Genomic DNA, 111742 nt, shown 5'->3' with positions numbered 1-111742 from the left:
GAAAGCCCCCGGCCGGCAGATGCGCCTCCAGGGCCTGCGCCGTGGCGCGCAGGTGGCGGTCGCCCAGGCTGTGCCCTCCCAGGTCGTTGATGCCCTTGAGGTCGTTGAGGTCGATCATCACGACTGTCAGGGCCGTCTCCGGCGGGAGGGCGGCGTAGCGCCGCGCTACACCCCGGCGGTTGTGCAGGCCCGTCAGCACGTCGGTCTCCTGGGCCTGACGCTCCTGCCGTTCACGGCGCAGGTTCTCCGTGTTGTTGTTCGTCACGAGCAGGATCAGGCTGATGGACGCAACGAGCAACAGCCCGAGTTCGACCACCGCCCCCGACCCGGCGACCCCGTACAGGCAGCGGACCCCGCGCAGGAACAACAGGTCAGCCAGCATGCCGGCCGTGACCGCCTGAAGGACCGTCACCCGGATGCGGAACCCGTAGGCGAAGGCGATCATCCACAGGGTGCAGACGATCAGCAATAGGGTCAACACCAGGTGGCCCAGCCCCAGGACTGTCGGTTGGAAGCTGGCCTCCGGCTCCTGCCGGATCATGCCGAGGATCAGCCAGAAGGTGACGATATACCCGCCCAGCGCCAGCAGCAGGCCCGGCCAGTTGAGGGGCCAGCGGCCGCCGTAGGGAGGGGGAACGTTCACAGACCCGTTCAGCCTACCCGGCGCTTCCTCACGCCGATGTGACAGCCGCTGCCAGATGAATAGACCTTCGGGCACCGGGGCGCGCGGCAGGCGCGGCCCCGGCTTCTGTACTCAGCGGCGCGCCAGCACGTACTCGACCAGGGTGCCCACGCCCCAGCCGGTCGCGGCCTCGCCCTGGATAGCGTTGCCCGCGATGTCGATGTGCGCCCAGGGCCGGGTCACGAACTGCTGGAGAAACAGCGCCGCCTTGATGCTGCCCCCGGCCGGCACGAGGTCGCTGTTCTTCAGGTCGGCGAGGGTGGCCTTCTGAAAGGCCTTGAGGTACGGCTGGTGCAGCGGCAGCTCCCAGACGAACTCGCCGGCCGCCTCGGCCCCGGCCTGAATGCGGGCCGTGAGCGCCGCGTCGCTGGAGAACAGCGCGGCGATATCGCTACCGAGCGCCGTCACCTTCGCGCCGGTCAGGGTGGCGAGATCCACGACCTCGGTGGCGCCCTCGTCGCAGGCGACCGTCAGCGTGTCGCCGAGCACCAAGCGTCCCTCGGCGTCAGTGTTCGTGACCTCGACACTCAGCCCGTTGGCCGCGCGGAAGATGTCGCCGGGGCGCATGGCGTCGGGGCCGACCATGTTCTCGGCCGCGGCGACATAGGCCCGCACCTCCACCCCCTCGGGAATGTGCGCGCGTAGCTCACCCAGGGCGCGCATGGCCCCCAGCACCGCGCCCGCGCCGCCCATGTCGTTTTTCATGCCGTACATGCCCGCCGCCGGCTTGAGGCTGTAGCCACCGGTGTCGAAGGTAATCCCCTTGCCGACGAGCGCGATGACGTGCTCGGCCTTGCCCTGTTCGCTGGAGCCGCGTGCCGGCAGTGTCACCCGGATCAGGCGGGGCCCGGTGGCGCTGCCCGCCGCCACGGCCACGAGCAGGCCCATGCCGCGCGCCGCAATGTCGTCGCCGTCCCACACGTCCACGTCCAGACCGAGCCGCTCCAGGCTGCGGGCCTCGCGCGCCAGCGTGACCGGGTTCAGGACGTTGGCCGGGGCGCTCACCAGTTCGCGGGCGAACTCCACCCCGGCGGCCAGGGCGCGCACCCGCGCGGCGTCCTCAGCGGCCAGCCCCTCGACGGCTAGGTGCACCTCGGGCGCGGACATGTCCTTCGGCTCGCCCTTGTACCGGCGGTCCTGCCACGCCGCAGCCAGGGCCGCCGCGGCCAGGGGGGCAGCGTGCTCAGTCGCAGGCACCCGCACGCCCGACGCCCGCAGTTCGCCCGCCAGTTTGCTCAGGGCCGCGCCCAGGTCGCGGGCCTCGGCCGCCGCCGTGGGGAACAGTGCCAGCGCCTCGTCACCGTTTTCGCCTCGGCGGGTCAGCCGCACCTCACCGGGCTTCAGGCCACGGGTCAGGCGCTCCGGGAGGGCCGAGTCCTGGGTCACGAACGACAGCGTGAGGTCTGCCGCGTCCAGCCGGTCTGTGAGTTGCATGGCGGGAGTAGAGCACGCGGCGGCCCCCACGCCCACGCCGGGTGTCCGGTAAAACCGGATTTGGGCCATGCCCTATACTCCGGCTTACTGTGAGTGGCTCCATACAGATCACCGAGGGCGCCCTGGCGTCCCTCATCGGGCTCACCGCCCACGAGATTCCGGGCGTGGTGGGCATGGCCCCGGCCAACCTCAAGGAGGGCCTGTACCGCGTCCTGGGCCGGGCCAATGCCAGCGAGGGCGTGGTGATCGGCCGGGAGGGGGGCCGGTTCACGGCCGACCTCTACGTCGTGGCGGCCTACGGCGTGAGCATTCCGACGGTGGCGCGCAACATCGCCGACCGGGTCGAGCACGTCGTGAAGAACCAGGCCGGCATCGAGCTCGCCGCCACCCGCGTCCACGCCGTGGGGGTTCAGCGTGCCTGAGCAGCCTTCTGCGGCGGCGCTCTCGCCCGCCGATCTCGCCCGGATGTTCCGTACTGCCACCGACTGGCTGGGCGTATACCGCGAGCAGGTCAACGCCCTGAACGTGTACCCGGTGCCCGACGGCGACACCGGCACGAACATGCACCTCACCATGCAATCGGTGCGGCGCGAGCTCGACACCTGCGACGAGCGCAGCATGCCCGCCGTCGCCCGCGCGGTGAGTTACGGCGCCCTGCTGGGCGCGCGCGGCAACAGCGGCGTGATCCTCTCGCAGCTGCTCAAGGGCTTTGCCGAGACGGTCGCGGGCGCGCAGAACATCGATGCCGCGCTGCTGACCCGCGCCTTCGCCGCCGCGCAGAAAAGCGGCTACGGAGCTGTCATGACGCCGGTCGAGGGCACCATCCTGACCGTCGCGCGCGGCGTGGCCGAGGGCGCGGCCCTGACGGCCGAGTCGCCGGCGGCCGTGCTGGAACAGGCCCTGTTCCGGGGCCAGGCCCTACTCGACCAGACGCCCGAGATGCTCCCGGCCCTGAAGCAGGCGGGCGTGATCGACTCGGGCGGCCAAGGCTACCTGTACCTCGTGCAGGGAATGCTCGCGGCGCTGCGCGGCGACGAACTGCCCGAAGCCCCCGAGGTCACGAGCTACGCCCAGCAGGGCATCCAGAACGAGGAGTTCGGCTTCTGCACCGAGTTCCTGATGAGCGAGGCGACCAAGCCCATCGAGGAGATCCGCGAGCTCGTCAGCCCTTTCGGCGACTCGCTGCTCGTGGTGGGGGCCGAGGGCTACGTCAAGGGCCACATCCACACCAACGCGCCCGACGAACTGCTGGCGACGGTGGGCCGCTACGGCCGGATGCTCAAGACCAAGGTCGAGGACATGTCCGAGCAGCACACCGAGATTCTGGGCATGGCCGGAGCCGCTGCCCGCGCCGAGGACGAAGTGCCACCCTCGGGGCTGGTGGCGGTCGCCAACGGCTACGGCCTGGTCAAGCTGTTCCGGTCGCTGGGCGCGCGCATCGTCTCGGGTGGGCAGACCGCCAACCCCAGCGTGCAGGACATCGTGGACGCGGTGCGCTCGGTGAGTGCCGAGAAAGTCGTCATCCTGCCCAACAACAAGAACGTGCTCATGGCCGCCCAGAAGGCCACCGAGCTGATGGAGGGGAGAGCGGTCGTCATCGAGACCCGCACGCTGGGCCAGGGCATCGGCGCCGCGCTGGCCTTCTCGCCGCAGGTGCCCGCCGAGGAACTCCGTGAGGCGATGACCGAGGCGGCGGGGGCCGTGACCACCTTCGAGGTCACGCGCGCGAGCCGCACGACCAACATCACGACCAAGCAGGGGCGCACGCTGGACATCAAGGAAGGCGACGTGATCGGCCTGCAGGACGACGAACTCGTGGACGCGGGCGGCGCCCCCGAGGACAGCGTCCTGACGATGCTGGGCCGCGCCTACCGGGGCCAGGAGATCGTGACCGTGTTCGGCGGCCCGCAAAAGACCCTGGACGACCTGGCCGCCCTCGCTGCGCGCATCCGCCAGGAATTCCCGATGGTGGAGGTCGAGGCGCACCCCGGCGGCCCCGATCTGTACGACTACCTGGTGACGCTGGAGTGAGCGGGAGAGGCGGCGCGGGCAGACGCGCAGGCCTCTGGCTCCTGGCCACGCTGCTCGCAGGGCTCACCGGGTGCAGCGGCCGGGACGCGCAGGCCCGCGCCGAGTTCGGGGACGCAGCCGCGGGGGTTCTGGCGACCGCCCAGGCCACGCCTGCCGGCTGCGACGAACTGCTCAGCGCGGCCCAACTCGCCGCACTGAACACGGCACGCACGCACCTCGCCTGCGGACGCCTGACCCGTTCGCCGGCCGAGACGCGGGAACGACTGGACCGCGCCTACGCCGCGCGGCAGGTCACGGCCTGGGGCGACGACGAGGTGGCCTCAGGCGCCTTCGCGTTCGGTGAGGCCCAGGGGCCGCCCCTGCTCATCACGCTGTCGCTGCTGCCCGAGCCGGGCGCGCTCGTGCTTCAGGCTCCCTAAACCCGTTCCGGTCCAGCATGGGCCGACGTGGGGCGGGCCTTACACGGGACTCGTACCGGCGGGCAGCTGGGGGGCACAATAGGGGCAGGTCCGCCGCACCGGGTGGGGGGCCGCTGATCCGATGGACGTCGAGGAGCACATTCATGCTGACACTCCGGCCCCTCCTGATCTTCCTAGCGCTGGGCCTCGCCCCGGCGAGCGCGCAGACCTACACCCTGGTGGTCGGCGTGCAGACCAGTCCGCTGCCCGCCGTGACCATGCAGGGCCAGACGTACGTGCCGCTCTCGGCCCTCAAGGCGCTGGGGGTGCCCTACACCCTCAGTGGCCGCACGCTGACACTGGAGGCCCCCAGCCCGGCGACCGCTCCCGGCGGAGCCAACGCTCGGCCCGCCCTGGAAGGCTGCGTGGGCCAGACGCTGTTCAACGGCATCTGGCGGCTGACGGTGCAGCGTGTCGACCCCATCCCGGCAGGCGAGGGTCTCGGGCCGGGTTGGGGCGTGACGGTTGAGCTGCGTAACGGCACCGCCACCACGACCGCCCTCCTCGACACCGGACTGGGCGCGGTGGATCTGGTCCTGCCTGACGGCAACACCCTGGTCTTCGCGGAGCGCAGCGCCGAAGAGCCTTTCCTGTACAAGAAGGTCTTGCAGGCGGGGGGCGTGACCTACCAGCTCAAGTTCCGCAGCCAGGGCCCCCAGACCCCGGCGAGCAGTGTCCCGGCTCCCGCCAAACTGATCATGCAGTTCGACCCGGCCCGCCTGACCGCCGGCTACCTGAAAGCGGCGAAGGTCGCCTACACCACCCCGACCACTACCCTGCGCGTGGACCTCACCTGCCGCAAGTAGGCGGGAAGCGGCGCCTTCCGTGCGCACGAGGACCCCGGCATGCAGCCCTGATACGCGGCTCTGATCTTCGACCCCGGCCCAGGGCGCACACCAAAGGCGAACTCCCCACCATGAGGCGGGGAGTCGTCTTGTGGTGCGAATGCCCAGACTTGAACTGGGGACCTCACGCTTATCAGGCGTGCGCTCTAACCAGCTGAGCTACACTCGCGCCTTACCGCCGGGCTCTGCCGGTTGGGCGGGAGTTAATGTACCAGTGAAATTCCGGGGTGTCAACCGTCAGACGGGGGCGGCGACGCTGCGCCACGTCTCTAGGGCGTAACGGTCGGTCATGCCCGCGAGGTGGTCACACACGGCGCGCTCCAGGCCACACTCCTCGGCGCGGGCGCGGGGCCGGGGCGGCAGCATGGACGGCCGCGCGACGAAGGCCCGGAACAGCCCCTCGGTGACGCGGGTGGCCTGCTCGACCTGTCGCTCGACCTGCCAGTGGCGGTACAGGTTGTCGCGCAAAAAAGCCTTCATCTCGCGTAGTTGCGCGTAGACGGGGGCGCTGTAGGTCACGACACGGGCGGGCAGGACACGCACCTCGCCGGGCGAGCGCACGCCGCTGGTCGCAATGGCCTCGTCGCTCGCGCGTGTCAGGTCCATTAGGAGCCAGCCGAGCAGTTCGCGGTGTAGCCGCCGGCGATCCCGCTCGCCCTGGCCGCTCAGGCCGCTGCGCTCCAGCAGCCCGTCCCAGAGGCTCAGGCCGGCAAGCTGCCCCGGCACGATCAGCCCGCTGCGCAGCCCGTCGTCAAGGTCGTGGGCGGTGTAGGCCAGGGCGTCGGCGGCGTCCACGACCTGCGCCTCCAGGCTCGGCATCCCGATGCCCGCGCGCTCGTGCTTGTTCAGGCCGTCGAGGGTATCCAGGGTCAGATTCAGGCCCGGAAAGTCGGCGTAGCGGTCTTCCAGCCGGGTCACGATGCGGCAGGCCTGCGCGTTGTGGTCAAAGCCCCCGTGCCCGGCCATCAGCCCGTTCAGGACGCGCTCGCCCGCGTGCCCGAAAGGGGGGTGCCCGAGGTCGTGGGCCAGGGCCACGGTCTCGGCCAGGGTCTCGTTCAGGCCCAGACTCAGGGCCACCGAGCGCGCTACCTGCTGCACTTCCAGCGTGTGGGTCAGGCGGGTGCGGTAGTGGTCGCCCTGCCCGGCCGCATTCAGGAACACCTGCGTCTTGGCCTCCAGGCGCCGGAAGGCCGTGGTGTGCAGCACCCGGTCGCGGTCCTTCTGGAAGGCGGTGCGGGTCTCACTTTCGGCCTCGGGGTAGGTGCGGCCCCGCGACTCGCGGCTCAGGGTGGCCCAGGGCGCGAGGGCGGCCGCCTCACGGGCTTCGAGGTCGGCGCGCGTCAGCATGGAGGCCACTATGTCAGACCGCCCGCAGGGGCGAGGGCGGCCGCGGTCACGGTCTGCCCTTCCCGGCGGCCACTCTGCTCTACAGTCACCGCATGGCGAGTGCGGACACGGAAACCATCTACAAGGGCAAGATCCTGACGGTCGAGCGGCTGGGGGGCAAGTGGGAGGTCGTGCGGCACCAGCCGGCGGTGGCGGTGCTCGTCCTGAACGGCCAGGGCGAGATGCTGCTCGTGCGCCAGGCGCGCCCGGCCATCGGCGCGCACACGGTCGAGGCCCCCGCCGGATTGATCGACGAGGGCGAGACCCCCGAGCAGGCCGCGCGGCGCGAGTTGCAGGAAGAGGCGGGCTTCGACGGCGAACTGACGCTGCTCACGCGCTTTTTCACCTCACCGGGCTTCTGCGACGAGGAACTGCACGTGTTCCGCGCCCGCGACCTGCGCGCGAGCAAGCTGCCACAGGACGCCGACGAGGACCTGGAAGTGCTGTGGATGACGCCCCAGGCCCTGCTGGACGGTCTGCGGGACGGCGCCCTGGTCAGTAGCGGCCCCAGTGTGGCGGCGGCGCTGTACGGCGTGCTGGCCCTGAACACGCCGGGGCAGAGCCAGACAGGGCAGGACCAGTGAAGACCTTCGTCTCGCCGGAGCAGCGGCCCGACACCGAAACGGTGGTCGCCATCGGCAGTTTCGACGGCGTGCACCTGGGGCATCAGGCGCTGCTGGCGCAACTGCGCGCCCGCGCACGCGAGTTCCGGGTGCCCAGCGTGGTCTATACCTTCGACCCGCCGACGCGCGTGCTGACCCAGGGCGTGGAATTCCTCTCGACGCTGCCCGAGAAACTCGAACTTCTGGCGCGCTACGGCGTGGACGAGACGGTGGCCGTGCCCTTCACCACCGAGTTCGCCTCGCGGCCCAAGGAGGCCTTTCTGGACGACCTGCGGGTGCTGCGCCCGCGCGTGGTTGTGGTGGGCGAGGACTTCCACTTTGGGCGCGGCCGGGCGGGCGGCCTGGAGGACTTGCGGGAGGTCGCGCCGCGCGTCATCGCCCTGCCGATGCACCAGCTCGGCGGCGACGACATCAAGAGCACCCGGATTCGCGAGCTGCTGCGCGCCGGGGACGTGGAGGGCACCGCGCGCCTGCTCGGGCGGCACTACGGCGCGCAGGGCGTGGTCGTGCAAGGCGACCGCCTGGGCCGCACCATCGGCTACCCGACGGCCAACATCCGCGTGCCGCTGGGCAAGGCGCTGCCACTGGGCGTGTTCGCAGTGATGGCCCTGGGCGACCCGAACCAGGGCGAGGGAGACCGCCGCTGGCCCGGCATGGCCAATGTGGGCTGGCGGCCCACCGTCGAGGGCCGCGAACTGCGTTTCGAGGTCCATCTGTTCGATTTCGCGGGCGACCTGTACGGCCAGGAACTCCAGATCAAGTTCTTCAACCGCCTGCGCGGCGAGCAGAAGTTCGGCGGCCTGGAGGAACTCAAGGCGCAGCTCGCCCGTGATGCCGAACAGGCGCGCGGGCTGCTGGCCGGCCTGGGCTGAGGCGGGTGCCGCCTGGGGGAGGCCCGCTCAGCTGCGCGTGAAGTTCGTGACCCGCCACTCGCCGAAGCCGTCGGCGATGTTCGCCAGACCGCTGCCGCCGTAGAAGGTCAGCGGCACGCCGGTCGCGCGGTCGTAGGTGACGCGAACCTCCGCACAGGGCTGGGTACGCCAGGAGGCCAGGGCCTCGGCCACCTGCGCGAAACGGGCCTCGACGGTTCCGGCCGCCTGCCCACCGGGGTCGCCGACCTCGCCGGGCAAGACGGCCACGACCGGGGCCGCGCCGGGGCGCACCGTGACCCGCACGGCCGGGTAGCGCACTGGGGCCGCCACCTGCGAGAAGTCGTAGCTGTAGGCCCGGATGTTCTGGGCGGCCCAGCGGGCGCGGGCCGCGGCCAGGTCGGCGTCCAGCCGCGCGAAACTGGGCCGCACGTAGTCGGCGCGGCAGGCGTTGGGCGCCCGGCCCCCGCCGCCCCCGGCCTGCGCGGTCCCCAGGAACGCGCCGCCCGCAAGGGCCAAAGAGGTGAGCAGGACAGCGGGCAGTGAGGGGCGGGGCATGACCCAGCATAGCCGCGCCCGGGTGACGCCGGCCTGACGAGACAGCGCGGAGGGTGCCGAAAGGACCGGTCGTCCCGGCAGGGCAGGCGTACCCTGACAGGTATGACCCTCTCCCCTTCTACGCCCGCCCAGCCCGAAACGCTGGACCTGGGCTACTCGTTTTGCCCGAACGACACTTTCATCTTTCACGCGCTGCACGCGGGACTGGTGCCCTCACCGCTGCCGGTGCGCGAGGTACTCGAAGACGTGCAGACCCTCAACGACTGGGCTACTGCCGGCCGGCTGCCCATCACCAAAATCAGCTACCGGGCGTATTTCGGCGTAATGGACGACTACGTGGCCCTGCGGGCAGGCGGAGCGCTGGGGCGCGGCGTGGGGCCACTCATCGTGACGCGCGGCGAGGTCGGCGACCTGAACGGCAAGATAGTCGCCTCGCCCGGCGCGCTGACCACTGCCGAGCTGCTGCTGCGGCTGGTGTACCCGGACGCGCAGGTGCGCCGCATGCGCTACGACGAGGTCATGCCCGCGACCGCGCGCGGCGAGGTGGACGCCGGGCTGATCATCCACGAGTCGCGCTTCACGTATCCGCAGCACGGCCTGAGCAAGCACCTCGACCTCGGCGCGTGGTGGGAACAGGACACCGGGCTGCCGCTGCCGCTAGGAGCCATCCTGGTGCGGCGCGACCTGCCCGGTGGGCTGCAGCGTGACCTGAACGCCGCCGTGCGCGCCAGCCTGGACTACGCCTACGCACACCCACAGGCCTCGGCCGCCTACATCCGGGGACACGCGCTGGAAATGGAGGACGCGGTCATGCAGGCCCACATCGACCTGTATGTCAATGCCATGAGCCGCGACGTGGGCGAGGAGGGAGAGCGGGCCGTGCGCGAGTTGCAGCGCCGGGCCGTGGCGGTAGGGGCCGCCCCCGCGAGCGACCTGCCGCTATTCGTCGGCGACCCGCTGTAAAGGACTCCGGGCCTTGCGGCTCCGAGGCCCAACTGGTAGGAGCCGTTCATGCGGGCGCGGTACGTCAGGCCCCCCACCACTTCTGAGCGTCGTGTAAGAGTTTCGCCAAAGCCCCCCACCTAGGGTGAGGCCGTGAAGAAGTCAGGCGCTCCTGCCCTGCCGGCCGTCGAGGTGCGGGGGCTGTCGAAATCCTACGGACCGAACGCGGTTCTCGAAGAGGTCACCCTCACGGTCAAGCCGGGCGAGGTCTATGCCCTCACCGGCCCCAACGGCGCGGGCAAGACCACCCTGATCCGGGCCATGACCGGGCTCGCCTTTCCTACGGCGGGCGAGGTACGGCTGCTCGGCCTGAACGTGCACACCGACGGCGCCCGCGCCCGCGCGCTGCTGGGGGCGGTGGTCGAGGCCCCGGCCAAGTTCTACCCGCAGCTGACCGGCAACCAGAACCTGCTGCTGCACGCCAGCCTCGCGGCGATGGCGCCGGGGCGCGCGCGGGTGGACCGCGCCCGGCTGCGCGAGGTCCTGGCCCTGCTGGAGCTGACCCGTATGGCCGACCGCCCGGTGGCCGAGTATTCGCTGGGCCAGCGCCAGCGGCTCGGGGTGGCGAGCGCCATCCTGGACCATCCCAAGGTGCTGATTCTGGACGAACCCACGAGCGGTCTGGACCCGCTGGGCATCGGCCTGATCCACCGCATCGTGACCGGGCTGGCCTCGGAGGGCTGCGCGGTGATCCTGAGCACGCACCACCTGCGCGAGATCGCCACCTACGCGCACCGCGTGGGGATTCTCAGCGGTGGGCGACTCGTGGACACGGTAGACCTTCAGGCCCGGCACACCGCCTTCCGATTCCGGGTGGAACATCCGGCGGTGGCGGCCTCGTCGCTCGAATCCCTGCCCTACGTGCGCCGGGTCAGCGTGCGCCAGCCCTACGCGGTGGTGCACCTGAGCAGCGAAGGCCAGGTGCCGGATGTGCTCGACCACCTCGCCCGCGCGGGCATCCGGGTCTTCGAGGCCTCGCCCGACCACTTCGACCTGTACGAGTACTACCGCGAACGGGTGGCGCAGCCATGAGCCGCCCCGCCCTTCACTCCGCCCCCAGGAGGGCCGCATGCTGACCCTGATCCTGCTCGAACTGCGCAAGCTCCTCACGTCGCGTAGCGCCCGGCTCGCCCTGGCCGTCAGTTTCCTGCTGCCGCTGCTGTGGGCCGCCGCGCCGCGCATGAACATGCTGCTCGGCGACCTCGCACTCGTCAGCGGCTGGCAGCTTCCGGCCGTGAGCATCGGCGTGGCGGTGCAGTTCATGTTGCCGCTGTTCATCGCCCTGACTGTCGCCGAGATGATCGGCAGTGAGGTCAGTCAGGGCACCCTCGCGCCGCTGCTGCTGCGCCCGGTGGGCCGCACGCACGTCATCGCCAGCAAGCTGGCCGTGGCGCTGCTCTTTCCCTTCCTGCTGGTCGCGGTGACGGTGCTGGGGTCGCTGCTGGCCGGCATTCCGCGCGGCTTCGGGGCGTTTACGGGCGGCACGGGCATGGGGCCGGGGCTGTTCGTGGGCGTGGGGCAGCTCGGCAGCGGGGCCGCCCTGGCCGAGATGCTGCGCGGCAGCTTCCTGGCCGGGGTCATGCTCATGCCCATCGCGGCCTTGTCGCTGCTGTTCGGGGTGCTGACCCTCAACACGGCCGCCGCGACCCTCGCCACCCTTGCCGCCCTGAACATCATGCGGCTGCTCGTGGTCTTCCCCGAGTCGGTCCAGCGCATCCTGCTCACCAGCCACTTCGCGCTGTACGCCGAACAGGGCAGCGTGGTGGGTTCGGTGACCCTGCTGCTCATCTACACGGCGGGCTTCGGCCTCATGGCGATCTTCGCCTTCGACCGGCGCGACGTCTAGACCCCGCCTTTCACAGCTGCACGGGCGGCGCCCAATCTGCGGCGCCGCCCGTGCAGCTGTGGCCTCAGGAACGGCCCGCCCTGATCCGGCCAAAGGCACCACTTCCTTTTGCCAGATGCTCTAGCCTGCGGGGCGTGACCCGTTCCGGCCTGCAAGACACCATCGCCGCCATCGCCACCGCGCCGGGCAGCGCCGGAGTGGGCATCGTGCGGGTCAGCGGCCCGGCGGCCCTGGAGATTGCCGACGGGGCCTTCCGGGGCCGGCGCACCCCCAGCCGCACGCAGGGCGGGCGTTTCCTGTTCGGGCAGCTGGTGGCCGAGGGCGGTGAGGTGCTCGACGAGGGACTGTGCCTGGTGTTCCGCGGGCCGCGCAGCTACACCGGAGAGGACGTGGCCGAGTTGCAGACGCACGGCAGCCCGGCGGTCCTGGCGCGGGTGCTCGCGCGGGTGCTGGAACTCGGCGCGCGGCCGGCCCGGCCCGGGGAGTTCACGCTGCGGGCCTACCTCTCGGGACGGCTGGACCTCGCGCAGGCCGAGGCGGTCCTGCATCTGGTGAATGCCGGGGGCGAGGCGGCGAGGCGCCAGGGCGCCCTGGGCCTTTCCGGGGCGCTGGGCGCGCGCATCGCGGGCGTGGCGGCCGACGTCACACGCACGCTGGCGGCCATCCAGGCCATGCTGGACTACCCCGAGGAAGGCGTGCCCGACGAGGACCGTGCCGAACCGCTGGCCCGCGCCCAGGCCGGGCTGCGGGCGCTGCTCGACACCGCGCGCGCCGGGCAGGCGGCCACACGCGGCGCGCGGCTGGCCCTGATCGGGCGGCCCAACGTGGGCAAGAGCAGCCTGCTGAACGCGCTGCTGGGCTACGAGCGCAGCATCGTCACGCCGGTTCCGGGCACCACCCGCGACTATCTGGAGGCGGGGGTGGAACTGGCCGGGGTACCGGTGACGCTGGTCGACACGGCCGGCCTGCGAGAGACGGCCGACCCCATCGAAGCCGCCGGAGTGCGGCAGGCCGCCGCACTGGCCCAGCAGGCCGACCTCGTCCTTGTCCTCGAAGACGGCCACGCCCCACGCGAACCGCTGCCCGAGGGTGCCCCCCAGGGCGCACGGGTCATCCGCCTGCGCACCAAGGCCGACCTGGGCAGCAGTTGGAGCGACCCGGAGACGATCGCCGTGAGCGCCGTGACCGGTGAGGGGCTGCCCGAGGTGCGGGAAGCAGTGCGCGCCGCGCTGATTGGCGACGCGGCGCGCGGCGAGGCGTGGCTGACCACCGAGCGCCAGGCCGACGCCGCCCGCCGGGCCCTGACGCATCTGGAACTTGCCGGCAGCCTGCCGGACGACCTCGCGGGCTATGAGCTGGAGGCCGCCCTGCACGCCCTGGCCGAACTGACTGGCCGCGACGTGCAGGAGGACGTGGTGGACGCCGTCTTCAGGAACTTCTGCGTGGGCAAATAGACAGGAAGCCGGAGCTGCTCGCTCCGGCCCCCGCCTGCGCGCGACTTCAGTTTCCGGTGTCTTCCGAGGTCTCCTCGCCGGGGATGGTGCTGGCGGGGTCACTGGCGATCATGCTGCCCTGCGAGGCCACGTCCTGTTTGTCCAGGCCCAGTTCCTCGAACTCGTCGGCGTTTCGGGCCTCGGCATTCGCGTCCTGCACGGCGTCGCGGTGCTCATCGGTACGGCCCATGAACTGCAGGTCCACGTTGCTGATCTCGTCCTCATTCTTGAGCTGCTCGCGCTGGTCGTCGTTCTGGGTCATGGCCCCACGCTAGCAATCCGGGCTGCGCCCCGCCTGAGTGTTTCCTTTAGGGCGCCCGGCCGCGCCGTTGGCAGCCATCCGGTCCTCTACGCGAGCCGCAATACGCTCTGGTTGCCGCGCAGCACGTACACGAGAACCCCCGCTCCGGCCAGGGCGGCAGCCTGCCGTTCGAGGTCCCGCACGGTATCGGGGGCACTGACCCACTGCCGGCGCGGCGACTCGCCGGGTTCGAGATAAAAGCCCTCGGGCAGCGCCACGATCACCACCCGGCTCGCCTGGGCGCGGGCGCGCATGGCCTGCGTGACGAGCGCCGCGCCCGCCCGATTCGTGAGTACGAAGAGGTTGGCGCCCGCCCGCACCGGCGGAATGAGCGGCGGCTCACCCGCCTGGGGCGAGAGGCGGGCGAGCGCCAGGAGGGCCGCGCGCAGGTGCTCGGGCGAGCGGCCGGCCGGGGTCGCGCCCACGGGCGAGGCGACCGACACCGGCAGCCCGAGGTCGCCCGCCTCTCGCAGCAGGCTGGCCGCGAGACGCACCGCGCTGTCCATGAACACCTCGCCGCCGTGTGAGGGGTCGAGATAGACACACAGACTGCTCGACGCGGTGCGTTCCGGGTCGCGGACGGTCAGGATGCCCGAGTGCGCCGAGAGCCGCCAGTGCACCCGCCCCGGCGGGTCGCCGGCAACGTACTCGCGCACGCCGCGCAGGCTCAGGGGATCGTCGAGGCCCAGCGTGCGCGACAGGCTGCCCTCCGAGAGCAGCGGCCGCAGCAGCTCGGGCAGTCTCAGGCCGTGGGTGCCGGGGTACACCTCCAGCGGCGGCGGCCGCCCCGGCAGCGCCACGCGGCGCCAGAACAGCCCCAGCGGGTCGGCCCAGTGGAGCGTCGCGCCCGGCCAGGCATGAACCCCCCGGCGGTTGAGGGTCAGCAAGGTCCGCAGCTCGGCCTCAGCCACCCCGAAGACGGTCAGGGAGGCGGTAGGCACGGCGTCCGCGACCACTGTGCGCGGCAACGGGTCTTCGATCACCACCCGCGCCGGCAGGGCGCTGCGGACCCGCACACGGACGCCAAGCGGCACGCGGCCGCCCTCGAACCCGGAGGCCGGGCGTTCGCGCTCCAGCGTCACCTCAGGCGGGCGGCGGTAGGCAGCCCATAGGGCGAGCGCGGCCAGGAGGACCAGGCCCGCCCACAGCAGAGCGACGGCCGGGGCGCTCAGGGCTGACCTGCTCGCACGGGTGTGGGTTGCCCCGGCACTGCGCCGGCGTGACCCCCGCCGGCCGCCGACTCCACCGGCACCGGCTCGGCCGCCAGGACCTCGCGCACGACCTGTTCGCCGCCCACGCCGTTCATCCGGGCCTCGATCCCCAGGCTCAGGCGGTGGGCCAGCACCCCCAGCGCCGCGAACTGCACGTCATCGGGGGTCACGAAAGCGCGGCCGTCCATCCAGGCCAGGGCCTGCGCCACGCTCTGCAGCGCGAGGCTGGCCCGCGGCCCCCCGCCCAGCGTCACCTGCGGGTGGGCACGGGTACGCGCCGCGAGCGACGACACGTAGCGCCGCAGGTCGGCCGAGACGTGGACGCCGCGCACCGCCGCCTGGGCCGCGAGCAGGTCGGCCGGACCGCTGACGGCGCCCAGCGCCGCGATGGGATGCTCGCCCTGCAACCGGCCGAGCATCCGCACCTCCTCCTCGACCGAGGGATAGCCCACCGAGAGCCGCAGCGTGAACCGGTCGAGCTGCGCCTCGGGCAGGCGGTAGGTACCCTCGTGCTCGACCGGGTTCTGGGTGGCGATGACCACGAAGGGCGAGGGCAGGCGGTGCGTGATCCCCGACTCGGTGACCTGGCCCTCTCCCATCGCCTCAAGCAGCGCCGACTGGGTGCGCGGCGTCGCACGGTTGATCTCGTCGGCCAGCAGCACGCCGGTAAAGACCGGCCCCGGCACGAACTCGAAGGTACCAGTGGCCGGGCGGTACACGCTAACCCCGGTCACGTCGCTGGGCAGCAGGTCGGGCGTGAACTGCACGCGGGTGAACTCCAGCCCCAGGCTGGCGGCCAGGGCGCGGGCCAACATGGTCTTGCCGGTGCCGGGCGCGTCTTCGAGCAGGACGTGGCCGCCGCTGAGGACGCCGGCCAGCGTGAGGCGGGTCACGGCCTCCTTGCCGACCAGCACGCGGGCGACGTTCTCGGTGATGGGACCGGCGAAGGCCGGGCCGGGGGCAGACAGGGAATCGGGTCGGGTCATGGCAGGTCCTTTGGGCGTTCGGAAGGGTCGGGTGGAGGAAGCAGCCGGGCGGCCTGCGCGGCGATCTCGGCGGCGGCGGCCTCGGCCTCTGTGGCCTCGGCCTCGCTGACGCGCCCGCCGTAGCGCACCGGACCGTACAGGCGGGTGAGCAGGTCCAGCGGCGCGGCCAGACCGGGATGCGCCCTGCCGAGGCGCGCGGCGTAGGCGCCAGGAGCTTCGGCGGGTGCGCGGCCCCAGCCGGCAGCGGCGAGCGCTTCACCCGCCTGCCGGTACGCGGTCCGCACGCGGTGGGTGGTGGGCACGGCCTCCAGAGCGACGGGGACATCGGCGGTCTCTTCAGATCCGGAAACCACGCCCAGCCGGTCGGGCCCGGGACGATGACACCACATCACCCAGATCAGGGCGGCGGCGAGCAGCAGTTGAACGGCCAGCACCACCCACAGCAGCGCGGAGAAGCCGGAGGTGGCAACGCCCGGTTCGGCAGTGGTCGGCCGGCCGGTGGGCCCTCCGGCGAGGGCCGGCGGCAGCGCCGCGCTCGAGTCGCCCGGCGCCACCCGCGTGCCCGCCAGCGAGAAGATGAGCAGCAGGCCCAGGGTAAGCAGCAGGCCCCCCGCCATGAGGAGCTCGGTGAGGATGGGCGGCTGCCGTGGACCCCTTCCCTGCCGCCGCTGCCACAGCAGCGCACCGAGCGCCGTGAAAGTCAGGACTGCGCCGAGCAGCAGCAGCTCTGCCGGGGGAGGCGGCAGACCCCCGGCGCTGGCCGTGGGGGCCGCGCGCCGGGCCGCTTCGGTCAGCGCAGGAGCCCCCGCCTGTGGCGGACGGACCGTCGCCGGGGCTGAAGAAATGGCCGCCGCCGGCTCGGCCCGGGGAGAAGGCGCCCCGGAGCGCGGCAGGGCCAGCGCCAGCAGGGTCAGGGCCAGCACGGCGGCCAGCAGGAGGCCCCAGCCCCGGCGCTCGGCTTCCCGTTCAGCGGCCGCGCGTGGGCGGTAGCGGCCCAGGCGGTCGTCGGTGCCGGGCCGCAGCAGAGCCCCGCCGACCAGGGCAGGCAGCAGCAACGGCTGGGGCGCAAAGAGCCCCGCACACAGCAACGCGATCAGCCCCCGGCGCCGCCCACCTTCCAGCGTGGCGACGCCATAACCGCTCAGGCCCAGGGCCACCACCAGGGCCAGGTACCTTGCTCCCAGGTCCAGCAGCGCCTCGCCGTTGCCGTTGCCTCGAAGGGCCGCGAGTTCGGGCAGCGTGGCGACCCCGGCGACAAGCAGCGACACGAGCAGCCGGGCGTCCTGCCACACCGGAAACCGCGCCCCCAGCCCGAACAGGACGCACAGCAGCGCCACCGCCCACCAGGGCAGCAGACCCGCCAGCGCGAGCGGCACCAGGGCCGCGCCGTAGGGCCGCAGCCGCGGGCCGGCCGCCAGATCCGGCTGGACGGGCGCAGGCACAGAAGGCGGCCGGACCTGGGTCATGCCGGGCATGATAAGGCGGGCGCTCCGCCGCCGGTCCCGCAGGTGAGGCGCGTGGGTTCGGGACAGCCAAACGCCCCGGCCACCAAAGGGGCCAGGGCGCAGGGTGGGGGCGGGAGAACTTCAGTCCAGGAAGTCGCGGAGCTTGCGGGTCCGGCTCTCGTGGTACTTGAGCTTGCGCAGCGCCTTGTTCTCGATCTGGCGGATACGCTCGCGGGTCACGCTGAAGCGCTGGCCGACCTCTTCGAGGGTGTGCTCGCGGCCGTCCACCAGTCCCTTGCGGAACTTCAGGACCATCGCCTCGCGCTCGGTGAGCTTCGAGAGGGCCTTTTCGAGCTCTTCGGAGAGCAGTGTCTTGGCGGCATTGTCTACCGGCGAGTCGAGGTTCTCGTCAGGGATGAAGTCGCCGTAGAAGCTGTCCTTCTCGTCGCCGATGGGCGTTTCGAGCGACACGGGCTCCTGGCTGACCTTCTGGACTTCCTCGACCTTGGTGGCGTCCCAGCCCGGTCCCATCGCCTCGGCGATTTCCTCGTGGGTCGCCTCGCGCGAGAGTTCCTGCTGGAGCTGGCGGGCCGTGCGGGTCAGCTTGTTGATGGTCTCGACCATGTGCACCGGAATACGGATGGTGCGCGCCTGATCGGCGATCGCGCGGTTGATGGCCTGCCGGATCCACCACGTCGCGTAGGTGCTGAACTTGTAGCGGCGGCGGTACTCGAACTTCTCGACCGCGCGGATCAGGCCCTGGTTGCCTTCCTGGATGAGGTCGAGAAAGCCCAGGCCGCGCCCGGTGTACTTCTTGGCGATGCTCACCACGAGGCGCAGGTTGGCCTCGATCAGGCCCTGGCGGGCGGCGGCGCCGTCTTCCATCTGGCGCATGAGGCGGCGCCGGCCCCGGTCGTCGAGGTCGAGGTCCTCTTCGAGAAGTTTGCGGGCCTCCTCGCCTTCTTCGATACGGCGGGCCAACGCGATCTCCTCTTCGAGGGTCAGCAGCGAGACGCGCCCGATCTCGTGGAGGTACTGCCGCACCGGGTCGTTGGACACCGCGCGCGGCATGTCGTCGAAGTATTTCTCCTCGTCGTCCTCGGTGGTGTTCTGGGCGGTGCCGGGGACCACGTCCTCGCTTTCCTCGCTCCCCTCCTCGAGTTCGTCCTCGTCCTCGTCGAGGTCTTGCACCTCGATGCTCTGCCCGGCGAGGTACAGCTGCATGTCCTCGAACGCCTCGGGATTCTCGGCGTCCAGGCCGGCCGCTTCGAGCGCTGTACCCAGCGCGGCGGCGATGTCCTCGCTGGAGAGGATGCCGGCCGCGCGCCCCGCCTTCAGGAGTTCCTGAATGCTGGCGTGCTGGTAGTAGGGCTTCTCGGGCGCGGCTGGACCCTTGGGCGCAGGCTTGGCCGGCGCGGCTTTGGACGGTGTGGCCTTGGCAGCGCGGGGCTTGGCGGCCGCGGCCGGTCCTTCGCCCGCAGCGGCCTTGGGGGCCTTGGGCGCCGCGGCCTTCTTGGGCGCCGCCTTCTTTTCGGGCTTCTCGGCGCCTTCTGCGCTCGCCTTCTTGGGGGCGGCCTTCTTGGCCGGAACCGGCGCCGGCGCGGGCGAACTGGCGCCCACTCCAGCCACACTGTCGGGGGCGAGGTCGGCGCCCGCCGGCGCGGCCGTCACGTCACCGGCGGCAGACGCCGCGCTGTGCAGGGCCGGCTTGACGCGCGGCTGCGTGCGGGTCCGCGGCTTGTCGGGGGTCTTGATCTTGCTTTCGGCCACCACTTCGGCGGGCGGAGTAGCGGGCACTTTGCTGCGGGTGCGGGGCTTGGGGTCGTTCGTCATGCAGCCTCCTGCGCTGGAGTTCAGGGTGAAGAAGAGCGGGGAAGATTCGTCGGCGCTGGGCCGAGGAACCTGAACGGGTCAGTCTAGCAGAAGGAAGACTGAACAGACTGGGATGCTCGCCGCTGCCGGGGGACTGCCGAGTTCTCGCGCGTGAACGAAGAAGGAGGCCAACAGACTGTCTACGCGCCCCGGCCCGGAATGGTTCCCGGCCTACCCGGCCGGGGGCCGGCGCTCAGCCGGGCTTCGTTGCCAGGAGTACCTTGAAACCGCCCTCGCGGGCGAGTTCGCGGACCTCGCCCAGGGCGCGCAGAGGAGTCTCGTAGGGCAGCGGGTCGTTGGCGACGAGGTACAGCGAGCCGCCGGGCCGCAGCCGCCGCGCCGCCGCCGCGATGAACTCGCGCGCCACGTCGAGCACCACGCCGCGCCCGACGTGAAAGGGCGGGTTGGTGAGGATGAGGTCGAAGGTCTGCTCCGGCGGCAGCGCCGCGTCCACATCCGAGTGCAGCACCTCGCCCGGCAGCCCGCTGGCCGCCAGGGTATCGCGGCTGCTGCGCACGCTCTGGATGTCCCCGTCCACCAGGGTCACGGCCGCGCCGCGCCGCGCCGCCCACGCGCCGATCAGGCCGGCGCCGCAGCCCAGGTCCAGCGCCGCCAGACCCGACCAGTCCGGCTCGCCCAGGGTGTCGAGGAGCAGGGCTGTCGCCTTGTCGGGTTTGGCGGCGCTGAAGACGCCGGCCCGCCCGACCACGCGCACCCCGTAGGCCTCATAGCCCTCGGGCTCGGGAACCGCGGGGGTGGGGCCTGGGCGTCGCACGAGGCGGGCGACCCGCATGCCGCCGTCGCGCGCCACCGTCTCGCCCGTGCCGAAGGCCGCGCCCGCCGCGCGCACGTAGCGGTCGAAGCCCTTGTCACGGTCCCCCGCGAGGTAAAGCGTGCCGCCGGGCGGCGTGCAGGCGTGGGCCCAGGCCACCTGCGCCTGCGCGTAGGCGTTGCCCCGGTCGCCCGCAAGCACGAGCGCGACCGTCCTGGCGCGCTCGTTCCAGGGGGCGGGGTCACCGGGCGCAGCGGGCCAGGGCTCCAGCCCCGCCGCCGCCAGTGCGCTCAGGGCTGCGGCGGACCCTTCGGCCGCACGCAGGGTCACGCCGGGCAGGCTGGCGAGCAGCCCTCCCATCGCCGTGAGGTCGAGGACATCGCCCGACACGCGGTCCTTACGCATGGTGTGCGCAAGCAGGGCCTGGGCGTCGTCCACGCCCGGAAAGCCGCGTACACCCGGCTTGGTCTGCGCGCTCAGACCCAGTTCGGCCAGGCGGGGCGGCACGAGTGCGGGCCGCACCTCGGCGTAGGGCAGGTCGGACACCGCGTGCGCGGCATTCTGCAGCGCGGAGCTCGGCGCGGGGCGCGCAAAACGGACTTTCTTGGGACGGCCGGTCACGCCACCCGTCTATCACATTGCAGGGTCAAGGGCGTGGGGGCCGGTTCCGAACCCGGCCCCGGCCCCCTGCCCTGTGGGGCCCTCAGTCCTGCGGCGTCTGCTGCTTGGCCCACTCGGCCTGGCCCACTCGGTCTAGGGCCGCGAAGTCCTCGTCGGAGAGGATCAGACTGGCGGCGGCGACATTCTCTTCGAGGTGCCTGACCTTGCCGGTGCCGGGGATGGGCAGCATGACCGGGCTGCGGCGCAGCACCCAGGCGAGCGCCACCTGCGAGGGGCTGGCCCCCAGGCGTGAGGCGACCTCCGTGAGCACGCTGCCGCTGCGCGCCAGACTCCCGGCCGCGAGCGGGAACCAGGGGATGAACCCGATGTTCTGCTCGGCGCAGTAGTCCAGCACGGCCTCGGACTTGCGGTTCACGAGGTTGTAGAGGTTCTGGACGGTGGCGACCGGAAACACCTGCCGCGCAGCCTCAATGTCCTCCACCGAGACCTCGCTGAGCCCGGCGTGACGAATGACGCCCCGATCGATAAGTTCACGGATGGCCCCGAACTGCTCGTCGCGCGGCACGGCCGGGTCGATGCGGTGCAGTTGCCACAGGTCGATCCGCTCAACGCCCAGGCGGCGGCGCGACAGGTAGGCCTGCTGGATGAGGTACTCGGGCCGGCCGCAGGGGGGCCACACGTTGGGACCGGTCCGGGTCAGGCCGCCCTTGGTGGCGACGACCACCTCGTCATAGGGGTGCAGCGCCTCGCGGATGAGCTCCTCGCTGACCGCCGGGCCGTAGCTGTCGGCCGTGTCGATGAAGTTCACGCCGAGTTCGGGCAGGCGGCGCAGGGTCGCCAGCGCGCCGGCCGGATCGGCCGGGTCGCCCCACACGCCGTCCCCGGTGACGCGCATCGCGCCGAAACCCAGGCGGTTGACCGTGAGGTCGCCGCCGATCTGAAAGGTGCCGCTGCGCGCGGCGTTGGGATTCTGGGTCATGGTGTTGCCTCCACCGGCCATGCTGGGGGCGTGGACCAGCCGCTTGGGTGTGGACAGGTTTTACCCAGGGTTGGGGGTTGTGCGCCGGCACGCCGGGCAGAAGCGGCGCGGCTCCGCGCTCCGGCGGTGTCCGCGCAGCGAGGTCCGGCCCGGCTAGTGCAGCGGAACGTGTCCCGGAAAGCCCAGCAGGTAGTCGAGCAGGTCGCCCACCACGGCGGAGGCCGTGACCAGCCCGCCCGCGCCGCCCCCGGCGAAGATCAGGGTGCCGCACTCCTCGCCCTCGTACATCAGGGCGTTGCGGCCCGCGCCCGCGTTGCACAGCGGGTGGTCGAAGGGCAGGCGCTGCGGGGCGACGGTGGCGCGCCAGCCCTGACCGTCCCGCGTCAGCTCGGCCACCAGCCGGATGCGCTCGCCCGCCGCCATGGCCGCCTGAACGTCGTCCAGCGTCACCTCCTCGATGCCCCGCACCTCGACCGCGCTGTACGGAAAGTCCCCATCAGCACAGAAGCGCGCCAGTACCGCGAGCTTGTGCGCCGTGTCGAAGCCCCCCACGTCCAGGGTGGGCGGGTCCTCGGCGTAGCCCAGGGCCTGGGCCCCGGCCAGCGCTTCGTCGTAGGGCCGGCCCGCCTCCATCTGCCCCAGGATGTAGAGGCAGGTGCCGTTCAGGACGGCCTGGAGGCGCGTGAAGGTGCTCGCGCGCAGCACGGTACTCACCGGACCGATCACGGGCGTGCCGGCCATCACCGAGGCCTCGTAGTACAGCCGCCCGGCCAGGGCGTGCCCGCGCAGCTCGTCCCAGCACTCGGCCAGCAATGCCTTGTTGGCTGTGATGACCGGCCGCCCCGAGCGCAGGTAGGGCCGCAGCAGCGCCAGCGGTCGCTCGACGCCGCCCATCGCCTCGATGACCACACCGCACTCCTGCAAGAAGGCGGGGTCGGTGGTCATGCGGGTGCCGGCGGGCACGTCCCGCGCCTTGTCCGGGTCCCGCACGAGGACGCCCGCCACCTCGACCTCGACCCCCAGGTCCCGGAAGATGGCCCTGCGGCGCTCGATGAGGTTCAGGACATGCTGGCCCACGGTGCCGCAGCCCAGCACGCCGACGGTGACGGTTCTCATGGCGCGAATCTAACAGCGCCGCGCCCGGCGGGCCGGGGGCGGGATAGGTGGGTTCCTGCGGGACACTCGGTGACGGGGCTCCGGGCTGTTCCCGGCCCTCCCTTCCCCCGCCGCCCACACCCCGGAAAGCGTAAGTCCCGCCCCGGCGCGCGGCGGGGACCGGACGCTAGACTGCGTTCATGTTTCCCGTGAACATTTTCGCCCGCAGGGTTGGGCGTCCGCTGTGGCCGCACGCGCGGCTGTGGGCTGGCCCATGAGCGCGCGCCTCTCGGAGCTGAGATCAGAGTTCTCGCTCGTCGAGCGCGCGCTGGGCGACCCCGCCGCACTGGCCGACGGCCGCGAGTACACCCGGCTGACCCGGCGTCACCGCGAGCTGCTGCCCCTTGTCACGCTGCTGCGCGAGCAGGAGAGCGTGGAGACGGACCTCGCCGGAGCGCGCGAACTGCTCGCCGACCCCGATATGCGGGAGCTGGCACAGGGCGAGGTCCGGGCGCTGGAGGCGCGGCTGGCCGACCTCGCCGCCGAACTGGAAGTGCTGCTGCTGCCCACCGACCCCGACGACGCCAAGGACGTGATCCTGGAACTGCGCGCCGGGGCCGGCGGAGCCGAGGCCGGGCTGTTCGTGACCGACCTGCTGCGGATGTACACCCGCTACGCCGAGAGCCTGAACCTCAAGCTGAACGTGCTGGACGCCGCCGAGAGCGACCTGGGCGGCGCGAGCAAGGTCGTGGCCGAGGTGAGCGGCGAGAACGCCTACCGCGCGCTGAAGTGGGAACGCGGCGTGCACCGGGTGCAGCGTGTCCCCGCCACCGAGTCGCAGGGCCGGATTCACACGAGCACCGCGACCGTCGCCGTGCTGCCCGAAGCCGAGCCCGGCGAGGTCAGCCTGGACCTGTCCGAGGTGCGGATTGACGTGTTCCGCTCGCAGGGCGCGGGCGGGCAGGGCGTGAACACCACCGACTCGGCGGTGCGCGCGGTGTACCGGGCCGGCACCCCCGATGAGATCATGGTGGTGTGCCAGGACGGGCGCTCGCAGATCAAGAACCGCGAGAAGGCCCTGCAGGTGCTGGCCTCGCGGCTGGCCGAGCGCGAGCGCGCCGAACGCCAGGAGACCGAGCGTCAGGAACGCGCCTCGCAGGTGGGCAGCGGCGACCGCAGCGAGAAGATCCGGACCTACAACTACCCGCAGAACCGCGTGACCGACCACCGCCTGGAGGGCGAGAACAAGAACCACCCGCTCGACAGCGTGGTGGCGGGCGCGTTGGGGCCGGTCGTGGGCGCGCTGGCCCGCGACGAGCGCGAGCGTCAGCTGCTGGAGCTGGCCGCGCAGGAGGGCCAGCGACATGGGGCGGCGTGACCTGCTCGTCGCCGCCGGGATTCTGCGCGACCGCTCGGGGCGGGTGCTGCTCGTCGGCAACGACTGGCAGGGACACGGGCGCGTGCGCCATACCCTGCCCGGCGGCATGGTCGAGCACGGCGAGACGCTGCCCGAGGCCCTGTACCGCGAGATCTTCGAGGAAACGGGCCTGAAGCTCACCGGTATCCGGCACATGGCCTACACGGTGCACATCGAGGACGAGCGCCGCGGCGAGCGGGCCATCGCTGTGGCCTTCGAGGCGACCTGGGAGGGCCTGCTCAACCCGGCCGACCCGGACGGCTTCATCGTCGAGGCCAAGTTCTGCACGCCCGAGGAAGCGCTCGACAAACTCGAATCCCCGCCGATGCGCGAGCCGCTCAGCGACTATCTCAAGACCGGTGAGCCGGGACGGTTCTATGCCTTCAAGGGCTGGGACGGCCGGGGTGGGCTGAGAATTCCGGCGCTCAGACCGCAGCGGTAGGCCGAGTGGCAGCAGAGCGGGAGAGGGAGACGCGGCTGTCTCCCTCTCCCGCTCTGCCGGCCGCGTCAGTGCAGCCGCGCCTCCAGGTACTCACGCAGGGGTTCGACCGCCGTGCGGGTGCGGGGCCGGGCCGGAGACACGCGCAGGTCCTCGCGCAGCTCACCGGCGGCCAGCAGCAGCACACGGTCGCTGAGTTTCAGGGCTTCGTCGAGGTCGTGGGTGACGAGCAGGGTGGTCGCGCCCGTCTCGGCCAGCAGGCCGCCCAGCAGTTCGTGCATCCCCGCGCGGGTCAGGGCGTCGAGGGCGCCGAAGGGTTCGTCGAGCAGCAGGACCTCCGGGCGGTGCGCCAGCGCGCGGGCCAGCGCGACCCGCTGCCGCTGCCCGCCGCTCAGCTCGTGGGGGTAGGCGCGTTCGCGGCCGCCCAGCCCCACCCCGGCCAGCGCCTCGGCGGCGAAGCGGCGCTCGGTGCGGCCCAGACCCAGGGCCGCGTTCTCCAGCGCGCCCAGCCAGGGCAGCAGCCGGTCTTCCTGGAACATGACCCGCAGGCGGGCGGCCGCCTCCGCCGCGCCCCGGATCGCCAACTCGCCGCTGTGTGGGGTCAGGCCTGCCAGGGCGCGCAGCAGGGTAGTCTTGCCGCCGCCGCTCGCGCCCACCAGCGCCACCCGCTCGCCGGGCGCAATATCCAGCGTCAGGTCGCGCAGGACCGCCCTGCCGCCGTACTCCACCCCCAGATGCCGCAGGGTGATGGACGCGCCGCCGGTGTGCAGGCCCGCGCCGGCCACCGCAGCGGGAACAGAGTGGGAGTGAGCGGCGGTCATGCGGGCACCTGCCAGGGCAGCAGCCGGCGCTCCAGAGCGCGCACGAGCACGTCGGCGACCTTGCCAATCAGGGCGTAGATGAGAATGGCGAGCACGATCACGTCGGTCCGGAAGAACTCGCGGGCGTCCATCGCCAGAAAGCCGATGCCGCTGCTGGCCCCGAAGCTCTCGCTGACCACCAGGGCCAGCCATGAGATGCCCAGGGCGTAGCGCACGCCTACGAGGACGCCGGGCAGCGCGCCGGGCAGCGTCACGCGCCGGAAGGTCTCCAGCGGCGAGAGGCCGTACACGCCCGCCATCTCCTTGAGGCGGCCATCTATGCCCGTCACGCCGTGCAAGGTATTGAGGTACACCGGGAAAAAGGTCGCCAGCGCGATCAGGAAGACCTTGCCGCTCTCCCCGATACCGAACCACAAGATGACCAGCGGAATGAGCGCGAGGTTCGGAATGGTCCGGATCATCTGGAAGGTGGTGTCGAGCAGCAGGTTCGCGGCCCGCGAGGTGCCGGTCAGGACACCGAAGGCGAAGCCCAGCCCCCCGCCCACGAGGACCCCCAGCCCCGCGCGCTGCAGGCTGATCAGGAAGTGGTGGCCCAGTTCGCCGCTGCGCGCCAGCTCCCAGCCCGCGCCGAGGACGGCCGAGGGGGCCGGCAGGACCCGGGGGTTGAGCCAGCCCACCTGCGAGGCGAGCTGCCACAGGGCCACGACCAGCAGCGGCACCAGCCAGCGCACCCATTCGCCGCCCGCCGCCCGGCGGGGTCGCCGGGACCGGGTGACCGGCGCCGCAGCGTCCTGACCGGTCGGCCGGATGATCGCTCCGGTCACGGGGTCCTGCACGACTTCGGCCCCCGTCATTTCAGCCCCAGGCCCGCGAGCGCCGGCACGAACGCGGGCAGCGTCGCGTAGTTCTGCGCGCCCAGCTTGAGGTCGCGCGGCAGCACGCCCGCCTCGCGGAAGGCCGTGGCGAGGGTCTGAAGGGGCTTCACGTCGGCCGAGCGGAAGGGCCGGATGTTGAATTCACTCTTGGGCACGGTGACCTCCAGCACGCTCTTCGGAATGCCCAGTTCGTCGCTGAACTGCGCGATCACGGTGGCCTGGTTGGCATTGGCCCACCGTGCGGTGTTGTCCAGCTCGGCCAGAACGATCTGGAGGGCGCGTTTCTTCTGGGCGTCCCCGAGCACCCTGCTCGGCGCGAGGTAGTAGCTGTCGCCGCGCCCCAGCCCCTTGTGGTCGCGCAGCACACGTCCCGAGGTGCCCTGGAGCGCCGTGGTCAGGAAGGGGTCCCAGATGGCCCAGGCGTCAATGGTGCCGCTCTCGAAGGCGGGGCGGGCGTCGGGCGGCAGCAACGGCACCACTGTCACGTCCCTGAAACTCAGGCCGGCGCTCTGGAGGACGTTGGAGAGAAAGGCATGGGCACTGGACCCGCGCGCCACCCCGATGCGCCTGCCCTTCAGGTCGGCGACGCTGCGGATGGCCGAATTTCCCGGCACGATGACCGCCTCGGTGCTGTCCGAGTGGTTGACCGATACGCCCACGTACTTGAGGTCGGCCCCGCCGGCCAGCGCGAACACGCCCGGCGCGTTGCCCACGCCACCGAAATCGATCGCTCCCGCGTTGGCGGCCTCCAGCAGCGGCGGCCCGGCAGTGAACAGCACCCAACGGAAGTCGATGCCCTGCGCGGCGTACTTTTCCAGCGTGCCGCGCGCCTTGAGGACATTGGGGATGCCGCCCTTCTGGTAGCCGATGGTGAAGGTCACGGCCTGCGCCTGCCCCAGCGAGAGGGCGGCGAGGCCGAGGGCGGACAGGGTCAGGTCACGGCGGTTCAGGGTCTTCATAGGGGTCTCCGGGGTAGGGGGGCAGCTCTGGGGAATGGCGGCCCGGCGCGCATGGCCGGGGCCAGCACGAACAGGGCGAGTGGTGAATGGGTTCAGGCCGGCCCTCCCCCCATGGACGGAGAGGGCCTGGAGTTGAACGGGCGATCAGTTCAGATGCTGCGGAAGCGACCTATCGGCTCGGCACCCACGGGCTCGGCATGAACCGCCTGAGGCGACGGCACCGAGGTGTGCGTCAGCGGCTGCTGGCCGCGCGGCGTCAGCAGGGGGCTGGGGCGGCCCAGGGCCGGAAACAGCAGTTCGGCGACGCGGTACGCCTCTTCCAGGTGCGGGTAGCCGCTGAGGATGAAGGTCTCGACCCCCACCGCCTGGTACTCGCGCAGGGCGGCGGCCACGTTCTCTGGACTGCCCACAAAAGCCGTGCCCGCCCCGCCGCGCAGCAGGCCCACGCCCGCCCACAGGTTCTTGCCCACCCGCAGCGACGCGCGCGTACCGCCGTTCAGCTCACTCTGGCGGCGCTGGCCCTCGGAACCGCTCGCCAGGAACGCCTGGTGCGCCTGCGCGATCTCCTCGTCGCTGATGTCCGCGATGAGGGCGTCGGCAGCGGCCCAGGCTTCTTCCTCGGTCGGGCGCACGATGACATGCGCCCGCAGCCCGAACCGGACCGTGCGGCCGTGCTTCAGCGCTTCGGCCCGCACCCGGCCGAACTTCTCGGCGACCTGGGCGGGGCGCTCGCCCCAGCTCAGGTACACGTCCACGTGTTCGCCGGCGATCTCCAGCGCCGGGTCGCTGCTCCCGCCGAAGTAGATGGGCGGGTAGGGGCGCTGCACCGGGGGGAGCAGCGAGCGGCCACTATGAATCTGGAGGTGCTCGCCCTGGTGGTCTACCGTCTCGCCGCGCAGCAGGTCGCGGAACACGCCCAGCCACTCGTTCGTCAGGGCGTAGCGTTCCGATTGCGTGAGATTCAGGCCCTCGAAATCGAAGTTGCCGCTGCCCGACACGATATTCAGGTTGACGCGCCCGCCGGTCACGCGGTCGAGCGAGGCGGTCAGGCGCGCGGCCAGCACGGGCGAGAACAGCCCTGGGCGCAGCGCCACCAGAAAGCGCAGCTGGCGGGTCAGGCTGCTCAGGGCGCTGGCCAGAATGACCGTGTCCTCGTTGGTGCCCCCGGTCGGCAGCAGCACGCCGTCGAAGCCCAGCGTGTCGGCCGCCTGCGCGATCTGCGAGAGGTAGGAAAAGTGCGCCGGACGACTGGGCTGCCCGAGCTGACGGCCGTCACCGCCCGAGGGAATGAACCAGTAGAGGTCGGGGGCCGGAAATTCAGTCTGGGAAAATTCGGAAAACGTCATCGCAGACCTCGCTCGTGGGATGAGGGGCAAAGGGAGTGCAGGAACGCGGGCCAGCACCCGGAATAGGGCAGGCCGGTCAGGCGCGTGGAGGGCGACATCGGCGCACGGCGCGTGGACGCATAGGTTTTCCTTTCAGGGGAGCCGCTTGTGGGCGCTCGCCGCTATCGGTCCCGAAGTCGGGCAGGCATGAAGCACCGGGGAGAGCTGGGGTCAGTCGGTCAACAACAGCGCGCGCGGCCCTGGGGGCGGCGGTCGGCTGGATTGAGGCTGGACTGGTTCATGCGTCTCCTGGTTGCTGCGGCGTGGTCGGGCCTGTTCCCGGTCCTGCTCTGGACTGCGCCGCTCTGGATAGTGACCCTGGTCAGGGTTGACACCACCCTAAAGCAGATGACAAAACTTGTCAACTTTAAGAAGTTCAGTCGACCAGGCCGGTCTGCACCGTTCCTGCATCTGGCCTGCGCCGCGCGTGCACGGAACCTGACCGGTTTCTGCGTGGGGACGCCGCATTCTCTGTTCAGGCCCGGAGCAGCCCGTTCCGAACTTCCCCGCCATCCAAGGAGAACCCCCATGACCAAGATGCCCCGCCTGTTCGTCGCCCTGACCGCCGCCGCCCTGAGCCTCGCGCCTATCGCCTCGGCCCAGACGGCCGCGCTGCCCACTCCCCTGCTGACAAGCGACACCGCGCAGCTCGAGGTGTTCGCGCAGACCCCGGCCGTCGCCGTGGTGACGTACTACAGCGCCGACCCCAGCGCCAGGGACACCCGGATTCTGGGGGAAGGCACCCTGAACTGGCGCAGCAACGCGGCGCGCGCCGCCGATATTCGGACCAGGGCCCCGGCCGGCACGCAGTTCGTGCGCGTCTATACGAACGGACAGGCGACCCTGCTGGCCTACGACACCGGTCTCGCGGCGCGCCTGGACACCCTGGCCGGCCAGAACGGCGGCGAACTGCCAGTCCAGGCCCTGAACTGAGCGTTCCGTCCTGGGGCCGCCGCAGCCCCTAGCCGCCGTCCGGCAGCACGACGTGCGGCGCGAAAGTCGCGCGGTTGTCGGTCACGCGGCCCCGGCCCTCGCGGATGCCCAGGCCGCAGACCTCGTCCCCGGCGACCCATACGCCCAGCACCGGATAGCGCGGCCCATCGGCCGTCCCGAAGGTCGGCAGCTCGGTGTAGCGCTGCTCGACCCAGGGCAGGTCCCCGTAGTCCCCCGGCGTGCTCGGCTCATCCGGCAGCGTGACGTTCTGGCCCTCGCGCGAGTACAGCGGCTTACGGACCACCTGCCGCCCCAGCGCGCCCGGCGTCAGGGTGGCGGGCAGCAGCAGGCGGTGGCCTGGATGGCGCTCATGCAGCAGCGCCAGCAGCCCCTTGCTCGACGTGACCGCCTTCCACAGCGGCTCGATGAAGCGCGTCTCAGTGCTCGCCAGGAAGGCCGCGTCACGCGACTCCCAGGCGAACTCGAACGGCCACAGCCACATCAGGTGCCGGATGGGCAGATGCCAGGTATCGAGCAGCTTCGTCTCGGCGGGGTGGGTGCCTACCTCGTCGGCGGCCAGAAAGGACCCGCTGACCCCCGCCTCCTGCGCCAGATCGCGCAGGTAGGTCACGGTCGCCATGTCCTCGGTGTCGCGCCCCGACGAGAAATGCGCCTGCTCCACCCCCCGCACCGAGCGCAGGTGTGCCCACTGCTCGCCCAGCGCCTCATGGACGGTGTTCCACTGCGCCGTTCCCGCCGGAAGCTCCCGGGCGCGCAACCGGTCTTCGAGCCACTGCCACTGGCACACGCTCGCCTCGATGAGACTGGTGGGCGTCTGGGCATTGACCTCCAGCAGTTTGGGCGGCCCCACGCCGTCCCAGGCGAGGTCCAGGCGCATGTACAGCGTGGGGTCGTCGCGGTCCCAGGACTCGCGGACGGCCCCGTGCAAAAAGGCCGGAATGCCGAGTTCGCTCAGGCGCCCCTCCTCGATGGCCGCGCCGGTCGCCTCCAGCACGAGGTCGGTCAGAAGCTGCGCGTCGCGGCGCAGGCCGTCCACCTGCGTGCGGGTCAGGGCGTAGTAGCCCTCCTCGCCCCAGTACGGCACCGGATGTTCGGGGGTGGGGGCATACCACGTCATGCCGACTTCCTCCAGGCGGCGCGGCCAGTCGGGGCGGGGGGGCAGGGTTAGGCGCCGCATCAGCCCCCGAAACTGCCGCCGCGTGACCGGCTGCCGCTGGTGAAACCGCCCCGGCTGGTGCCGGGTTTGCTGAAGGTGCGGACGTTGCCCTTGCTGTCAAAGCTCAGGCCCTGGCCAGCCACGCTGCCACTGCCGCTACGGTCATAGCCCAGGTACCGGGTGTTGCCCCGACCGGCAAAGAAATACGGGCCGTAATAGAAGAACCCACCGCCCGTGCGCACGGTCTTCTGGCACGGGTTTTGCAGGCCCCGGTCGACCTGGGTCTGGTAGGCACGCACGCAGTCGGAGTAGGAATTGAAGGACGTTCGGCGGTACTGGCCGAGGTCGGGGTCGCTCCCGCAACTCGCCAGCAGGGCGGGCAGGGCGGCCAGCAGCGGCAGCCGGAAGGTCTTGCTCATGCTCCGGATATACGCCGATTGCCGGGAAAAGTTGCGCCGATCTGCGCGGCGGCGTCCGGCGTGCGCTAGGCTGTTCGGCTGTGAACGCCGATCCCACCTCTACCCCCCCCCTTGCCCTGACCGCCACCGCCGGACGCCTGGACGCCGTGCTGGCCGCCCAGAGTGGGGTGAGCCGCTCGCAGGTCGCGGGCTGGATCGCGGGCGGGCACGTGCAGGTGGGCGGCGCGGTGGCCCTCAAGCCCGGACAGAAACTGCGCGGCGGCGAGGCCCTGCTCGTGACGCCCCCGCCGATCCGGGACGCGGCCGTGCTGCCCGAGAACGTGCCGCTGGACGTGCTGTACGAAGACGAGCATCTCGTGGCGATCAACAAGCCGCCCGGCATGGTCACGCACCCGGCGCCTGGGGTCAGCAGCGGCACGCTGGTCAACGCGCTGCTAGGCCGCATGAGCCTGCCCGAACAGCAGGACTTCGACGGCCCCGAGGGCTACCGCCCCGGCATCGTCCACCGGCTGGACAAGGACACGAGCGGCGTGATCGTCGTCGCCAAGACGGTCGCGGCGCACGCGAGCCTCGCCGCCGCCTTCAAGGACCGCGAGACGCGCAAGACCTATCTGGCGATTGTCGCCGGACTGTGGCGGGCCGAGCGCCCCACGGCGGTGGACGTGCCCATCGGCCGCCACCCGGTGCAGCGCCAGCGCATGACGGTGGGCGGCGCGCTGGCCCGCGAGGCCCAGACCCTGTTCACGCCCCTGGCCACCCACCCCGACGGGCACGGGCGCACGCTGACGCTCGTGCGGGCGCAGCCACGCACCGGGCGCACACACCAGCTCCGGGTGCACCTGAGCCACCTGGGCAGCCCGGTCCTGGGGGACACGGTGTATGGCCGCGAGAGCACCGTCATCGCCCGGCAGGCCCTGCACGCCCACTTTCTGAGCGTGCCGCATCCAGTCAGCGGAGAGACACTGCACCTGCACGCGCCCGCGCCCGACGACCTGCTGAGCGCCTGGGTCGCGCTGGGCGGCGTCCTGCCCACCGCACTGGAAGAGGCGCCGCAGGACTGAGGCGGGTCGGGGTCACTGCACGCCCTGGCCAGGAAGCGCCACTGACCCGTCACCGCTCACGGCGCGGTTGTGTGCGTCTCCTGCAGGTTGAGGCGGCCCGTGTACCGTTCAAAGTCCACGGTCACGCGGTAGGTGCCGGGCTGGCCACCGCCGAGCACGTTCAGACTCCATTCGCCCTCGCGGCAGGTCTGCCCGGCGATCTGGGTGCCGTCGGGGGCCAGCAGCCGCACGGTGGCCGCGCCGCTGCGCACCCGGCAGGCCCCCGTCACGCCCACCCGCTGCCGGTTGTCGGTGGTGGCGTAGGCGTAGGTATTGGTGCCTGTGGCATTGAGCAGGTAGGTCTCGGTCAGGGTCGGGGAACCCAGCCGCAGGCCCACCGTGAAATAGAGGGTCGCCAGCGCAAGCACCAGAACCGCGAGGATGTACCGCATCGGTCCCCAGTGTAGCCCGGCCGCCTCAGGCGAACTGCCGGGCCAGCCGCGCCACGCCCGCCCGGATGGCCTCGGGAGGCAGGTGGGCGTAGGCGAGCAGCGCCGCGTCCTGGCCCGGCGCCGACACGGGCGAGAGGGCCACCCCCACCGCCCGCGCGCCGGCCTGGGCCGCCCCCGCACTCAGGCCGGGGGGCAGGGTCACGTACAGGTGCAGCCCCGCCCGCGCCGGCCGGGGCTGCCAGCCGGGCAGGGCCGCCACCAGGGCCGAGAACAGCACGTCGTGGCGGTGGGCCAGCGCCTGCCGCGCCCGGCGCAGGTGCCGCGCGTAGCCGCCCGAGGCGAGCAGGTCGGCCAGTGCCAGTGCGTCGAGGGTGCCGGGAAAACGGTCGGTGAGGGGCCGGGTCGCCGCCAGTACCCGCAGCACTTCGGGCGGCGCGGCCACAAACCCGCTGCGCGTGACCGGCGCCAGGCTCTTGGAAAAGCTGCCCAGCAGGATCACCCGCTCGGGCGCGAGGCCCTGCATCACAGCCGGTGCGCGGCCGGTGTGGTGCAGGTCGGCGGCGTAGTCGTCTTCGAGCAGGTAGGCCCCGGTCCCGCGTGCCCAGGCCAGGACCTCACGCCGCCGCGCCGCGCCCAGCGTGACCGTCGTGGGGTACTGGCACCCCGGCGTGAGGTACAGCAGCGAGGCCCGCGCGGGCAGGAACTCGGGCCGCAGACCGCCGCCGTCCACAGGCACGCCGCGCACCTGGGCTCCGGTGGCGCTCAGGGCCGCAAGCGCCGCCGGGTAGGTGGGGACCTCGGCGGCGGCGAGGCGGCCCGGTTCCAGAAACAACCGCGCCAGAGCGTCGAGCGCGGGCTGGGTGCCCGCCGTGAGCATCAGCATCTCGGGCGTCACCTGCGCTCCGCGCTCGGCACGCAGGTGGGCCGCCAGGGCGCGGCGGGTATCGAGCGGCCCGAGCGGGTCGTCCCTTCCGCCGCCGTTCAGGGGTTGCGCGGCGCGGCGCGCCAGCGCCTGCGCCCAGGCCCGCGCCGGGTACAGCTCGGGCACCGGCTGCCCCACCCGGAAATCGGTGGCGTAGTCGCCGCCCGCGTCTTCCAGTTGGCCGGCCAGGGCGCGCTCGGCCCAGGCACTCAGGGGAAGGGTGGGCGCCGGAGCGGAGTCTGGCCCAGGCGATGGTGGGGCCGGCAGGGTGACGCGCGTGCCGCTCCGGCCCCGCACCTCGACGTAGCCCTCGGCCTCCAACTGGGCCAGGGCGTCGACCAACGTATTGCGCGAGACGCCCAGCGCCAGCGCCAGCGCGCGGTGCCCTGGCAGCCGGGTCCCGTCGGGCAGCGCGCCGCCGGATACGGCTCCGCGCAGCGTGCGGGCCACGCGGGCGTGCAGCGCCTCGGCAGGCAGGGCGGGCGACAGCTCGGGTAGGGGGAGTGGCGGGCGGTTCAGCGGGCGAACTCCCGTTCGAGCCACGCCCGCTGACCGCCTTCCTGCTCTAGCGCCTGCCCGGCCGTCTCCAGGAACAGGGTTCTGGCCGCCTCGGCGCCTTCAGCGCTCACGCCGTACCGTGCCGGGTCGGCCAGGAGGTCGCGCAGCAGGGGGAAGACGGGCGTGTCCGGGTAGACCGTGCCCGCTACCGTCACGTCGGCAGGCCACTTCAGGAGATAGTCGAGGGCGTAGGGAGCGGGCTCGAGCACGCAGCCGCCGGGGTAGGGAATGCGGCGGGGGGCCGGGAAGATGACGGCAGGCATGAGGCAAGCATGGCGCGTAGGGGTGCAGGCGGGCAATGGGCCTGGGTTGGCAGGCGTTCAGGTCTCGTTGACCCTCGCCCATCCCCATTCCAGAGGAAAGAAGAGCTTGGCGTTGCACCGGGCAGAAATCATTCCCTTCGTCGGCCGGGCTCCGTTCGTGGCCAATCCCGGACCAGTCGGAATAGCCCGCGCGCTGTGCGCACGACGAACTTCGGGAGCACTTGGATGATGAGGGGATCAGTTCTGCCAGCAGGGCAAAGCGGGGGCAAGCTCAGTCGCTCGCCCCCGCCCTTCCACTTCCCGCTCAGCCTACGGCGGGCGTTTCCATCGCGTCCAGCACGGCGCGGGTGAAGGTCTGGGTATCGGCCGTGCCGCCCAGGTCCCGGGTGGGCTGGGCGCGCAGGGCGAGGGCCACGGCGCGGTCCACCGCGTTGGCAGCGTCGCTGCGCGAGAGGCCATGGCGCAGCAGCATCCCCACGCTCATGATGGCGGCGGCCGGGTTGGCGATTCCCTTACCCGCGATGTCGGGGGCGCTGCCGTGGATCGGCTCGAACAGGCCGGGGCCGTCGCCCAGCGACGCCGAGGGCATCAGCCCCAGGCTGCCCGGAATCACGGCGGCGAGGTCCGAGAGGATGTCCCCGAACAGGTTCTCGGTGACGATCACGTCGTAGCGCCCGGGGTCCGACACGATGAGCATCGCCACGCTGTCTACGTACTCGTGGTTCAGGTGCACGCCCCGGTACTTGCGGTCGCGCAGGGCCTGCACGTCGCGGCGCCACAGCTCGCTCACTTCGAGCACGTTGGCCTTGTCCACGCTGGTCACGTGGCCCCGGCGCTGCTCGGCGGCCCAGAAGGCCATGTCCGCCACGCGCTCGACCTCGGGAGTCGTGTAGCGCATGGTGTTGTAGGCCGTGTCGCCCTCGATCTTGCGGTCGCCGTCGAAGTAGATGCCGCCCAGCAGTTCGCGAACGATCAGGATGTCCACGCCGCGCGCCAGCTCGGGCTTGAGGGGCGAGAGGTGCTCCAGGCCCGGCTGCACGCGCACGGGGCGCAGGTTGGCGTAGCAGCCCAGCGCCTTACGCAGCGCGAGCAGTCCGGACTCGGGCCGCAGGGGCCGGGGCAGCTTGTTCCAGGGCGAGTCGTGCGCGCCGCCCACGGTACCCAGCAGCACGGCGTCGGCGTCCTTGAGGGCGTCACGGGTCACGGCCGGGAAGGGCTCGCCGTGCGCCTCGTAGGCGCCGCCGCCGATGGCGTGTTCCTCGATGGTCACGTCGGGGGCCACCTCGCGCAGCACGGCCACCGCCGCCGCTGTCACCTCGGGGCCGATGCCGTCGCCCGGCAGGGTCACGATCTTAGGCATGGTGCGTCTCCTGGGGGCCGTTTTCCTGGGCTGCTTCGTCGCCCAGCGGCGTGCCCGCATGCCCGTGGCCAGCCGAGGTGCTTGCGTTGTCCAGCCGCTCGGCCTCCAGCGCCGCCTCGTCGTTGGCCTTCATGTATTCCAACCAGCCGCCCGCCTTCTGCACGTCCAGCGCGAACTGCGGCACCGGCACGAAGGTCAGCGTCTGCCCCGTGCGCGTATTGGTGATGGTGCCGGCCTCCAGGTTCAGGTCGGCGTCGTCGCCGTCCCGGAAGGCCTCGACGATGCCCCCGCACTCCAACGCCAGGAAACCGTTGTTGATCGAATTGCGGTAGTAGATGCGCGCGAAATTGGGCGCGATGACGGCCGCCACCCCCGCGCCGCGCAGCGCCCAGACGGCGTGCTCGCGGCTGCTGCCACAGCCAAAGTCGGCCCCGGCAACGATGATGTCGCCCTTCTGGACGCGCTTCACGAAGGTCTTGTCGTAGTCCTCCATCGCGTAGGGGGCCAGTTCGGCCTCCACGTCGGTGGTCAGGTGCCGCGCGGGAATGATCTCGTCGGTGTTGATGTGGTCACGGCCAAACACGTGGACAGTGGGCATGGTTGCTCCTTGTTGAAAAAGCCACGGCCAGGAACGCGCCCCGGCCGGGACCGGACGTTCAGTTCTCCTGCTGGCCGGCCGCAAAGGCCGCGAGTTCCTCGGGCACTTCCTCGTCATAGAGGTCGCGCCACTGCTGGCCGTCGAAGGTCACTTCGGACTCAATGAAGGTCTGGGCAAGCGGGCTGTCGTCGGTCAGGACGTCGGCGGGCAGGTCGAGACGCACGGCGACGGGGGCGGGCAGCGTCTGCCCTTCAGGCACGTCGAGTTCTTCGGCGAAGGTCTCGGCGAACATGCGGGTCGTCCACTCGGCCCAGGCCTCGGGGTTGCCGGCGCCGGTGCTCTCGCGCAGGTCCTCGCGGATGCGCTCGGCGTGCTCGGCGGGCACGTCGTCTTCCTGCCACTCGACGCGGCCGTCGGCATACACGGTCACGGGGACCATGTTCATGTCGAAGAACTCGGCCAGTTCGGGCATCAGGTTGCCCTCCTCGGCCACCGCGCCGGGGTTGTCGTAGGTGTGCCAGGCCTCGCCGTCGAGGGTATAGGTCTGGTGTTCGGTCGGAAAGAACTCGGCGTCGCGGCGGATGGCGAAGACCTCGCTCAGCGGCGACTGGAGGGGCGCGGCGCGGCGCAGTTCGAAGGTGGTGCGGCGCGCCTGCGGCACTTCGGCCTGCGGGTCGTCGAGCGTCTCGTGATGGATATCGGCCCACTGCTCGGGCGTCGCGCCGTGCCACAGCCGGGTGATGTCCTCTAGCGCTTCGAGCAGGTCCTCAGGCGGGTCAGGGGTGATGTCGATGCGGCCCTGGGCCCACTGTTCGGCTGTGAACTGCCCGATGAGATCGCCCTGCAGCTTGAAGGCCGGGTGGTCCTCAAGCAGCCCCATGATGCGCTGCGGATCACGCAGGGTCGGGAAGGCCTCCCAGCGCTCGCCGTCGAAGGAATGGCGCTGGTCCCGCAGACGCACCGCGCCGCCCTCGACCTCCAGGGCCACGCCGTCCACGTCGGCGGCGTTCTTGCCCAGCACGAGTTCACCGGTTACGCGCCGCAGCCCAGGCACCTTGATGGCCTGCACGTCCTCGGCGGTGGCGAGGCGGTTGCCCCGGTACCCACCCGACAGGACCTGCACGCCGCGGTACTCGCCCTCCCAGCCCGCGCCGAAGGCCTGGGTCAACGTCAGGGCGTCTTCGATCAGCCGGCGCTGCTTGGCATCGTCGGGCCCGCGCACGAAGGAGACGGCGCCGTCCGTGTGCAGCTGCGCCTCGAAAGGCAGGACGGTCGGCATCAGGCCGAGTTGTTTGCGTCGTTTGGCTTCACCCATGAGACCCCCAGCTTAGAGCAGTTCTCTGAACCCCGCTGTCCGGGCGCTGTCGCCCGGCGGCTAGGCTTCTTTTGTCCTGCTCGCCTGCATCCCTGCGCCCGGGCAGGCAGTCCTTCCGCCGCCCGGGGCCCCTATCCCGATTCCGGCCTCAGTCGCGCGAGGCGAGCAGCAGGCCGCCGAAGCCCAGCATCAGCGTGCCGGCCACCCGGTCGATGCCCCCACGGGCCCGCAGGTACGCCGCCTGCACCGGCCGCGTGGACATGCCACAGGCCACCAGCGCGAACCACGCGAGACTGAGCGACACGACCACGCCGAACACCGCCAGCTTGAGGCCGGGGCTGGTGTGCGCGCCCAGCACGCTGGAAAACACGCTGCCGAAAAACACCGCCGCCTTGGGGTTGGCAACGTTCGTCAGGAAGCCGGCGCGCAGGCTGGCCCAGTCGCTGCGCACGGGCGCGGGCACGGCGGTCCCCTCGGCGGCCCCGCCCCTGCTGGCGCCGCGCCACAGATTCAGGCCCATCCACAGCAGGTACAGCCCGCCCGCCACCTTGATGACACCGTGAATCCAGGGAAACTGCGCGAACAGGAAGTTGATGCCCAGCAGCGCCAGCCCCGCCCAGCAGGCGATGCCCAGGCATACACCCAGGCCCGCGAGCAGGGCCGCCCGGCGTGACTGGGCGAGTGCGGCGCGGCTGACCAGCAGTACGTCGGGACCCGGCACCACCAGTACCACGAGATGCAGCGCCGCGACGGCCAGCAGCACGTTCATCAGTCAGCCGCCTCGGTTCCGGCGGGATCAGGGGCGTTGTACTCGCGCGGGTCGCTGATGAAGCCCGCCACGGCGCTCGCCGCCACCGTCGCCGGGCTGGCGAGGTAGATCTGCGCGGTGGGGTCGCCCATGCGGCCCACGAAGTTGCGGTTGCTGCTGCTGATGCACACGTCGTCCGGCCCCAGCACGCCCGAGTGCATGCCCAGGCAGGCGCCGCACGACGGGTAGCTGACGCTGGCCCCGGCGTCCACGAAGATCTCCATCAGGCCTTCCTGCGCCGCCTGCTTCCAGATGGCCTGGGTGGCGGGCACCACGATCATCTGCACGTTGTCCGCGACCTTGCGGCCCTTAAGGATACGGGCCACCTCGCGCAGGTCGCCGATGCGGCCGTTGGTGCAGCTACCCACATAGGCGTGCGTCACGGCGATACGGTCCGTGCCCGCCACGCGCCCGTTGCTGGGGATGTGGGGGTAGGCAACGGTCGGCTCGACGGCGGCCGCGTCGATCTCGACGACCACCTTGTATTTCGCGTCAGGGTCGGAGGCGTACTCGGTGTAGGCGGCAGGCTCGACACCGCGGTCGCGCAGGTACTGGCGGGTGGTGTCGTCCACGGCCACAATGCCGGTCTTGCCGCCCGCCTCAATGGCCATGTTCGTCAGGGTGAAGCGGCCTTCCATGTCCATTTGCTCGATGGTGTCGCCCACCCACTCCATGACCATGTAGTTCGCGCCGTCGGCCCCGATGCGCTTGATGACCTCCAGCACGATGTCCTTGGGGGTTACGCCCGGCTGCATCTGGCCGGTCACGCGGATGAGCATCGTCTCGGGAATCTTGAACCACACCTTGCCGGCGTAGATCGCGCCCGCGAGGTCGGTGCTGCCCACGCCCGTGGCGAACATGCCCAGCGCGCCCGCGTTACAGGTGTGCGAGTCGCCCGACACCAGGGTCTGCCCCGGATTGATCAGGCCGGTGTTCTCCAGAACGACGTGTGCGATCCCGCCGCGCCCCACGTCGAAAAAGTGCTTGACGCCCTTTTCCTGCACCCAGGACTTGAGCTTCTGGTACATCTTGGCGGCCTTGATGTTCATGGCCGGCACACTGTGGTCGGGCACCGCCACGATGCGCGAGGGGTCGAAGACCTTGTCCATGCCGCGCTCTTCGAGCATCCGCAGGGCGGCGGGCGTGGTGATCTCGTGGCACAGCACCCAGTCGGTGGCGCACTCGATGAGCTGCCCCGGCACCACGTGGTCGTGGCCGCTGTGGGCCGCCAGAATCTTCTCGGCAATCGTCATTCCCATACCCCATCCCTCCAATTCGCGCCGGCCCAAGCAAAAACCCCCGCGCGTCGTCGCTGCGGGGGCACTGTTGAACGCCGGGTCTGCGCGCTCAACGCCCCAGTCGAAGAAGAAGGCCAGTGGCGGCCCGGTTCTGCGGCGGTGCGGTGAACATGTGGGCAGGATAGCGCGCGGGGCGTGGGACAAGAGGGGGTGGGATAGACGGGCTACGGCGCTCCGGCGTCCTCCAGCGCCTGCAACACGTACCCCCGCTTGGCCTCCACAAGTCGCGCGAACGCCACGTCCGGGTCGTGGGGCGTGCAGATGATGGCGCCTTCCTCATGCCAGACGGGCAGGTACGCCTTGCGGGTCTCCAGGGTCGTCACCGGGTACAAGTCATAGCCCATGACATACGGGTACGGCGCGTGCGCCAGCGTGGGCACCAGGTCGGCGCAGTAGACCAGCGTCTGCCCGCCCGAACGCAGCACCACGCCCTGCTGCCCCAGGTTGTGCCCTGGCAGCGGCAGCACGCTCAGGCCGCTCATCAGTTCGGTCTCGCCCTCCATGACCTCGAACAGCCCGGCGTCCAGAATGGGCATGAAGGTCTCGGGGATATAGCTCGCGCGGCTGCGCTCGTGGGTGTGCAGGGCGTCTTCCAGTTCGCGTTTCTGGACCACGTAGCGCGCGTTCGGGAAGGTCGGCTCGCCAGTCAGGCCGGTGTTGCGCCCGCAGTGGTCGAAGTGCAGGTGCGTGTTGATCACGAGGTGGATGTCCTCGGGGTCCAGGCCGATCTCACGCAGCCCGCGGAAGACCGTCTCGTCGCGTTCCAGGGCGTACATGTCCTCGAACTTGGCGCCGCCCTGGTCCCACATGCCCGTCTCGACGAGGATGTTCTGGCCGCCGAGACGGATGAGCAGGGGGTTGATGCGCAGCCGGATGCGGTTGTCGAGGTCGGCGGGGGCCACGCGCTCCCACAACACTTTGGGAACGCTGCCGAACATCGCGCCGCCGTCGAGGCGAAACTGTCCGTCGGTGAGGGAATACACGTCGGCCTCACCGACGCGCCGGTGCTTGAGCCAGGGCATGGCGTTCACTGTAACGGCCAGCCCCAGGGGGACTGTTCGGCCAGAACGGACACTGAACCGTTTCAGAGCCTAGAGTGCGCCTATGTCCGGTGCCGCCCGATGACCGCCTCACCCCCTCCCTCTGCCCCGGAAACGGCCGCCCAGCCCTCGGCCGGCGAACTGCTGCGTTCGCTCGCGCGGCTGCCGCACGCCCTGGAACTGTCGGCATCGGTGTTCCTGCTGGGCTTCGGCCTCTCGCTGGCCAACCCGTTCATGGCCCTGTTCGGCGTGAACGAGGTCCACATGACGCCGCTGCAACTGGGCCTGTTCCTGACCCTGAACGCGGTGGCGAGCGTGCTCATCAGCACCCTGCTCGCGCGCTTCTCCGACCGCCTGCCCAACCGCAAGCCGCTCGTGCTGCTCACGCTGGGGGCCGGGGCCACCGCGTATGTGCTGCTGAGTTCTCTGCGCTCGTACCCGGCCATTCTGCTGGCGGGGATGATCTTTCTGGGGACGGGGGCGGCGGCCTTTCCGCAGCTCTTCTCGTTCGCGCGCGCGCGCTTCGCGGACGCTCCCGGCGACCTGCCCGAACGGGCCCTGACGGCCCTGCGCTCGGTGTTCTCGCTGTCGTGGGTGGTCGGGCCGGGGCTGGGGGCCGTGCTGCTGGCCGTCTGGGACTTCCGGGGCACCTTTCTGGTCACGGCAGCGTGTTTCGTGTTCGCGGGGCTGGCGCTGCTGCGCGTGGCGCCCCGCCCCCCCCAGCCGACCGCGCCCCCCGCCGTCCGGCCCGGCGCGCCCGCCGGCCCGTCGCCCATCGTGCAGGCGTCCTTCGCCTTCGTGCTGTACGGCATGAGCATGAGCATGGGCCTGACCATGTTCCCGCTGTTCGTCACCAAGACCCTGGGCGGCACCCAGGGCGACGTCGGCTTCTTGGTCGGCTTGTGCGCCCTGCTGGAAATCCCGGCGATGCTGGCCCTGGTCGCGCTGCGCCGCCTGCCCCCCCTGAACGTCTTGATCCGGGCGGCGCTGCTGCTGTTCGTGGTGCATTTCGCGCTCGTGTACTTCGCCTCGGGGACCGTGCTGCTCGTGCTGTCGCAGATCGTGCGCGCGGCGGTGCTGGCGGTCATGGCGGGGCTGGGCATGGCCTACTTCCAGGAACTGATGCCGGGGCGCTTCAGCGTCGCCACCACGCTGTTCGCCAACACCAACAACGTCGGGGCCATGCTCTCGGGGGTCGTGTCGGGGGCCTGCGCGCAGCTCTTCGGCTACCGTTCGGTGTACCTGCTGTGCGCGGCTCTGACCCTCACCGGCTGGATCATCATGCAGCTCACGGTGCGCTGGCAGAAACGTCACCTGGCCGAAGCCGAGGCCCAGGCGGCCTGATATCCCGCCGCAAAAAAGCTCCCCGTGACCGCCCTGGTCCGGGGAGCTTTTTAGAGTTGCGCAGCCTACTTCCGGCAGCCCGCCTTGATGCCGTCGGCCAGGGCACCCACATCCTGCCCTTCCTTGACTGCGTTGATAAAGGCGCTGCCGACCACCACGCCGTCGGACACCTGCGCCACCTGGGCGGCGGTGGCGGCGTCCTTCACGCCGAAGCCCACCGCCACCGGCACGCGGGCGTACTGGCGGGCGAGTTCGAGCATCCGGGGCACCTCGCTGAGCGCCGCGCCCTCGCGGGTGCCGGTCACGCCGGTCACGCTGACCGCGTACAGGAAGCCGGTGCAGGCCTCGGCCACCAGCTTCACGCGGGCGGGGGTCGAGGTCGGGGCGATCAGGAAGGTCACGGCCAGGCCGTGCTGCGCGGCGAGGTCCGCGATCTCGATGTCCTGGTCGGGCGGCAGGTCGGGCAGGATCAGGCCGTCCACGCCCGCCTCGGCCGCCAGCCGCATGAACTCGGCCGGGCCGACCGCATAGATCGGGTTGACGTAGGTCATGATCACGATGGGCGTGTCGTGGCGCTCACGCAGCCCAGCGATCAGGGCGATGGTGCGCCGCGTGCTCGTGCCGCCCGCCAGCGCCTGCTCGGAGGCCCGCTGGATGGTGGGGCCGTCGCCGAGCGGGTCCGAATACGGAATGCCCACCTCCAGCACGTCGGCGCGGGCCAGCAGGGCGTCGGCCACGGCCGGGAACCCCTCGGCGCTGGGATACCCGGCCGTCATGAAGGGAATGAAGGCCGCGCGCCCCTCGCTTTTCGCGCGCTCAAAGGCCGCGTGGATACGGGCCGCGCCGCGCACCGGTGCCGTCACCGTCGCCGTCATGCTTTCGCCTCCCCGGTTCCAGCCAGGTCGCTGCCCAGCAGGCGCATCACCTCGACCACGTCCTTGTCGCCGCGCCCCGACAGGTTCACCACGATCACTTCCTCGGGCTTCATGGTGCGCGCCAGTTCGACGGCGTGGTAGATGGCGTGCGCGCTCTCGATGGCGGGAATGATGCCCTCCAGGCGCGTCAGGAGTTGCAGGGCTTCGAGCGACTGCGCGTCGGTCACGGGCACGTACTCGGCCACGCCCGTGTCGGAATAGAAGCAGTGCTCCGGCCCGATGCCGGGGTAGTCCAGCCCAGCGCTGATCGAGTGCGGCGGGATGATCTGGCCCTCGTCGTCGTTCATCAGGTACATGAGCGAGCCGTGCAGCACGCCCACCCGGCCCCCCGCCACGCTGGCGGCGTGCTTGCCGGTCTCGACGCCCTCGCCGGCAGCCTCGGTGCCGATGAGGCGCGGGCGCTGTTCCGGCGGCAGGTAGGCGTAGGGCGCGAAGATGCCGATGGCGTTGCTGCCGCCCCCCACACAGGCCACGATGGCGTCGGGCACGCTGCGGCCCTCGTGTTCGAGAAGCTGCACCTTCACTTCCTCGCCGATCACGCTCTGGAAGTCGCGCACCATCGCCGGGTAGGGGTGCGGCCCGACCACGCTGCCCAGGATGTAGAAGGTGTCGCGCACGTTGGTCACCCACTCGCGGATGGCCTCGTTGGTGGCGTCCTTGAGGGTGCCGGTGCCGCTCGTCACGGGCCGGACCTCGGCGCCGAGCAGCTTCATGCGGAACACGTTGAGGGACTGGCGGCGGATGTCCTCCTCGCCCATGTAGACCACGCACTCGAGGCCCAGCAGGGCCGCCGCCGTGGCCGAGGCGACGCCGTGCTGCCCCGCGCCCGTCTCGGCGATGACCTTCGTCTTGCCCATGCGCCGGGCGAGCAGCGCCTGCCCCAGGCAGTTGTTGATCTTGTGCGCGCCCGTGAAGTTCTGGTCCTCGCGCTTGAGGTAGATCTTGGCGCCGCCCGCGTGCGCGGTCAGATTGCGCGCGAGGTACAGGGTGCTGGGGCGGTTGACATAGTCGCGGAACAGCCCGGCGAGTTCACCGAGGAACTCGGGGTCCTGTTTGGCCTCGTTGTAGGCGGCTTCGAGTTCGTCGAGCGCCGGAATCAGTGTTTCGGGTACGTAGCGGCCACCGTAGCGGCCGTAGCGCCCGCGCCCGTCCGGCTGAGGAAAAGCGGGAATGGTCAGGGTCATGCTCACAAGGTAAAACCCTACCCCAAACGGGTGTTAGGGAAATGTAGACATCTCGTCTAAGTTTGAAGAAAAGTTCACCTGGCCCGGCGGTTGCTACCCTGAGGCCATGTCCCGCCTGTTTCTCGTCCGGCACGCCGAAACCCGGCATAACCAGCGCAAGGTGCTGCAGGGAGCGGCGAGCGCGCCCAGTATCCTCAGCGGGCACGGCGAGGCCCAGGCGCGGGCCTGTGGGCTGGCCCTGGCCGCGCTGGCGTTGCCCGACCCACGCGTGTATGCGAGCACCTACCGCCGCGCCAAGCAGACCGCCGAGGCCATCGCCGCCGCTCTGGACACGGACGTGACCGTTCTGGAGGGCCTTCAGGAGATGGACGTCGGGAGCTGGGCGGGCCGTCCCTACAGCGCCCTGGAGGTGGGCGCCGATGGGATTCGCCACGGCGACGGCACCTTCGGCTTCGTGGGCGGCGAGAGCGAGGCCCAGGTGCGCGCCCGACTGCGTATAGCACTGGCGACGGCCTTGGCGCGGGGCGGCACACCCATCGTGGTGTCGCACGGGCTGGCGCTCCAGGCGGCGCTGTGCGACCTGCTGGGCGTGACCTTCGACGACGCCTGGGCCGACCAGAGATATGCCCACGCCAACACGGCGATCACGGAATTGGAGGGCGGGGCCGGGGGCTGGCGCGCGGTGCGGGTGGCAGACGCGGAGCATCTGCACACCCTGGCCTGAATCCCGGGTCTACAGGCCTGCGGCCACGGCTCCTATACTGGGCGCCATGACCTGCCTGCGACTTCAGGTGCAGCGGCGCTGTCCGGCGAACGAGATCGCCCCGGCGCTGCGGCCCTGGTGGTGCGCCTGTCTGGGCCGTCCCCTGAACGCGCGGCGCTGAGAACCGCTTTTTTCGGCTCCCGCCCGTTCATCAGAGAGGATTTCATCGTGACGACCCTTCAGGCCCAGACCGTGCCCGCCCACATCCAGACCCTCGACGCCCACGACCCGCTGCGGCACAAGCGCGAACAGTTCGCGTTGCCGGGGGACGCGATCTACCTCGACGGCAACAGCCTGGGGGCCATGCCCCGCAATGTGCCCGCGCGGCTCTCGCACGTCGCCTCGCAGGAGTGGGGCCAGCAGCTCATCCGCTCGTGGACCGCAGATGCGGAGGCCGCCCAGGACTGGATGGCTCTGCCCGACCGCGTGGCCGCCAAGATTGCCCGCCTCATCGGCGCGCAGCCGCACGAGGTCGCGGTGGGCGACAGCACGAGCGTCAACACCTTCAAGGCCCTGGCTGCTGGTCTCACCCTGGCCGGCGAGCGCCGCGTGATCCTCACCGACGCCGACAACTTCCCCACCGACCTCTACATGGCGCAGGGCCTGGGCACGCTGACCGGCACCCTGGAACTGCGCCGCGTGCCCGCCGCCGACATCACCGCGAACCTGACGAGCGACGTGGGCGTGCTCCTCCTGACGGAAGTGGATTACCGCACCGGGCGGCGGCTGGACATGGCGGCCATCACCGCACAGGCCCACGCTCAGGGCATCCTGACCGTGTGGGACCTGGCGCACTCGGCGGGGGCCTTCGCCGTAGACCTGAACGGCTGCGGCGCCGACTTCGCGGTGGGCTGCGGCTACAAGTTCCTGAACGGCGGCCCCGGCGCGCCCGCATTCCTGTTCGTGGCCGCTCAGCACCACGCGGCGGCCCCCGTCGTGCTGAGCGGCTGGATGGGCCACGCCGACCCCTTCGAGATGGCCCGCGACTACGCCCCCGCCCCCGGCGCGCGCCGCTTCGTGGTGGGCACGCCACAGGTCCTGAGCCTGAGTGCGCTGGACACCGCCCTGGACGTGTTCGCGGACGTGGACATGGCCGACGTGCGGGAGAAGTCGCTGTCGCTGGGCCGCACCTTTACGGCACTGATGGAACCGCTCGTGGCCCGCTTTCCCCTGATGCTGGTCACGCCGTCGGCCGAGCCTGAACGCGGCTCGCAGGTGAGCTACCGCCACCCGCAGGCACGCGAGGTCATGGCCGACCTGATCGCCGCCGGAATCATCGGGGACTTCCGCACGCCGGACATCCTGCGCTTCGGCCTCACGCCGCTGTATCACTCGCACGCCGACATCTGGCACGCGGTCCAGGGGATCGGAGCCGTGCTGGAGGCCCGCGCGTGAGTGCCCCCGGCTCTTCCGAGGGCACTCACGCCGACAGCCCAGAGCAGGCCTACCAGGACTTCACCCGCCGCCTGAGCTACGGCGATTACCTGCACCTCGACGCCCTGCGCGCCGCCCACCAGCCGGTGACGGCCGCGCACGACGAGCACCTGTTCATCGCCGTGCATCACGTCTCGGAAGTCTGGCTGGGGCTCATCATCCGCGAGTTGCAGGCGGCCATGACCCTGCTCGCGGGCGGCGTGACCGACACGCCCCTCAAGATGCTGTCGCGGGTGGTACGCGCCCAGGAACAGCTGACGAACGCCTGGGAGGTCCTCAAGACCATGACCCCGGCCGACTACCTGCAGTTTCGCAGCGCCTTCGGGGCGGCGTCGGGCTTCCAATCGGCGGGCTACCGCATGGTCGAGGTGCTGCTGGGCAACCGCAACCCCGCCCTGCTGCGCCCCCACGAGCACCGCCCCGACCTGCACGACCCGTTGCAAGGCGCCCTGCGTGCCCCCAGCGTGTACGACCTGACGCTGCGGCTGCTCGCCGCCCGTGGCCTGCCCATTCCCCAGGCCGTGCTGGAGCGCGACCTCGCCCAGCCCGCACAACTCGACGAGGCGGTGCTGGAGGCGTGGCTCGCCGTGTACCGCGACCCCGAGCAGTACTGGGACCTGTACGAACTCGCCGAAAAGCTGCTGGACGTAGAGGACAACTTCCGCCGCTGGCGCTTCAACCACCTGACGACCGTGGAGCGCACCATCGGCTTCAAGACCGGCTCGGGCGGCACGAGCGGCGCGGGCTACCTGCGCCGGGCACTGGAAGTCGTGCTGTTCCCCGAGTTGTGGGCGGTGCGGACGAGGCTGTAGACAGGGGCTTGTGGCCCGTGGTTTGGAGAGGAAGCGAAAGCCCGAGCTTTCACTGGCCGTAAGCGAACCCCACCGCCCAACTCCCCCGAAGGCCGTCGTGCGCGCAGCGCGCGGGCCATTCCAACCCAGTGTGGCCGGCCCCGAGCTGAGCCGTCACGCCGCAAGCAGGAGCCGCCCCGCCGACCTCCGGCACGACTCTTGCCGAGCGCAGCGCTTAGCTCCCCTCCCGGCGGGAGGGGGACTGGGGGGGAGCGCAAACGAGACCAGACCGCCTTCCAACCCAAAACCCACCCTAAAACGCCCACCCCCGGTACACCGACACCAACTCTGCCGCCGTGATCTCCCCCGGCACGGCCCACCCCAACGACCGCGCCAGCTCCCCCAGCACCCGCTCCGGCCGCTCCCCCGCCTCCCGCAACGCCGAGATCGGCGGCGCTCCCCCCCGCTTGGCGAGGCGCTCGCCCCGGTAGTCGGTCATCAGGGGCATGTGCCAGTAGCGCGGCGTGGCGTAGCTCAGTGCCCCCTGCAACGCGACTTGCCGGGGCGTGGCAGGCCACAGGTCGGCGCCGCGCACCACGTCGGTCACACCCATCTCGGCGTCGTCCACGACCACGGCGAGGTGATAGGCGTACACCCCGTCTCCGCGCCGCAGCACGAAGTCCCCGCCCTCATGGGGCAGGTCCTGGCACAACTCCTGGCCGCTCCGGGCATCGGCGGCGCACACCACCCGGCCGGGCACCCGCCAGCGCAGGGCGGCGGGGCGATCCGGCTGGAGGGTCCCCGACCGGCAGGTGCCGGGGTACACCGGTTCCTCGCCGTGGGGGGCACCTGCACTGGCCTCGACGGCGGCCAGCACTTCCCTGCGGGTACAGGTGCAGGGATAGGTGTCCAGGCGGGCCAGGGCGGCGGCATAGTGCTCCAGCCGCCGCGACTGCACGTATTCGGCGTCCCAGTCCAGGCCCAGCCAGGCCAGGTCGCGCCGGGTGAGGTCGTAGGCCCAGTCCCGCACCCGCCCGGTGTCAAGGTCCTCGAACCGCAGGATGTGGCGCCCCCCCTGCGCGCGGGTGTGCAGCCAGGCCAGCAGCGCCGTGCGCGCGTTGCCCAGGTGCATCGCCCCGGTCGGGCTGGGAGCGAAACGGCCGACCCCGACCCCACCTCCGGGTCTAGGCACGCTCACGCAGCCAGCGCAGCAGCAGGTCCTCGACGAGTTCGCTCACGCTCTCGCCGCCCTCCTGCTTCACCTCGCGCCACACGGCCCGAACGGTTTCCTTGCGCACGTACACGGCCTCGACCCGCTCGGTCGTCTCGCCCCGGCGCCCCACCGGCTCGGCCACCAGGGCGAGGGCGGCCTTTTTCCTCAGTTTCTTGAGGGCCTTGCGGGCCTTCTTCTTGCCGCCCTCGGCCGGCACGGCCTCCAGATAATCGAAACGTCCCATATTCCTACATCAACTCCTCGGCCAGTGCCTGCACGTCGGTCCAGGCGCTGGCGGCGCGTTCATCCCGCACGTCGCGCACGAGCGCTCCCGCCTCGGCGGCCCGCTGGTAGGCGGCGTACTGGCGCACCAGCGTGCGGCACACGGCCGCGCCCTCACGGACCAGGGCGTCGCGCGCTTCCTCGCCTGCACGGCCCACCGGGGGCACGCGGGTCAGGACGACGCGCAGTTGCGCCCGGCCTCCGCCCTTGGCCCCCAGCTCGGGGGTCAGGAACTCCAGCAGTTCGCGGGTCGCGTCGAGTTCCAGGGGCGAGACGCCGCTGGGCACCAGAATGAGGTCGGCGCGGCCCGCGAGCTGGCGCAGGTCCTTGCGGCGCGGGCGGCCCTCGGTGTCCAGTACGAGCGCGTCGAGGCCCGAGAGCATCCTGGGCTTCACGTCGTCGGCGCCCACCACCCCGAACGGCAGCGGCGTTCCGGCCGCGAGCGCACGCTGCGCCCAGCGCAGGCCGCTGCCGACGCGGTCGTCCTCGTCGACCAGCAACGTGTTCAGGCCACGTCCGTGCAGGGCGCCGGTCAGGTGTACCGCCAGGGTACTTTTACCCACGCCCCCCTTTTCCGACGTGATGGCAATGACCCTGGTCATGCCCAGGAGCCTAGCAGACGCCCTTCCAGGCGGCATCATGCCGGCGTGGACACTCCCGCCGACCCCCGCCTGAGCACCCTGATGGCCGCGCCCACCTACTGGACCGCCCGCGCCCTGCGCGAACAGGGCAGCCGCTTCTACCGCGCGTTGGGCGAGGCGCTGGAGGCCGCCGACGCTGCCAACCGCCGACGCCTCTACGCGGGCTGGACTGGTGAGCTGTGGGACTTCTACGAACGCGGTCTGCGTCTGGCCGAGCTGGAGGCCGGACCAGAAGCGGGCGCCGGGGACCGGTAGACGCCCCCGCCGAGTTCCGGGCGGACTCTGGCCGCAGCTGCCAGCTATGGCCCAGCACAACCTGTCCGGGGTGACCGGAAGTCTTCATGTCGGGCACGCTCCGCACGGCGCAGCTCTACACTGACGCCCTATGCCGCGTGTGCTGGTGGTGGAAGACGATCCGGGCATCCGCGACTACCTGAGCCTGGGCCTGGGCTACGAGGGATTCGAGGTCACGGTAGCGGCCAGCGGGGGCGAGGCGCTCGACCTGCTGGCCGCCGGCCGGCCCGACGCCCTGATTCTGGACCTGGGGCTGCCGGGCGTGGGAGGGCTGGAGGTGCTGCGCGCCCTGCGCCGGGGCAGCCGGCCGGGCCAGAACGTGCCGGTCCTGATCCTGACCGCCCGCGACGGCGTCGAGGACCGTATCGCCGGGCTGAGCCAGGGGGCCGACGACTACCTCGTCAAGCCTTTTCACTTCGGCGAACTCGTGGCGCGGCTGCGGGCGGTGCTGCGCCGTGCGGCCCCCGAGGAAGGGCGGGTGCTGACCTACGCCGACCTGAACCTCGACACCGAGCTGCGGGAGGCGAGCCGCGGCGGGCAACCCCTGGACCTCACGCCGCGCGCCCTGGACCTGCTCGCGGCGTTCCTGCGCCAGCCCGAGCGGGCGCTGAGCAAGGCGGCGCTGCTGGACATGGTGTGGGGCGCGGGCTTTCTGGGCGACGACAACATCGTCGAGGTGTACGTGCGCCAGTTGCGCCGGGCGCTGGGCGACCCCGAACTGATCCATACGGTGCGCGGGGCCGGCTACGCCCTGCGGCTGCGCTAGGCCCACGCGTGCACTCGCGCCCCCGGTCCCTGGGGCCACTGGGCCTGAGCGCGCGGCTGCTCGCGCTGCTGCTGGGCGGCGTGGCCCTGACCCTGCTGCTCATCGGGGGGCTGCTGTTCCTGCGGGTGCGCGACTTCGGCGACGCGCAGGCCCGCCAGCTCACGGCGGGCGGGCTGGCCCTCATCGCCCGCAGCGCCCAGGCGGAGGACGACGCCCAGACCCGGCTGTACGCGGCCTACCAGGACCTCGCGGCCACGGCGCTCGCCTCGGGCACCTGGGGCGTGCTCGTGCTCAGTGCCCCCAGCGCCGACTGCCCGGACGCACAGGGCCACCCTTCGGCGCTGTGCTACACCGACACCGCGCCGCACCCCGAACTACCGGCGGCGGCGGCGCAGTCGGCCCGCCAGCTGGGAACGGGCCAGTGGGCCCTGCCAGGGAACGCGGGCACCCTGTTCCTGCGGCCACTCTCGGGTGATCTCCTGGCAGGACTGGCGACGCCGGGCAACGTGGGAGGGCGCCTGGCCCTGGGGGTCACGGGCAGTTACGCTCTGATCGCGGCGGGGGCGCTGGCCCTGCTCGCGCTGATCGGTGCGCGGCTGCTGCGCCTGGGCCTGCGTCCGCTGCGGGACATGGCGGCGCGCGCGCGCACGCTCGGTGCGGGCGACCTCTCGGCGCGGCTGCCGCTGCCCCGCGCCCAGGACGAGGTCGCCTCGCTGGCCGGGAGTCTCAACCAGATGCTCGGGCGGCTTCAGGAGGCCTTCGGACGTCTGGAGACCGAGGAGGCCCGCACCCGCACCTTCGTCGCGGACGCCTCGCATGAACTGCGTACCCCCCTGGCGGCGATGCAGGGCAGTCTGGAAATCCTGGAACGGCTGGCCCTGGACGAGAGCGACAAGGCCCGTGAGACCCGCGCCCGGCTGCTGGACAACCTGCGCCGCGAGACCCGGCGCGCCGCGCGGCTGGTGGGCGATCTGCTGCTCCTGAGCAAGCTCGACGCGGGCGAGCCGCTGCGGGGCGAACCCACCGACCTGGGCGAGCTGCTGCGCGCCGAGGTGGCCCGCAGCGCCGACCTCGCCCCACAGGTGCAGTTCGAGGTACAGGCTCCCAGCCTGAGCGCCTGGGCCGACCGGACGCGGGTAGCGGGAGCCCTGCACAACCTGCTGAGCAACGCCGCCACCTACAGTCCGCCGGGGGCCGTGGTGCGCGCCGAGCTGCGCCGCGAGGGGGACCGCGCCGTACTGAGCGTAAGCAACCCTGCCACACTGCCCCCGGCATTTCTGCCCCGGTTGTTCGACCGCTTCGCCCGTGGGCCGCAGACCAGACAGGGCGACGGCGGCTCGGGGCTTGGGCTGTCGATCGTGCAGGCGACCGCCCGCGCACACGGCGGTGACACCTTCGCCGCGCAGGAAGAAGGCGAGCTGCGGGTGGGCTTCACCCTGCCACTGGAAGGCCCTGGCGACGCGCCCGCCTGATCCGGAGTCGCCCCGCTTTCCGGGCACCGGAGGGAGAACAGCGCCGGTCCCGCCGCCAGTCTGAGAAGTCCGGCTGAGGCGCGCCGACCTACGCGCTGGTAGCCGCCGTTTCGGGGGCACCGGGCGCATTCAGCATTCATTCAGCGGCGTGCCGGAAGCACTTCAGCGGCCACTGCCACACTCTTTCTCAGGACAGCAGAGCGGCCCCCGCCGGACACCGCGTCCGGAAGCTGTGGCCCTCCGTCCACCTCACTCCAGGAGACCCCCCATGCGCAACCTGAACCGCAAGACCCTGCCCGCCCTGACCCTGCTCACCCTGACCCTGCTGGGTTCGAGCCTCGCCGCCGGCGGCTCCGCCTCGCCCACCACTGCGCCGGCGCCCGCCGCCACTGCCCCCGCTCCGCAGGCCGCCCCGCCCACCACCGGGCAGCGCACTCCCGGCCAGGGCGGCCTGGCCCGCGGCGCCCGTGGTCCCCAGGCCCCCCAGGGCCAGGGCGAAGCGTACTTCTGCACCGTTCAGGCCGGCCCGGTCGGCCGCCCCGAAGCGCGTGGCCTGACGACCCCGCCCGCACCCCGGATGGCCGGCGCCGCCCTGCCTACCCCGCCTCAGCCCGGTACCCCGGCGACCGGTATGGCCAAGCCTGCTGCTCCCACCGCACCCCAGGCCGGCGCGGCCCTCCCCACCCCGCCCGCACCCGGCGCCGATGCCCCCAAGCCCGGTACCGCGCAGCCCGGCGCCCAGCAGGGCCGCCCGGCGCCCGTCGCCCCGGCTGCCGGCATGGCCCGTCCGGCCGCGCCCCAGCCGGGAGCCGAGCGCCCGGGTGCCCCGCGCCCCGACTCTGCAGCCCGTCCTGGTGCGGCCCGCCCCGGCGCCGCGCAGCCCCAGCCCGGCCAGCGCGAAGCAGGCGCCCCCCGCGCCGAGCAGGGCCGTCTGGGTGACCGCACACTGAACTGCGTGCCCGCGCTGCCCAGCCAGGCTCCCCACGGCGGTCCCCAGAATGGCGCCATGCCCCGCCCGCCGATGCCCGCCGCCGACAAGACGACCTCCGGCACCCCGGCCAAGCCCGGCACCGCTGCTCCGGTCCGGCCCGGCAACGCTCCGGCCGTGCCTGCCCAGCCCGGCGAAGCCGCGCCCGCGCCCGTCACTCCCGGCAAGTAAGTCCGGATACCGGACGCATCCAGGGGTCAGCCGCCGTGCTGGCCCCTGTGCTTTTGCCCGGACCCGTCTCCGAATCCCCGCTCTGCCGCGGCGTTCATGTCAGGGCTCTACGCTGAACCCCACACCATGACCAGACCCAGACTCTTTCCCAACTTCCGGCCCGGTGCCCTCGCCGCAGCGCTGCTGTGTGTGGGGGTACTGGGTGGGTCGGCAACCGGCCACGCGCAACGGGGCGAAGACCTCCGGCCCCCGGCCGGACCCCGCCCACCCCAGACGCAGGTCACCCTGACCCTCGCGCAGACGCGCGCGGTTCTGGCCCGCGCCGCCCAGGTCGTCACGGCCCTCGAGATCGGAGCCGTGCGCCGCGGCCCGGCCGGCCCCGAGGCCGCCTTGACCTACCAGGGCCAGGCCGTGAGCGCCGTGGGGTTCGACCTTCAGGGCAACGTGCAGCCGCTCGCCACACCGCCGCTGCCGGGGGGAGGACCGGCGGGCAAACGGCCCGGTCCCTGGGCCGCCGCGCCAGCACCACCCGCCCTCCCGGCTGCCGGAACGCCGGTCACACTGAGCGCCCAGGCGCGCGCCCGGCTGACCACGCAGGTCCGTGGGCTGTACGTCTCCGGAGCGGTCCGGGTCGCCGGGCCACAGCTGCGGATAACGCTGCTCAGCGGAGCCGTGGCCGTCGCGGAACTGCGTTTCAGGGAAGGCGGCGCGCTGCGTCCCCTGACCGCCCCCGGCGGGGAAGGCCCGGCCGGACGCTGACAGAAGGCCGTCAGGCCCGGAGCTCTAGGCTGGGAGACGAATGAACCGCCGCCTGTCTGCCCTCGCCGCCACGCTGCTGGCCACCGGCGCCGGACTGGCCCAGAACGTGGCCGATCCCGCCGCCGCCGCCCGGCACGAACTCGCCCGCTGCGGCGTGACGGCGCGCGAGACCCCCGCGCTGGGGCTGGCGGCCCGCGAGGTGCTGCGCGGCACCGAGCTGACCCGCGCCCTGATTGCTCAGGGGTACCGCGCCCACGACGCGCACGGCTGGCAGCTGACCTTCGGCGACCTTGCGGGGCTACGCCGGGCCGTGCAGGAAAGCTGTGCCCCCTGGCGCGACCTGAGCGAATACGGCCTGAGCACCGCTGGTAACCGCCTGGCCCTCATCGCTGCCACCCCTGCCCGGGTAGACCTGACCCAGAGCCGCCGCTGGCTCGGCGACTTTCTGGCGGCCACCAACCGCGCCCGCTTTCAGGGGCAGAAATGCGGCGACCGGCTTATGAACGCCGTGCCCCCCCTGAAGTGGGACGCCCGGCTGGAGGCGGCGGCGGCCCGGCAGGCGACCGACCTCGTGCGCCTGAACTTCCGGGGCCACGTCAACCCGCAGGACGGCAGCACGCCGCTGGACCGCGCGGCCGCCTACGGCTTCCGGGGCAGCGTGGGCGAAAACCTCTCCTACGGCCCGGTCACGGCGCAGGAGGCCGTACAGAGCCTGCTGGGCAGCCCCGGCCACTGCGAAAACCTGATGAGCCCGGCCTGGACCCTGTTCGGCGGCGCGGTGAACAACGGCGCGGCGGCCACGCTGTTTCCGACCTACTGGGTGCAGGTGTTCGGCGGGCCGTAGGAATCGCGCGGCCACTGTCGTCCCGGAGCAGAGTTCCAGATGCAGAGGCGCAACAGCAGAGCGCCGGCTTTCTCCTCTCTATTCTCTCGGGCACCCAGCCCGGCCTCCTGCGACGTCTTTTCTCCGGCCGGGGCTCTAAAGGCGGTGTGAAGGTGCGGCGCGGCGCGGTGCCGGGGGCCGGCGTGCTTCAATGCGGGCGCCCGAAACCCAGCAGGTCCGCGCGCGGCGCCGCACCCCGGTGCCCACTTTTTCTTCAGGGGGACAGACCATGAGAACCATCAAACTCGGCACCAGCGACCTCGACGTTCCGGTGGTGGCGGTCGGCTGTATGCGTATCGACTCGCTCGACAGTGCCCAGGCGCAGGCCTTCGTGGGCGCGTCGGTGGAAGCGGGCGCCAACTTCTTCGACCACGCCGACATCTACGGCAAGGGCCGCTGCGAGGAGATCTTCGCGGAGGCCGTGGGGGCCCTCGGGCTGCGGCGCGACCAGATGCTGCTCCAGTCCAAGTGCGGCATCCGGCAGGACGTTCAGACCTTCGACTTCAGCAGGGAGCACATCCTGGCCTCGGTGGACGGCATCCTGAAACGCCTGAAGACCGATTACCTCGACGTGCTGCTGCTGCACCGCCCTGACACGCTGGTCGAGCCCGAAGAAGTGGCGGCCGCCTTCGACGAACTGGAGCAGGCCGGCAAGGTGCGCCACTTCGGCGTGTCGAATCAGCATCCCTACCAGATGGAGCTGCTGAAGAGGTACGTACGTCAGCCCCTGGTCGCCAACCAGCTTCAGCTCGGCATCATGCACACGGGCATGATCGACAGCGGCATCAACGTGAACATGACCAACCCGGCCTCGGTGGATCACGACGGCGGCATTCTGGACTACTGCCGCCTGAACGACGTGACCATCCAGCCCTGGTCGCCCTTTCAGTTCGGCTTTTTCGAGGGCGTGTTCCTCGACAACCCCAAATTCCCCGAGCTGAACGCCGAGATCGACCGCGTGGCGGCTACGCACGGCGTGAGCAACACGACCATTGCTGTCGCGTGGCTGCTGCGTCACCCCGCAAAGATGCAGCCCGTGACCGGCACCATGAACATCGGGCGCCTGCGCGACTGTGCCAGGGCCGCCGAGATCACGCTGTCACGCGAGGACTGGTACGGTATCTACCGCGCCGCCGGCAACAAGCTGCCCTGACCGGGCCACTGGGCGCTGACCCGCTTCCACCACGCCCCCCTTCAGGCTCCCTTGCCCTGGGGGGCGTTCGCCGTGCAGGCTGCTCTAGAGTGGCGGGCATGAAGCAGAAGCTCTCTACCCTGGTGGCCCAGGCGCGCGGCGGGCGCGTGGTCCGTACGCCCTTCGTGGACGGCGACGAGATCGACCGCCGCCTGCTGCAGGACGACGAGGTCCACCACAAGTTCGCGGGCGGTTTCCCCGACGCCCGGCGCGTGATCCTGACCCTGTACCCCGCCCACATCCCCGAGGTCGATTCGGGCGTGGCCGTGTGGCGCGTGACCCCGGCCCCCGGCGGCCCCGGCTGGGACCTCCAGGACTTTTCGGTGCACCTGCGCCGGCTCGAACTGAACGAGGAGCAGCTCGGCGACGTGCGAGAGGAACGCGGCGGAGCCTTCCTGATCGCCGCGACTGGCAAGGCGGCACAGGCCCTGGGGGACCTCACCGAGCTCGGTGGGCGCGAGGTCGAGGTCGAGGAAGTCGGCGAGACGGCCGGCAAGGGCAGCAAGGTGCGCGAGGTCGTGGTGCCGTCCATGCGGGTGGACGTGGTGGGAGCCAAGGGCTTCGGGGTCAGCCGCGCGTACTTCCAGCAGGGCATCGACGGCGGCAAGGTCCGCCTCAACGGCCAGCCGGCCCGCTCCAGCAGCGAGATCCGCGAGGGCGACAGCCTCAGCGCCGACGGCCTGGGCCGCATCGACTTCAAGCGGGTCGTGAACGAGACGCGCCGGGGCAACTTCAAGGTAGAGCTGGACGTGCACAGGTGAGAAGAATTCCGGCGAGAGAGGTGGTCCATCGCCCCGAACTGCGGGCGGAGCGGCCCGAAGACAACCGGGTTCCGGGCGTTCACCCGGACTCTCTATGATCGACCTGCTGGCCCGCGACCCGCAGGTGTCGCCCGAGGAGATGAGCGGCGGCCTGGTGCCCAGCGCCCGGTTCGCGGACGTGAGCTTCGGCAACTACCGCCCCAATCCCGAGTACCCCAGCCAGACCCAGGCCCGCGACGACCTCCAGACGTTCGTGCAGGGCGCGCGCCAGACCCAGCCGGGCGGGTGGCGACTGTTCCGGCGCGCGCGGCCGGGGGGGCGGGGCCTGTACCTCGACGGCGGGTTCGGGGTCGGCAAGACTCACCTGCTCGCCAGCGCGTACCACGCCAGCGGCGGTAAGCGCGCCCTCATGAGCTTCCAGGACCTGATGTATCTCATCGGGGCACTGGGCATGACCCGCGCGGTGGATACCTTCAAGGACCACGACCTGCTGCTCATCGACGAGTTCGAGCTCGACGACCCCGGCAACACGCACATGGCGAACACCTTCCTGGGCGGAGTCATGCCCGGCGGGACCAGCGTGGTCGCCACGAGCAACACCGAGCCCGGCGCGCTGGGACAGGGCCGTTTCAACGCGGGCGACTTCCAGCGCCAGATTCAGGGCATCGCCGGCCGCTTCTCGCCGCACCGGGTTGAGGGACCGGACTACCGCCAGCGCGGCACCGTCCCCGAGGAACCGCTCTCGGCGGCCGAGTACGCCGCCTGGACCGGGCGGCAAGACCCCGACACGCTGGCGCCCGTCACGCAGCGCGACCTGGGCCGGCACCTGCTGGACGTCCACCCCAGCCGGTTCGCCGCGATGCTGGAGGGGGTCGGCGCGCTGGCGGTCACGGACCTGCGCCCCATGCCCGACCAGAACACGGCGCTGCGCTTCGTTCATTTCGTGGACAAGCTCTACGACCTCGGGATTCCGGCGGCCTTCACCGGGGCGCCGCTGGGCACGCTGTTCGACGAGACCTACCGCCACGGCGCCTACGCCAAGAAGTACAGCCGGGCGCTGAGCCGCCTCTCCGAGCTGCTGCGCGAGGCCCGCGCCAGAACCTGAAGATGTTTCGCCGCGACCCCCTGCGCACCCGCCTGGCCGAGGTAGCCGATCTGCTGGACCTGGGTCCGGCACAGGGCGGAGTGCTGCCGGCGGTCGTGCGCGCCGCGTTGCCGCGCGGGGGCGTGCTGGGCGTGTCGCGCGCAGGCACCCGGCTGCTCGTCCCAGTGGGCGGCGTCCCTACGGCGGGCGTCTTCGAGCTGGCGAGCGTGACCAAGCCCTTCACGGCGGCGCTCGCCTCGGCGCTGGTGACGCGCGGGGCGCTGGACTGGGACACGCCGCTGCGCCGGCTGGGGGGACCTCTGCGGGGGCTGCCCCTCCATTTCACCGCGCGGAGGCTCGCGGTCCACACCGCCGGAGTACCGGGCCATCCGGCGCGGGCGGCCCTGACCTCCCTGACCCATTTTCACGATCCCTACGGCCGCATGACGGGCGCGCAGGCTCTGGCGAGTGCGCGGCGCTGGAGCCGCGAGACCCGGCCCCCCACCTTCTTGTACTCGAACCTGAGCGTGGGCGTGCTGGCCCTGGCCCTGGCCCACGCGGCGGGCGAGGACCTGTCGGCGGCGGGCTATGGTGCGGCGCTCGCGCGGTACGTCACCGGTCCGCTGGGCCTGCCGCGCACCGGACTGCGCCCCCCGCCGGGCGAACTCGTCACCCCACGCGGCCTGCTGGGCGGCAGCGAGGCGACCGGCTTCGGGCCCCTGGCGGGCGCCGGAGGGCTGTTCGCGCCGGCGGCCGACCTCCTGACCTTCGGCGAGGCGCACCTGTCGGGCGCGGCGGGCGAGCACTGGAAGGCAGGCGAACACCCGCGCGGTCTACCCCTACCGCGCGCCGGGGCCACGCCGGGCTGGTTCATCACGCCGCCGCCCGGCCCGGCGACCCCGGAGGCCGGGTGGCCCCGCTGGCACGACGGCGTGGCGCGCGGCACCCGCACAGCGCTGGGCTTCTCGCCTGCCAGCGGTGCCGTGGTCACGGTCCTGGCACGCGGCGGCCTGTCCCTGCTGGGCACGCGGAACGCGGCCCCAGCCCTCGCCCTGCTGCTGCTGGGGGCAGCTGTACCGCCACTGACGGCAAGCAGCCAGGGGTAACGCGGCCTCTCGCCTGGCGCTAGCCGCAGCAGGATCAGCGGCTGGTCCTGTTCCTGCTTCCCGCGACCTCAGCCACGTTCACGGCACCAGCCACGTCACCGAGCGCGCGTCGTTCAGGTTGCCCAGCAGCAGAGCGGGTGACCAGTTGTTCTGGTTCAGGCCCAGCACGGTGTCGTAGCGCGTCAGGGTGCCGGGGGTCAGGGTGTAGAGGCCGCCGCTGAGGTCCAGGGTGACGTCGCGTAGGTTAGAGAAGTTATCGACGGTGGGCGCGGGCGTGGTGCGGGTGCCGTCCCACAGGCGCAGGGGCTCGCTGCCGGTGCCGCTCAGAGCATTGTCGCGCCACGCCGCCAGCAGGGTGCGCGTGCCGCTGATCCCGGCCCACAACCGGTCCACCCGCGTGCCTCCGAAGGCCGCTACCGCGTTCTGAGTGTCGGGCACGCCGGTTGCCAGCAGGGGCCGCACCCCCGAATCGGTCGCCGCATAGATGAGGTCCCCCGACGGCGCGAGGTCGCGGATGCTGGCGCTGGGTTGCGGGTTGCCCACCAGCGGCGTGCCGTCCTGAATGGGGTCGTTCAGGGGCCGGGTGGTGACCACCACGACCTCGCTGCCGCCTCGCAGCGCTGCGCGCGACACGATCCCCGTGTCGCCGCGCACTGCGAGGCGGGTGGGCGGGGTGTCGGTTTCCGGAATGGGCGGGGTCACACTCAGAGTGGTCGTCCATACCAGGCTGCGGTCGGCACGGTATAAGGCCAGGGTCTGTGGACCGTTCGTCACGCACTGGCTCAGGGTGAGCAGGCGGTCGCGCGCCGCGCTCTGGGCCGTCTGGGTCAGGCAGGGAGTGGGGGTCAGGGGAGCGAAGGGCTGCGAATCGTTCAGGTCCACGCCGCGCTGCTCGATGCCCACCGCGCGGGTCAGGGCGAGCGAGCGTCCGCCGCTCAGGGTGGCGAGGTCCACCCCGCCCTCGACCGCCACAGGCCCCTGAAGACTGGTCGGCCGGGGTTGATCCGACGCCTTCAGATCTTTCAGGTCCAGATACCCCAACGACGTGCCGCCCCCATTCAGGACAGCCAGGCGCGTTCCGGACACATTCTCCTCCACGAGGCCAGTGCAGGCGCTCAGCAGCCCCGTCAGCAGGGCACAGGCGGCGAGGGTCGAGCGGCGGATGATGGGCATGGGCAAAACCTCCGGCGGGTCCAGGTTCAGGGGGTGGGGGTAAGGAGGGGAAGCTGCGTGCCGGTGGCGTCGAGATTGAAGAGGGGGTAGTACTGCCCCGGCAGCCCCACCGCGATGCGGTAGCGGCCCTGGATCAGGTTGGCCTCGGCCTGCAGCACCCAGCAGCAGCGGTCGATGGTTAGGCCGACGACCGGCGCCGGGCGCGCGTCGCCCTGGCGCACCCCGTTGACGTAGGTCAGGGTCTGTTCCAGGCTGGCCGTCAGGTAGGCGCCGGGCTTGCGGGCGTCCCCCAGGGCCACCCCGGCGCGCAGCGGCGTGAAGGTCAGGGTGTCGGTGGCGAGGTCCTCGCTGGCGCGGTTACGCAGGTAGGTCGCGTTGCCCGACAGCGAGAAGCGCCCGCGCTGCCACGCCGCGTTCAGGCTGGCCTGCGAGAACTCGGTGCGGGTCTGGTCCAGGCCCGGCAGGTTCAGCGAGGCGGCAGCACTCAGACGCTGGCCCGGCCGCGTGAGGTTCAGCGACCCGGTGACCTGGGGCTTGGTGAATCCCAGGCGGCGCAGATCGTAGGGGCCGCCGTAGGTGAGCTGCCAGTTGTCGGCCGTGCCCGCCAGGTTGCCCACGCTGAAGGTCACTCGGCCACTGTCGGTCGCCGTATCGGTTCGTTCGAGCGTCAGGTCGTGCGCGGTCGAGACGGTGTACCCGCGCCAGGTCAGGCTGTGACTGCCGGACAGGCGCGGAAAGGCGACGCCCAGTGTCTCGTTGCCCGACACGCTGACCGGGTTCAGGACCGTATCACGGGTGGTCACGGCGCTGTAGCGCGCGCTGACGCTGGTGAGTTCCTTGGCGGGCTGCCGCACGTCATAGACGCCGGTCACAGTAAAGGCGTTGGTGCGCACCGCGCTGGCGACGGTGGCGGCGACCGTGACCGGCTGAACGCCGGTGGGGGCCTGATACCCGCCCGAGGCGCTCAGCGTCACCCTGGGGAAGGGCCACGCACTGCTGCGCGCGTAGTAGGCCGGACGCTCAGGGCGTGCGGGAGTGGTGGGCGTGGCCGGCACCGCCGGGACGGCGGGCACCAGCGTCAGGCGGTTCGAGTCGGGGTCGCCTACCGTGAAGTTGTAACTCAGGCTGGTCAGGTCGCCGGTCGCGAAGTTGTAGTCCAGCGCGTAGCTGGCGTTCACGGGCCGGCGGGTCACGCCCGCCGTCACGTTCAGGGTTTCGTTGCGCACCGCCGCACCGGTCAGGCTGCTCTGCTTGAAGGCGTCGCGCCGGTAGGTCGCCCCAAAGGTCGAGCCCCGCGTGGGCACGGTACTGACCGTAACCTCCAGCGGAGCCGTGAGAAGCTGCGGCACCGAGTCGAAGGTAAATGGACTCGTACCCTCCAGGCGGGTGTATTCCTGCTTGACACTGAAGGTGTTCGTTCCTGCCCAGCGCCGCGTCAGGGAGCCCGCGAGCCGGAGTTGCACCGTGCGCCCGCCTGTGCCGTAGTAGCGCCCGACAAAGGAGTTGGTCAGGCGCAGTTCGGTGTCGGGGCCGAGCGGGCGGGTCAGGCTGATCTCGTGGGCCTCCTCGAGCCGGGTGGTCGTGACGTTCGGGCCGGCCGCGCTGGCCGAGGGCGACAGGGCGTTGCTGCCCGCCGTGTACTCGCCGCCCGTGAGCTTGATGTCAACGTTCACGTCGCCCACCGTGAAGGGCCGGGGGTCCAGCACGACCTCCTTGCGCTGGTACGGATCGCTGACAGCCGTGGTCGGCTCCGGTCCCAGGCGGTCGAGGTAGGTCAGGGCGGCCGTGAACCGGGGATACTCGACCCGCGCGCCGAAGTTGACAGTGGTCACGCCCCGGCCGAGATCGGTGGCTGCGCGCCCGATGTCGCGGCGCGTCACAGTCAGGCTGTAGTCCAGCCCCCCCGAGCCGGACGTGCTGAAGCCGCCCGCAGCCGAGGTCCCGGTCGCCAGCGGCAGCGGAATACGCCCCTTCGCGCCGAAGTTCAGGTCGATGTCGTAGCCCTCACGCGGGGTGCCGTCGGCACCAAAGGGCGCAGGCAGCGCCAGCCCGTACAGGTCGAGGCGGTCCACCCAGCTCAGGGGCGCGTAGGCCCGCAGGTCCACTCCGCCGCCCAGACTGGGGCTGCGGTTCTGGTAGTAGCGCAGCAGGGTCGTGCCCAGCACGCTGCTGCCGATGCTAAAGGGCAGGTCAGCCTCGATACTCACGCCGTCGGGCGCGCCGTTGCCGACCACCAGCCGGGGCTGCCGCGCCTGGTCGTTGAGTGGCAGGACAATCACCGGCAGGTACAGCACCGGCACATCGGCCAGGAGCAACTGCGCGCGGTAGGCCACCAGCCGGTCGCCGGGATACACGAGCAGCCGCTCGGCCCGGAAGGCGTAGTCGTTGGGGGTGCGCCCACACTTGGCACAGGGCGTGAAATACCCGCTGCGGGCGCGCAGCTGCCCCGGCACCCGCTCGACCTCCGCGCCCCGGATCTCGAGCTGGCTGTCGCTGATGAGCACGTCGCGCCCGGTAAGCGCCTCGCTGCCCAGGTCCACGACCAGATTCTCGCCCTGGAGGTCCTGGCCGTCCTTCGCCGTGCGGTAGGTCGCCGAGCCCACGAGGACGAGCGTGCGCCGCGTGCGGTTGAACTCGACCCGTGTGGCACGCACCACGTCGTCGTCGATGCGCAGCTCGGCCGGGGCGTCGGCCGTGCCGCTGATGATCACGAGTTCCTGGTCGTCCTGGTTACGCAGCTCCAGGGTGGCCGCCGCCACGATACGGACCGTGCGCGCCTGCGCCGTGCCCAGCACCAGGGCGCCCAGCGCCGCGAGCGACAGCAGCCGGCCGGCCTGCGCCAGTCCACGCGGCGTGAGCCGGAAACGCCGGACCCGTGCGGGCCGCGCCGCCTGCAATGCGCCGGACGGTCCGGCCGCGGCCGGGCGCTTCCTCACTCGCTCGCCCAGGCCGGGGTGGCCGGGGCGTAGGCCGTGAGCAGCTCCGCGCCCTGCGCGGGCGTGCAGGCCAGGGAGGCGGCCGGCAGGGGCGCCGGCTGGGCGGCTAGGCCTTCAGAAGCCGCGCTCAGCCCCGGCAGCGGCGCGGCGGCGGCCAGGCGGGCCTGCCCCCGGTCCACACCCGCCAGAACACTCAGGACCGTCCCCGGATAGTAGAAGCCGAGCATGTGCAGGTGGTCGTAGCCCTGACGTGCCAGGCCCAGGGCTCCGTACTGCGAGAGGCCGACGCCGTGTCCCTGCCCGGCTCCCTCGACAATGAGCGGATTCAGACCCGTGAGGACCGCCCGGCTGCTCCCCGCCCCCAGCGAACGGATGAAGCCCCCGGCGTCGGCGCCGCTGACCTTCGCGCTGCCCGTGGCCCCGGAAAAGGTGATCTCCTGCGGGCGGCCCGAGGGCGACTGCCGGGTCACGGCGACCGATTTCAGGGTGCCCACCCGCACGCCGTAGCGCGCGGCGATGTCCTGCACGCGCGCCAGCGGAATCTCCAGGCGCCAGCGCGCGCGCGGCCCGCCGGCCGAGAAGGGGTCGGCCTGGGCGATCAGGTACGGGGCGGGGCTACCCCAGACCTCGGCGCTCGACGCCGTGTACCCACCCGAATCGCTGGAAAAGTAGGTGCTGGCCGCCTTGCCGCCGTAGGACACGACCTGCCCGGCCGTCGCGCGGATGGCCGCGTCGGTCTGGGCCTTTTCGGCCGCCACGCCGCCGTAGACCTGACAGCTCTCGGTGGCGCAGGTGTCGTAGGCGGCCTTGGGATTGATCCGCGCCGCGACGTAGGTCCGCGCGATGACCGCCTGCGCCGCCAGGGCGGGCGCAGGCCAGCTCGCCGGCATCTCGGAGGCGACCACGCCGCGCAGATAGTCCTCGACGTCCACCACGTTGACGGCCTGCACGCCGCCGCGTACGGCCCGCAGCAGCACGCCGCCCCGGTAGGTCCTGCCGGCGATCTCGACCGTGCTGCCGGGGGCGGGCGGCAGGTACAGCGTGGCGCCGCCCGCGTCCTGGCCCCCCAGGGTCAGGCGCTCACCCTGCGCGCCCACCCGCCAGGCGTCGCCCTGCGGCTTGGCCGGGCCGGGAGAAGGCAACGCCGGGGCCAGCCCGGCAGCCTGACCGGCCGCAGCCGGGGCCGAGACGCGGACCGTGACCTGCGGGGCCGAGACGACGAGCACCCGCACGTTGAGCGCCGTGGCGGCAGACAGGGCGGCCGATGCGGCCAGACTCAGCCCGAGCAGCAGCCGGGCGGGCGAGACGCGAAAGAGACCAGGCATGAATGCAGCGAGTATAAAGACTCTGGACTGTGCCGCTTCTGACAGGGCGGTGAGGCGGTCTCATGTGAGGGCGCGGGCGCGCGGCGGCCCATCCCCGTTCCGGGGTCCGGATGAAGGACCGGCGTGCCGGCTCTGCCCCGCTTTCCTCCATCATGCTGTCCATGACTGTTCCTTCCGGTTCGCCGCCCGGCTCCCCCCGCCGGGGCCAGGTGTGGGCACATGTGGGCCAGCCCTTTACCGAGACCGCCTACGACGTGGTAGTGGTCGGGGCCGGGCGCATGGGGGCCTTCTGCGCGCGTGAGCTGCGGCGGCTGGCGCCCGAACTGCGGCTGCTGCTCGTGGAGGAGGGCGGCCTGCCCAACGAGGAGGGGGCGACCCTGCTGGCGCCCGGCGTGTGGACCACCCACGACGTGCCGGCGGGCCGCGAGGCCGAGGCGGCCTGGACCCGCGCGCAGCTGGCCGGGTCTCTGGGCGACGTGCAGTTCCGGGCCGCGCCGCTGGCTGAATTGAGCGCCGACCCCTGCCTGGACCCCCGGCCCACCGCCGAGGCGCTGGCCGACTTTCCGGAGGCGCTGGCCCTGCTGGACCCCGGCGCCCTGCCCTGGGCGCGGCTGGACCCCGGCGCGGCGACCTTCCGGCCGGGCGCGGTGGCCCTGAACGCCGCGCAGGAGGCAGTGCGCCTGGGGGCCGACCTGCTGCTCAACACCCGCGCCTGCCCCGGCCCCAGCGGCAGCGTGACGCTGGAGCGCCTGAGCGTCACCAACCTGCACGAGGTCGTGGTCCACGAGCGCCGCGCCGTGCAGGCCGCCCAGATCGTACTCGCGGTGGGGGCGGCGGGCGCCGCGCTGGCCGAGCACGGCCTCGGGGTCCACACCGCGCACGGCCGCGCCTACCGGCAGGCACCCCGGCTGGAGCAGCCGACCGGAGAGGCGGCACCTACCCTGCGCGTAGGCGGCCTGACGCTGCGGCCCCAGGCGGGCGGCTGGACCCTGGTGCCGGCCATCTGGCACCGCGACCCGCAGGGCTACGTGCCGGTGGGCGGCCTGCTGACCGGCGTGCCCACGGGCCTGCGCCGCGAGACCCTGGAGGACCTCGTGGCGCTGATGGACGCCGTGCCCGCTCTGGCCGGCGAGGGCCTGGGCCTGGGCCGCAGCCTGAGTGACGTGCCCGGCGCGTGGCTGGCCCTGCCGCACGGACGCCCGGACACCCCCCCGCTGTGGCAGCGGCTGGACGGCGCCTACACCCTGCTGCTGGGCGGCCCGCTGGCCGACGTGCTGGGCCTGAGCGCGGCGCATGAGCTGGCGGCGGAACTGGCAGGTGTGCAGGACCGGCCCTGGGCCCAGGCGGACTGAGGACCGGTCCCGACGCCGGACATCACTCCGGGCAGAAGACCCGGATGTCGTCCAGTGTGTTTTCGGCCACCGCGCCCACACCGGGCCGCCCGACGAAGGGCAGCAGGACCGCGACCACCTCCTCGCGGGCGACCTGCCCGGAGACCCGCGCCAGATGTCCCAGCGCCAGCGCCGCCGCCACGTGCAGGGCCTCGTCCGGACCGCGCAGGGTGGCCACGAACAGTCGCTGTTTCCAGGCACTCTCGTCGGGCGCGAGTGAGAGGCGCAGCAGCAGCGCGGAGCGTTCGCCGGGCGGCAGGGCGTGGGCAAGGAGAGGCTCGCCCTCTTCCCTCGTCAATGGGGTCAGTTCCTCGTACACCATGCGTTTCTCGCCCAGGCCGCCACTCTCAGGCCGGGACCAGCACCACGGCGCCGCGTGCGGGCACGTCCACCTCGGCACCCACCTGCAGGGCGTGGGTCTGGCCAGTCAGCACGTCACGGTAGGTGCCGGCACGCAGGTCACCCAGCGGCAGGCGGGCCGGCTGCTGGCCGGTGTTCAGGGCGACATGCGCCGCCTGACCGTCCAGACGGCGGGCGTACACCAGCGTCCCCCCCTGCGCGTGCGTCACGTGAAAGTCGCCGCGTTGCAGTTCGCGGCTGGCGTGCCGGGCGGCGGTCAGGTGACGGGTCAGGGCCAGCGTGGCGTGGTCCCACCCCGCCTCGTCCCAGGGAAAGGCGCGGCGGCAGTCGGGGTCGGGCCCGCCGGGCAGGCCGATCTCGCCGCCGTAGTAGATGCAGGGCGCGCCCAGATAGGTCATCTGAAAGGTGACGGCCAGCCGGTGCGCCGTCGCGTCGCCGCCCACCGCGCTGATGAAGCGGGCCGTGTCGTGCGAGTCGAGCAGGTTGAGCTGCGCGCGCACGATGTCGGGATGGTACATACGCGTGACTTCGCCCATGCGTGCGGCGAAGGCGGCGGCGTCCATCGGCTCGACCCGGCCGGTGCCGCTGCGCTCGTTCATAGCGTGGTCCAGCGTATGCGCGCCGAAAAAGGACAGGCAGGGCCGGGTGAAGTGGTAGTTCATCACGGCGTCGAACTGGTCGCCCTGCAACCAGCGGTGAGCGTCCCCCCAGATCTCCCCGACGATGTAGGCCTCGGGGTTGATCGCCTTGACCCGGCGGCGGAACTCCTGCCAGAAGGAATCGTCGTCGATCTCGTTGGGCACGTCCAGCCGCCAGCCGTCGATGCCGAACCTGATCCAGTATTCGGCCACCGACCACAGGAACTCGCGTACGGCGGGGTTCGCCGTGTTGAACTTGGGCAGCGCGCGGTTGCCCCACCACGCCGCGTACCCGGCCGGGCGGGTGTCGTCGTAGGCCTGGAGCGGCCAGCCCTCGACATGGAACCAGTCGCGGTAGGCGCTCGCCTCGCCCTGTTCCAGCAGGTCGTTGAACTGAAAAAAGCCCCGGCTGGAGTGGTTGAACACCCCGTCGAGCACCACCTTGATGCCCCGGCGGTGCGCCTCGTCGATCAGGAACCGCAGCGCCTCGTTGCCGCCCAGCATGGGGTCGACCTGAAGGTAGTCGTGGGTGTGGTAGCGGTGGTTGGACGCCGACTGGAACACCGGACAGAAGTAGATGGCCGTGACCCCGAGGCTCTGGATGTAGTCCAGCTTGGCGCTCACGCCCCACAGGTCGCCGCCCATGTAGCGGTGAAACTCAGGCGCCTCGCCCCAGGGTTGCAGGTTCAGGCCACCCACGCGCCCGCTGCGGGCGAAGCGGTCAGGGAAAATCTGGTAGAAGACGGCGTCTCCGACCCAGTCAGGGGTAAGGGGGTGGGCGTCGCGCGAGTGGTCGTGGCTCATCCTGCGCGGCAGGATACCGGGAACCCCTTCCACGGCTCTTACGGCCAGGGAGGCCGCGTCTAGTCAGCCGGAAGCGTCTGTGCCTGGGACCCGCCTGCCGGGTGCGCCGCGTCCCAGGCGCGGACCCAGGCCGGGGCCGCTTCGGGGGTCTGCACCTCGCCCATCGCCCGCGCCTCGGCCAGGGCGCGCAGCACCTCGCCCACGCGGGGCCCTGGCCTCAGCGAGAGCAGGGCCATCACGTCTTCTCCGGTCAGCAGGGGCGCGGGCGCGGCGGGCTGCTCCTCCAGGGCCTCCAACACGCGGCTCATGGCGAGCATGTAGGCGTACCGCCCCTGCGGCGAACTGTCCTTGCCCCGCGCCGCCTCGCGGTCGGCGAGCATCACGCTCAGCAGGTCGGGCAGCAGGGCACGGCGGCGGTGGGCGAAGCGCCGGGCCGAGAGGTCGTCGGCCGGCAACTGGGCCATGTGGGCGCCGACGAGTTGCGCGGCGTACCGGACCTCGTCGCCGGGCAGCTTCAGGCGGGTCAGCATCTGGGTGGTCAGGGCCGCGCCCACCTTGTCGTGGCCGTAGAAGGTGCGCCGGCCCGTCTTGGGATTGCGGTCCAGGGTGCGCGGCTTGCCCACATCGTGCAGCAGCGCCGCCCAGCGTAGGGGCAGCGGAGCGTCCGGGGCGCGCGCCAGGAGCTGATGCAGCGCCTCGATACCGTGCTCGAACACGTCGAGATGATGAAATCCCCCCTGCGTGATGCCCTGGCCCTCGCGCAGCTCGGGCAGGGTCAGGGCCAACAGACCGAGGTCCTCCAGGGTCAGCAGACCGCGTGCCGCCTCGGGCGCGGCGAGCAGCGTCTGCACCTCGTCGCGGACGCGCTCGGCCGCTGGCATCAGCAGCGTGCCCGACGCGAGATCGGCGGCGACCCGGCGCACGGCGGCCTCGGTCCCGGTCTCCAGCCTGAACCCCAGCGTGACCATGAACCGGGCGGCCCGCCAAGCCCGCAGCGGGTCGGCGCGCAGATTGGCCTCCGACACCATGCGCAGCCGGCCCGCCCGCAGGTCCGCGCGCCCGCCCGTAGGGTCAAGCAGTTCACGCGCGGCGTTCAGGCCCAGGGCGTTCACGGTAAAGTCGCGCCGCAGCAGATCCTCGTTCATGTCCGGCGGCAGCGGCACGAAATCGTGCTCGGTGGCGTCCGGCGATTTCACCCGCCAGTAGCCGCGCACCTCGTCGAGGGGAAAGACCGCCCCGCCCAGCCGCGCCGCGAGCTCCCGCGCCGCCGCCGCCGGGTCGGGCACCGCCCAGTCGAAATCGTGGGGGGTCACGCCGCGCAGCCAGTCGCGCACTGCTCCGCCCACCAGCAGGGCACCGGGGGGAAAGGGCGGCAGGACAGGACGGCGGCGAAACATGCGGTCATGCTAGGAGGGCGGCGCCCGGCCCGTCTATGGGCGAAAAGCCTTAGAGATGCCGTGTCTCAGACCGGAAAAACCGCGCTCCCATTCCTAGGAGCGCGATCAGGTGAAGCAGCCCGTTTAGAGGCGGCTCATGATGGCCTGGAGGCTGGCGCTGTCCTTCCAGCTCATGCCCTTTTCGACATAGGCGCGGGCCGTCGTGCGGTCGCCGCGCTGCAGGGCGATGTAGGCGAGCTTGGCCGCGCTGAGGCTGGCCCACTCTTTTTCGGTGTCGTTCAGCTCGCCCAGGTTATTCCAAGCGTTGTAGGCGTTGATCCACCACTGGGTCTTGGTGTAGAGCTGCGCGAGGTAGGCGTCGTAGGCGCGGTTGCTCGTGTCCTGGCTGGCCGCCACGTAGGAGGCGTCCACAGCGGCCTTCCAGAGCGTGCGGTCGTAGAAGGGCACGGGGTAGGCCACGTCGGCCTGCACGGCGTACTCCTGGGCGCGGGCGAAGGCGTCGGCCGGCGTCATCATCGTCGTCATCTCGGGCGCGGCGTCGGTCGTCATCGCGGGATCGGTCATGGGAGCCGTTTCCGTGGTCGCCGGGGACGTCTCGGTGGGCGCGGGGGTCGTGGTGTCCTGCGCTGCGGCCAGACCGGCCAGGGCAAACGCGCTCAGCATGAGAATCTTTTTCATAACGGAATTCATCTTAGGACGCTACTTTGACGGGCGTCCATACGGCCCCCTTCACCCCCAACCCACCGTAAAGAGACCGTAAAGGAATTTACTTTCTGATGACCCGACACATGAGAACCGTCTCCGTTCTGACCCTGGCCCTCCTTTATGTAGGCGCCGCCGCCCAGCAGAGCGCGCCCCTGCGCGCCGCGCCCCAGCCCGTCTGGACCCGCGACGTCAAGATCATCTCGCCCATCAGCGTGAGCAGCGGCGGGGACCTGACCTTCGTGGGCAGCGACGCCCGTATCCGGCGCACCGACGCCGCCGGCAAGGAAAAGTGGGCCTTCGCCGTCGGCGACCTCGGCCGCGCGCAGCCCATCGTGACCCCGCAGGGCGACGTCGTGGCCGCCTCCTACGACGACACCCTGTACCGGCTCGACGCGGCCGGCAAGCTCCTGTGGAAGGTCAAGCTCGACGGCGACGTCTTCGCCAGCCCGGCGCTGCGCGGAGACGGCAGCGTGGTGGCGGCGACCGCCAACGGCACCGTCTACGCGGTCAGTGCCCAGGGTCAGGTCCTCTGGAGCTACAAGGTGGGCGCGCCCGTGTTCAGCAGCCCGGCCGTCGGCGCGGACGGCACGGTGTATTTCGGGGCACAGAACAACCGCCTCCATGCCCTGACTCCCGAGGGCAAGCTCAAGTGGAGCTTCGCGGCCGGCTCCCTGATCTTCAGCAGTCCGGCGCTAGACGCCCAGGGCAACGTCTATTTCGGCTCCAGCGACCGCAAGATCTACAGCCTGGACGCCCAAGGCAAACTCCGCTGGAGCCGTCAGACGAACCTGTTCGTGAACGCCAGCCCCATCGTCACCTCGGGCGGGCTCGTCGTCGTGGGCAGCTACGACGGCAGCGTCTACGCCCTCAACACCACCGGTGAGGACGAGTGGGTCTACAAGGCCGGCGCCCCGGTCGCGGCCCCGGCCGCCGAGCTCAGCGACGGCACGGTGGTCGTGGGTGACCTCTCGGGCACCCTGCACGCCATTGGCCCGGCCGGGCAGGCCGTGTGGACACTCAAGACCGGCAAGAAGATCGACACCGGCGTAGCGGTCAGCGACGCGGGCACGCTGTACTTCTCGACCGAGGGCGGGCTTCTGAGCGCCCTGCCCAAGGGACGGCCGCTGGCGAGCGGACCGTGGTCCACTTTCCGGGGGGTACCCGACGGCTGGGGCCGCAGCCTGACCCCCGCCGAGACCCAGGCCCGCGTGCAGGCCCGCCGTGCGGCGGCCACGGTTCCACTGGCCCAGACGCCCTTGGCCCAGGTTCCAGCGGGCCAGACCCCGGCAACGCAGCCTCCGGTGACCGTCACGCCGGCCCCGGTGCGCCCACCGGCCACCCAGACCCCGCCAGCCGCACAGACACCCACCACGCCCACCCGGCCCCAGCCAGCCCCGGCCGCACAGCCCACGCGCACGCCCGCCGAGTGGGCGGCTCTGGCCTCACAGGGCGCGCAGGTCATCGGCGGCCAAGTCTACCTGCCGCTGGGACCGGCCACCTCGGCGCTGGGGCTCAGGGTGGCCCTGCTCACCCCCCGCACCGCCACCCTCAGTGCTCCGGCCCAGGGCGGCGCGGCGGCGACCCGCGGACCCGTACCGGTGGTGTACGTGGCCCGCGCGCCGCTCGTGCCGCTGGCAGCGCTGGCCGGCTGGCCCGGCGTGTCGGCGCGGCTGCGGACCGGGGCGGGCGGCGGTGTGCAGCTCACGCGCGCCGGTCAGAGCACCCTGTTCGTGCTCGACCTGCGGCGCGCCGTGCCCTTCGTCGCCGCGCCCGAGTTCCCGGCGGTCATCCGGCGCTAAGGCCCCCGCCCACTTTCGGCCCGCCCTCGCGGCGGGCTTTTTCGTGGTCGGAGGTCTCCCCCGGCTGGTCTGCCGCCCCAGAAGCGGCCTTCCAGAGGCCCTCCTCCACCTGCGCGCTCTACAGTGACGCCCATGACCCTGAACCCGACCCCCACCCTGCTCGCCGTGTTCGCGCATCCGGACGACGAGGCCTTCAGCGTCGGCGGCACCCTAACGCACTATGCCCGGCGGGGCGTGCGCGTGGTGCTGGCCTGCGCCACGCGCGGCGAGGCCGGCAAGATCACCGTGCCCGGCATGACGGTGGACGACCTCGGCGCGCAGCGCGAGCAGGAGCTGCGTGAGGCCTGCCGCGCCCTGGAGATTCCCGAGCCCGTTTTCCTCGACTATCACGACTCGGGCCGCTACGAGCGCACCCGCACGGACGACCCCGCCGCCCTGATGAACGTCAACCCGCTGACCGTCGAGGTCAAGCTGCGCGTCCTGATCGCCGAGGTGCAGCCGCACGTCATGGTGACCTTCGACCCGCACGGCGGCTACGGCCACGTCGATCACCTCCAGATCCACCGCGCGGCGACCGCGGCCTTTTTCAGCACCGGTCACCTGCCGGGCGGCGGGCCACAGCGCCTGTACTACACCGCCCTGAGCACCGAGGCGGCGCGCGGCCTGGCGCGCATGGGCCAGGACCTCGACCCCCTGGTCTACGGCGTGTCGGAGGACACGGTCGCCGTACAGCTCGACGTGACGCCCTACGCCGCCAACAAGCGCGCCGCCCTGGCCGCCCACGGCACCCAGACCGGCGCCGAGAGCGTGCTCGGCAAGATGTCGGCCGAGGAACGTGAGGCGATGGACCGCCAGATGCTCGGCCGCGAGGGCTTCAGCATCGGTGGGACGCGCACGGCCCTGCTCACCTACCCGCTGCGGGGCCTGTTCGACGGCCTGCCGGGGTTCGAGGCGCTGGACGACTGAACGCCACAGGAATCGGGGCGCGCTCCCTACTACAGCGCGCCCCGGTTCCCTTGGACGGCAGGGTGGAGCGGCCTACAGTCCCAACGCCCGCCGGACCGCGAACCGGACGCGCCCGAGATTGGCCACGTCGTCGAAGGCGGTCATCAGGAGCTGACGCCCGAGCGGCGTGAGCAGCAGCGGACCGCTGTCGAGGTCGAGCAGCAGGTCGTTCCATTCCGGCTCGCCTACCGCGTTCTGGAGGCTCCCCAGCAGGGCGCGCGCCGAGACGGCGACGTCGAGGTCGGGGGGCACGTCGCCGACGTGGGCGACGAGCGCGCCGCCCTCGTCCACCAGGGCGGCGTAACGGACCCCGCGCACCTCCAGGAACGCTTCAATCATCGGCGCCTTCCGGCAGCGTGAGCTCCTGGATCAGCTGGGCGAGCTGCTGCTGCGCCGGCCGGGTGTCCACCCCGCGTGCCAGGGCCGCGCCCAGCACATAGTCGCCGGCCGTGAGGGCCAGAATCTCGATCTGTTCGCCAGTGAGGGCGAAGCGGCTGACCGCGCCCCCGCCCAGGCGGCGGCCGACGCGCTCGGCACTGTCACGCAGCGCGGCGAGTTCGGCCGCGAGGGCCTCTCCGCCCTCACCGACCGTTTCGAGGGCCAGGCCGTCGCGGCCCACCAGGGCGGCGGCGACGAGACCGGGAAGAGTATGCAGGACGTCAAGTTTCATGGTCGCTCACGCAGGGAATCAGAGTTGGGCTTCGAGGCGGCGGGCCGCGTCCCGGCCGTAGAGCCGGGCCTGCCCGAGATTGCTGCGGCCGTCCAGGGCGAGCAGCAGGAAAAAGTCGCTGCCGATGGGCTGCAAAAAGACGCTGAGGGTCTCGCCGCGCAGGTACAGTTCGCGCGTCGTGCCGCCGCCCAGAGTCTGGGTGTAGGCAGCGCTCGCCGAGCGGAGGATACCGGCATGTTCGGCGACCAGCAGATTCAGGTCCGTGTCGGCGTGTGCATATCCTTCCACCAGCAGGCCGTCGAGCCCGCCGATGGCCGCAGCCCAGGCTCCGTTCACGTCCGTCACCAACTGTGTCAGTTCAGCAAGCATCGCCGCGCAGCATAGCGCCGCCGCCGTCACACGCTTCTCACTGCCCGGCACCTTTATCCGTGACCGCAGGGCCCGCTGCCGACTCCGACACTGTTTTTACGGGCATTCTGCGCTAAAATAGGAGCCGTTGAGGAAGGGAACTGTGTTACGCATATAGCGTAATATGCTAGAATCTTTCCATTCCCGGCAGTGGTGCCGGGCGCGCCCCTCCCCCGCTTTCCGCACGGCCGCACCCTCCTGGGTCGGCGGCCGGCCGTATTGGAGCCTGATGACCGGAATTCAGCCTGTTGACATCACCAGTGAAGTCAAGACCAACTTCATCAACTACGCCATGAACGTGATCGTGGACCGCGCGCTGCCCGACGTGCGCGACGGTCTCAAGCCGGTGCAGCGCCGGATCATGTACGCCATGCTGCAAGAAGGCCTGAGCAGCAACCAGAAGCACGCCAAGTCGGCCTCGGTGGTCGGCGAGGTCATGAAGAGGTACCACCCGCACGGCGACACGTCCATCTACGACGCGATGGTGCGGCTCGGGCAGTGGTGGAACATGCGCTACACCATGGTGGACCCGCAGGGCAACTTCGGCTCGATGGACGGCGATATGGCGGCCGCCATGCGGTACACCGAAGCCCGCATGACCAAGCTGGCCGAGGAACTGCTCGCCGACCTCGAAAAAGAGACGGTGGACCTCAAGCCCAACTACGACGAGACGACCCACGAGCCGACCGTCCTGCCCTCGGCGGTGCCCAACCTGCTCATCAACGGCGCCTCGGGCATCGCGGTGGGCATGGCGACGAACATCCCGCCGCACAACCTCACCGAGATCTGCAACGGTCTGCTGGCCCTGATCGACAAGCCCAACATCACGCTCGACGAGATGATGGTGCACGTCAAGGGGCCGGACTTCCCGACCGGCGGGCGCATCAGCTCGGTGGGCATCCGTGAGGCCTTCGCGACCGGGCACTCCGGCCTGAAGGTGCGCGGCAAGGCCCGTATCGACGAGAAGAACGGCCGCTCGCAGATCATCGTGAGCGAAATCCCGTACCAGCTCAACAAGACCAACCTGCTCCAGACCATCAGCGCAATGTACAAGGCGGGCAAAATCCCCGATATCAGCGCGCTGCGTGACGAGTCCGACCGCAAGGAGCCGGTGCGCATCGTCATCGAGCTCAAGCGCGGGGCGATTCCGACCCTGGTCCTGAACCAGCTCTACAAGTACACGCAGCTGCAGTCGACCTACACGGTCATCAATCTGAGCATCGTGAACGGCGAGCCGCGCGTGCTGCCCCTGATCGACACCATGCAGTACTTCCTGACCCACCGTCAGGACGTGGTGACGCGGCGCACCGTGTACGAACTGCGCAAGGCCGAGGAGCGCGCCCATATCCTCGAAGGCCTGATCAAGGCGCTCGGCTCCATCGACGAAGTGATCAGCCTGATCCGCGCGAGCAACACCGGCGCCGAGGCCCGCGACGGCCTGATGGCCCGCTTCGGCCTGAGCGACGTGCAGGCCCAGGCGATCTTGGACATGCGCCTCCAGCGCCTCGTGGGCTTGGAACGCGAGAAGCTTCAGAGCGAGTACACCGAACTCCAGAACGTCATCACGCGCCTGAAGTCCATCCTGGGCGACGAGAAGCTGCTGTGGCGCGAGATCAAGAAGGAAATCCGCGATATCCGCGACCGCTACGGCGACGAGCGGCGCTCGGTGATCACGGCCCTCGAAGAGGACATCGGCAAGGAAGACCTCATCGCCGTCGAGGACATGGTCATCACCATGACCAAGGCCGGCTACCTCAAGCGCACCAATCTGGGGGCCTACCGTGCCCAGGGCCGGGGCGGACGCGGCGCCTCGGGCGGCAAGCTGCGCGAGGAGGACGTGAACACCCGCGTCTTCGTGGGGTCCACCCACGACTACCTGCTGTTCTTCACGGACCAGGGCCGCGTGTTCCACGAGAAGATCTACGACCTGCCGGAAGCGGGCCGCGACGCCAAGGGCACGCACATCCGTAACCTGCTGCCCAGCCTGCGTGAAGAGGAGAACATCGCCTCGGTCCTGAGTGTCGGCGGCTTCGACGCGGCGGGCTGCTTCATCTTCGCCACCAAGAACGGCGTCGTCAAAAAGACCCTCATCACCGACTACTCGAACATCACGTCGGCGGGCCTGATCGCCATCAACCTGCAGGCGGGCGACGAGCTGATCGGTGTGGGAATCGTGCAGGACAGCGACCACGTGGTCCTCGCCACCCAGAACGGCAAGGCGATGCGTTTCGAGGCCGAGGAGGTGCGCGCCACGGGCCGCGCCACCCAGGGCGTCATCGGCATCCGCCTGCGCGACGGTGAGGACGACGCGGTGGTCAGCATGGCCCTGATCCCGGCCACCGACGAGGGCGTCGAGCTGTTGGCCGTCAGCGAGTACGGCCTGGGCAAGCGCACGCCCATCAGCGACTACCCGGCCAAGGGGCGTGGCGGCATGGGCGTCATCACGCTCGACGTGACCGACAAGACCGGCAAACTGGTCACGCTGGCGCGCGTCGCAGGCGACGAGGAACTCATGGTCCTGACCGAGAAGGGCACCGTGATCCGCACCCGCGTCGAGGAAGTGCGCGTGACCGGCCGCAACGCCCAGGGCGTGAAGGTCATCAACATCGGCGACAAGGACTGCGTCATCAGCGCCTTCCCCATCCGCCGCGAAGACGAACTCTAAGTCCTGTCCCGGCAGGAGGCGCCCCCCAGTCGGGTGGGCGCTTTTTTTGCCTCCTGTTCGTGACCTCCGTCTTGCCTGAGTAGACAGTGAGACTTGGCTCAATAGGAAGGATTCTCAATTAAGCGTGTCACACACCCTTTTTCATCTCCCTATTCGAAGGTCAGTTAGTGGGCTAAACACCGGTTAAAGAAACAAAACTGTTTACAAAAAGGCCGATTTCGGTTACACTGTGTTCAACGTTAGGAAGGACCGAAGGGGCCCTCCCCAATACGACACCAACGCCCAGGAGGCGACGCAAATGACACAGACCAGCCAAATGCAGACCAACCGCACCTTTGTCGATACCGTGACCTACCGTCCCGGCGCGGTGATCCTCTACCCCGGTAAGAGCGACATGCTCTACCGCGTGTCGAGCGGTCTGGTGCGCGTGCACACGATGGACGATGACGGTAACGGCCTGACCCTGCGCTACGTCAAGCCCGGCGAATACTTCGGCGAAGAAGCCCTGGCCGGCGTGAACCGCGCCTACTTTGCCGAGGCTGTGACCGACAGCGCCATCGACGTCATCAACCCCGCCCTGATGAGCGCCGAGGACAACCTCGTCGTGACCACCCATCTCGTCCGCACGCTGGAGCGCGCCTACGAGAGCATCTACCGCCTAGTGGGCAAGCGCCTGCGCGCCCGCATCGCCGGCGAACTGCTCGAATTGCGCGATACCGCGCTGGCCACCCAGCTCGACAGCGGCGAGACCATGATCTACGCCACGCACGACGAACTGGCCGCCGCCGTGGGCAGCGTGCGCGAGACCGTGACCAAGGTCGTGGGCGAGCTCAGCCGCGAGGGCGTCATCAGCGCCGGCTACGGCAAGATCACGCTCAAGAACCAGAAGGCCCTCGCCGACATCGCCGCCGCGTAAGCGCAGCACAGGCACTCACCGTCATCCGGAAAACCGGATGGCGTTTTTTTGGCGTGTGGCGCGCGAGTTGTGGCCTGCCGGCGCTGTGGCCTGCTCTATAGACCACGCGGTACAGGCAGCACGCCTCCCGATGTAGACCTCTGACGCCGCCACCGCCGTTTGGGGGTGACAAGCCAGGGGGCAGTCCCTAAACTCGACTGCGTGACTCAGGTTTATTCTCCCGAACGGCCCCTGCGTGTGGCTGTGATCGGCAGCGGTCCCAGCGGCGTGTTCGCCGCCGAGGCGCTGCTCAAGCAGACGAGCTTTCCGGCCGAAGTGGACGTGTTCGACCGGCTGCCCACCCCCTACGGGCTGGTGCGCTACGGCGTGGCGCCCGACCACCTCACCATCAAGAGCGTGACCCGGGGCTTCGAGAAGACCCTCTCGGACCCGCGCGTGCGCTTTCTGGGCAACGTGGAATTCGGGCGCGACCTGACGCACGCCGAGGCCCTGGCCCACTACGACGCCGTGATCTACACGGTCGGGGCCAGCAGCGACCGCCGCCTGGGCATTCCGGGCGAGGACCTCGCGGGCAGCATGAGCGCCACCGAATTCGTCGCTTGGTACAACGGCCACCCCGACGCGGCGGCGCGCGAGATGCTGCTGCACGCGGGCGGCGTGGCCGTCGTCGGCGTGGGCAACGTGGCGCTGGACGTGAGCCGCATCCTCGTCAAGACCGTGGCCGAACTGCGAGGGTCCGACATCGCCGAGCACGCCCTGAAGGCGCTGGAACGCAGTCAGGTCAAGGACGTGTACGTGCTGGGCCGCCGTGGTCCCGCGCAGGCCAACTTCACGACCAAGGAACTGCGCGAGTTCGGAGAACTGAGCGACGCCGACCCGGTCGTGATGCCGGCCGACGTGCAGCTCGGCGAGGCCGAGGAAGCCGCCATCACCGACAACGTCAAGCGCAAGAACGTGGAGGTGCTGCGCGAGTTCGCGGTGCGCACGCCCGAGGGCAAGGACCGCCGTATCCACCTGCGCTTTCTGGTGTCTCCGGTCGAGATTCTGGACGACGGCCAGGGCAACGTGGCCGGCCTGAAGATCGAGCGCAACCGCCTGGACGAGCGGGGCAACGCCGTGGGCACCGGCGAGTACGAGACGCTGCCCGTGCAGATGGTGCTGCGCTCGGTGGGCTACCGGGGCGTGCCTCTGGAGGGCGTCCCCTTCGACGAGCGCCGGGGCGTGATTCCGAACACGGAGGGCCGCGTCGAGGGCCGCCCCGGCGAGTACACCGCCGGCTGGATCAAGCGCGGCCCCAGCGGCGTGGTCGGCACCAACCGCAAGGACGCCACCGACACCGTCGCCCTCCTGCTGGCCGACGCGCAGGCCGGCGCACTGCCCACACCTGCACAGCCCAGCCGGGAAGCGGTGGACGCCCTGCTGGCCGGCAAGGGCGTGGACGTGTACACCTTCGGCGACTGGCAGGCGCTTGACGCCCACGAGCTGAGCGAGGGCCAGGCCCAGGGCCGCCCGCGCCACAAGGTCGTGGACCTCGCCGAGATGCTCTCGCACCGCCGCCGCTGAGGCGCGCGACGTTCGGAAGGCTCCCCCGGTCCGGTGGGGAGTTTTTCGTTGGTGCCCCGGACCCTGTACGCCGACCCTTTGTGCGCCTCCGGCCTGCGTCATACTCGCCGCATGACGAGCGGGACAGGCACGGAACACAGCGAGATTCTGGTGGTGGGCGGCGGCCCGGCGGGGCTGTACGCGGCTTTCTACGCGGCGTGGCGCGGCCTGAGCGTGCGGCTGCTCGAAGCGCGCGGCGAGCTGGGCGGGCAGCTCACGGCGCTGTACCCCGACAAGCGGGTCTACGACGTGCCGGGCCTGCCCGAAGCCCGCGCCGCCGATATCATCGCCGGGCAGGTGCGGCAACTGGACGGCTTGGACGTAACATCCGAACTGCGGACCGTGGCGCACGGCCTGGAGGCGCGGCCAGACGGCGGCTGGACCGTGCGGACCAACCGGGGCGACTTCACGGCGGGCGCCGTGATTCTGACGGCGGGCATGGGTGCCCTATTGCCGCGCGAGGCGCGGGTGCCAGGCGCCGCCTCGCACCCCGACGTGCGCAGCGACGTGCCCGAACCCGCCGAACTGGCCGGCCGCCGCGTGCTCGTCGTGGGCGGCGTGCCGCAGGCCACCCGCGCCGCACTGGAACTCGCCGCGGCCGGGGCCGCCGTGACCCTCACCCACCGCCGACTGGGCTTCCGGGGCAGCCCGGGAGAACTTGACGCGCTCGAAGAGGCCCGGGCCGGGGGCCGGCTGAGCGTGCTGGCCCCAGCAGTCCTCGTCAACCTCGTGCCCGGCGGCGCACATCTCACGGTGGACGGCGAGCCGGTGCGCGTCCCGGCCGACACGGTCCTGATCCTGGGGGGCTACCTGCCCGACCTCTCCCCTCTCCAGAGCTGGCCGCTGGACTGGCAGGGCGAGTACGTTCCCGACGGCCTCGGCGGGCAGACCGCCCTGCCGGGGGTATATGTGGCCGGCGACCTCGCGAAGTCGGGCGGCGACTTCAAGCTCATCTCGCTGGCTTATGCCCAGGCGGCGATGGCCGCGAACCACGCCGCGCACCATGTCCGGCCCGAACTGCGGGTGCGGCCCGGTCACAGCAGCGAGCAACGGGTCCAGCTCTAGAGCCCGGCGGCGGTCGGCTCAGGGGTGGGCCGCCGGGTGAGGCCGGGGCGAGAGCCCCCCCGCGCGCACCGTCTCACGCACCTGCTGGCAGCGGCAACTGCGGTAGGTGCACAGCAAGGCCTCGGGGTCCCGGTTGAGCAGCTTCACCGTCTCGTCCACGAGGTCGCGCACGCGGTAGAGCCGCAGTAGCGATCCGCTCAGCGACACCTGCGCGCCCTGCACATACGGTTCCAGGCGGTCAAAGTCGGCCGAGCAGTTGGGGAACGCCGTGGGAACCACCGCCCCGTCCTGCGGCACGTAGCGCGTGAGCAGCGGCATTCCGGCCAGATACTCGCCGTAGTGCACGGTCGTGTTGCTGCCGAAATCCACGCCCATCAGCAGAGCGTAGCCGTCCAGGTCGTACAGCGTCCCCACCGGCTGGTACGGGCTGGCGAGGGTCTGCACCTCGGTGACCTGCCGCGCGTGCTCGCCCAGCGCGATGAAGCTCAGGGCCGGGTGAAAGGACCGCACGGCCTCCGGGCGCTCGACCATCTCCTGCGGCACCCGCCCGATGTCGCGGCTCACCCGCGAGTCGCGGCTGAACCGGACGTTGGTAGAGGCGGCCGGGCGGCTGAGCAGCGTGTTGTAGGTGAAGGCCGGGGCCACCAGCGTGTTGGTGCGGCCCAGCAGGGTGTCCACCACCGTTCTGGCTCCGCCCTCCAGCGACCCGAAGGACCGCAGGCTGGCGTGGACCATCACCGACTGCGAGCCGTCGAGGCCCAGGGCCGCGAGCGCCTCGTCCAGTTCGGCGGGGGTCACGGCGAGTCGGCGCAGGATGTTCAGCACGCCCCCCAGTGTACGCCGGCCAGCCCCAGGGCGCTTTGAGAAGGACGTAAGACTTGGGCGCGGAGGTGGGCCGCAGGAGCCGCAGCGCTGCCTCGCCCCCGCCCACCCCGTCGCACCAGAAACGGAGCGCCGCCGCAGCCGCGCCCCGTTCCGGAGTACCGTCCCTACTTCACGAACAGCATCTGGCGGTAGATCGGCATGGGCCAGAACTTGCCGGCAACCAGACGTTCCAGGCGGTCGGAGGCGTTGCGCACGTCAGCCATCGCGGGCAGCACGGCGTCACGCATGTGGTGGGCCTTCTCGTGAACCTCGTCGCCGCCCAGCGCCGCGTTCTGCTCGCGCAGCTTCTGGAGGGCGTCGTACAGCTCGTCGGCGACCCCGCCCACTTCCTGGCTCACGCCCTGGGCCGCGCGCCCGCCCCCGGCCCGGCCGAGTTCCGAGAGATAGGACAGCGCGGCGGGCAGAATCTGGGTCTGCGCGACGTACTCGGTGGTCTCGCCCTCGATGTTCACGGTCTTGAAGTAGATGTCGTACATGATTTCCTGGCGGGCGTCGAGCTCACGGCCGTTCAGGATGCCGAACTTGCTGAACAGTTCGGCGTTCTTCGCGCTGTTCAGGTGCTCGATGGCGTCCAGGGTGGTGCGCAGGTTGAGCAGGCCGCGCTCCTGCTCGGCTTCCTCGTGCCACGCCGACGAGTAGCCGTCGCCGTTGAAGATGATGCGCTCGTGCTTCTTGTAGGTCTCGCGCACCACTTTGGCCACGGCCGTGTCGAGATCCGAACCCTCGAGCGCCGCTTCCAGCTCGGCCGTCAGGGCCACGACAGCGTCGGCCACGATGGTGTTCAGGACCGTGATCGGGAAGGAGATGCTCTGCGAGCTGCCCACCGCGCGGAACTCGAACTTGTTGCCGGTGAAGGCAAAGGGGCTGGTGCGGTTGCGGTCGCCGGCGTGCACCGGAATCTCGGGCAGGACGCTGCTGCCCAGGCCCATCAGGCCCACCGACTTGCCCGCGCCGCCTTGGCCGCTGACGAGGCGGTCGAAGATGTCGGTCAGTTCGCTGCCCAGGAAGATCGAGATGATCGCGGGCGGCGCCTCGTTGGCCCCGAGGCGGTGGTCGTTGCTGGCGCTCGCCACGCAGGCGCGCAGCAGGTCCTGGTGCTCGTCCACGGCCTTGATGACGGCCGAGCAGAAGAACAGGAACTGCATGTTCTCGTGCGGCGTGTCGCCGGGGTCGAGCAGGTTCTCGCCCTTGTTGGTGCTCATGCTCCAGTTGCAGTGCTTGCCCGAGCCGTTGATGCCGGCAAAAGGTTTTTCGTGCAGCAGTGCGACGAGGCCGTACTTGCGGGCCGTCGTGCGCAGCACCTGCATGATGAGCTGCTGGTGGTCGGCAGCGATGTTGCTGTCCTCGAAGATCGGGGCGATCTCGAACTGGCCGGGCGCAACCTCGTTGTGGCGGGTCTTGACCGGAATGCCCAGCGCGTAGAGCTGCATCTCGGCGTCGGTCATGAAGCTCAGGACGCGGTCGGGAATGGCCCCGAAGTAGTGGTCCTCAAGTTCTTGGCCGCGCGGGGGCTGCGCGCCGAACAGGGTGCGCCCGCTCATCACGAGATCGGTGCGGCGGTAGAAATACTCCTCATCGATCAGGAAGTATTCCTGCTCGGCGCCCAGGCTGCTGCCCACACGGGTGCCCTCGGACGCGCCGAAGAGCTTCAGGGCGGGGGTCACGGTCTTGTTCAGGGCCTCGACGCTGCGCAGCAGCGGGGTCTTGAGGTCAAGCGCCTCCCCGGTCCACGAGGCGAAGACGCTCGGGATACACAGCGTCGCGCCGTTGGTGTGCCGGATGATGAACGCGGGGCTACTGGGGTCCCAGGCGGTGTAGCCGCGCGCCTCGAAGGTCGCGCGCAGGCCGCCCGAGGGGAACGAGCTGGCGTCGGGCTCGGCCTGAATGAGTTCCTTGCCCGAAAACGACATGATCGCCACGCCGTCGCCGGCCGGATTCAGGAACGAGTCGTGCTTCTCGGCGGTCGAGCCGGTCAGCGGCTGGAACCAGTGGGTGTAGTGGGTCGCGCCCTGCTCCATGGCCCAGGTCTTCATGGCCAGCGCCACGGTGTCGGCGATGCTGGCGTCAAGCTGCTCGCCGCGCTCCACGGTGGCCTGCAGGCTCTTGTAGGCCGGCTTGGACAGCCGGGTCTTGAGCTGGTCTAGGGTCAGCACGTCGCTGGCAAACAGGTCCCTCACGAGCTCGCCAGGGGTGGCCGTCGTGGTCTTGTCCACGTCCCAGTTGCGCGCGGCGGATCTCACATCGAAGTCTGGATTCATGTCGCTCCCTCTGGTCGGCGGGCCTGTGCTCCCGGAGATGGCCGGGGTGGCGTTCGCATCCCCGATTCCCGGCCCCCGGTGTGCGGCGCCTGAGCGGCCCCACCGACTTCGGGGGGAGTATATGAAAAAACTAAAGGGGGGCAACGCATTCCCTGAACAAGTTGTCCAGAAGTTCGGGCCAGAGTCCCCCCGGCCGCACCGAAACTGCACTTTGTTTCATGGTGTGTAGACAGGTGTCCAGATGTGGGCTGACATCCTGCACCGTACCCGGCGGCGCGGCGGCCCACCGCGGCGAGGCAGCGGGAGGGTATCTGCGCCGGTCCGCGCCCGTCTCGGGCATGATGGGGCCATTCCCGGAGGTTGAGAGCAGGTATGACGTCCCCAGATTCCAAGAACCAGTCGGCCAAGAACCAGACGGCGAAAAAAACGCCCACCCCCGGCAAATCCGTGCCGAGCAAACAGAGCATCCTCGACGAGTTGCAGCAGGGCGAGGTCAAATTTCTCAGGCTCCAGTTCACGGACATCCTGGGCACGACCAAGAACGTGGAGGTGCCGGGGTCGCAGTTCGAGAAGGCCCTGAACGGCGACGTGACCTTCGACGGCAGCGCGGTCGAAGGCTTCACGCGCGTCGAAGAATCCGACATGCTGCTGCGCCCGGACCTCTCCACGTTCCTGATCTACCCGCAGTTCTCGCGCGAGGAAGGCGAGCGCGGGCGCGTGGCACGGCTCATCTGCGACGTGACGCTGCCCGACGGCACACCCTTCGGCGGTGACCCCCGGCGGGTGCTCCAGGGACAGATCGCGCGCGCCCGGCAGCTGGGCTTCGAGATGTTCGTGGGCACCGAACCCGAGTTCTTCCTGTTCGAGCGCACGCCCGGCGGCCTGGGCAGCACAGTCACGCACGACAAGGCCGGCTATTTCGACCTCGCGCCCATCGACAAAGGCGAGCGCATCCGCCGCGAGATCGTGAACAAGCTCCTCCAGATGGGATTCGACATCGAGGCCGCGCACCACGAGGTCGCGCCCGGCCAGCACGAGATCGACTTCCGGTACGCGCCCGCTCTGGAAACGGCCGACCGCATCGCCACCTTCAAGTTCGTGGTCAAGCGCGTGGCGCTGGAGTACGGCCTGCTGGCGAGCTTCCTGCCCAAACCGCTGGAGAACGTAAACGGCAGCGGAATGCACTGCCACCTGAGCCTATTCAGAGACGGCCAGAACGCGTTCGCCGACCCGGAGCACGAGTATGGCCTCTCGCAGATAGCGCTGCACTTCATCGCCGGCCTGCTGGACCACGCCGGGGCCATCGCGGCCATCACCAACCCGCTGGTGAACAGCTACAAGCGCCTCGTCCCGGGGTTCGAAGCCCCGGTGAACATCGCCTGGAGTACGAGTAACCGCTCGGCCTTGATCCGCATTCCGGCCAAGCGCGGCAACTCGACCCGCGCCGAGGTCCGGATGCCCGACCCGAGCTGCAACCCCTACCTCGCCCTGGCCGCCATGCTCGCCGCCGGCCTGGACGGCATCGAGCACAAGATGGAGCCGCCCCCCGCCATCCAGCGCAACATCTTCAAGATGACGGTGCGCGAAAAGCGCCACCACCGCGTCAAGGAACTGCCCGCCGACCTGCGCGAGGCGGTGGACGAGCTGGAAAAGGACGAGGTGATCGCCCAGGCGCTCGGGGAACACGTCATGGACCATTTCGTGGCGGCCAAACGCGCCGAGTGGCGGCAGTACAGCGCGACCGTGCACCAGTGGGAGCTCGACCGCTACCTCGACCTGATCTGAACGAACACCGGCCCGGAGAGCCCCCAGCCCTGCACGGGCCGCGCAAGTGACTGGGGGTGTGCTCCGCCGAGGTCAGTCGTCCCGGGTGGCCCGCGCCCGCACCTGCGCCGGGGTCAGGGGACCGCCGTGGCCCGGCAGGATGACCTCCAGGTCGAGGTCAGCCATCTCCCGCAGGGTCAGCAGCGCCCGCGCGTGGTCCCAGTTGTAGGCCTCGCGCGGCAGATGCGCGCCGTCTCCCGAGGCGAGCACCGCGTCGGCGGCGACGAGCACCCCGCCGCGCCGCAGCCCGATCTGGCCGTCGGTATGGCCGGGCAGGTGCACGACCTCCCAGCCACGCAGGGTGTCGCCGGGGCCTATGGCCTGCACCTGTTCGGCGCGCGGCCAGGGGTGCAGGCGCGAGGCCAGTGCCCCCAGACCGGGCTGCCCGGCGGGGTAGGGCAACTCGTGGCGCTGGCCGGTCAGGCGGGCGTGTTCCAGCGGGTGCGTCAGCAGAGGCACGCCGGCACGGGCCGCCAGCCAGGCGTTACCGGCATGGTCGAGGTGACTGTGAGTGAGCAGCGCCGCGTCCGGCCGGAACTCGCGCAGCAACCGCGCGAAAGCCGGGGCGTGGGTCAGCGTGCCCGAGTCCACCAGAACGCGGCCCTGCGGGCTGCTCAGCAGGTACACGTTGGCGTACAGGGGGATGACCTGCACACCGGGGGCGACCGGACTCAGGCCTGCCAAGGGCTCATTCCCACTCGATGGTGGCCGGCGGCTTACCCGTGATGTCGTAGACCACGCGGTTGATCTCGTGGACCTGATTCACGATGCGGTTGCTCATGGTCGCCAGAAAGTCGTAGGGCAGTCTCGCCCACTCGGCGGTCATGAAGTCGTCAGTGGTCACGGCCCGCAGGGCGGCGGTGTAGGCGTAGGTGCGCTCGTCGCCCATCACGCCGACTGACTGGATGGGCGTGAGGATCGCCAACGCCTGCGAGCAGCCGTCGTACAGCCCGAACTCGCGCAGCCCCGAGATGAAGATGTCGTCCACCCGTTTGAGGATGTCGAGCTTCTCCTCGCTGATGGCCCCCAGGCAGCGGATGGCGAGGCCGGGGCCGGGGAAGGGATGGCGCGTGCGCACGGCCTCGGGCAGCCCCAGCAGGCGGGCGATCTCGCGGACCTCGTCCTTGAACAGGGTGCGGAAGGGCTCCACGAGTTTGAAGGCGAGGTCGTCGGGCAGGCCGCCGACGTTGTGGTGGCTCTTGATGTTCGCCGCGCCCTCGCCGCCCGCCGACTCGATCACGTCGGGGTACAGCGTGCCCTGCGCCAGGAAGTCGAAGGGACCGTACTCGCGGGCCTCGCGCTCGAAGGCCCGGATGAACTCGCGCCCGATGATCTTGCGCTTCTGCTCGGGGTCCGAGACGCCGTCCAGCGCCCCCATGAATTCGGCGCGGGCGTCCACGGTCACGAGGTTCACGCCCAGGGGCTTCAGGGCCGCCTCGACCTGTTCGCGCTCGCCCAGCCGCAGCAGGCCGTGGTCGATGAACACTGCCGTCAGCTTTTCGCCGACCGCGCGCGCCAGCAGCAGCCCCAGCGTGGAGCTGTCCACCCCGCCCGAGATGGCGAGCAGGACGCGGCCATCCCCGACCTGAGCCCGCACGCCGTCCACGAGTTCCTCGATGATGTGCTCGGCGTTCCAGTCGCGCGCCACGCCGCAGATCTCCAGGAAGTTGGCGAGGAGCTGCCCGCCCTTGGGCGTGTGCACGACCTCGGGGTGGAACTGCACGCCGTAGCGCCGCGTGACCGGGTTCTCGATGGCGGTTACGGGCGTGTCCTCGGTCTCGGCCACGACCTCGTAGCCCTCGGGCAGACGGGTCACCGAGTCGCTGTGGCTCATCCAGGCGACGAACTCGCCCTGGATGCCGGCGAAGAGCTGCCCGCCATAGCGCGTCAGGTCAGCCTTGCCGTACTCGCGTTTGCCCGCGCGCTTGACGTCGCCGCCCGCCTCATGCGCGAGGAACTGCATGCCGTAGCACACGCCCAGGACCGGCACGTCGAGGTCCAGCACGCCGGGGGCCGGACGGGGCGCATTCGCGTCGTAGACGCTGCTGGGGCCGCCCGACAGCACGACGCCCTGGGGGTTCTCCTGCTGGATGCGTTCCAGGCTCGCGGTGCCGGGAAGAATGACGCTGTATGCGCCGAGCTCACGGAAACGCCGGGCGATCAGGCGCGTGAACTGGCTGCCGAAGTCGAGAATGACGACACTCACGGCCCCGATTGTCTCACGGCCGGGCGCGCCGGGGGGCGGGCGGGCTGGACGCCCCCGCCGCACGCCGCCTCAGCGGCCGAGTTCGATCCGCACGGGCGCCGCTGCCGGCACCGTCACACTCACGGTTTCGGGGGTGAAGCCGTCGGCGGCGACCCGCACGCGGTAGGTGCCCGCCGAAGGCAGGCGCACGGTGCCGGGCACCGTTCCCAGAACCGCGCCGGGGGACAAGTCCGCGCCCGCTGGAGCCTGCGCGAGCGTGAGCCTCACCCCCGACGCCGGCGCCGCGCCGCTCAGCTCGAACTGCACCGAGCAGCACGCCGCGGCGGTCACTCCCTGCGGTTGCGCCCGTCCCTGCCCCCAGGCCCAGAGCCCCCCGAGCACCAGGACGAGCAGCGCAGCGACAAGCACCGGCCAGCGCCAGCGCTCCAGGTCGCCTGCCGGGCGCCGCTGGCCCGGCGCGGGCGCCGCGTCCCGGGTACCGCGCTGCCAGCCCCCGCCCGCCGCCGCTCCGGTAGCCTCGTTCCAGCGCAGCCGCATGGGCCGCAGCTCCCGGCGGGGCGCGGTCTCCTTCCGTTCCTCTTCCGGACCCAGCGACGGGGGTCGCGTGGGGGGCGTCAGGGGTGGGGCGGCGGCTTTGGCCTGCGCTTCGGCCTCGGCGGCGGCCCGCATCCGGCGGCGACGTTCCTGGGGCGTGACCGCCGGGTCGCTCAGTTCCGGGGAAGCCGGGGCCACCGGGACGGCTGCCGTCAGGGCTCCGGAGGGAGCAGGGTCGGCCTGGGGAACGGGCGGAGGCAGAGAGACTTCCGCCGTGGGCCCGACCGCCGGAGCGGCTGTCCGCTGCTCGGTCCGCGCCGCGTCGGCCCGCAGGCGTTGGCGTGCCTGCGCGCCGGCCCCACGTTTGGGTCTGGACGGGGCAAGCGGCGCAGCGGCTCCGCCGGCCGGTGCGGGCGCAGGCGCGGCCGTGGCGATCAACACGACCTCGCCGGGTTCATCGGTGGCCGGTCCGGCAGCGACAGAAGCCTCGGAGGCTAGAGGCTGAGAACCCCCTGACGGCTCCTCAGGAAGGGCCGGCTGGGCCACCGGGTCCGCCGCGGCCGGTCCCAGATCGAACACCTGCGCGGTGAGCGGCGCCGGGGAAGCCAGGGGCGGAATCACGGCCAGCGGAGCGACCGCCGTAGGAATGGGTGAGGCCTCGGCCGGGGCAGGCGGGACAGACCGGGTACGCGGCGGGGCGGACACGTCCCGGGGCTGAGCCGCCTGGGAGCCGGAGCCCCCCCACGAGAGTCGCCGCAGCGCGTCGCTCGCGCTCAGGGTTTCGGGGGCCGAGCGCAAGGTCTCCAGACCGGCGGGCAGGCCGCCCAGGGCGCCGAGGGCCACGGCGAGGTCCCGCAGGTCGTCGGCCGGCGACGCCGCCGTCGGTAGGCCCGCACCCGAGAGCCGGACCTGGCCGTCCACGCTCCACAGATGCGCGGCGCTCACCTGCCCGTGTACCAGTCCCTGCCGGTGCAGCGCGTCGAGCGCCTGCAGGGCCCCGCGCGCCGCCAGCCGGGCGTCGGTGGCGGGCACGGCCTGAAGGGGCAGCTCGGTGACCACGAACTCGCCCTCTCCGGGCAGCGAGAGCAGGTCGCTGGGCGGCAGCAGCGCGGGGTGGCCGGGCAGCGTGGGCAGGGTGTCCAGCGCGGCCGTGAGCGGCTGGAGCACCACCGGAATACCGGTGAGGCGGTCGGTGGCCCACAGGGGCCACGCCGCGCCGCTGGGGGGCTGTGCGGCGGCCCCGTCCCCGGAGGAAGAGCGCGCCAGCACGTAGGGACCGATGGACTTCATCTCGGCCCATTATAGGAACGCGGGCGCCCCGGCGCGCCGAGGGCTGGGCAGGGGGTATGTGACCCTGCGCCTTGCCCCCCCGGCCCCCAGCCCTCAAGATGGCGACATATGCGTGACGCCGTGATGAGCGCCCTGAGTACCGTGAACGACCCGGAACTGCACCGTGACCTCGTGTCGCTGGGCATGATCGAACGCGCCGAGGTCGAAGGTGGACACGCCAGGATCAAGGTCAACCTGACCACCCCCGCCTGTCCCCTCAAGGGCCAGATCGAGCGCGAGGTGCGCGAGGCCGTGCTGAATGTGCCGGGCGTGGATGCCGTGTCGGTCGAGTTCGGGGCGACTGTGCGCCCGGCCGCGCAGCCCGCCCTGCCGGGGGTCAAGCACGTCATCCTGGTCGGCAGCGGCAAGGGCGGCGTGGGCAAGAGCAGCGTGGCCGTGAACCTGGCGGCCAGTCTCGCGGCCGACGGCGCGCAGGTCGGGCTGCTCGACGCCGACGTGTACGGCCCCAGCGTGGCGCACATGGTTGGCCAGAGCGCCGCCAAGATCACTGCAAACGCCGAGCGCAAGATGCTGCCCCTCGAAGCCCACGGCTTCCGGTTCCTGAGCATGGCGAATCTCTCGCCCGCCGGGCAGGCGCTCGTGTGGCGCGGGCCGATGCTGCACTCGGCCATTCAGCAGTTTCTCAAGGACGCGGCGTGGGGCCAGCTCGACTACCTCGTCGTGGACCTGCCGCCGGGCACCGGGGACGTGCAGCTCTCGCTGACCCAGAACGTGCAGGTCACGGGCGCCGTCATCGTGACCACCCCCCAGGACGTGGCCCTCATCGACGCGGCGCGCGCCATCGACATGTTCCGCAAGGCCAGCGTGCCGGTGCTGGGCGTGGTCGAGAACATGAGCTACTTCGTGGCGCCCGATACCGGCCACACCTACGACATCTTCGGGCGGGGCGGCAGCCGCAAGCTCGGCGACTACCCGCTGCTGGGCGAGGTGCCCCTGGAGACCGGCGTGCGCGAGGACGCCGATCAGGGCCGCCCGGCTGTCCTGGCGCACCCCGACTCGGCCGCCGCCGTCGCCCTGCGCGGCGTGGCGCGGACCCTGGCCGGGCAGATCAGCGTGCGCGCGGTGCACCAGAATCTGGCCTCGTTGCCGGACCAACTCACCGTCGTATGACGGCCATCCTCGCGGCCACCCCCCCTGTCCCCGGCGGCCTGACCGAGCGCACCAAGCACCGCCTGCTTGATTTCGTCAAACGCGACGGCCCCCTGACCGCGCAGGACCTCGCCGCGCGGCTGGAGGTCAGTGTGCCGGCCATCCGGCGACACCTCACCGACCTTCAGGAGCAGGGACTGGTCGAGGCGCGGACCGAGCGTCCCAGTGGACGCGGACGGCCCCAGCACGTCTACGCTCTGACCGAGCGCGGCGAGGGCGCCTTTCCCAAGACCTACTCGGGCCTGTGCGTGGACGTGCTGCGTCAGGTCGCGGCCCTGTTCGGCGAGGACGCAGTGACGCAGGTGCTCGCGGCGCGCACTGCCGAGCAGGCCGAGGTGCTGGGGGCCGAACTGCCCGACTCGCTGCCCCTGCACCTGCGCGCCGAGATTCTGGCGCGGCACCTGAGCGCGCAGGGCTACGACGCGGTGGTGGACCGGGTGATCGAGGACGGTCAGGAAACGCTGTACCTCGTCGAGCGCAACTGCCCCCACCTCTCCGTCGCGCGGCAGTTTCCAGGCCTGTGCGCCGCCGAACTGACGCTATACGAGGAACTGCTGGGCACCGCCGTCACGCGCGAGACGCGTATTTCCTGCGGTCAGGGCTGCTGCCGCTACCGCGTCGGCTGAGCCGCGCCCTCCGCCATGACTCCGCCCGGCCTGATCCTCTCCGACCCGCACCAGCCGCTCTACAGCGTGGTGGCGTGGCCCCCGCCGCAGCTCGACACCTGGCTGCGCCGCAAACAGGAGCTCCTGAACGTGCGCGGGTTCGGCGCCCCGCACCTGAATCTGCGCGCTCCCTTTCAGACCCCGCTGCGCGGCGAAGCGCTCATCGGGGCCTGCCGCGCCGCAGTCGCCCAGCAGGGCGCTTTCGAGGTCCGGCTGCGCGGCTGGCGCCGGGTGCCGGGCGTCTTTTTCCTGGAATGTGAGGCGGACGAGACCATCCGCGACCTGCACCGGCGCCTACTGGAAGTCGGGCCGTCGGGCCGCAGCCCCCATGACGGCGAGAGCTACCGCCCGCACCTGACCCTGGCCCTGGGCGTGCTGCCCTGGGCTGAAGAAGAGCTGTGGGCGGCGGTCCAGGCCCTCACGCCGCCGCTGGAGCGCTTCACCGTGCAGGCGCTGACCCTGACGCGCGAGGAGCGCGGTGAGGTCCAGGAGATGCATACCTTCCCGCTGGACGGCGACGCAGAAAGCCGGGACGCCTAACAGAAGAGCGGCCACCCTCCCCCGTGGAGAAGGTGGCCGCCCGCTGCCCTGCGCCCAGTCCCGTCTTCAGGCGGTGACGGGCAGCTTGAGCATGCTGCTCAGGGCGTCGGAGAACTTGTCGTAGCCGGCGAAGTCGAGCTGCTGCTCATTGTCCGACAGGGCCGTGGCGGGGTTGGGGTGCACCTCGACGTGGATGCCGTCGGCGCCGACCGCGATGGCGGCCTTGGCGAGCGGAATGAGAAGGTCGCGGCGGCCGGCGGCGTGGGTCACGTCCACGATCACCGGCAGGTGGGTTTCCTGCTTGGCGAGGGCCACGGCCGAGAGGTCGAGCGTGTTGCGGGTCCACTTCTCGTAGGTGCGGATGCCGCGCTCGCACAGGATCACTTCGTTGTTGCCTTCCGAGAGGATGTATTCGGCGGCGTACAGCCACTCCTCGATGGTGGCCGCGAGACCGCGCTTGAGCAGCACCGGGCGCCGGGCACGGCCCACCTCGCGCAGCAGGGCGAAGTTGTGCATGTTGCGAGCCCCCACCTGCAGGATGTCGGCGTGCTCGGCCACGACTTCCACGTCGCGGGTATCCATGACTTCGGTCACGAACAGCATGCCGTTGTCGCGCGCGGCGCGGCCACCCACGATCAGGCCGTCCACACCCATGCCCTGGAATCCGTAGGGGCTGGTGCGCGGCTTGTAGGCCCCGCCGCGCAGGATCTTGACGCCCTTGGCGGCCAGGAAACGCGCGGTCTGCTCCATCTGTTCCTCGGACTCGATGCTGCACGGCCCGGCCACGATGATCGGGGGCTCGCCGCCGCCGATGCGCACGCCGTCAATGTCAAGCACGGTGTCTTCGCTCTTGACCTTGCGCGACACCAGAAGCTGCTTTTTGTCGTTGCTCTCTTCGAGCGCCAGGCTGGCCTTGAAGATCTCCTTGAAGATCGCCTTGACGGCCGCGCCCGTGAACGGCCCGGCGTTCAGGGCTTCGAGCTCCTTGAGCTGCTGGTCCTCGCGGGCGGGGTCGTAGTGGTTGGGCCGGCCTTCCTGGGTCTTGGCGTGGCCGATCTGGGCCACCACTTCGCCGCGCCTGGACAGCAGTTTCAGAAGATCACGGTTAATGTGATCGACCTCGGCGCGCAGGTCGTCAATAGTACGGGGAGCTTGACTCATAGACGCAGTTTAAGAAAAGAGTCCCGCCGCGCCACCGGCACTGCTAGTCAAGGAGAAAAAGTTGTCCACATCGTCCTTTCCCAGCTTCCTGACCCGCCGATCAGTAAGGCACTCAGGACCGGGTCAGAAAGGGGGCGGGCAGAGCGTCCTTGGAGGGCCCTGCCCGCCCCCGCTAGACCGTCTCGGCCGGTGTATTCACCATATGAACGGCCACCCTCGCCAGGGCAGCGTACAGCTCGCGGGCGTCGTCCTGGGCGATCTCGGGCGACTCGCGCAGGGCGGCGTTCATACAGGCCAGCCACGCGGCCGCGCGCTCAGTGGTGATGGGAAAAGGCAGATGCCGCGCGCGCAGCCTCGGGTGCCCGAACCGCTCGTGGTACAGCGCCGGCCCGCCCAGAAACCCGCTCAGGAAGGCGAACTGTTTTTCGGCCGTCAGGCTCAGGTCGGCCGGAAAGATGGGGGCAAGCAGGGGGTCGCGGGCGACGTGACCGTAGAAACGCCGCACGAGGGCGCCCAGCGCGTCCGGGCCGACGCGGTCGTACAGGCTGCCCTGGCCGAGGGAAAGGGGAGCGGTCATGACCTTCACCCTATGTCAATGAGACCGCCCCGGGGCCCCCCGGCAAGATCCCTTCACGGGAACATGTTAGAACTGCGGGCATGTTGAAACGACTGACCCAGATTTCGGTGCTTTCCGTCCTCACGGCGGGCAGCCTGGCCGGCGCGGCCGACGTACGCCTCGGCCTGAACAGCAGCCTGAGCCTGGGCTGCCAGGTGGCGGGCGCGCGCGCGGGCCTGCAGGAAGGGCGCGTCGGTGCCTTCGTGCAGGGCGCCTACTGCACGAGCAACATTCAGGGCGAGTCGGGCGGCGCGGCCATCGGCGGCGGCCTGACGGTCGACTTCTACCAGTCCCCGACCCTCAACGCCTACGTCATGGCCGGGGCCAACACCGTGCCCAACAGCGGCGGCGCGGTCTTCGGCGGCGTGGGCCTGCGCTACGGCATCCCGCTGTTTCCGGTCGAAGCCTACGTCGAGGGCGGCGTGCAGCGCCAGAGCAACATCATCACCGGCGCGACGATCGCGCCCCGTCTCGCGGTCGGGGTCAACTACGTCGTGCGCGGCATCGACCTCAACGCGGGTCTGGGCGGCGCGAGCAGTCCCAGCAACATCAGCTCGCCCGGTACCGGCGGCCTGAACGTCGACCGCAACGGTACCGGCCCCGCTACGGCGGGTAACGGCGAGCCGGCCCCCGCGAGCTGCAACCTCTCGCCCGAGGCCGACGCCGCGGCTGCGCGCGCCGCGGCGCAGGGCGCGGCCCGCAGCGCCCTGTCGGCGGCGGCCAGCGCCTACAGCGCCGTATACAGCAACGTCAGTTACGACCTCTCGCTGGGCAGCGCCAACATCAACGGGGGCAGCGCGACGGTGAGCGGCACCATCACCCTGCGCGGCACCAACCGGGCCAACGGTCAGGCCGTCAGCGGCACCTACAGCGGCGTGGTGCGCCTCGTGCGCAGCGGGTGCGGCTGGCAGGCGACCGGCTACACCCAGAGCGGCGGCGGCGAATAAGCCCCCCGTCCCGAAACCCTGAGACACGCGGGCCCGCCATGAGCGGCCCGCGTCGCCGTTTTTCCAGCAGCCGGTGCTCAGCGCCCCAGCGAATGGTACTCGGCATTCGGCACGAAGCCCAGAGCGCTGCTCACGCGATTGGTCATGTTGAACATGCCAATCACCTGCACGAGTTCCAGAATCTGGGCATCGTTTAGGCCCTGGGCCCGCAGGGGCGCGAGGTCCGCCTCGGTCATCTCGGCGGGGGCCAGCGTCAGTTTCTCGGCGTAGGCGCACAGGGCCTGCTCGCGCGGCGAGAGCGCCGCCTGCCGCCAGTTCACCGCGACCTGGTCGGCCAGCCCGGCATCGCCGCTGGCCTCCCGCAGCGCCGCTCCGTGGCTCACCGCGCAGTACACGCAGCGGTTGAGCGAACTGACGACCACAGCGAGCAGCTCACGCTCGGCCACCGTCAGAAACCCCTCCTTGTTGAGGAGCAGATTGAAATAGCTCCACCAGGCCAGGAACTGCTCGCCGTTGAGCGACTGCGCCCGGAACACGTTGGGCACGAAGCCCAGATTGGTCTGCGCCTTGCTCCACAGCCTGCGCACGGCCTCGGGAGCCGTGTCTTCGGTCGCCAGAGGCAGGAAGGAGAGGCGGGCCTCGTCCGGATTGTGGGTCATGCCCAGAGCATAACGCGGCCTCTCTGGGGGTCGTCCGGCCGTGGCCGGCGCACGGCCTCCTGCGCACTCCACCCGTTCCCCAAGGTCAGCCAAGTGCCGCCTCACCCGAGTGCGGGGCCGCTCGCCTCACACTCTGGGCCATGTCCCGCACCCGCACGGCCACCCTGCTCGCCTCCGCCCTGCTGCTGGCTGGCCCTGCCCAACAGGCGCAGGCCACAGCGATCGAAAAGGCGCGGTTCGTCTTTCACCTCGGGGTGGCGTACTACGCCTTCAATACCTGGGTCTGGAAGCCCTACCGCAACTACCAGTTCCAGTCGGGCGCGCCGGGCCAGCGGGCCAACATCGTCAAGGCCGGACTGGCGCTGGGCTTCGCGGCCTATCAGGTCAACGCCGCCATCAAGATGACGCGCAACACCCAGGACCCCTTCCTGCAGCGGATCGGGTCGCTGCTGCCCAACTTCGGCAAGTCCCTGACGAACGTGGGCAACGACCTCAAGAACGGCCGCTTCAACGAGAAGGGCATTCAGGACCTCAACCGCTCGGCGACCAACCTGCTTCAGAGCGCGGAGCGTCAGGGCCAGCCCATCCGGCCGGTCGCGGTGCCGATTCCGGGCCTGTAAACCTGTGGCCTGCCGGCGCGGCGCGTCTCGCCGGCAGGCCACAAAAGCCGCGCGGCGCGCGTGGTAGCCTCGCCGCATATGTTCGAGTCGCTGGGCAACAAATTACAGGACATCCTGGACCGGGTGGGCCGGGAGTCCAAACTCACCGAGCCACAGGTCAAAACAGCCATGCGCGAGATACGCATGGCGCTGCTTGAGGCTGACGTGAACTTCGGAGTCGCCAAGGACTTCGTCGCCCGCGTCTCAGAGAAGGCGGTCGGACAGGAAGTCATGGGGTCGCTGAACGCCGGCCAGACGGTTGTCAAGCTCGTCCATGACGAGCTCGTCGAGACGCTGGGCGGTCAGGCGGCGCAGCCCACGCTGACCAACGAAGGCAACGTCTGGTTCATGGTCGGCCTCCAGGGGGCGGGCAAGACCACGAGCACCGGCAAGCTGGCGGCCTTCTACAAGGCTAAGGGCCGGCGCGTGCTGCTGGTGGCGGCCGACACCCAGCGCCCCGCCGCGCGCGACCAGCTCGAAGTGCTGGCCCGGCAGGTGGGCGTGCCGGTCCTGAAGGTGGCCGACGGCGAAACGCCTCAGGACACCCGGCGCCGCCTCGACGAACACCTCAAGACCGATTTCCGCGACCTCGTGATTGTGGACACGGCCGGCCGTCTCCAGATCGACGAAGCGCTCATGGATCAGCTCGCCGACCTCCAGACCGAGCTGAAGCCCACCGAGACCCTGCTCGTCGTGGACGCCATGACCGGTCAGGAAGCCCTGAACGTCGCGCAGACCTTCGACGCACGCGTCAAGCTCTCGGGCCTGGTCATCACCAAGATGGACGGCGACGCGCGCGGCGGGGCGTCGCTCTCGGCCCGCAGCGTGACCGGCAAACCCATCTACTTCGCCGGGACCAGCGAGAAGCTCACGGGCCTGGAGCCGTTCTATCCCGACCGGGTGGCTGGGCGCATCCTGGGCATGGGCGACGTGATGGGGCTCATCGAGCGCGCGCAGCAGGCCGACCTCAAGGCGATGGACGTCAAGAAGCCCGGCGACTTCGACCTCGAGGACCTGCTCACGCAGCTGCGCCAGATCCGCAAGATGGGGCCCCTCGGGGACCTGATGAAGCTCATCCCCGGCATGAGCCGCGCGTTGCCCGAGGGCTTCACGGTGGACGAGAAGCAGATCCAGCGCATCGACGCCATGATCAGCTCGATGACGGCCAAGGAGCGCCACAACCCCAAGATCATCGACGGACGCCGCCGCAAGCGCATCGCGTCGGGCAGCGGCGTCACCGTGCAGGACATCAACAAACTCCTGAAGATGCACGAGCAGATGAAGGAAATGATGAAGATGCTCCAGAAGTTCAGCGGTCCGGGCGCCGGCCGGGGCATGAAGCTGCCGCGCCAGCCGAACCTCCCTCCCTCGCGCGGACGCTGAGGAAGTTTCGGAAAAGGCCGCCAGGGGGCCGTGCTACCCTTCCCCCTTGAGATGACGCTGCTCCCGAACCCTGCCCCCACCGCCGCTTCCCCCTGCCCCGACCGGGCGGGTGCCGGCGGAGGGGGCGGCGTATGAGTGTGCCCTGGACCCTGGTCACGGCCCTGCTGTCGTGGTTCCTGGTCGGTCTGTTCATCCGCGCGAGCAAGGCGCGTGGCTGGGGCCAGCCGGTGCGCAAGGACGGCCCCCAGACCCACCTACAAAAGGAAGGTACGCCGACCGCCGGGGGCGTGCCCTTCGTGCTGGCGCTGGCCGCGGTGTTCTTTCCGCTGTACCTCAGCGGACGAGGTGGCGACCCACGCGAACTGGTCATCATGCTCGCGGCCCTGGGCATGGGGGTCATCGGGGGCATCGACGATTTCCTGAAGGTGCGCTCGCGTATGGTCGGCGGCAAGAAGGAACTTCTGGCGCGCGAGAAGTTTCCGCTGCAACTGCTCGTCGGGCTGGTCTTCGGGTTCGCCGCCGCGCCGCTCGCCAGCCATGAGCTCCTGCCGGGGCTGGGGGGGCCGACGGTGCTGGGCGCGCCGCTATGGGACGCGCTGCTGCTTACCTTCGTGATGATCGGCTCGGTCAACGCCTTCAACTTCACCGATGGCCTCGACGGGTTGCTGGCGGGCGTGGGCATCATCGTGCTGCTGCCGCTGGTGGCCCTCTCGCCCTCGGCGGCGCTGCTCGTGGCCGCGCTGCTGGGCTACTTGTGGTTCAACGCCTCGCCCGCACGGGTGTTCATGGGCGACATGGGCAGCCACGCCATCGGAGCGGTCGCTGCGGGGGCCTACGTGTTGTACGCCGACGTGTGGCTGTTGCCGGTCGCGGCCCTCATTCCGGTGGTGGCGGTCATCAGCGTGGTGATCCAGGTGGCGTATTTCAAGCGCACCGGCAAACGCTTTTTCCGCATGGCGCCCATCCACCACCATTTCGAGCTGCTGGGCTGGCCTGAGACGCACGTCACAGTACGCTTCTGGGTCATCACCGCCGTCATGACCGGCTTGGCCTGGTGGCTGCTGGGCGGCCGGCCCTAGCCCCCGCTGCCGTGTTTCGCGCTCCGGCCCTGTGCCGGGGCGCTTTTTTTATGCCCGGACAGGTTAAGGGGTCAGTCCGACTGGCGGCGGTGAGGGGGTTGTCAGACCCCGCAACCTACCCTGGGTCTCCCGTGGACCTTTTCTCCGGCGAACACGGTTCCCGTCACCCGAGAAGGGAACACGCCCGCCTCTTCCCGCTTCCACCCCACCGGCCCCGCGCCGGTCTGAAAATACGCACGCGCCGTGACCCCGCCCCTCTCCTTCCTCCGAGGTTTTCATGATCCCCTGCCGTCCCCTGGCCCTGCTGGCCCTTTCCCTGCTTACTCTGGGCACCGCCCAGGCCCGTCCCTACGACCAGATCCGCGAGATCGGCGTGCTGCGCATCGGGATGCCCGGCGACGTGGCTCCGTTCAACCTCAGCGCCGGCAAGAGCATGGTCGGGTTCGAGGCCGACCTCGCCCAGGAAGTAGCGCGCGGCATGAACCTGCGCGTCATCTTCGAGCAGGTACCCGCCGATGACCTGCTCACGGCGCTCGATCAGGACAAGATCGACCTCGCCATGAACAACCTGGTCATCACCAGCACCCGCGAAAACCGCTTCGACTTCTCGGTGCCGTACAACTGCAGCGGCGTGTCCATCGCCTCGCTCTCGACCTACGACAAGAACGCGGACCTGACGGGCAAGACCATCGCCGTGCCCCGCAACTCGATTTTCGAGACCTACGTGGGCAAACTGCCCTTCGACAAGACGGTCAAGGTCTTCGACACCAACGTCGAGGTCATCCGTTCGGTCCTCACGCGGCAGACCGACGCCACCTACGCCTTCACCGCCATGGGGCCGACCTTCCAGCGGCTGTACCCCAAACTTCCCATCCACTTCAGCCCCGCGCTGTGGTCCTCGCCCAACGGCATTGCCATCAAGGGAGGCAACGAGACGCTGCGGCAGGCCGTCAACGTCTCGCTGGGCCGCTACCTCAAAACCCCGGCCTACAAGGCCCTGCTGACCAAATACTTCGCTCAGGACACGAGCTGCAAGAGCTGAAGAACCCTCCCCGGACCACCGCGTAAGTCCGGGGACCACCCGGATGGTCCATCTGCCAGACCCGCCCCCGTGGCGGGTTTTTTTGATGGGCCGCTACACTGCGCGGCGTGGCCGTACCTGATTCCTCCCTGCCCGACCTGCCTCTGCCCGACCTGTCGGTAGCCGGTCTGGGCCGCCTTCTCGCGCGCCGCGCTGGGCTGCCACAGGGGGGCACGACGGTCTACCGGGGCCTACACACCACCGAGACGGACGGCCTCTTCAGTCTGGACCTCGCGGGTGACGTGGGCGTGCTGAGCCTGTACGCCGAACTCGGCGCGGCGCAGGAGGCGCGGCTGGCAGCCGACTGCGCGGCGGCCGCAGCTGGAGCGGAGCTGGAGCTGGCCGGCCTGTACCTCAAGCGGCGCCCACCCGAGGCCCGGCATCTGGCGAATGTGGCGCGCGAGTGGCTTTCGCCGCCTGACCCGGTGTGGGGCGAGGCACGGGACGAGGTCACAGCGCTGGAACTCGGCGTGCCCTTCGTGATCCGCCCCGGCGCGGACCTCAGCCTGGGCCTGTTCACTGACGCCCGGCCCATGCGCGCCTGGGTGCAGGCCCACGCGCCGGCACGGGTGCTCAATACCTTTGCCTATACTTGCGGCTTCGGACTGAGCGCGGCGCTGGGCGGCGCACAGACCGTCAAGAACGTGGACCTCTCGCGTAAGGTGCTCGCCTGGGGCCAGGAGAACTACGCCCTGAGCGGCCTGCCCGCACCCGACACCGACTTTCTGTACGGCGACGTCTTCGAGTGGCTTACCCGCCTGCGGCGCCGCGGCGACGTGTTCGACCTCGTGGTGCTCGACCCCCCCAGCTTCGCGCGTGGCAAGACCGGAGTCTGGCGCTCGGAGCGCGACTACGCTGCCCTGATCGCTCAGGCCGCCGACGTGACCGCGCCGGGCGGCCGGATTCTCGCGCTGCTCAACCACGCAGGCGTCCCGGCGACCAGTTTCGAGCGGCAGGTCGAAGCCGGGCTGCTCCAGGCCGGTCGCCGGGGCCGGGTCCAGACCCGCCTCGCGCCCGGCGAGGACTACCCGCAGGCCGCGCACCTCAAGGCGTACGTCTGGGCACTGGACTGAGGACGTAACGGCCCTGCGGGGCGCCGCGGCCCACAACCGCAACACGTATCACTTCGTTTTGTAAAGCGGGCGCGGTATGCTGGGGCATGACCCAAACGGCTCCGCAAGACCCCCAGGTGCTCGTGCCCCTGACCACGCCCGAAGAGGTGGACCAGTTTCTCCAGGACTACCCGCTGGCGGCCGTGTTCAAGGCCGGCACCTGCCACAAGACCATGCAGGGCTTCGGCGTCCTGGAGACCTTCCTCCAGAACCACGAACTTCCGGTAGGCTTCATCCGCGTGGTGGACTGGCGCCCGGCGAGCAACCATGTGGCGCAGCGCACCGGCATCACGCACCAGAGCCCGCAGTTCATCCTGTTCCGTGAAGGCGAGCCCCAGTTCGAGGTGAACAACTGGGACATCACCCCCGAGACCCTTTCGCCCGTGTTCGAGTCGCACGTGCCTGCCCGCAGCGGTGAGGGCATGGTCGCCACCGAGGACAATGCCGAGCCGTACCGCCGCCTGATGCACGCCTTCCTTGACGGCCAGCTCAGCGAGTGGGCCTTTCAGGACCAGTACGTGACGATGTTCCGCGACGACGCCAGCCTGCGCAGCCAGCGCGAGTTCGAGCTGCTCTCGCGCCTGTTCGGCGATCCCGACGCCTACCACGGCGGCCTGCACCAGCTCGGCGCGCCCCAGGAACGCGGCGACCTCAAGGCCCGTGTCCAGGCGCTCCTGACCGAACTCGGCTGAGCTGATCTGCTCCCGACCCGTCCAGGCATCCCGTGCCGGGCGGGTCTTTTCTATCCTATTGGGGGTACCCCCAGGCCTAACCCAGGAAACGCCAAGACAGCCGCCACCCGCGCCAGACGGCCCATGAGGAGGATGTAAGCGCCAAGTAAGACCCCAGGCAGTGTTATGGGGTTCATTCCTGCTGGCCTGTTCTCTCCGGTCCCCCCTGCTCTCCGCCCCTTTCCCTCACAGGTAGCCCCGTCATGACCTCACCCGCGCCCACCACCGCCGTCCGGCTGCCTCTTCCCCAGGATCAGGCGGTCTACCGCCAGCTCAGCACCGACTTCTATCCCTGGACCGAGGCCCTGGAAGACCTGGAGGGCCGGATAGATCCGAATTTCAGCGCCGCCCTGGACCTGCACGACCAGGGCCGCTGGGCGCGTTTCGTGTGGGTGCGCGGCGAACTGCGCGGCGGCGTGAGTGCCGGCGGACAGGACGTGCCGCTGGCGACCGCCATGCGCGCCCTGCCGCGCGCCGAACTGTCGCTGACCGGTCTGGACGCCGCCCTGGCCGAACAGGTCTGGCGCTGCCGCAGCGCGCCCCTCCAGGTACGCACGGTGCCCTGGCCGGCGCTGCGCGACCAGTTGCGCGCCGAATACTTCAGCGGGGTGCTCGTGAGCGGTACGGTCTGCTCGTCATGGGAGGCCGGCCGGGTGGTCGGCGGCGCCCTGCCCCTCAACGGGGGCCGCTGCGTGAGCCTCTCGCCCTCCGACCTGCTGGATCTGGGCAGCCTCGTGGCCTTCTGGCGCGAGCTGCTGGCCGTCACCTGGCGCGTCAATCCGGCGCTGGGCGAGGTCTGGGCCCAGGTGTGCGTGCAGCTGGCCGGCGACCACCCGGTCCTCGACCCCTTCGCGCACGAGGTCGGCCTCCGGGGCGGTGTCCTGTCGGTGTCGGGAGACATGACCGTGGGCGAACTGCGTCCAGCCCTCCTGAGCGCCTACACCCTGAGCCTGCGTCGGCTGGGCCTGCGCCTTCAGGAACTGCCCCTGACCGACCTGCGTGCCCAGGAGCTGTGGCAGGCGTCGGGCCTGGAGTCGCCGTGAGCCTGCCCGGCGACGTGCCGCGCTGGCCGGCGGCGCTGCGGGACGAGACCCCGCTGCCCTACGTGGTCTGGCGGGTCATGGATCAGGTCGACGGCGCGCGCAGTGTGGCCGACATCGGGCGCGAGCTGGGCCTGAGCGCGCAGGCGGTCTCACAGGCCCTGATCCAGGCCAGCGACTGGACCCAGCGCGCCGCGCAGCGCACCCAGGCCCTCACCCCGGCGCTGCAGGACAGTGTCGAGCAGTGCCTGCTGAGCGTCGTGGGACCCATCGGCGAGGTCATCGTGGAAGACGCCCTGCAGGACGCGGGCAGCTCGCCCAGCCTGGAGGGCCTGCTCTCCGCCATCGCCGAACAGCTCAGCGAAACGCAGCTTCACGCCTTCGTACGGCAGCTCCGCGCCCGTAACCTGACCTGATCCGGCCCCGTAAGGCCCACCGTGAGGAACCCTGTATGAAGTACACCGTCGTCATCCGCCAGCCTGTCCCCGAATCCATCCGGCCCGAGCTGGAGCAGCAGCTGACCGAGCGCTTCGGCCTGAGCGCCGATCAGTCGGCCCGGCTGGCCGCGCGCCGCGCCGGGCGCCTGATGAAGCCGACCACGCGCGAGCGGGCCGAGCTGCTGCTGGAACTGCTGACCGTGGTGGGCGCGCCCGCCAACCTGGAGGAGGTACCGGAAGACGCGCCCGCCCCACGCCCGGCCGAGGACGACGCCGTACTCGCCCCCACACTGGCCAGTTCCAGCCTGGCCGGCGCAGGGTTTGCCGGCCTCAGCCGTCCGGACGGCCTGGGCACGGCTCCGGCCTCCCCGTTCGCGGCGCCGCTGACCGGCGGGGCCGATCCCTTCGCCCCGGCCGGGACGGTCGCCGACCCGTTCGCGGCGGCCCCAGTTTCCCCCAGCGCGAGCACGGAAGCGGGTCTGCCCGACTGGGCCCGGAGCCCCCGCAGTGGGGGCGCGGGACTGGCCAGCACGGCGGCCACCCTCCCAGGCGCGCCCATCGGCACGGCCCCCAGCGGCACCGGGCTGCTGGCCACGGCGACCCTGCCTCCGCTGGCGACCGCTGCCGATCCCTTCGCCAGCCCGGCCGCCGGGGCTCAGGACACGCCGGCCGCCGACGACTGGGCCGACTTCGCCGGCTCGCTGGGCGGGGCCGAGGGCGGCGTTGCGGAGTCCCGGCGCGAGGCCACCCCCAAGGGACCGGAATTCATGACGGCCGTGACCGAGACGGTCGTCGGCGAGAGCAAGCAGGCCGGGCCGCGCCGCAGCCTGACCCAGCAGATCACGCTCGGCACGCTGCTGCCGCTCGTGCTGTCCAGCCTGCTGACGCTGGCCCTGCTCGCGCTCTTCCTGCCGGGACTGCAGCGCCAGCTCGTGCAGGACAACGCAGGCGTGCTGGCGGCCTCTCTGGGCACCAACCTGAGCACCGGCAGCCAGAGTCTGGCCTTCAGTCAGATCGACGACATCGTCAAGAACTCACAGGTAGGTTTCGTGCGGGTCGAACTGCCCGGAGGCAACAGCTACCTGCGCTCGCGCACGCCGGGGCAGAACGACCGCCTGAACACCCAGCTGGGCCAGTGGGTCGGCAGTCATCCCACCGGGGGGACCCTGCGGCTGGGCAACACGTCCTACGTGGTGAGCCGCGTGACGGTCATCGGTGACGACATCGGCCGCCCGAGCGTCGTCCCGGCCGGCCGCGCCACCGAGGCCAACCTGATCCGGCGCGTGACGGTGGGTCTGCCCAGCACGCAGGCCGACCGCAACCTCCTGCGCACCACCCTGCTCGTGCTGCTCTCGACCCTGGCGGGTCTGGCGCTGGCCGCCTGGCTAGCCATCCGCTCGGCGCGGCGCATCGTGCAGCCCATCACGGAACTCGTGAAGGTCGCTGACGCCATCAGCCTCGGGGACCTGACCCGGCCGGTGCGCGCAGGCAACAACGACGAGATCGGCGACCTCGCCCAGGCCCTGGAGCGCATGCGCCTGAGCCTCGAAGCGGCCATGGACCGTCTGCGCCGGCGCCGGCGCGGCTGAGTCTCCTCGGCAGCAAGAGGCCCATCATCGGATGGGCCTCTTCTGTACTGCTGACGACCGCTAGAACCAGACCTTACTTCTTGTCGGCTTCCATACGGTGCTTGAGGTCACGGATCTCGTCGTGGCTGCTCTTGACCTGATCGTACTGGCTCTGCACGAAGCTGCGCAGATCAGCAGGCAGGTCGGCCTCGTTCAGGGCGTCCTGGTAGTTGCCGATAGCCACGTCTTCGCCGCGTTCAGCTTCGGCCACCACGGCGTAGTCGTCGCGGCCAGTCACGGCGTCGCGCACGCCCAGCCAGGTGCGGTGCAGGGCCGCGCCAACACTGCCGCGTTCGCGGGGCTGGCCGCCCAGTTCGCTGATCTTGGTCTCCAGTTCGGTGGCGAGCTTGGCCCGCTGCGCTGAGCGGCCCTGAAATAGCGTCTTGAGAGAAGCCGACTCGGCATGATCGGCCGCCTCCCGGAAACCGGTCTCGCCGTCGCGCACGGTGCCCAGCAGCTTCTGAAGGTGGTCCACGGCCTGATCGTTGGTGAGGGGCATGTCGTCTCCTTGTGTCGCGCCGTCCAGGCCACGCCTGTACACCCGCAGGCTAGAAGGTCGGTCGCCGGCAGAAGTGAGGGCCGGCATACCAAGTCGCCTTGAGCTGACCTTCAGGCCATCTTGAGAGGACCCTGGGGAGCCCGGCCCGCTTGGAGTGGGCGCATTAGCCTGCCGGACATGACCGTTGCCCCCGCCACCGGACCCGACCTGCCCGGCTGGGCCCTGCGCATGGTGTGGCGCGACCTGTGTTTCATGCACTGGCCGGTCGCGCCGCATTTGCTGACCCCGGGGCTGCCGCGAGGTCTGGAACTCGACACCTACGGCGGGCAGGCGTGGCTGGGCGTGGTGCCCTTCCGCATGACGGGTGTGGCTCCACGCGGGCTGCCGAGCGTGCCAGGCCTGAGCGACTTCGCCGAGCTGAACCTGCGGACCTACGTGACCGTTGGCGGCGTGCCGGGCGTGTGGTTCTACAGCCTCGACGCCGCTCAGCCGCTGGGCGTGCGGCTGGCGCGGAGCCTCTTTCATCTACCGTACTTCGACGCCCGGCTGTGGGCCAGCCGCGAGCGGGGCGTCACACGCTACGCCGGCCTGCGGACCCACCGGGGCCAACCACCGCTGCGCTTCGCCGCTGCGTACCGGCCGGAGGGCGAAGAATTCACCGCGCCCGACGGCAGTCTCGAAGACTTCCTGACCCACCGCCTGTTCCTGTACAGCGCCGACCGGCAGGGCCGGATCTACCGGGGGCCCATCACGCACCGGCCCTGGCCCCTGCGGCGCGCCCGCGCCGTGATCCGCGAGAACACCCTGGCCGCACCCCTGGGCCTGGACCTGATGGGCCTGGGTGAGCCGCACCTGCTGCACGCCGAGCGGCTGGACGTGCGCGCGGGCCTCATCCGGCGGGTGTGAGGGCGGGGGAACTACTCTCCGAGGCCGAACGGCGTGTCCAGGCCGCTGCGGGCCGTCTCCAGGGCCACCTCGGGGGCGTAGGTCAGGGCCAGCACCGCGCGGTAGGTCCGCAGCGCGAGGTCACGGTCCCCCTGCGCGTCACGCACCTGCCCCAGGCGGACCAGCACCAGCCCGGGGAGGCTGCGCGGTTCGTCTCCCCGCAGGGCGTGAGCGGCCGCCTCAAGCTGCATCCGGGCCTCGCTCAGTTCTCCGGCCGCCAGGGCCAGCCCTCCGGCCGCCGCGCGCAGTTCGGCCAGCGGGGTCACAGCGTCTCCGGCCTCACGGGTCAGGGCCGCGAACAGGGCCGGCAGGTCGTCGTCCTCCCGCAGCTGCCACGCACGGTCGGCCAGGGCGCGTAGGCGGCTGGTCTCGCCGGGCACCAGGGACCCCAGATCGGGCAGCGCCGCTGTGGGCAGGTGCTCCAGCAGACCCGGCAGGTCGTCGAGGGGCACGAGGACGGCGCCTTCCAGGCTGCCCAGGCGCGCGGCCAGCTCGCCCAGGCGGCGAGCCTGCCAGCGGGTACCCGGTCCCTCGTCCAGCGCGGCGCGGGTGGCCTCGTGGTAGGCCCGGACCCCGGCGAGCATCTCGGGAGAGAGCACCCGCTCGGGGGTCAGGGGCAGGCTCAGGAGCGCGCTCAAGGCCGCCTCGGCCGCGCCGGCCGCGCGCAGGCGTTCGCGCCCCTGGGGATACTGGGACAGAAAGGCCTCGAGCTGAGCGCGTTCGGTGTCGGCCCAGCGCCAGTCGGGGGCCAGTTCGCCCTCGCCGCGCAGGGTGATCCCGGCGGCGGGCAGCGCGTCCCGCAGGGGATGGTCGGCGTCGTCGCTGCTCGCCCACCACAGTTCGCGTAGTCCCGCGGCCCGCAGCGCCTCGGCCACCGTACCGGCGTTGAACTGCGGGTGAAGCCGCAGCAGGTCGCCCAGATCGGGATACAGGATCGGCATGACCCTAGCCGCCCGTCCTCTTGCCCCGGCCCAGCCGCACCACGGCGCTGACGCCCTCGACGCCGGCCAGCGCGCCGCGGATGGTCTCGAGCTCGGTGTTGCCCGACACGGCCAGGCGCAGCTCGATGTGGGCCGTGTCGTCGGCGCGCACCCCCGCCTCGACCTTCAGGGGACTGACCTTCTGCTGGGTCAACACGCTCAGCACGTCGGCCAACAGACCCCGGCGGTCCGGCGCAACCACGTCGAGCTCGACGATGGTGGTGCCCGCCATCCCCGCTTCCCAGGAGGCCGCCACGCAGCGCTCGGGTTCCTCGGCGAGCAGCCGGATCATGTTGGGGCAGTCGATGCGGTGGATGCTCACCCCACGCCCGCGCGTGAGGTAGCCCATGATCTGGTCCCCGCGGATCGGCTTGCAGCAGTGGCTGAGCTTGGTCGAGGTCGTAAAGCCCTCGACGTAGACCCCGCCCGGCTCGGGGGCGCGCGGCACCGGGGCGCGGCGGCTCGGCAGAGGCGAGGCCTGCTCCTGCGCCAGCGAGGGCGCGAGCACTCGGCCGACCACGCTGGGGGTCAACTTGCCGGCGTGCAGGGCAAGGTACAGGTCGTCGGGGTTGCGCGAGCCCAGCAGGCGGTTGGTCGCGTCCTCGAGGAGCTTGGTGCGCATGAGCTGGCGCACCGGCAGCTGCCGCTTGCGCAGGTAGCGCTCGAGCAGTTCATGGCCGCGCTCCAGGGCTGCCTCGCGCTCCTCGGTGCGGAAGTGATGACGGATCTTGGCGCGGGCGCTGCGCGTCACGGCAAAATTCAGCCAGTCCTTGCTGGGCCGGCCATTCTTGCTCGTCACGATCTCGACCATGTCGCCGTTGCCCAGGTGATGCGCCAGCGGCACGATGCTCCCGTTGACCCGCGCGCCCACGGTCGTCTCGCCGATGCGACTGTGGATGTGGTAGGCGAAATCCACCGGAGTGCTGCCGGCGGGCAGCGACACGGCCAGTCCCTTGGGGGTGAAGACGCGCACCCGCTGCGAGAGGATGTCGCTCTTGACCGCGTCGAGGTAGTCCGAGGCGTCGTTGATCTCGTTTTGCAGTTCGCGCATCTGCGCGAGCCAGCTCTCGCGGTCCTTCTGGGCCAGCCCGGCGCCCTGCTTGTACATCCAGTGGGCGGCCACGCCGTACTCGGCGACCTCGTGCATCCGCAGCGAGCGGATCTGCACCTCGATGGGCTGCCCGCTCTGGCTGATGACGGTCGTATGCAGGCTCTGGTAGCCGTTGGGTTTGGGCACCGCGACGTAGTCCTTGAAACGGCCCGGCAGCGGCGTCCACATGCTGTGCACCACGCTGACCGTGTGGTAGCAGATGCGTTTCTCGCGCGTCTCCTCGGCCCGTTCGCGCCGCTTCTCGTCGGTGCCGGGCGGTACGGTCAGGTCGCGCGGGCGCAGGATCACCCGGATGGCGAGCAGGTCGAAAATCTGCTCCAGGCCCTTGCCCTCCTTCTGCATCTTGCTGTGGATGCTCCAGAGGTGCTTGCTGCGCCCCGAGATGTCGATGTCCGACACCCACTCGTGCAGTTCGAGGTCGTCGTCCAGACCCGCACTCAGCTGCGCGACCGCCTCGGCGATCAACGCCTCACGCTCGTCCTGACGGGTGCGCAGCCGCGTGGACAGGTACTCGTAGGCGTCGGGATTGAGATACCGGAAACTGAGGTCCTCGAGTTCCCACTTGATCTGCCCGATCCCGAGGCGGTGCGCGAGCGGCGCGAAGATCTCCATCGTCTCGCGGGCGATACGCGCCTGCTTCTCGGGCTTCATGCTGCCCAGGGTGCGCATGTTGTGCAGGCGGTCGGCGAGCTTGACCACGATGATGCGGATGTCGGCCGTCATGGCGACGAGCATCTGGCGCAGGTTCTCGGCCTGCACGTCGCGCCCGGTATCGCTGACCTGCGCGGCCTGACTGCCCTGCTTGGAGAGCTTGCTGACCTTGGTCTCGCCCTCGACGATGCGCCGCACGTCATGACCGAACAGGCTCTCGATCCCCGCGAAGGTGACGGCCTCGACGTCCTCGACCGTGTCGTGCAGCAGCCCCGCCATGAGCGAGTCGCTGTCCATGCCGAGCTTCGCCAAGATGACCGCGACCGCCACCGGATGCGTGATGTACGGCTCGCCGCTCTTGCGGTTGACGCCCGCGTGCGCGTCGCGCGCGAACTCGAAAGCCTCCTCGATCTTCTGGCGTTCCGGCAGCGGCCGGTCGGCGATCAGGGGGCGCAGTTCGTCCATTCCATAATCAGTCTGAGAAGTCAGGTCTTCGCCCGGATGCGGCACGTCCCGCAGCATAGCGCGTCTCCCTCGCCCTTTTTGCGGCGCGGTCTGTCCTGCCGTCCTCCACCAGGCCCATAAAAACGGCCCTCACCAGGAAGTGGGGCCGGACACGGGTGGGGAAGGAGCCGTCAGCGGCGGTCACGCACGCGCACGGGGATGGGCACCGGCTTGGGTTGAGGCGCGCCTTGCAGCGTCTCACGCAGCCAGTCGATGAACTCACGCAGGCCCTTCATGTGGTTCAGTGTAGGCGCCACCAGATGGGACGGATGGCTCGCAGCTTACCCACCCTTTAACCAGGGGGTGAGACTGTGCCTGACGTTCCTTTATACCCGCTTTAGCCGGGACGGGACATTGGGGAAGGGTGGTTTAGGCTGAGCTCCTATGACCCAGTCCGAACTACAGATCGACAAGTACCACGAGGGCAACGGCCCGGTGGCCGAAAAGGGCAAGACCGTGAGCGTGCACTACACCGGCACGCTGGAAAACGGCACGAAGTTCGATTCGAGCCGCGACCGGGGCGAGCCCATCGAGTTTCCGCTCGGCGTCGGGTACGTCATCCCCGGCTGGGACCAGGGCATCGCCGGCATGCATGTGGGCGACAAGGCCCGCCTGACCATCCCTGGCCACCTTGCCTACGGCCCCCAGGGCATTCCCGGCGTTATTCCTCCCAACGCCACGCTGATCTTCGACGTGGAACTCGTGGGCGTGCGCTGAAGCCAGCTCTGCAATGAAGCTCCCCGCCGGGACACTCTGGCGGGGCACTTCTTTTCTTGTACGGTTCAGTCGTCACGCTCGCTGGCCGTCGCGCCGTCTTCGATGTCGGTGTAGTTGCCTTCGGCGTCCACCAGGCCCTGATCCGGCTCCATGTTGATCCCGTTGACGCCGGGACTGTCCTGCACCACGCCTCCGCGCCCCACCTGGCCGGGGTACTTCGTGGCGCTCTCCGAGTCGGTGCCGCGCTCGCCCTCGCGCACGTCGAGTTGCTCGTCGCTCTTGTGTCCGGTTCCAGTCATGGGGGCAGCCTAGCCGGGGTGCGGGGGCGGGCGGGTGTGCCGCGCCTCAACGCCCCCTGAAGACCGCCCAGCCCCCATGCCGGGGCCGGTGTCACCAGCCGCGCCCCTTGATCCGCGAGAGGTCGGCGGCGAGCTTGGACACCGCCGCCTGCCCTTTGACCTTGCCGGTCAGGACCGAGGTCACGCTGTTGGCGAAGGCCTGCGACACCTGGTTGTACTTGGCCTTGGTCGGGCCCGAAGGCCGGGCGACCGCGCCCGTGAACACGCTTTCGAGTTGGCCCATGAAGGGGTTTTTGGCGATGATGTCCTTGTCGCGGTACAGCGTCTGGATGGTGGGGTTGTAGCTGCCCTCGACGGCGCGGATCTTCTGCTCGGCGGGGCCGGTCATGTACCGGATGAGGCTGATGGCCGCCTCCTGGTTCTTGGAGTACAGGTTCACGCCCATGTTCCAGCCGCCCAGGGCCGCCGCCGCCTTGCCCCCGCCACTGGGCAGCGGCGCCACGGCGATCTTGCCCTTGACCTTGCTGTCGTCGCTCTGACCGTTGGCCCAGGCGTAGGGCCAGTTGCGCATGAACAGCGCGTTGCCCGACTGGAAGATGCCGCGCGCCTCTTCCTCGCCGTAGGTGGTCACGCCCTTGGGGCTGATGGTGTTGATCCAGCTCGCCGCCATGTCCAGCGCCGCCGCGGCTTTGGCGTTGTCGATGGTCACCTTGCCGCCCGCGTCCACGATGGCCCCGCCGCCGAAGGACGAGATCCATTCCAGCGCGTCGCAGGTCAGGCCTTCGTAGTTCTTGCCCTGCCACACGTAGCCCGCGAACTGGGCGTTGGTCTTGCGCTCGCCCGCCTGGACTTTTTGCGCCATCGCGGTCAGCTCGGCCCAGGTCTTGGGGGCCGAGGCGTAGCCGTACTTTTTCAGGAGGTCGGTGCGGTAGTAGAGCAGCCCCGCGTCGGTGAACCAGGGCAGCGATACGAGTTTGCCATCCACGGTATTGGCGTCCACGATGCCCCTGAAGTGCCGGTTCACCTCGGCGGCCGGGACCTTGCCCGTCAGGTTCACGAGCTGGTCGACGAGCAGGCCCGGCCACACGATGTCGAGCAGGTACACGTCGATGTCGCTGCTCTTGGCCGCCAACTGCTGCTGGATGACCCCGAGGTGGTCGCCGCTGTTGTTGGGACTTTCGAAGAACTTGGCACTGTTGCTGGTCTGCCTGGCCCAGCGGTTGACGCCCTGCTGGCACAGCTCATACCCGCTGCCGGCTCCACAGTCCACGGTGAGGGTCACGGCACTTCCCCAGGAAGCGCTTCCAAGCAGCAGCCCCAGGCCCAACCCTACGAGTGCGTTACGCATAACCAGTCTCCAGGCGCCGGACGCGCCATGTCAAGAAGTCGTTGCCTTCTGCCGCCAGAAGTTCTGAGATTCGGTTGTGGTATGCCCCTACGGTAGCAGCTCCGCGCCGCCGCTGCCCTTCATGGACGGCCTTCATCCACGTCCGTTCCTGGCTTCCAGATCAAGGCGGCGGGCAGCCCCAATCTGCTAGAATGGCCCGTTTAGGAGCGGAGGGGCAAGGTGTCCTTACGCAGGCAACGTAACCCCAGTCGGCCCATTTCGCTGTCCTGGCCGCGAATCAAGGAGAATCCCCTTGCAGAACAACCTGATCGTGCGCGGTGCGCGGGAACACAACCTCAAGGACATCACGGTCGAGCTTCCCCGCGACCGTTTCGTGGTGATCACCGGCGTGTCGGGCAGTGGCAAGAGCACCCTGGCCTTCGACACCATCTACGCCGAGGGCCAGCGCCGCTACGTCGAGTCGCTGAGCGCCTACGCCCGGCAGTTCCTGGGGCTGATGGAAAAGCCGGACGTGGACAGCATCACGGGGCTCTCGCCGGCCATCTCCATCGACCAGAAGACGACCAGCCACAACCCCCGCTCCACGGTGGGCACCGTGACCGAGGTGCACGACTACCTGCGTCTGCTGTACGCCCGCGTGGGCACGCCGTACTGCCCCATCTGCGGGCGCAAGATCGAGAAGCAGTCGCCGAGCGAGATCACCGACCGGCTGCTCGGCGAGTTCACGGACAAGCGCGCCATCCTGCTGGCCCCGGTCGTGCGCGGGCGCAAGGGCGAGTACCGCAAGCTGTTCGCCGAGCTGCGCCGCGAGGGCTTCGCGCGTGTGCGAGTGGACGGCACGCTGTACGAACTCGACGAGGCCGAGAAGCTCAAGCTGGAGAAATTCGAGAAGCACGACGTGGACGTGGTCATCGACCGCCTGACCCTGCGCGCAGGCGACCGGACCCGCATCGCCGAGAGCGTCGAGCTCGGCCTGCGCCGGGGCGAGGGCCTGCTGCGCGTCCTGATGCCCGACGGCGCGCCCAGTCAGGACGGCGAGGAGGGCGGCCCCCACGAGGAGCTGTATTCGGAGAAGTTCGCCTGCCCGGAGCACGGCAGCGTCCTCGAGGAACTCGAACCGCGCTCGTTTTCGTTCAACAACCCCTACGGCGCGTGCCCCGACTGCGCGGGCCTGGGCAGCAAGCAGGAGTTCAGTCCCGACCTCGTCATCGACGACAAACTCAGCATCGCCGCC

General features: G+C 70.8%; 107 protein-coding genes and 1 tRNA gene (2 of these 108 only partly in view). 52 read left to right on the top strand and 56 right to left on the bottom strand.

The genetic code is table 11. The features are described from left to right. A protein-coding gene (locus ASF71_RS16215) for an HD domain-containing phosphohydrolase (RefSeq protein ID WP_056302214.1) crosses the window boundary here: on the bottom strand, window positions 1-643 show its 5' portion. The gene continues 1340 nt to the left of window position 1, outside the view; only the first 643 of its 1983 coding nucleotides appear in the window; it begins with the start codon at window positions 641-643; its stop codon lies off the left edge, out of view. A 111-nt stretch (window positions 644-754) separates the two neighbouring features. Beyond that, on the bottom strand, window positions 755-2116 hold the full coding sequence (locus ASF71_RS16210) for a leucyl aminopeptidase family protein (protein ID WP_056302294.1): 1362 nt from the start codon (window positions 2114-2116) through the stop codon (window positions 755-757). An 89-nt stretch (window positions 2117-2205) separates the two neighbouring features. Between ASF71_RS16210 and ASF71_RS16205 the strand changes: the two genes are divergently transcribed. The 4 genes from ASF71_RS16205 (at window position 2206) to ASF71_RS16190 (ending at window position 5411) form a co-directional block, all read left to right on the top strand. Next, window positions 2206-2538 carry an Asp23/Gls24 family envelope stress response protein gene (locus ASF71_RS16205; protein ID WP_056302213.1) on the top strand — a complete coding sequence of 111 codons (333 nt, stop codon included), beginning with the start codon at window positions 2206-2208 and terminating at the stop codon, window positions 2536-2538. Window positions 2539-2581: 43 nt separating this feature from the next. Further along, window positions 2582-4147 (top strand): DAK2 domain-containing protein, encoded by a 1566-nt coding sequence (locus tag ASF71_RS16200; RefSeq protein WP_056302293.1) that lies wholly within the window; start codon window positions 2582-2584, stop codon window positions 4145-4147. After that, window positions 4144-4566 (top strand): hypothetical protein, encoded by a 423-nt coding sequence (locus ASF71_RS16195; protein ID WP_056302212.1) that lies wholly within the window; start codon window positions 4144-4146, stop codon window positions 4564-4566. Before ASF71_RS16200 ends, ASF71_RS16195 begins: the two co-directional genes overlap by 4 nt. 143 nt (window positions 4567-4709) lie before the next feature. Then, on the top strand, window positions 4710-5411 hold the full coding sequence (locus ASF71_RS16190; RefSeq protein ID WP_056302211.1) for a hypothetical protein: 702 nt from the start codon (window positions 4710-4712) through the stop codon (window positions 5409-5411). A gap of 131 nt (window positions 5412-5542) precedes the next feature. Here the strand turns inward: ASF71_RS16190 and ASF71_RS16185 are convergent. Together ASF71_RS16185 and ASF71_RS16180 are read right to left on the bottom strand one after the other, a co-directional pair. Then, window positions 5543-5619, bottom strand: a tRNA-Ile gene (locus ASF71_RS16185). 68 nt (window positions 5620-5687) lie between these two features. Further along, the gene (locus ASF71_RS16180) at window positions 5688-6797 is read right to left on the bottom strand and encodes a deoxyguanosinetriphosphate triphosphohydrolase (RefSeq protein ID WP_056302210.1); all 1110 of its coding nucleotides are present in this window, start codon (window positions 6795-6797) and stop codon (window positions 5688-5690) included. Between the two features lie 92 nt (window positions 6798-6889). On the opposite strand from ASF71_RS16180, the gene ASF71_RS16175 reads away from it, so the two are divergent. Together ASF71_RS16175 and ribF are read left to right on the top strand one after the other, a co-directional pair. Continuing rightward, window positions 6890-7420: an NUDIX domain-containing protein gene (locus ASF71_RS16175; protein ID WP_056302209.1), complete on the top strand. Its 531-nt coding sequence runs from the start codon at window positions 6890-6892 to the stop codon at window positions 7418-7420. Next, the gene (gene ribF / locus ASF71_RS16170; protein WP_056302208.1) at window positions 7417-8331 is read left to right on the top strand and encodes a riboflavin biosynthesis protein RibF; all 915 of its coding nucleotides are present in this window, start codon (window positions 7417-7419) and stop codon (window positions 8329-8331) included. The genes ASF71_RS16175 and ribF overlap by 4 nt, the downstream gene beginning before the upstream one ends. A gap of 27 nt (window positions 8332-8358) precedes the next feature. Here ribF and ASF71_RS16165 read toward each other — a convergent pair whose 3' ends face one another. Continuing rightward, window positions 8359-8886, bottom strand: coding sequence for a DUF6174 domain-containing protein (locus tag ASF71_RS16165; protein ID WP_056302207.1), 528 nt, complete (start codon window positions 8884-8886; stop codon window positions 8359-8361). A 102-nt stretch (window positions 8887-8988) separates the two neighbouring features. Here ASF71_RS16165 and ASF71_RS16160 point away from each other — a divergent pair, with 102 nt between their 5' ends. From ASF71_RS16160 to mnmE, 4 genes are all read left to right on the top strand, one after another. Further along, window positions 8989-9849, top strand: coding sequence for a 1,4-dihydroxy-6-naphthoate synthase (locus ASF71_RS16160; RefSeq protein ID WP_056302206.1), 861 nt, complete (start codon window positions 8989-8991; stop codon window positions 9847-9849). Window positions 9850-9981: 132 nt separating this feature from the next. Beyond that, complete coding sequence (locus ASF71_RS16155) at window positions 9982-10920, top strand: ABC transporter ATP-binding protein (RefSeq protein WP_056302205.1); 939 nt, start codon at window positions 9982-9984, stop codon at window positions 10918-10920. A gap of 37 nt (window positions 10921-10957) precedes the next feature. After that, window positions 10958-11734 carry an ABC transporter permease gene (locus ASF71_RS16150; RefSeq protein WP_056302204.1) on the top strand — a complete coding sequence of 259 codons (777 nt, stop codon included), beginning with the start codon at window positions 10958-10960 and terminating at the stop codon, window positions 11732-11734. A 134-nt stretch (window positions 11735-11868) separates the two neighbouring features. Continuing rightward, complete coding sequence (gene mnmE / locus ASF71_RS16145) at window positions 11869-13188, top strand: tRNA uridine-5-carboxymethylaminomethyl(34) synthesis GTPase MnmE (protein WP_056302203.1); 1320 nt, start codon at window positions 11869-11871, stop codon at window positions 13186-13188. Window positions 13189-13234: 46 nt separating this feature from the next. Here the strand turns inward: mnmE and ASF71_RS16140 are convergent, their stop codons facing one another. From ASF71_RS16140 to ASF71_RS16105, 8 genes are all read right to left on the bottom strand, one after another. Continuing rightward, window positions 13235-13489 carry a hypothetical protein gene (locus tag ASF71_RS16140; RefSeq protein ID WP_056302202.1) on the bottom strand — a complete coding sequence of 85 codons (255 nt, stop codon included), beginning with the start codon at window positions 13487-13489 and terminating at the stop codon, window positions 13235-13237. 86 nt (window positions 13490-13575) lie between these two features. After that, entirely contained in the window at window positions 13576-14664 is a 1089-nt protein-coding gene (locus ASF71_RS16135; RefSeq protein WP_082506105.1) for a DUF58 domain-containing protein, read from the bottom strand. A gap of 32 nt (window positions 14665-14696) precedes the next feature. Next, a complete protein-coding gene (locus ASF71_RS16130) occupies window positions 14697-15725 on the bottom strand; it encodes a MoxR family ATPase (protein WP_056302200.1) in 1029 nt (342 codons plus the stop codon). Continuing rightward, the gene (locus tag ASF71_RS25615) at window positions 15722-17191 is read right to left on the bottom strand and encodes a DUF4129 domain-containing protein (RefSeq protein WP_156372877.1); all 1470 of its coding nucleotides are present in this window, start codon (window positions 17189-17191) and stop codon (window positions 15722-15724) included. Before ASF71_RS25615 ends, ASF71_RS16130 begins: the two co-directional genes overlap by 4 nt. Before the next feature lie 120 nt (window positions 17192-17311). After that, window positions 17312-19003, bottom strand: coding sequence for an RNA polymerase sigma factor RpoD (gene rpoD, locus ASF71_RS16120; protein WP_056302198.1), 1692 nt, complete (start codon window positions 19001-19003; stop codon window positions 17312-17314). Between the two features lie 232 nt (window positions 19004-19235). Beyond that, complete coding sequence (locus tag ASF71_RS16115) at window positions 19236-20435, bottom strand: class I SAM-dependent methyltransferase (protein ID WP_056302197.1); 1200 nt, start codon at window positions 20433-20435, stop codon at window positions 19236-19238. A gap of 82 nt (window positions 20436-20517) precedes the next feature. Next, on the bottom strand, window positions 20518-21414 hold the full coding sequence (locus tag ASF71_RS16110; RefSeq protein WP_056302292.1) for an aldo/keto reductase: 897 nt from the start codon (window positions 21412-21414) through the stop codon (window positions 20518-20520). A gap of 153 nt (window positions 21415-21567) precedes the next feature. Further along, window positions 21568-22530 (bottom strand): homoserine dehydrogenase, encoded by a 963-nt coding sequence (locus ASF71_RS16105; protein ID WP_056302196.1) that lies wholly within the window; start codon window positions 22528-22530, stop codon window positions 21568-21570. A 253-nt stretch (window positions 22531-22783) separates the two neighbouring features. Between ASF71_RS16105 and prfA the strand changes: the two genes are divergently transcribed. Both prfA and ASF71_RS16095 read left to right on the top strand, forming a co-directional pair. After that, window positions 22784-23887 carry a peptide chain release factor 1 gene (gene prfA, locus ASF71_RS16100; protein ID WP_056302195.1) on the top strand — a complete coding sequence of 368 codons (1104 nt, stop codon included), beginning with the start codon at window positions 22784-22786 and terminating at the stop codon, window positions 23885-23887. Next, the gene (locus ASF71_RS16095; RefSeq protein ID WP_056302194.1) at window positions 23874-24368 is read left to right on the top strand and encodes an NUDIX hydrolase; all 495 of its coding nucleotides are present in this window, start codon (window positions 23874-23876) and stop codon (window positions 24366-24368) included. Before prfA ends, ASF71_RS16095 begins: the two co-directional genes overlap by 14 nt. A gap of 65 nt (window positions 24369-24433) precedes the next feature. On the opposite strand, the gene ASF71_RS16090 is transcribed toward ASF71_RS16095, so the two are convergent. The 4 genes from ASF71_RS16090 to ASF71_RS16075 all read right to left on the bottom strand — a co-directional run bounded on the left by ASF71_RS16090 (window position 24434) and on the right by ASF71_RS16075 (window position 28366). Next, complete coding sequence (locus ASF71_RS16090) at window positions 24434-25186, bottom strand: ABC transporter ATP-binding protein (RefSeq protein WP_056302193.1); 753 nt, start codon at window positions 25184-25186, stop codon at window positions 24434-24436. Continuing rightward, complete coding sequence (locus ASF71_RS16085; protein ID WP_156372876.1) at window positions 25183-26040, bottom strand: ABC transporter permease subunit; 858 nt, start codon at window positions 26038-26040, stop codon at window positions 25183-25185. The genes ASF71_RS16090 and ASF71_RS16085 overlap by 4 nt, the downstream gene beginning before the upstream one ends. After that, window positions 26037-27020: an aliphatic sulfonate ABC transporter substrate-binding protein gene (locus ASF71_RS16080; RefSeq protein WP_056302192.1), complete on the bottom strand. Its 984-nt coding sequence runs from the start codon at window positions 27018-27020 to the stop codon at window positions 26037-26039. Before ASF71_RS16080 ends, ASF71_RS16085 begins: the two co-directional genes overlap by 4 nt. A gap of 149 nt (window positions 27021-27169) precedes the next feature. Further along, on the bottom strand, window positions 27170-28366 hold the full coding sequence (locus ASF71_RS16075) for an LLM class flavin-dependent oxidoreductase (RefSeq protein WP_056302191.1): 1197 nt from the start codon (window positions 28364-28366) through the stop codon (window positions 27170-27172). A 567-nt stretch (window positions 28367-28933) separates the two neighbouring features. Between ASF71_RS16075 and ASF71_RS16070 the strand changes: the two genes are divergently transcribed. Next, window positions 28934-29338 carry a hypothetical protein gene (locus ASF71_RS16070; protein WP_056302190.1) on the top strand — a complete coding sequence of 135 codons (405 nt, stop codon included), beginning with the start codon at window positions 28934-28936 and terminating at the stop codon, window positions 29336-29338. Between the two features lie 28 nt (window positions 29339-29366). Here ASF71_RS16070 and ASF71_RS16065 read toward each other — a convergent pair whose 3' ends face one another. Beyond that, window positions 29367-30536 (bottom strand): glutathionylspermidine synthase family protein, encoded by a 1170-nt coding sequence (locus ASF71_RS16065; RefSeq protein ID WP_056302189.1) that lies wholly within the window; start codon window positions 30534-30536, stop codon window positions 29367-29369. Further along, a complete protein-coding gene (locus ASF71_RS16060; RefSeq protein ID WP_056302188.1) occupies window positions 30536-30934 on the bottom strand; it encodes a hypothetical protein in 399 nt (132 codons plus the stop codon). Before ASF71_RS16060 ends, ASF71_RS16065 begins: the two co-directional genes overlap by 1 nt. A gap of 80 nt (window positions 30935-31014) precedes the next feature. On the opposite strand from ASF71_RS16060, the gene ASF71_RS16055 reads away from it, so the two are divergent. After that, entirely contained in the window at window positions 31015-31995 is a 981-nt protein-coding gene (locus tag ASF71_RS16055; RefSeq protein WP_056302187.1) for an RluA family pseudouridine synthase, read from the top strand. Between the two features lie 56 nt (window positions 31996-32051). On the opposite strand, the gene ASF71_RS16050 is transcribed toward ASF71_RS16055, so the two are convergent. The 9 genes from ASF71_RS16050 to ASF71_RS16010 all read right to left on the bottom strand — a co-directional run bounded on the left by ASF71_RS16050 (window position 32052) and on the right by ASF71_RS16010 (window position 40570). Beyond that, the gene (locus tag ASF71_RS16050; RefSeq protein WP_056302186.1) at window positions 32052-32426 is read right to left on the bottom strand and encodes a hypothetical protein; all 375 of its coding nucleotides are present in this window, start codon (window positions 32424-32426) and stop codon (window positions 32052-32054) included. A 25-nt stretch (window positions 32427-32451) separates the two neighbouring features. Continuing rightward, window positions 32452-33891, bottom strand: a complete 1440-nt coding sequence (locus ASF71_RS16045; protein WP_056302185.1) for a PLP-dependent aminotransferase family protein — start codon at window positions 33889-33891, stop codon at window positions 32452-32454. Further along, complete coding sequence (locus tag ASF71_RS16040; protein WP_056302182.1) at window positions 33864-34169, bottom strand: hypothetical protein; 306 nt, start codon at window positions 34167-34169, stop codon at window positions 33864-33866. Before ASF71_RS16040 ends, ASF71_RS16045 begins: the two co-directional genes overlap by 28 nt. 304 nt (window positions 34170-34473) lie before the next feature. After that, entirely contained in the window at window positions 34474-35529 is a 1056-nt protein-coding gene (gene leuB / locus ASF71_RS16035; protein WP_056302180.1) for a 3-isopropylmalate dehydrogenase, read from the bottom strand. Next, window positions 35522-36127 (bottom strand): 3-isopropylmalate dehydratase small subunit, encoded by a 606-nt coding sequence (locus ASF71_RS16030; protein ID WP_056302178.1) that lies wholly within the window; start codon window positions 36125-36127, stop codon window positions 35522-35524. The genes leuB and ASF71_RS16030 overlap by 8 nt, the downstream gene beginning before the upstream one ends. Window positions 36128-36185: 58 nt before the next feature. Continuing rightward, window positions 36186-37442: a hypothetical protein gene (locus ASF71_RS16025; RefSeq protein WP_056302176.1), complete on the bottom strand. Its 1257-nt coding sequence runs from the start codon at window positions 37440-37442 to the stop codon at window positions 36186-36188. A gap of 148 nt (window positions 37443-37590) precedes the next feature. Next, window positions 37591-38211: a LysE family transporter gene (locus ASF71_RS16020; protein ID WP_056302174.1), complete on the bottom strand. Its 621-nt coding sequence runs from the start codon at window positions 38209-38211 to the stop codon at window positions 37591-37593. After that, entirely contained in the window at window positions 38211-39509 is a 1299-nt protein-coding gene (locus ASF71_RS16015; RefSeq protein WP_056302172.1) for a 3-isopropylmalate dehydratase large subunit, read from the bottom strand. The genes ASF71_RS16020 and ASF71_RS16015 overlap by 1 nt, the downstream gene beginning before the upstream one ends. Window positions 39510-39712: 203 nt before the next feature. Further along, on the bottom strand, window positions 39713-40570 hold the full coding sequence (locus tag ASF71_RS16010) for an MBL fold metallo-hydrolase (protein ID WP_056302171.1): 858 nt from the start codon (window positions 40568-40570) through the stop codon (window positions 39713-39715). Between the two features lie 99 nt (window positions 40571-40669). Between ASF71_RS16010 and ASF71_RS16005 the strand changes: the two genes are divergently transcribed. Continuing rightward, entirely contained in the window at window positions 40670-41932 is a 1263-nt protein-coding gene (locus tag ASF71_RS16005; RefSeq protein WP_162243127.1) for a sugar efflux transporter, read from the top strand. 65 nt (window positions 41933-41997) lie between these two features. Here the strand turns inward: ASF71_RS16005 and trpA are convergent, their stop codons facing one another. Further along, a complete protein-coding gene (gene trpA, locus ASF71_RS16000; protein WP_056302169.1) occupies window positions 41998-42807 on the bottom strand; it encodes a tryptophan synthase subunit alpha in 810 nt (269 codons plus the stop codon). Beyond that, window positions 42804-44051: a tryptophan synthase subunit beta gene (gene trpB / locus ASF71_RS15995; protein WP_056302167.1), complete on the bottom strand. Its 1248-nt coding sequence runs from the start codon at window positions 44049-44051 to the stop codon at window positions 42804-42806. Before trpB ends, trpA begins: the two co-directional genes overlap by 4 nt. A gap of 106 nt (window positions 44052-44157) precedes the next feature. On the opposite strand from trpB, the gene ASF71_RS15990 reads away from it, so the two are divergent. The 3 genes from ASF71_RS15990 to ASF71_RS15980 all read left to right on the top strand — a co-directional run bounded on the left by ASF71_RS15990 (window position 44158) and on the right by ASF71_RS15980 (window position 47060). Further along, complete coding sequence (locus ASF71_RS15990) at window positions 44158-44775, top strand: histidine phosphatase family protein (RefSeq protein WP_056302165.1); 618 nt, start codon at window positions 44158-44160, stop codon at window positions 44773-44775. A gap of 207 nt (window positions 44776-44982) precedes the next feature. Continuing rightward, a complete protein-coding gene (kynU, locus tag ASF71_RS15985) occupies window positions 44983-46209 on the top strand; it encodes a kynureninase (protein WP_056302289.1) in 1227 nt (408 codons plus the stop codon). Further along, window positions 46206-47060 carry a tryptophan 2,3-dioxygenase gene (locus ASF71_RS15980; protein WP_056302162.1) on the top strand — a complete coding sequence of 285 codons (855 nt, stop codon included), beginning with the start codon at window positions 46206-46208 and terminating at the stop codon, window positions 47058-47060. Before kynU ends, ASF71_RS15980 begins: the two co-directional genes overlap by 4 nt. Window positions 47061-47352: 292 nt before the next feature. Here ASF71_RS15980 and gluQRS read toward each other — a convergent pair whose 3' ends face one another. From gluQRS to ASF71_RS15965, 3 genes are read right to left on the bottom strand one after another with little or no spacing between them, the layout of a single operon-like run. Further along, a complete protein-coding gene (gluQRS, locus tag ASF71_RS15975) occupies window positions 47353-48237 on the bottom strand; it encodes a tRNA glutamyl-Q(34) synthetase GluQRS (protein WP_156372875.1) in 885 nt (294 codons plus the stop codon). Next, a complete protein-coding gene (locus tag ASF71_RS15970) occupies window positions 48224-48496 on the bottom strand; it encodes a hypothetical protein (RefSeq protein ID WP_056302156.1) in 273 nt (90 codons plus the stop codon). The genes gluQRS and ASF71_RS15970 overlap by 14 nt, the downstream gene beginning before the upstream one ends. Window positions 48497-48500: 4 nt before the next feature. Then, entirely contained in the window at window positions 48501-49136 is a 636-nt protein-coding gene (locus ASF71_RS15965; protein WP_056302155.1) for a ParA family protein, read from the bottom strand. Window positions 49137-49217: 81 nt separating this feature from the next. Here ASF71_RS15965 and ASF71_RS15960 point away from each other — a divergent pair, with 81 nt between their 5' ends. From ASF71_RS15960 to ASF71_RS15915, 10 genes are all read left to right on the top strand, one after another. Further along, entirely contained in the window at window positions 49218-49430 is a 213-nt protein-coding gene (locus tag ASF71_RS15960; protein ID WP_056302288.1) for a hypothetical protein, read from the top strand. Window positions 49431-49560: 130 nt separating this feature from the next. Continuing rightward, window positions 49561-50235, top strand: a complete 675-nt coding sequence (locus ASF71_RS15955; RefSeq protein ID WP_056302153.1) for a response regulator transcription factor — start codon at window positions 49561-49563, stop codon at window positions 50233-50235. A gap of 8 nt (window positions 50236-50243) precedes the next feature. Further along, window positions 50244-51707: a cell wall metabolism sensor histidine kinase WalK gene (locus ASF71_RS15950; protein ID WP_056302151.1), complete on the top strand. Its 1464-nt coding sequence runs from the start codon at window positions 50244-50246 to the stop codon at window positions 51705-51707. Between the two features lie 268 nt (window positions 51708-51975). Then, window positions 51976-52866 (top strand): hypothetical protein, encoded by an 891-nt coding sequence (locus tag ASF71_RS23985; RefSeq protein ID WP_056302149.1) that lies wholly within the window; start codon window positions 51976-51978, stop codon window positions 52864-52866. Between the two features lie 126 nt (window positions 52867-52992). Beyond that, the gene (locus ASF71_RS15940) at window positions 52993-53625 is read left to right on the top strand and encodes a hypothetical protein (RefSeq protein WP_156372874.1); all 633 of its coding nucleotides are present in this window, start codon (window positions 52993-52995) and stop codon (window positions 53623-53625) included. Between the two features lie 40 nt (window positions 53626-53665). After that, window positions 53666-54469, top strand: a complete 804-nt coding sequence (locus ASF71_RS15935) for a CAP domain-containing protein (protein ID WP_056302144.1) — start codon at window positions 53666-53668, stop codon at window positions 54467-54469. A 268-nt stretch (window positions 54470-54737) separates the two neighbouring features. Next, window positions 54738-55661, top strand: a complete 924-nt coding sequence (locus ASF71_RS15930; protein ID WP_056302287.1) for an aldo/keto reductase family oxidoreductase — start codon at window positions 54738-54740, stop codon at window positions 55659-55661. A gap of 98 nt (window positions 55662-55759) precedes the next feature. Further along, entirely contained in the window at window positions 55760-56461 is a 702-nt protein-coding gene (locus ASF71_RS15925; protein WP_056302141.1) for a S4 domain-containing protein, read from the top strand. Between the two features lie 94 nt (window positions 56462-56555). Beyond that, the gene (zapE, locus tag ASF71_RS15920) at window positions 56556-57566 is read left to right on the top strand and encodes a cell division protein ZapE (protein ID WP_056302140.1); all 1011 of its coding nucleotides are present in this window, start codon (window positions 56556-56558) and stop codon (window positions 57564-57566) included. Between the two features lie 2 nt (window positions 57567-57568). After that, the gene (locus ASF71_RS15915) at window positions 57569-58651 is read left to right on the top strand and encodes a serine hydrolase (RefSeq protein WP_056302138.1); all 1083 of its coding nucleotides are present in this window, start codon (window positions 57569-57571) and stop codon (window positions 58649-58651) included. 78 nt (window positions 58652-58729) lie between these two features. On the opposite strand, the gene ASF71_RS15910 is transcribed toward ASF71_RS15915, so the two are convergent. From ASF71_RS15910 to ASF71_RS15900, 3 genes are read right to left on the bottom strand one after another with little or no spacing between them, the layout of a single operon-like run. After that, window positions 58730-59824 (bottom strand): hypothetical protein, encoded by a 1095-nt coding sequence (locus ASF71_RS15910; RefSeq protein WP_235514541.1) that lies wholly within the window; start codon window positions 59822-59824, stop codon window positions 58730-58732. A 26-nt stretch (window positions 59825-59850) separates the two neighbouring features. Beyond that, window positions 59851-62760 (bottom strand): hypothetical protein, encoded by a 2910-nt coding sequence (locus ASF71_RS15905; protein WP_369815008.1) that lies wholly within the window; start codon window positions 62758-62760, stop codon window positions 59851-59853. Next, complete coding sequence (locus ASF71_RS15900; protein ID WP_082506103.1) at window positions 62757-64085, bottom strand: SpoIID/LytB domain-containing protein; 1329 nt, start codon at window positions 64083-64085, stop codon at window positions 62757-62759. The genes ASF71_RS15905 and ASF71_RS15900 overlap by 4 nt, the downstream gene beginning before the upstream one ends. Window positions 64086-64246: 161 nt before the next feature. Here ASF71_RS15900 and ASF71_RS15895 point away from each other — a divergent pair, with 161 nt between their 5' ends. Further along, window positions 64247-65437 carry an FAD-dependent oxidoreductase gene (locus ASF71_RS15895; protein WP_056302283.1) on the top strand — a complete coding sequence of 397 codons (1191 nt, stop codon included), beginning with the start codon at window positions 64247-64249 and terminating at the stop codon, window positions 65435-65437. A 22-nt stretch (window positions 65438-65459) separates the two neighbouring features. Here the strand turns inward: ASF71_RS15895 and ASF71_RS15890 are convergent, their stop codons facing one another. The 4 genes from ASF71_RS15890 to ASF71_RS15875 form a co-directional block, all read right to left on the bottom strand. Then, window positions 65460-65798: a hypothetical protein gene (locus tag ASF71_RS15890; RefSeq protein ID WP_056302135.1), complete on the bottom strand. Its 339-nt coding sequence runs from the start codon at window positions 65796-65798 to the stop codon at window positions 65460-65462. Window positions 65799-65823: 25 nt separating this feature from the next. Next, window positions 65824-67278 (bottom strand): glycoside hydrolase family 13 protein, encoded by a 1455-nt coding sequence (locus ASF71_RS15885; RefSeq protein WP_056302133.1) that lies wholly within the window; start codon window positions 67276-67278, stop codon window positions 65824-65826. A 59-nt stretch (window positions 67279-67337) separates the two neighbouring features. After that, window positions 67338-68675, bottom strand: coding sequence for an HD domain-containing protein (locus ASF71_RS15880; RefSeq protein ID WP_056302131.1), 1338 nt, complete (start codon window positions 68673-68675; stop codon window positions 67338-67340). Window positions 68676-68798: 123 nt separating this feature from the next. Further along, on the bottom strand, window positions 68799-69353 hold the full coding sequence (locus ASF71_RS15875) for a hypothetical protein (protein WP_235514540.1): 555 nt from the start codon (window positions 69351-69353) through the stop codon (window positions 68799-68801). Window positions 69354-69451: 98 nt separating this feature from the next. Between ASF71_RS15875 and ASF71_RS15870 the strand changes: the two genes are divergently transcribed. Both ASF71_RS15870 and ASF71_RS15865 read left to right on the top strand, forming a co-directional pair. Next, complete coding sequence (locus tag ASF71_RS15870) at window positions 69452-71179, top strand: PQQ-binding-like beta-propeller repeat protein (protein WP_235514538.1); 1728 nt, start codon at window positions 69452-69454, stop codon at window positions 71177-71179. A gap of 132 nt (window positions 71180-71311) precedes the next feature. Next, complete coding sequence (locus ASF71_RS15865; RefSeq protein WP_056302282.1) at window positions 71312-72145, top strand: PIG-L family deacetylase; 834 nt, start codon at window positions 71312-71314, stop codon at window positions 72143-72145. Between the two features lie 72 nt (window positions 72146-72217). On the opposite strand, the gene ASF71_RS15860 is transcribed toward ASF71_RS15865, so the two are convergent. The 3 genes from ASF71_RS15860 to ASF71_RS15850 are packed head-to-tail and all read right to left on the bottom strand — an operon-like array spanning window position 72218 to window position 73223. After that, on the bottom strand, window positions 72218-72523 hold the full coding sequence (locus ASF71_RS15860) for a roadblock/LC7 domain-containing protein (RefSeq protein ID WP_056302126.1): 306 nt from the start codon (window positions 72521-72523) through the stop codon (window positions 72218-72220). Next, window positions 72516-72854 carry a roadblock/LC7 domain-containing protein gene (locus ASF71_RS15855; protein WP_056302124.1) on the bottom strand — a complete coding sequence of 113 codons (339 nt, stop codon included), beginning with the start codon at window positions 72852-72854 and terminating at the stop codon, window positions 72516-72518. Before ASF71_RS15855 ends, ASF71_RS15860 begins: the two co-directional genes overlap by 8 nt. Before the next feature lie 18 nt (window positions 72855-72872). After that, window positions 72873-73223 carry a roadblock/LC7 domain-containing protein gene (locus tag ASF71_RS15850; protein ID WP_056302122.1) on the bottom strand — a complete coding sequence of 117 codons (351 nt, stop codon included), beginning with the start codon at window positions 73221-73223 and terminating at the stop codon, window positions 72873-72875. Window positions 73224-73491: 268 nt separating this feature from the next. On the opposite strand from ASF71_RS15850, the gene gyrA reads away from it, so the two are divergent. The 4 genes from gyrA (at window position 73492) to ASF71_RS15830 (ending at window position 79510) form a co-directional block, all read left to right on the top strand. Then, the gene (gene gyrA / locus ASF71_RS15845) at window positions 73492-75927 is read left to right on the top strand and encodes a DNA gyrase subunit A (protein ID WP_056302120.1); all 2436 of its coding nucleotides are present in this window, start codon (window positions 73492-73494) and stop codon (window positions 75925-75927) included. A gap of 298 nt (window positions 75928-76225) precedes the next feature. Then, window positions 76226-76843, top strand: a complete 618-nt coding sequence (locus ASF71_RS15840; RefSeq protein WP_056302118.1) for a helix-turn-helix domain-containing protein — start codon at window positions 76226-76228, stop codon at window positions 76841-76843. Between the two features lie 201 nt (window positions 76844-77044). After that, window positions 77045-78406 (top strand): FAD-dependent oxidoreductase, encoded by a 1362-nt coding sequence (locus tag ASF71_RS15835; protein WP_056302115.1) that lies wholly within the window; start codon window positions 77045-77047, stop codon window positions 78404-78406. A gap of 111 nt (window positions 78407-78517) precedes the next feature. Then, the gene (locus ASF71_RS15830; RefSeq protein ID WP_056302113.1) at window positions 78518-79510 is read left to right on the top strand and encodes an NAD(P)/FAD-dependent oxidoreductase; all 993 of its coding nucleotides are present in this window, start codon (window positions 78518-78520) and stop codon (window positions 79508-79510) included. An 18-nt stretch (window positions 79511-79528) separates the two neighbouring features. Here ASF71_RS15830 and ASF71_RS15825 read toward each other — a convergent pair whose 3' ends face one another. Next, complete coding sequence (locus tag ASF71_RS15825; protein ID WP_056302110.1) at window positions 79529-80335, bottom strand: AAC(3) family N-acetyltransferase; 807 nt, start codon at window positions 80333-80335, stop codon at window positions 79529-79531. Between the two features lie 164 nt (window positions 80336-80499). Further along, window positions 80500-82653: a glutamine synthetase III gene (locus ASF71_RS15820; RefSeq protein WP_056302107.1), complete on the bottom strand. Its 2154-nt coding sequence runs from the start codon at window positions 82651-82653 to the stop codon at window positions 80500-80502. A 372-nt stretch (window positions 82654-83025) separates the two neighbouring features. On the opposite strand from ASF71_RS15820, the gene glnA reads away from it, so the two are divergent. After that, complete coding sequence (gene glnA / locus ASF71_RS15815; protein WP_235514537.1) at window positions 83026-84438, top strand: type I glutamate--ammonia ligase; 1413 nt, start codon at window positions 83026-83028, stop codon at window positions 84436-84438. A 72-nt stretch (window positions 84439-84510) separates the two neighbouring features. Here the strand turns inward: glnA and ASF71_RS15810 are convergent, their stop codons facing one another. The 3 genes from ASF71_RS15810 to ASF71_RS15800 form a co-directional block, all read right to left on the bottom strand. After that, complete coding sequence (locus ASF71_RS15810) at window positions 84511-85161, bottom strand: MBL fold metallo-hydrolase (RefSeq protein ID WP_235514536.1); 651 nt, start codon at window positions 85159-85161, stop codon at window positions 84511-84513. A 4-nt stretch (window positions 85162-85165) separates the two neighbouring features. Further along, window positions 85166-86683 (bottom strand): glutamine-hydrolyzing GMP synthase, encoded by a 1518-nt coding sequence (gene guaA / locus ASF71_RS15805; RefSeq protein WP_056302105.1) that lies wholly within the window; start codon window positions 86681-86683, stop codon window positions 85166-85168. Window positions 86684-86752: 69 nt separating this feature from the next. Then, window positions 86753-88507 (bottom strand): hypothetical protein, encoded by a 1755-nt coding sequence (locus ASF71_RS15800; protein WP_056302104.1) that lies wholly within the window; start codon window positions 88505-88507, stop codon window positions 86753-86755. Between the two features lie 108 nt (window positions 88508-88615). Here ASF71_RS15800 and ASF71_RS15795 point away from each other — a divergent pair, with 108 nt between their 5' ends. From ASF71_RS15795 to ASF71_RS15785, 3 genes are read left to right on the top strand one after another with little or no spacing between them, the layout of a single operon-like run. Continuing rightward, window positions 88616-89677, top strand: coding sequence for an Mrp/NBP35 family ATP-binding protein (locus ASF71_RS15795; protein WP_056302102.1), 1062 nt, complete (start codon window positions 88616-88618; stop codon window positions 89675-89677). After that, window positions 89674-90342, top strand: coding sequence for a metalloregulator ArsR/SmtB family transcription factor (locus ASF71_RS15790; RefSeq protein WP_056302100.1), 669 nt, complete (start codon window positions 89674-89676; stop codon window positions 90340-90342). Before ASF71_RS15795 ends, ASF71_RS15790 begins: the two co-directional genes overlap by 4 nt. Before the next feature lie 15 nt (window positions 90343-90357). Further along, window positions 90358-90921 (top strand): 2'-5' RNA ligase family protein, encoded by a 564-nt coding sequence (locus ASF71_RS15785; protein ID WP_056302098.1) that lies wholly within the window; start codon window positions 90358-90360, stop codon window positions 90919-90921. Between the two features lie 66 nt (window positions 90922-90987). Here ASF71_RS15785 and ASF71_RS15780 read toward each other — a convergent pair whose 3' ends face one another. Together ASF71_RS15780 and ASF71_RS15775 are read right to left on the bottom strand one after the other, a co-directional pair. After that, window positions 90988-92082, bottom strand: a complete 1095-nt coding sequence (locus ASF71_RS15780) for a bifunctional 3-deoxy-7-phosphoheptulonate synthase/chorismate mutase (RefSeq protein ID WP_056302096.1) — start codon at window positions 92080-92082, stop codon at window positions 90988-90990. Window positions 92083-92254: 172 nt separating this feature from the next. Then, window positions 92255-92659 (bottom strand): globin, encoded by a 405-nt coding sequence (locus tag ASF71_RS15775; RefSeq protein ID WP_056302279.1) that lies wholly within the window; start codon window positions 92657-92659, stop codon window positions 92255-92257. An 80-nt stretch (window positions 92660-92739) separates the two neighbouring features. Between ASF71_RS15775 and ASF71_RS15770 the strand changes: the two genes are divergently transcribed. Next, entirely contained in the window at window positions 92740-93645 is a 906-nt protein-coding gene (locus ASF71_RS15770; protein WP_235514535.1) for a hypothetical protein, read from the top strand. A gap of 77 nt (window positions 93646-93722) precedes the next feature. Here the strand turns inward: ASF71_RS15770 and ASF71_RS15765 are convergent, their stop codons facing one another. Beyond that, complete coding sequence (locus tag ASF71_RS15765) at window positions 93723-94304, bottom strand: peroxidase-related enzyme (RefSeq protein WP_056302093.1); 582 nt, start codon at window positions 94302-94304, stop codon at window positions 93723-93725. A 140-nt stretch (window positions 94305-94444) separates the two neighbouring features. Here ASF71_RS15765 and ASF71_RS15760 point away from each other — a divergent pair, with 140 nt between their 5' ends. The 9 genes from ASF71_RS15760 (at window position 94445) to ASF71_RS15720 (ending at window position 103415) form a co-directional block, all read left to right on the top strand. Continuing rightward, window positions 94445-94924, top strand: coding sequence for a hypothetical protein (locus ASF71_RS15760; protein ID WP_056302091.1), 480 nt, complete (start codon window positions 94445-94447; stop codon window positions 94922-94924). Between the two features lie 78 nt (window positions 94925-95002). After that, window positions 95003-96346, top strand: a complete 1344-nt coding sequence (gene ffh / locus ASF71_RS15755) for a signal recognition particle protein (RefSeq protein WP_056302089.1) — start codon at window positions 95003-95005, stop codon at window positions 96344-96346. A 131-nt stretch (window positions 96347-96477) separates the two neighbouring features. Beyond that, a complete protein-coding gene (locus tag ASF71_RS15750) occupies window positions 96478-97425 on the top strand; it encodes a phospho-N-acetylmuramoyl-pentapeptide-transferase (protein ID WP_056302085.1) in 948 nt (315 codons plus the stop codon). Between the two features lie 277 nt (window positions 97426-97702). Continuing rightward, a complete protein-coding gene (locus ASF71_RS15745) occupies window positions 97703-98467 on the top strand; it encodes an ABC transporter substrate-binding protein (RefSeq protein WP_056302084.1) in 765 nt (254 codons plus the stop codon). A 137-nt stretch (window positions 98468-98604) separates the two neighbouring features. Continuing rightward, window positions 98605-99579 (top strand): class I SAM-dependent rRNA methyltransferase, encoded by a 975-nt coding sequence (locus ASF71_RS15740; protein WP_056302277.1) that lies wholly within the window; start codon window positions 98605-98607, stop codon window positions 99577-99579. An 86-nt stretch (window positions 99580-99665) separates the two neighbouring features. After that, complete coding sequence (locus ASF71_RS15735; RefSeq protein WP_056302082.1) at window positions 99666-100310, top strand: monothiol bacilliredoxin BrxC family protein; 645 nt, start codon at window positions 99666-99668, stop codon at window positions 100308-100310. A 242-nt stretch (window positions 100311-100552) separates the two neighbouring features. Then, the gene (locus tag ASF71_RS15730; protein WP_056302080.1) at window positions 100553-101392 is read left to right on the top strand and encodes a hypothetical protein; all 840 of its coding nucleotides are present in this window, start codon (window positions 100553-100555) and stop codon (window positions 101390-101392) included. Beyond that, window positions 101389-101805, top strand: coding sequence for an AsnC family protein (locus ASF71_RS15725; RefSeq protein ID WP_056302076.1), 417 nt, complete (start codon window positions 101389-101391; stop codon window positions 101803-101805). Before ASF71_RS15730 ends, ASF71_RS15725 begins: the two co-directional genes overlap by 4 nt. A gap of 35 nt (window positions 101806-101840) precedes the next feature. Further along, a complete protein-coding gene (locus ASF71_RS15720; RefSeq protein ID WP_056302075.1) occupies window positions 101841-103415 on the top strand; it encodes a HAMP domain-containing protein in 1575 nt (524 codons plus the stop codon). 73 nt (window positions 103416-103488) lie between these two features. Here ASF71_RS15720 and ASF71_RS15715 read toward each other — a convergent pair whose 3' ends face one another. Beyond that, entirely contained in the window at window positions 103489-103953 is a 465-nt protein-coding gene (locus ASF71_RS15715) for a PA2169 family four-helix-bundle protein (RefSeq protein WP_056302073.1), read from the bottom strand. A gap of 177 nt (window positions 103954-104130) precedes the next feature. Between ASF71_RS15715 and ASF71_RS15710 the strand changes: the two genes are divergently transcribed. Next, entirely contained in the window at window positions 104131-104859 is a 729-nt protein-coding gene (locus tag ASF71_RS15710) for a YqjF family protein (RefSeq protein ID WP_056302071.1), read from the top strand. An 11-nt stretch (window positions 104860-104870) separates the two neighbouring features. On the opposite strand, the gene ASF71_RS15705 is transcribed toward ASF71_RS15710, so the two are convergent. After that, entirely contained in the window at window positions 104871-105839 is a 969-nt protein-coding gene (locus ASF71_RS15705) for a hypothetical protein (RefSeq protein ID WP_056302069.1), read from the bottom strand. 4 nt (window positions 105840-105843) lie between these two features. Then, the gene (locus ASF71_RS15700) at window positions 105844-108105 is read right to left on the bottom strand and encodes a bifunctional (p)ppGpp synthetase/guanosine-3',5'-bis(diphosphate) 3'-pyrophosphohydrolase (RefSeq protein WP_056302067.1); all 2262 of its coding nucleotides are present in this window, start codon (window positions 108103-108105) and stop codon (window positions 105844-105846) included. Between the two features lie 423 nt (window positions 108106-108528). Between ASF71_RS15700 and ASF71_RS15695 the strand changes: the two genes are divergently transcribed. Continuing rightward, window positions 108529-108861 (top strand): FKBP-type peptidyl-prolyl cis-trans isomerase, encoded by a 333-nt coding sequence (locus tag ASF71_RS15695; protein WP_056302065.1) that lies wholly within the window; start codon window positions 108529-108531, stop codon window positions 108859-108861. 65 nt (window positions 108862-108926) lie between these two features. On the opposite strand, the gene ASF71_RS15690 is transcribed toward ASF71_RS15695, so the two are convergent. Next, the gene (locus ASF71_RS15690) at window positions 108927-109160 is read right to left on the bottom strand and encodes a hypothetical protein (protein ID WP_056302063.1); all 234 of its coding nucleotides are present in this window, start codon (window positions 109158-109160) and stop codon (window positions 108927-108929) included. Window positions 109161-109251: 91 nt separating this feature from the next. Then, window positions 109252-110508 carry an ABC transporter substrate-binding protein gene (locus ASF71_RS15685; protein ID WP_056302061.1) on the bottom strand — a complete coding sequence of 419 codons (1257 nt, stop codon included), beginning with the start codon at window positions 110506-110508 and terminating at the stop codon, window positions 109252-109254. Window positions 110509-110800: 292 nt separating this feature from the next. Between ASF71_RS15685 and uvrA the strand changes: the two genes are divergently transcribed. Continuing rightward, on the top strand, window positions 110801-111742 hold the 5' end (the start) of the coding sequence (uvrA, locus tag ASF71_RS15680) for an excinuclease ABC subunit UvrA (protein WP_056302059.1). It continues 2109 nt past the right edge of the window; only the first 942 of its 3051 coding nucleotides appear in the window; its start codon is at window positions 110801-110803; the stop codon falls past the right edge of the window.

The sequence above is a fragment of the Deinococcus sp. Leaf326 genome, from assembly GCF_001424185.1.
Classification (GTDB): Bacteria; Deinococcota; Deinococci; order Deinococcales; family Deinococcaceae; genus Deinococcus.
Note: the sequence above shows the minus strand (reverse complement) of the source record. Positions and strands in the feature narration are given on the sequence as shown.

Coding starts and splice junctions, on each gene's coding strand:
- ASF71_RS16095 (WP_056302194.1), top strand. CDS start 23,874: ATGGGGCGGCGTGACCTGCTCGTCGCCGCCGGGATTCTGCGCGACCGC.
- ASF71_RS15745 (WP_056302084.1), top strand. CDS start 97,703: ATGATCCCCTGCCGTCCCCTGGCCCTGCTGGCCCTTTCCCTGCTTACT.
- ASF71_RS16130 (WP_056302200.1), bottom strand. CDS start 15,725: ATGACCCGACCCGATTCCCTGTCTGCCCCCGGCCCGGCCTTCGCCGGT.
- trpB (WP_056302167.1), bottom strand. CDS start 44,051: ATGACCCTGACCATTCCCGCTTTTCCTCAGCCGGACGGGCGCGGGCGC.
- ASF71_RS15795 (WP_056302102.1), top strand. CDS start 88,616: ATGCGTGACGCCGTGATGAGCGCCCTGAGTACCGTGAACGACCCGGAA.
- ASF71_RS15790 (WP_056302100.1), top strand. CDS start 89,674: ATGACGGCCATCCTCGCGGCCACCCCCCCTGTCCCCGGCGGCCTGACC.
- ASF71_RS15875 (WP_235514540.1), bottom strand. CDS start 69,353: ATGAAAAAGATTCTCATGCTGAGCGCGTTTGCCCTGGCCGGTCTGGCC.
- ASF71_RS16085 (WP_156372876.1), bottom strand. CDS start 26,040: ATGACGGGGGCCGAAGTCGTGCAGGACCCCGTGACCGGAGCGATCATC.
- ASF71_RS15700 (WP_056302067.1), bottom strand. CDS start 108,105: ATGGACGAACTGCGCCCCCTGATCGCCGACCGGCCGCTGCCGGAACGC.
- ASF71_RS15830 (WP_056302113.1), top strand. CDS start 78,518: ATGACGAGCGGGACAGGCACGGAACACAGCGAGATTCTGGTGGTGGGC.
- ASF71_RS15860 (WP_056302126.1), bottom strand. CDS start 72,523: ATGATTGAAGCGTTCCTGGAGGTGCGCGGGGTCCGTTACGCCGCCCTG.
- ASF71_RS16060 (WP_056302188.1), bottom strand. CDS start 30,934: ATGAGCAAGACCTTCCGGCTGCCGCTGCTGGCCGCCCTGCCCGCCCTG.
- ASF71_RS15775 (WP_056302279.1), bottom strand. CDS start 92,659: ATGACCGCTCCCCTTTCCCTCGGCCAGGGCAGCCTGTACGACCGCGTC.
- rpoD (WP_056302198.1), bottom strand. CDS start 19,003: ATGACGAACGACCCCAAGCCCCGCACCCGCAGCAAAGTGCCCGCTACT.
- ASF71_RS15735 (WP_056302082.1), top strand. CDS start 99,666: ATGACCCAAACGGCTCCGCAAGACCCCCAGGTGCTCGTGCCCCTGACC.
- ASF71_RS15940 (WP_156372874.1), top strand. CDS start 52,993: ATGACCAGACCCAGACTCTTTCCCAACTTCCGGCCCGGTGCCCTCGCC.
- ASF71_RS15910 (WP_235514541.1), bottom strand. CDS start 59,824: ATGCCCATCATCCGCCGCTCGACCCTCGCCGCCTGTGCCCTGCTGACG.
- ASF71_RS16110 (WP_056302292.1), bottom strand. CDS start 21,414: ATGACCCAGAATCCCAACGCCGCGCGCAGCGGCACCTTTCAGATCGGC.
- ASF71_RS15900 (WP_082506103.1), bottom strand. CDS start 64,085: ATGCCTGGTCTCTTTCGCGTCTCGCCCGCCCGGCTGCTGCTCGGGCTG.
- ASF71_RS16190 (WP_056302211.1), top strand. CDS start 4,710: ATGCTGACACTCCGGCCCCTCCTGATCTTCCTAGCGCTGGGCCTCGCC.
- ASF71_RS15855 (WP_056302124.1), bottom strand. CDS start 72,854: ATGAAACTTGACGTCCTGCATACTCTTCCCGGTCTCGTCGCCGCCGCC.
- ASF71_RS15785 (WP_056302098.1), top strand. CDS start 90,358: ATGACTCCGCCCGGCCTGATCCTCTCCGACCCGCACCAGCCGCTCTAC.
- ASF71_RS15880 (WP_056302131.1), bottom strand. CDS start 68,675: ATGTTTCGCCGCCGTCCTGTCCTGCCGCCCTTTCCCCCCGGTGCCCTG.
- ASF71_RS15800 (WP_056302104.1), bottom strand. CDS start 88,507: ATGAAGTCCATCGGTCCCTACGTGCTGGCGCGCTCTTCCTCCGGGGAC.
- leuB (WP_056302180.1), bottom strand. CDS start 35,529: ATGCCTAAGATCGTGACCCTGCCGGGCGACGGCATCGGCCCCGAGGTG.
- glnA (WP_235514537.1), top strand. CDS start 83,026: ATGACGTCCCCAGATTCCAAGAACCAGTCGGCCAAGAACCAGACGGCG.
- ASF71_RS15730 (WP_056302080.1), top strand. CDS start 100,553: ATGACCTCACCCGCGCCCACCACCGCCGTCCGGCTGCCTCTTCCCCAG.
- ASF71_RS16080 (WP_056302192.1), bottom strand. CDS start 27,020: ATGAAGACCCTGAACCGCCGTGACCTGACCCTGTCCGCCCTCGGCCTC.
- ASF71_RS15960 (WP_056302288.1), top strand. CDS start 49,218: ATGGCCGCGCCCACCTACTGGACCGCCCGCGCCCTGCGCGAACAGGGC.
- ASF71_RS15870 (WP_235514538.1), top strand. CDS start 69,452: ATGACCCGACACATGAGAACCGTCTCCGTTCTGACCCTGGCCCTCCTT.
- ASF71_RS15990 (WP_056302165.1), top strand. CDS start 44,158: ATGTCCCGCCTGTTTCTCGTCCGGCACGCCGAAACCCGGCATAACCAG.
- ASF71_RS16150 (WP_056302204.1), top strand. CDS start 10,958: ATGCTGACCCTGATCCTGCTCGAACTGCGCAAGCTCCTCACGTCGCGT.
- ASF71_RS15865 (WP_056302282.1), top strand. CDS start 71,312: ATGACCCTGAACCCGACCCCCACCCTGCTCGCCGTGTTCGCGCATCCG.
- ASF71_RS16010 (WP_056302171.1), bottom strand. CDS start 40,570: ATGCCCTGGCTCAAGCACCGGCGCGTCGGTGAGGCCGACGTGTATTCC.
- ASF71_RS15895 (WP_056302283.1), top strand. CDS start 64,247: ATGACTGTTCCTTCCGGTTCGCCGCCCGGCTCCCCCCGCCGGGGCCAG.
- ASF71_RS16030 (WP_056302178.1), bottom strand. CDS start 36,127: ATGCCCACTGTCCACGTGTTTGGCCGTGACCACATCAACACCGACGAG.
- ASF71_RS15780 (WP_056302096.1), bottom strand. CDS start 92,082: ATGAGTCAAGCTCCCCGTACTATTGACGACCTGCGCGCCGAGGTCGAT.
- ASF71_RS16210 (WP_056302294.1), bottom strand. CDS start 2,116: ATGCAACTCACAGACCGGCTGGACGCGGCAGACCTCACGCTGTCGTTC.
- ASF71_RS16090 (WP_056302193.1), bottom strand. CDS start 25,186: ATGACCGCCGCTCACTCCCACTCTGTTCCCGCTGCGGTGGCCGGCGCG.
- ASF71_RS15685 (WP_056302061.1), bottom strand. CDS start 110,508: ATGCGTAACGCACTCGTAGGGTTGGGCCTGGGGCTGCTGCTTGGAAGC.
- ASF71_RS16025 (WP_056302176.1), bottom strand. CDS start 37,442: ATGGGTGAAGCCAAACGACGCAAACAACTCGGCCTGATGCCGACCGTC.
- ASF71_RS15765 (WP_056302093.1), bottom strand. CDS start 94,304: ATGACCCACAATCCGGACGAGGCCCGCCTCTCCTTCCTGCCTCTGGCG.
- ASF71_RS15770 (WP_235514535.1), top strand. CDS start 92,740: ATGTTGAAACGACTGACCCAGATTTCGGTGCTTTCCGTCCTCACGGCG.
- ASF71_RS15925 (WP_056302141.1), top strand. CDS start 55,760: ATGAAGCAGAAGCTCTCTACCCTGGTGGCCCAGGCGCGCGGCGGGCGC.
- ASF71_RS15720 (WP_056302075.1), top strand. CDS start 101,841: ATGAAGTACACCGTCGTCATCCGCCAGCCTGTCCCCGAATCCATCCGG.
- ASF71_RS15850 (WP_056302122.1), bottom strand. CDS start 73,223: ATGCTTGCTGAACTGACACAGTTGGTGACGGACGTGAACGGAGCCTGG.
- ASF71_RS15965 (WP_056302155.1), bottom strand. CDS start 49,136: ATGACCAGGGTCATTGCCATCACGTCGGAAAAGGGGGGCGTGGGTAAA.
- ASF71_RS16020 (WP_056302174.1), bottom strand. CDS start 38,211: ATGAACGTGCTGCTGGCCGTCGCGGCGCTGCATCTCGTGGTACTGGTG.
- ASF71_RS15715 (WP_056302073.1), bottom strand. CDS start 103,953: ATGCCCCTCACCAACGATCAGGCCGTGGACCACCTTCAGAAGCTGCTG.
- ASF71_RS16105 (WP_056302196.1), bottom strand. CDS start 22,530: ATGAGAACCGTCACCGTCGGCGTGCTGGGCTGCGGCACCGTGGGCCAG.
- ASF71_RS15955 (WP_056302153.1), top strand. CDS start 49,561: ATGCCGCGTGTGCTGGTGGTGGAAGACGATCCGGGCATCCGCGACTAC.
- ASF71_RS16165 (WP_056302207.1), bottom strand. CDS start 8,886: ATGCCCCGCCCCTCACTGCCCGCTGTCCTGCTCACCTCTTTGGCCCTT.
- ffh (WP_056302089.1), top strand. CDS start 95,003: ATGTTCGAGTCGCTGGGCAACAAATTACAGGACATCCTGGACCGGGTG.
- ASF71_RS16015 (WP_056302172.1), bottom strand. CDS start 39,509: ATGGGAATGACGATTGCCGAGAAGATTCTGGCGGCCCACAGCGGCCAC.
- ASF71_RS15840 (WP_056302118.1), top strand. CDS start 76,226: ATGACACAGACCAGCCAAATGCAGACCAACCGCACCTTTGTCGATACC.
- ASF71_RS15890 (WP_056302135.1), bottom strand. CDS start 65,798: ATGGTGTACGAGGAACTGACCCCATTGACGAGGGAAGAGGGCGAGCCT.
- zapE (WP_056302140.1), top strand. CDS start 56,556: ATGATCGACCTGCTGGCCCGCGACCCGCAGGTGTCGCCCGAGGAGATG.
- ASF71_RS16050 (WP_056302186.1), bottom strand. CDS start 32,426: ATGCGGTACATCCTCGCGGTTCTGGTGCTTGCGCTGGCGACCCTCTAT.
- ASF71_RS16175 (WP_056302209.1), top strand. CDS start 6,890: ATGGCGAGTGCGGACACGGAAACCATCTACAAGGGCAAGATCCTGACG.
- ASF71_RS23985 (WP_056302149.1), top strand. CDS start 51,976: ATGCGCAACCTGAACCGCAAGACCCTGCCCGCCCTGACCCTGCTCACC.
- ASF71_RS15935 (WP_056302144.1), top strand. CDS start 53,666: ATGAACCGCCGCCTGTCTGCCCTCGCCGCCACGCTGCTGGCCACCGGC.
- ASF71_RS16065 (WP_056302189.1), bottom strand. CDS start 30,536: ATGCGGCGCCTAACCCTGCCCCCCCGCCCCGACTGGCCGCGCCGCCTG.
- ASF71_RS15820 (WP_056302107.1), bottom strand. CDS start 82,653: ATGAATCCAGACTTCGATGTGAGATCCGCCGCGCGCAACTGGGACGTG.
- ASF71_RS15970 (WP_056302156.1), bottom strand. CDS start 48,496: ATGGGACGTTTCGATTATCTGGAGGCCGTGCCGGCCGAGGGCGGCAAG.
- gyrA (WP_056302120.1), top strand. CDS start 73,492: ATGACCGGAATTCAGCCTGTTGACATCACCAGTGAAGTCAAGACCAAC.
- ASF71_RS15915 (WP_056302138.1), top strand. CDS start 57,569: ATGTTTCGCCGCGACCCCCTGCGCACCCGCCTGGCCGAGGTAGCCGAT.
- ASF71_RS16075 (WP_056302191.1), bottom strand. CDS start 28,366: ATGACGTTTTCCGAATTTTCCCAGACTGAATTTCCGGCCCCCGACCTC.
- ASF71_RS16040 (WP_056302182.1), bottom strand. CDS start 34,169: ATGCCTGCCGTCATCTTCCCGGCCCCCCGCCGCATTCCCTACCCCGGC.
- ASF71_RS15690 (WP_056302063.1), bottom strand. CDS start 109,160: ATGACTGGAACCGGACACAAGAGCGACGAGCAACTCGACGTGCGCGAG.
- ASF71_RS25615 (WP_156372877.1), bottom strand. CDS start 17,191: ATGACCCAGGTCCGGCCGCCTTCTGTGCCTGCGCCCGTCCAGCCGGAT.
- ASF71_RS15705 (WP_056302069.1), bottom strand. CDS start 105,839: ATGCCGATCCTGTATCCCGATCTGGGCGACCTGCTGCGGCTTCACCCG.
- ASF71_RS16070 (WP_056302190.1), top strand. CDS start 28,934: ATGACCAAGATGCCCCGCCTGTTCGTCGCCCTGACCGCCGCCGCCCTG.
- ASF71_RS15710 (WP_056302071.1), top strand. CDS start 104,131: ATGACCGTTGCCCCCGCCACCGGACCCGACCTGCCCGGCTGGGCCCTG.
- ASF71_RS15695 (WP_056302065.1), top strand. CDS start 108,529: ATGACCCAGTCCGAACTACAGATCGACAAGTACCACGAGGGCAACGGC.
- ASF71_RS15760 (WP_056302091.1), top strand. CDS start 94,445: ATGTCCCGCACCCGCACGGCCACCCTGCTCGCCTCCGCCCTGCTGCTG.
- ASF71_RS16160 (WP_056302206.1), top strand. CDS start 8,989: ATGACCCTCTCCCCTTCTACGCCCGCCCAGCCCGAAACGCTGGACCTG.
- ASF71_RS16180 (WP_056302210.1), bottom strand. CDS start 6,797: ATGCTGACGCGCGCCGACCTCGAAGCCCGTGAGGCGGCCGCCCTCGCG.
- ASF71_RS15885 (WP_056302133.1), bottom strand. CDS start 67,278: ATGAGCCACGACCACTCGCGCGACGCCCACCCCCTTACCCCTGACTGG.
- trpA (WP_056302169.1), bottom strand. CDS start 42,807: ATGACGGCGACGGTGACGGCACCGGTGCGCGGCGCGGCCCGTATCCAC.
- ASF71_RS16140 (WP_056302202.1), bottom strand. CDS start 13,489: ATGACCCAGAACGACGACCAGCGCGAGCAGCTCAAGAATGAGGACGAG.
- ASF71_RS16005 (WP_162243127.1), top strand. CDS start 40,670: ATGACCGCCTCACCCCCTCCCTCTGCCCCGGAAACGGCCGCCCAGCCC.
- ASF71_RS15750 (WP_056302085.1), top strand. CDS start 96,478: ATGAGTGTGCCCTGGACCCTGGTCACGGCCCTGCTGTCGTGGTTCCTG.
- prfA (WP_056302195.1), top strand. CDS start 22,784: ATGAGCGCGCGCCTCTCGGAGCTGAGATCAGAGTTCTCGCTCGTCGAG.
- ASF71_RS16200 (WP_056302293.1), top strand. CDS start 2,582: ATGTTCCGTACTGCCACCGACTGGCTGGGCGTATACCGCGAGCAGGTC.
- ASF71_RS15930 (WP_056302287.1), top strand. CDS start 54,738: ATGAGAACCATCAAACTCGGCACCAGCGACCTCGACGTTCCGGTGGTG.